Source organism: Rhizobium sp. WW_1, assembly GCF_003610155.1.
Classification (GTDB): Bacteria; Pseudomonadota; Alphaproteobacteria; order Rhizobiales; family Rhizobiaceae; genus Rhizobium; species Rhizobium tropici_A.
Genome location: NZ_RAIN01000003.1, coordinates 55,078 through 168,227 on the forward strand (window position 1 = coordinate 55,078; position 113,150 = coordinate 168,227).

Consider the following 113,150-nt stretch of genomic DNA (forward strand, 5'->3'; position numbering starts at 1 on the left):
GCCGAGAAGGGCGAGGCGGCCTTTGCTGCCGTCAAGAGCGATGCCGCCTGGCTGGGAAGCTATATTCTCTCCGCCGACACGGTCGTCGCCGTCGGGCGGCGCATCCTGCCGAAGGCGGAGTTCGTCGATGAGGCCTCCGCGGCTCTGCATCTGCTCTCCGGCCGCGGCCATGTCGTCTATACGGGCATCTGCCTGATCACGCCGGACCGCAAGCTGCGTCAGAAGGTCGTGGAAACCAAGGTGCGCTTCAAGCGGCTCTCCGGCCGCGACATCGAAATGTATCTCGCCTCCGGCCAATGGCGCGGCAAGGCCGGCGCTTACGGCATACAGGGGCTTGCTGGCTCCTTCGTGCAGAAACTTGTCGGTTCCTACACAAATGTCGTCGGATTGCCGCTTTATGAAACCATGCTGCTGCTGACGGGCGAGGGATTCGACGTCCATGCCGGATGGCAGGAAGGATAGAGTTCATGACGAAGGCTGAAGAGATCAAGGTCGGTTCGAAGGTCGAGCCGCTGCGCAAGACGCGTCCCTGCGCCGAATGCGGCCATCCTTCGGTGCGCGAGCACTATCCCTTCTGCTCGGATCGCTGCCGCTCCGTCGATCTTTCCCGATGGCTCAACGGCTCCTACGCCATCCCTGTGACCGAGGACGAGACGAAGGCCGACGGCTCCGATCGGGACTGAAGGTGTTTTCCAAAGGGCTTCCGCCTTGTGAACCCTTTCATTTTGTTCGCGAATTGGCAAAATTCGATTTCCTGTCAAAAAAGAGTCATTTGCTGCTGGACATGGCCGAACAAGATGCTATAACCCCGCTCGCTTCCGGGGCGAACCAACCGCCCAGCGCCTTCCAAGGCTCTTCCTTCGACGCGAAGCTCGGATGCCCAGATAGCTCAGTTGGTAGAGCAGCGGATTGAAAATCCGCGTGTCGCTGGTTCGATTCCGGCTCTGGGCACCATCTTTTCTCCCCAATCGTGCTGACAATGAAGCCCGACGCTGGCTTCGAACAATTCTTTCGTGAGATCGGTTATTCTTGTGAGCAAACGGCCAATAAGCTCATCGAGGTTGCATCGCGCCTGGCGTGCTGTCCGTAATCGCAACAATCTTTAGGTTGTGTTTCATTAATTCGGTGTACGACCCCATCAAGATATTGATGACATTTGGAATCAAGCGTACGAATTATTGACAGATCACCTATTGATTCGAAGCGAGTCATACCGCACCTTAGATATAGCGGGATAAGTGATCTCGTTAAGTCCAGCGTTTATTTGCAATAGCAAGCTAACGGGGCGCCATGTTAAACAACGATGTTCTATTCAACACATTCGCCCGTTCTTTCGAAGCACGGCGCGAAGTCGAGATGTCATTTTCCGAATACCTGGAAGGGTGCCGGGATGACCCGCTCATGTACGCGAATGCGGCTGAGCGATTGCTCGCAGCGATGGGTGAACCCTTGCTGATCGATACGGCCAAGGACACACGACTTGGGCGCATCTTCATGAACCGGACCATCCGGACTTATCCGGCTTTTTCGGGCTTCTTCGGCATGGAAGAGACGATCGAACGCATCGTCGCCTTCTTCCGCCATGCGGCTCAGGGGCTGGAGGAGCGCAAGCAGATCCTCTATCTGCTCGGGCCCGTCGGCGGCGGCAAGTCTTCGCTCGCGGAACGCTTGAAATCGTTGATGGAAGTCCATCCGATCCATGTGCTCAAGGCTGGAAACGAGCTGAGTCCGGTCTTCGAAAGTCCGCTCAGCCTGTTCGATCCCGTCACCATGGGGCCGATGATCGAGGAGCGCTATGGCATTCCCCGCCGGCGCCTGACCGGGCTCATGAGCCCGTGGTGCCTGAAACGGCTGGAAGAGTTCGAAGGCGATATCTCCCGCTTCCGCGTCGTCAGATTGCAGCCCTCCAGGCTGCGGCAAATCGCCGTCGCCAAGACGGAGCCGGGCGACGAGAACAACCAGGACATCTCCTCGCTGGTCGGCAAGGTGGATATCCGCAAGCTCGAAAGCCTCGCGCAGAACGATCCGGACGCCTACAGCTATTCCGGTGCATTGAACCGCGCCAATCAGGGCATTCTCGAATTCGTCGAAATGTTCAAAGCGCCGATCAAGATGCTGCATCCGCTGCTGACAGCGACACAGGAAGGCAACTATATCGGCACTGAAAACATCGGTGCGATACCCTTCTCCGGCATCATTCTGGCTCACTCCAACGAGTCTGAATGGCAGACATTTAAGGCCAACAAGAACAATGAGGCGTTCATCGACCGCATCTGCGTCGTGAAGGTGCCCTATTGCCTGCGGGTCACCGAAGAGCAGAAGATCTACGAGAAGCTGATCGAGGAATCCGAACTTAGCGATGCGCCCTGCGCACCGTCGACGCTCGAAACACTCGCCCGCTTCACGGTTCTGACGCGGCTTTCCAAGCACGAGAATTCGACGGCCTTCTCCAAGCTTCGGGTCTATGATGGCGAGAGCCTGAAAGAAACCGATCCGAGAGCTCGCAGCGTGCAGGAATATCGCGACTCCGCCGGTGTCGACGAAGGTATGGACGGGGCTTCCACCCGCTTTGCCTTCAAGGTTCTGGCGGCGACCTTCAACTACGATACGACCGAAGTCGGCGCGGATCCGGTGCATCTGATGTATATGCTGGAGCAGTCGATCCGCCGTGAGCAACTGCCGCTTGAAACGGAGAAGCTCTATATCGAGTTCATCAAGAGCGAACTGGGACCGCGCTATGCGGAGTTCATCGGCAACGAGATCCAGAAGGCCTATCTGGAATCCTATGCGGATTACGGCCAGAACCTTTTCGATCGCTATGTCGACTATGCCGACGCGTGGATCGAGGATGTGGACTTCAAGGACCCGGATACGGGCCAGCTTCTTGACCGCGAGCTTCTGAACCAGGAGCTCACCAAGATCGAAAAGCCGGCCGGCATCGCCAATCCGAAGGACTTTCGCAACGAGATCGTCAAGTTCTGCCTGCGGGCACGGGCAAGCCACGGCGGCAAGAACCCGTCTTGGACCAGCTACGAGAAGATTCGCGAAGTCATCGAAAAGCGGATGTTCTCCCAGGTCGAGGACCTTCTGCCCGTCATCTCGTTCGGATCGAAGAAGGATGGCGAATCGGAAAAGAAACATGGCGAATTCGTCGAGCGCATGGTCGCGCGGGGCTATACCGAGCGCCAGGTTCGGCGGCTTGTGGAATGGTACATGCGTGTGAAACAGGCTGGATGAGCCACCAAGGAAGAAGGAATGCACATTGTTGACAGACGCCTGAATCCAGGCGGAAAAAGTCTAGAAAATCGTCAACGATTTTTGCGAAGAGCAAAAGCGCTGGTGCAGAGAGCGGTCTATGAATCCTCTCAAAAACGCGACATTCAGGACATTCTGAAGGGTGGCGAAATCAGCATTCCCCTAGATGGAACCGAGGAGCCTCGGTTCCATCGCGGCCCCGAGGGGCTGAAGGAACATATTCTTCCCGGTAACAAGGACTTCATAGAAGGCGATGTGCTTCCCCGCCCGGAAGGCGGCGGCGGCAAGCCGAAGGCCGGCGGCGACGGCACCGGCGAGGATGCCTTCCGCTTCATTCTGACGCGCGACGAATTCCTCGATCTTTTCCTCGACGATCTCGAATTGCCCGATCTCGCCAAGCGGCGGCTGATATCCGCCGACCAGATCAATCCGGTGCGCTCTGGCTATTCGGTGACGGGGTCGCCGGCCAACCTCGCCATCAACCGCACGATGCGGCTTGCCATGATGCGCCGCGTTGCGCTGCACCGTCCAAAGCCGGAAACGGTTGAGAAGCTCATCGAAGAGGCGGAGGAATGCACGGACGAAACGCGCCGCGCCCAACTCGAAGCCGAGATCAAGATGCTGGAATCGAAAGTCCGGCGCATCCCCTACATCGATCCGATCGATATCCGCTATCGCCGGTTCGAGAACGAGCCGAAGCCGGTTGCGCAGGCCGTCATGTTTTGCCTGATGGACGTTTCCGGCTCGATGACGGAGCACATGAAGGATCTCGCCAAGCGCTTCTACATGCTGCTCTACATCTTCCTGACCCGGCAGTATCGCCGCGTCGAGATCGTTTTCATCCGCCATACTGATGTGGCGGAAGAGGTGGACGAGGAGACCTTCTTCCGCAGCCCGGCAACGGGCGGTACCCAGGTTTCGAGCGCGCTCGAGGCGATGCGGGGGATCGTGCGCGACCGCTTCCCGGCCTCGGACTGGAACATCTATGCGGCACAGGCATCGGATGGCGACAACGCCTATTCCGACAATGCGACGACGGCTGCGCTGATGACGAGCGAGATCCTGCCCGTCTGTCAGTATTTCGCCTATCTCGAAGTCGGGGAGTCGCGCAGCGTCGCGATTTCGTCCGGCTCGGCGATCTGGTCGCTCTATGAGCGGATGCAGGCGGGGTGGCCAATGCTTTCCATGCGGCGTGTCAGCGATCGCAGCCAGATCTATCCGGTCTTCCACGATCTGTTCCAGCGGCGTACGGCGGAAACAAGGAGCTGAAGATGGCGAAGAAGGCATCGATGGAGCGGCTTTTCGAAGGCGCGGACTGGGATTTCGCCACCATCCAGCGGATTCACAATGCCTGCGAGAAGATCGCCGTCAACGAGCTTGGTCTCGATGTCTATCCGAACCAGATCGAGATCATCACCGCCGAGCAGATGCTCGACGTCTATTCCTCGATCGGCATGCCGCTCTTCTACAAGCACTGGTCCTTCGGCAAGCATTTCGCCCATCACGAGGCCTTCTATCGCAAGGGGCTGCGCGGTCTTGCCTATGAGATCGTCATCAACAGCTCGCCCTGCATCTCCTATCTGATGGAGGAGAATACCGCGACGATGCAGGCGCTCGTCATCGCGCATGCCGCCTTTGGCCATAATCATTTCTTCAAGAACAACTATCTCTTCAAGCTCTGGACAGACGCAGAGGGCATTCTCGACTATCTCAACTTCGCCAAGAGCTATGTCGCGCGCTGCGAGGAGCGCTACGGCCACGCCGCCGTCGAACGCACGCTCGATGCCGCGCATGCGCTGATGTCTCACGGCGTTCATCGCTATGCCGGCAAGAAGACGCCTGATCTGCGCGACGAGGAGAAGCGCGAGCGCGAGCGGCGCGAATATGACGAGAAGATCTTCAACGACCTCTGGCGCACGGTTCCGACCGGCCACAGCAAAAAAAATCTCGATCTCGATCTGGAGCGCCGACGCTCACTCGCCGGCCTGCCGCAGGAAAATATCCTCTATTTCTTGGAGAAGATGGCGCCGCGCCTGAAGCCCTGGCAGCGCGAGATCATCCGCATCGTCCGGCACGTGGCGCAATATTTCTATCCGCAGAGCCAGACCAAGGTGATGAACGAGGGCACTGCGACCTACGTGCACTACCGCATCATGACGCGGCTGCACGAACTCGGCGGTATCGGCGACGGCGATTTTCTGGAATTCCTGAAATCGCATACCAATGTGGTCTTCCAGCCGACCTTCAACGATCCCCGCTATTCCGGTCTCAACCCTTATGCGATCGGTTTTGCCATGATGCAGGACATCGAGCGCATCGTGACGAGGCCGGAAGAGGAGGATCGGCAGTGGTTCCCGGATATCGCCGGCACCGGCGATGCCATGGCTGTCTTGCGCGACCTCTGGGCGAACTATCGCGACGAGAGTTTCGTTTCGCAATTCCTGAGCCCGCATCTGATGCGCAAGATGCGGATGTTCCAGCTGACCGACGATCCGGAGGAGGAAGAGGGGCTGAGGGTCGCCGCCATTCACGACGAGCGCGGCTATCGCCGTATCCGGCGGGAGCTGGCCCGGCAATATGATGTCGGCTGGATCGATCCGCATATCGAGATCGTCGATGTCGACCTTGCCGGCGACCGGCGGCTTCTGCTGAAGCACACGGTGCTGAATGGCGCAATGCTCGACGATATGGATGCCAAGCGCGTGTTGCAGCACCTGGCTGATCTCTGGAGCTACGACGTGCTGATGCAGGAAGTCGACCGCTCCGGCGCGGTGCTTCGCGATCATCTCGTCCACCCGCGCGCCTCGGCGCTTGCGGCGTAAAAATCTCTATCCCTGCACTATGTCTTCGGCCGGCGCTGATGGCCGCTCACCTGCACGCCGTCTTCAGGCTGCAGCTTGAGGAAGCCGGGTATGCCGAGCAGGGGAATGATTGCCATCAGCAAGAAGGCTAGGTGGAATTTCTCGGGCGTCAGCGGCGATCCGTCCAGCGTCACCAACCCAAGCAGCATGGCCGCGACGGAGATGCCGAAGCTGACGCTCAATTGCTGCAGGACGCCGCCGAGACTGGTCGCGCGGCTGAGCTGAGCGGCCGGGGTGTCGGAGTAGGACAAGGTGTTCGACGTCATGAACTGTCCCGCTCGCGCCAGTCCGAAGATGAAGACGTAGACGATGATGAACCAATGCGGCGTATCGGGCGTGATCAGCGCGAAGCCGGCGACGACGGCAGCGCCGAACACAGCGCTCCAGGTCAGCATGCGGTCGAAGCCGTAGAGCTTCAGCAGCTTTGCGGAGACTGGCCGAACGGCAAGCGCGCTCAAGGCGCTGACGAAGGTCAGCGTGCCCGAGACGATGGGGCTCAAGCCGAAGCCGACCTGCAGCATCAACGGCAGCAGGAAGGGCACGCCGTTTAGCCCAACGCGACAGATGCCGCCGGCAAGCGTGCCAATGCGGAAGGTGCGCAGCTTGAAGAGGGTGAGATCCACGGCCGGCGATTCCGCTGTTCTCGCATAGCGGATGAAGCCGAGCAGCAGCAGACCGGCGGCGGCGAGAACGAGGAGAATGGCCCAGACCGGAATTGCCGGGCGGCCGATATTCTCGATCCCGTATTGCAGCAGGACACAGCCGAGGCCGACCATGACGAAGCCGGGAAAATCGAACTTGATCGTCTCGTCGCGATCGGTGTCCTCGACATAGCGCAGCGCCATGACCATGCCGATCAGGCCGAAGGGCAGGTTCACCCAGAAGATCCAGCGCCAGGACAGATAGGTCGTCAGGAAACCGCCGAGCACCGGCCCGATCACCGGTCCGATGACGGCGGGCAGGGTCATATAGGTCATCGCCGTGACGAGTTGGCTGCGCGGGAAGCTGCGGATGAGGATCAGGCGTCCGACCGGCGTCATCATGGCGCCGCCGAAGCCCTGCAGCGCCCGCATGGCGATCAGCATCGGCAGGCTCGTCGCCAGACCGCATAGGATCGAACCGATCGTGAAGATGAACAGCGACAGCGCGAAGATGCGCCGCGCGCCGAAGCGATCCGCGAACCAGCCGCTCACCGGGATGAACATGGCGAGCGTCAGAATATAGGTGGTGACGGCCAGGTTCATGCGCACCGGCGTCGTGCCGAGGCTTTTGGCGATATCGGGGACGGCGGTGATGAGGATGGTGGAATCGAGTTGTTCCATCAGGAAGGCAACGGCGACGACGGCGGGAATGATGTAGCGCAGGCGGGGGTCGCGTTCGACCGCAAAAGTCTGGCCGTGCGGATCGGGATCTATCGAATCCATGGAGTGCAATGGCTTTCCACCGCTCGGCTGGGGGACCGGCGTGTTTGACGATTTGCATGATTCCCTGCGGAAACCGCTTCGTGTTCTCGGGAAACATGGTGCTGCCGGCCGGTGATCCGCCGACCTTCGGAATCGTCACCTATATGCGCACTACTGATGGGGCAGTGCAACAAAAACCGAAGCGCATGAATGTTTGATACCGTTTTGTAAAATCGGGCGCCCATCCTGGATGCGCCCTGCTGCACTGTGCCAACGGCAGTTGTGATCGGACGCTTCGCGGTAGTATGGACAGCGGATTCATTTCTAGCCGTCCCACCTTCGCGCCTCAGACATTGTCATCGACTCTCGGTGAAGGCGACGCTTGCAAATCAAAATCCAAACTTCGGACAGCCACGTACCAGAAAGCATAGCCCGCGATACCGCCGCTTATTGTAAGCACAAGGACATCAAACCTATTGGAGCCGCTTTGAAAGCCCCATGAATGAGCTGTCCAGTATCCAGCAATAGCTCCAGCTATCGGATAATAATAGGAGGGTCGCCCGAGCAATTCGCCGACGCCGATCGCCACTAGAGCGGCCTTCCACGTGATCAGGAGAGCCATCGGTACCATAGCGAAGCTAAGGCTGACCAATGCCAGCGGCACAGATATTACCTCAGCGATTGAGTTAAAATCAGAGGCGAATGAAATCAAAGAATACGAAACGATAGCGAAATATTCAGCAACCAGCAGAGCGAAGATATTCATGAAAATCATCTTCTTGATGTTTGATTTGGCTGCTCTTGGCTCCATCTCCCTCTCCGTTTCATCCCATGATGGCGCGTAGCCCGCTGAGTGCTTGCTCATTGGTTGTATTCGCAACATACACCATGAAAGAGCGGCAAATACATGCGTGCTCCGAGATCTAATTGGTCGAGGAGGGCGAGGGCAGCGTCCAGCGCGCCTTGTCGAAGACAATGGCGGTTCGCAATTGCTCCGGCGACGTTCTCCGCAGTTCCAGCTGCAGGTTGAAATTGTTATTGCCCTGGAATTCCTTGAAGAAGCTGAGCTTGGCGCCGAAGGCCTGCAGCGTCACATCCTGCAACTTGCCGATCGAATCCAGTGCGGCCTGAAAGTCCAGCCAGTGCGTCTCGTTCAGCAGGAGTACGACGGTGTCGACGAAGGTGCCGGCGATCGACTTGCCATCGGCATTGTCGGGCATGATGACCTTGATGCGGATTGTCTCGAGTTCGCCCGATGGCTTGCCGCGGGCGATGATGAAGAAGGAGGCTGCGTTTGCATCGCCATAGGCGCCCTTCTGGATGGCATAGCTGCATTCGGAGGTGCCGGCGCCCAATTCGCTTTGCCGCCATTGCCCGACGGGCAGGCCGAACTTTACGAGATCGGCGCAAAGCGTCTCGCCCGATATGCGCCAGCTGCGCACGAAGGCGCTCAGGAGGGCGTCGACGGGCTCATCCAGCAAATGGGATCTTTTCCTGACGGATGGTTTGGCGGTGATGCTCGCCGGCTTTACTCGGACGTTCCTGGCCGCCGGGGCCGGTGCTGCCGACGTCATGGCCGGAGGTGTTGCCGCATGAGCCGGCTGCTGTTCCTGTGCCGGCACGGGCGGCGGTGTCGCTGCCTGCTGCTCTTGCTTCGGAAACAGATTGAGATGATAGCGGCTATCCAAAGCCCGCAAATTGCGCATGTCGTTGGCAAGCAGCGCGGTTGCCAGGATGATCGAACCGATGACAACAGCCGCAATCCAGAAGACAGCCCTGCTTTTCTTGCGAGGTGGCGCCACCGACATGATTCAGATCACAGCTACTCCCGAGGAAACCTGTCTGCTGCAATAACTGTATGTTGCGCAGCCAATCCATGGCTACAGCATATGCGTTTATGAACGATTGATCATTCTAATGTTTCTTTGTCAATTCATGATGTTGCCCAAAGCACATTGCGATCTCCCGCGCCCGGTTCTTGCGTTCAGGGCCCGTGGCTTGTCGCACGTCCTCGCCGCAAATCGCAGCACAGCCGGTCTTAAGCGAAATACGCCTTGAGTGCCTTGACGGTGGCGGCATCGGTGCGGCGGATCGAAGGCGCCGAGAAGCCGAGGGCAATGACGCGCTCGTCCGTCTCTGGGACGGCTGCGGAGCAGGAGGCATGAATCTCGCCGATCTGCAAGCGCGGCCAGAGTTGGCCGACCGTCGCCAGCGTCACGCCGGAGCCGGGCATGATGGAGATGCGGCCGGCGGCAACAGCAATCGCCTGCTCGAGCATGGCAACGCCTTCGGCTGCGGTCCTTGCGCCACCTGATGTCAGGATGCGCTCGAAGACGAGGGAAACGGCCACCTCGACGGCTTCCTTGACGTCGGGCACCAGATCGAAGGCGCGATGCAGCGTCTTGCCGAGCCCTTGCGCATGGGCGGCGAGGATGGTCAGCGTGTCGACATCCAGCCGTCCGTCCGGCTGGGAGGCGCCAAGCACGACGCCCGGCAGCCCGGCAGATCGCGCCGCGTCGATGTCGCGCTTCATGATATCGAGCTCGTCGGCCGAGTAGACGAAGTTGCCGGCGCGAGGGCGGATGATGGCATAGGCGGGCACGGGCATTTTTGCCGCAACAGCCATCAGCCCGGCGCTCGGCGTCAGCCCGCCGAGGGGGAGCGCGCTGCAAAGCTCGATGCGATCGCCGCCGCCTGCGACGGCGGCCTTGAGACCGGCAATGTCCTCGACGCAGACTTCAAGCAGCATGGGTGCGCTCTCCGGCATATTGCAGGCCGAGCAGTGCCGCGCCGATGAGGCCCGGTTCCGGCTTGCACTCGCTGGGTACGACAAGCGGCCGGCCGAACTTGCGCAGGATGCGGGCGCGCACCGCCTCGTCAAGGCGTGCGAGAAGCGGTTCGACGTTGGAAAGACCGCCGCCGACCGGCACGATGGTCGCGCCGGTTATGTTGATGGTCAGAGCGAGCGGGGAGGCGACCAGATCGATCATGACCTCGATTGTGCGTTCGGCGCGGTCTTCGCCTTTCAGCCATTCGCCGATGATCTCTTCGCTGGAAAGCTCCAGTCCGTGAAGCGTCTTGTGCAGGCGCTCGATGCCGCGGGCGCCGCCGACCGTGTCGACGCAACCCTTCTGGCCGCAGCCGCAGGCATAGGCGGGAATGGCGACCGGCGGATTGCCGGCGAAAGAGGCGATGATCGGACCGTGGCCCCATTCTCCTGCGAAGCCGCCGGCCGCGTTGACCAGCCGGCCGTCCGCGACCAGACCGCCGCCGACGCCGGTGCCGAGAATGGCGCCGAAGACGATGCGGTGGCCGCGACCGGCTCCGGACATGGCTTCGGCCATGGCGAAGCAATCGGCATCGTTGGCAATCAACGCTGGATAGCCGAGTTCCGCTTCCAGATCGGCAGCGAGACGGCGGCCGTGAATACAGGGAATATTGGCGCAGGTCAGCGCCTGCGTATCGGGATCGACGACACCGGCGATGGAGAAGGAGAGGCAATCCGGCTTCTCACCGGCTTCGGCAATCACCTCGCGCAGGGCGGCGACGAATTCAGCAAAATCGTGTCCTGGCGTCGGGCGCCGTGCCAGCGGCACGATATCCGTCATGGAGCGGGCTATGCCGCCTTTGATGGCGCTGCCGCCGATGTCGAAGGAAACGATCATGGATACCAACCTGCTGGAAACATGGCGCACTTGCTCGCACCCTTTGCCGATCTTTTCAAGATCAATCCTTGAAGGGCGAAGGCCGTCAACCGGACGGCAGGGTGATCCTGGCTTCGAAACCGTCGGTTCTGCCGGTCGCGGGCGATAGCAGATCGAGATGTCCGCCGATCTGGCCGACGATGCGCTCGACGATCGAAAGCCCGAGGCCGGAGCCTGCGGCCTTCGTCTTGCCGCGCCAGAAGCGCTTCTTCAAGCCGGCAAGCTCATTTACGGAAAGCACGGCGCCGCCATTGATGACGCGGACAGTGCGGCCGTCGACGCCGACAGTCACCTCGTCATCGGCCGGGCCGTGAATCAAGGCGTTTTCGATGAGGTTGCGCATGACGATCGCAAAGGCATCGATATCGATGTTGCGCATCAGCTTCTCCGTCGTCTCGTTCTCCAGCAGGACGCGGCCCGCGGTGCCGGAATCGCGGTCATAATCGCCGATGACGGTTTCTATGATGGCTATCAGATCGGCAGGTCTGTCGCCTGCGCCGATGCCGGCCTGGGCGCGGGAAAGCTGCAGCAATTTTTCCGCCAGCCGGCCAAGATTGGAGAGCGACGTCTCGATGCGGCCGGCCCGTTCCGTCAACTGCCCTTGCGGCAATTCGGCGATCAGCCGCTGCGTCTGGGCAAGCGCGCCGGCAATCGGGGTGCGCAGCTCGTGGGCGCTGTTGGCGGTAAATTCGCGCTCGGCCTCAAGGGCGAGACGGAGCCGTTCGAGCAGCAGGTTGACGGAGCGGGCGATCGGCTGCAGTTCGAGCGGTAGCGTCTCGCTCTCGATCGGCGCCATGTTGCCGCCGTCCTTGGTGGAGATCTGCGACCGAAGGCGGTCGATCGGCCGCAGCGACCGCCCAACGATGATCCCAATCGCGATAATGCTGGCGGGAATGAGCGCAAGCAGTGGCCAGAGCAGCGCGACACCGCTTTCGCGCGACGCCTCACGGCGATTCTTGAAGGCATCGGCGACGTGCAGAAAGATCGAACCGTCGGCCGAGGACTCGGTATAAATCCGGTATCTCGGCGTGTCATGGAAACTGATCTTCAGCGGTACGTCATAGGCCGTTGCGGGGGCATCGTGGGAGTGCAGGATCACCTTGCCGTTGCCGTCGAGTACCTGATAGGTCAGATATTCGCGGTTCAGGCCCTTGTTGAGTTCCTCCAGGCTTTGCGGATCGCCGGAATGGTCACGGTTGGCCAGATCGTCGAGCACCAGTGGCATCAGGCGCTCGGCGGTTTCCTGCAACGCGCCGTCGAAGGTTTCGGAGAGTTCCTTGTTGACGACATAGACGCCGATGCCTACCGCAATCAGCCAGAAGACGACAACCATGCCGGTCAGCGCGGTAATCAGGCGCCGGGTGATGCTGGCGCGGCTGGGCTCCTGGCGCTCGATCATCGCTCGCCCAGGCAGTAGCCGACGCCGCGCGCGGTCTTTATGCGATCCTTACCGATCTTCTTGCGCAGGCGGCTGACATAGACCTCCACCGTATTGCTCTCGATTTCGGAGCCGAAGGCATAAAGCGCCTCCTCTATCTTGTCCTTCGAGACGATGGCGCCCGGCCGCGCGATCAACAGGTCGAGCACGGCCCATTCGCGCCCGGTCAGGATCACATCCTTGCCCGCCAGCTTGACGCGGCGTTGCGGCTGATCGATTTCGAGGTCGCTGAGACGGAGGGTCGGCTGCGGGCTGCCGGCATAGCGTCGGGCGACGGCCAGAATGCGGGCTGTCAGTTCGCCGAGGTTGAACGGCTTGACGAGATAGTCATCGGCACCGCTGTTCAGGCCCTCGATGCGGTCGGAAATCTGGTCGCGCGCCGTGAGGATCATGACGGGCGTTTCGTCGGGCTTGCGGCGCAGCCTCTTGAGGAAATCGATGCCACTGCCATCCGGAAGCTGCAAATCCAGCAGAATGAGACCGTATTGCACGGCGCTGGTGACTTCTTCGGCATCAGTCAGGTTCTTCACCCAGTCGACGGCATGAGGCCCCGCCGCGATATGGTCCCGAACCGCGCTGCCGATCGTGTCGTCGTCCTCCACCACAAGAATGCGCACCTGCACCTCTCAACCGTTGAACGTGTTTCAGTTAATGCCGACGAACCTATCGGGTCAATAAGGGCTGAAATAAGCCGCGGCTCGATGCACAGTTCATGGTTCGGCCTCCCGCCCGAAAACGTTCCCGGCGCCTATGGACAGACAGGAACGCGATGGTTACTTGTTTGCGCGGAGAATGAAGCGGCCCCTGGATGGCCGCCATAGGCTATCGGAGGGCCTCGGTCATGCTGAAGGGAATTTCGCCGCTCTTGAATGCGGACGTGCTCTACGCGTTGAAGTCGATGGGGCATGGCGACATGCTTGTCGTCGTCGACACGAATTTCCCGGCGGAGGCCATCGCGAGCCAGACGGTTTTAGGCGAGCTGCTGCGGATCGACAATGTGCCCGCCGCCGACGCTGTTGCCGCCATCCTGTCGCTGATGCCACTCGATAGCTTCATCGACGACGCGGCGACGCGCATGGAGGTGGTTGGTGCGCCGGAAGAGGTGCCGCAGGTCCAGCAGGAGGTCCAGGCTGCGATCGATAAGGCCGAGGGCAAGCATTGGCCGCTGACCCCTGTCGAGCGCTTCGATTTCTACGAGCGTGCCAAAGATGCCTTTTGCGTCATTCAGACCGGCGAGCGGCGCTTCTACGGTTGTTTCACCTTGACCAAGGGCGTCATCCCGCCGGAAACTGTGTAATCCCCGCAAGCGTTGTCCGGATCATCCCGGGCGCGGGCGCTGTTTCGATTAAAGGAAGGCGATGGCGAAGAAGCTGGATTCCCAAGGACGGCTGGACGATGCGGCACGGGCCGGTTGGCTCTATTACGTCGCCGGCCGGACGCAGGATGAGATCGCCGTCGCAATGGGAATATCCCGCCAGTCGGCACAGAGGCTGGTGTCGCTTGCCGTCGCCGAACGGCTCATCAAGGTGCGGCTGGATCACCCGATCGCCGCCTGCCTGGAATATGCGGCAGAGCTCAAGAAGAAGTTCAATCTGCGGCATGTCGATATCGTACCGAGCGATCCTGACAGCACCTCCTCCACGATCGGCATTGCCGAAGCCGGTGCTGCCGAGATCGAGCGCTGGCTACGGCGGCCCGATCCGATCGTGCTGGCAATCGGCACCGGCCGCACGCTGAAGGCTGCCGTCGATCAGCTGCCGGCGATAGAATGTCTGCAGCATCGGGTGGTGTCGCTGACGGGCAATATCGGCCCGGACGGCTCGGCTGCCTATTACAACGTCATCTTCAGCATGGCCGATGTCGTCAAGGCGCGTCACTTTCCGATGCCGTTGCCGGTGCTGGTGTCGTCGGCGGAGGAGCGTGAGCTGCTGCACGCGCAGGCGCTCGTGCGTTCGACGCTCGATATCAGCGCACAGGCCGACGTGACCTTCGTCGGCATCGGCGAGATGGGCGTCGAGGCGCCGCTCTGTCTCGACGGCTTTCTCGAAAGGGATGAGATGCTGGCGCTGATGAACCGGGGGGCCGCGGGCGAGATCTGCGGGTGGATTTTCGATGGCGACGGTAGGATGATGCCCGACGTCAATGATCGTGTCGCGAGTGCGCCCTTGCCGTCACGCGAGACCTGCGCGGTCATCGGCATCGCCAAGGGACGACGCAAATTCGAGGCGATCAAGGCCGCCGTCATCGGCCAGCAGATCAATGGCTTGATCACCGACGAGGCAGTTGCCGAATTTTTGCTCAAGGTCTGAGCAAAAAATTTAACTCATATAAACAAAAGGATAGGTTGCTTGCTCGGCAATGCAGCAACGAATCTGCATTGACATTTTGTCGCAAGGCGTGAGTAATTGCCCATGAGCAAAGCGAATGCTCATTTTGGTCTTCTGGGAGGAAGATATGAAATTGAAAACTTTACTGCTGGGCGCTTGCTCGGCTCTGATGTTTGCCGGCCTGGCGTCTGCCGAAACCCTCACCATTGCGACGGTTAACAACGGCGACATGGTCCGTATGCAGAAGCTTACGGACGATTTCAAAGCCAAGAACCCCGGTATCGACCTGCAATGGGTCACGCTTGAAGAAAACGTATTGCGCCAGAAGGTTACGACCGACATCGCTACCAAGGCGGGCCAGTACGACGTGCTGACCATCGGCACCTATGAAGTGCCGATCTGGAGCAAGCTCGGCTGGCTTGCATCGCTCGACAAGCTTTCCGCCGACAAGGACTATGACGTGAATGACCTTCTCCCGGCCATTCGCAGCGGTCTGACGACCGACGGCAAGCTCTATGCCGCGCCGTTCTACGGCGAAAGCTCGATGGTGATGTACCGCAAGGACCTGTTCGACAAGGCCGGCCTGAAGATGCCGGACGCGCCGACCTGGGACTTCATCGCCGATGCAGCCCGCAAGATCACCGACAAGGATCATGAAGTCTACGGCATCTGCCTTCGCGGCAAGGCGGGCTGGGGCGAAAACATGGCGTTCCTGACGGCGATGTCGAATTCGTTCGGCGCTCGCTGGTTCGATGAAAAGTGGAAGGCACAGTTCGACCAGCCGGAATGGAAGGACACGCTGAGCTTCTACGTCAAGCTGATGAAGGACGCCGGCCCTCCGGGCGCTTCCTCCAACGGCTTCAATGAAAACCTGGCGCTGTTCCAGTCCGGCAAATGCGGAATGTGGATCGACGCGACAGTTGCAGCTTCCTTCGTTTCCGATCCGAAGGAATCCAAGGTTGCCGACAAGGTCGGCTTCGCTCTGGCTCCGGACAAGGGTCTTGGCAAGCGCGGCAACTGGCTCTGGGCATGGAACCTCGCCATCCCGGCCTCCTCGAAGAAGACCGAAGCTGCCGAGAAGTTCATCGCCTGGGCAACCAGCAAGGAATACACCAACCTTGTCGCTCAGAAGGAAGGCTGGCTGAATGCACCTCCCGGCACCCGTACCTCGCTCTATGCGAATGCGGACTACCAGAAGGCAGCGCCTTTCGCGAAGATGACGCTCGACTCGATCAACTCGGCTGATCCGACACATCCGACCGTGAAGCCGGTTCCGTATGTCGGCGTTCAGTTCGTCGCTATCCCTGAATTCCAGGGCATCGGCACGGCTGTCGGCCAGCAGTTCTCGGCCGCTCTGGCCGGCCAGATCTCCGTCGATCAGGCGCTCCAGGCTGCCCAGAAGCTGACGGAACGCGAAATGACGAAGGCCGGCTACCCGAAGTAGGGGCCTTTGAAACCAGGGAAACAGTGCCCCCTCTCGAGCACTGTTTCCTCCTAGGCCGCCGAGCGCCCGAACTGCCCTTGGCGGCCCTTTTCGTTTCAGCCGGTCCACGGCCACCTCTCCCGCTCAAAAGATAGGTCGGTACTTGCCATGGCAACGTTGCACACCCGTTCCACCGCGCGCGTCATGATGGCGCCTTCGGTTCTGCTGCTCTTCGCGTGGATGATCGTCCCGCTCGTGATGACGATCTATTTCTCGACGCTGAACTACAATCTGCTCAATCCCGGTACTCACGATTTCATCGGGTTGCTCAACTACGAATATTTCGTCACCGACCCCGCCTTCCTGAGCTCGCTGATCGTGACGCTGCTGCTCGTTGGTGGTGCGTTGCTGATTACCGTGGTCGGCGGCATCGCGCTGGCTCTCCTTCTTGATCAGCCGATCTTCGGCCAGGGCATCGTGCGCATGCTGGTGCTTGCGCCCTTCTTCGTGATGCCGACGGTCGCCGCCCTCATCTGGAAGCATATGTTCATGAACCCGGTGAACGGGCTTCTCGCGCATCTCTTCCGGTTCTTCGGGCTTGATCCGCTGACCTGGCTGGAGACGGTTCCGCTCCTGTCGATCGTCATTATCGTCGCCTGGCAGTGGCTGCCTTTCGCAACGCTTATCCTGCTGACCGCCCTGCAATCGCTAGACGAAGAGCAGAAGGAAGCCGCCGAGATGGATGGCGCCGGACCGGTTTCGAAGTTCATCTACATCATCCTGCCGCATCTGGCCCGCGCCATAACCGTGGTGATCCTGATCGAGACGATCTTCCTGCTGTCGGCCTTCGCAGAAATCCTCGTCACCACCAATGGCGGCCCCGGCACGGCGACGACCAACCTCACTTATCTCGTCTATTCGCAGATCGTTCTGTCGCAGGATGTCGGCGGCGCATCGGCGGGCGGCATTATCGCCGTCATCCTCGCCAATATCGTCGCGATCTTCCTGATGCGCGCAGTCGGCAAGAATCTGGAGGCTTGAGATGGCACGCAAGATCACAACGCAACGCAAGATCGTCGTATCGATCGCCGCCTGGATCGTGGCAATCCTTATCTTCTTCCCGATCCTGTGGACGATCCTGACGAGCTTCAAGACGGAAGGCGATGCCATCGCCTCGCCGCCGCAGTTCCTCTTCTTCCACTGGACGCTGGAGAATTACTTCGAGGTGCAGTCGCGCTCGGATTACTTCCTCCACTTCGGCAATTCGGTCATCATCGCTTTCGGCTCCACGATCCTCGGTCTGCTCGTCGCTGTTCCGGCCGCCTGGGCCATGGCATTCTCGCCGACCAAGCGGACCAAGGACGTGTTGATGTGGATGCTGTCGACGAAGATGATGCCGCCTGTTGGCGCCTTCATCCCGATCTACCTGCTGTTCCAGAGCTTCGGCCTTCTGAACAACCAGTTCGCCAGCCGTGTTGGCATGGTCGTCGTGCTGATGCTCATCAACCTGCCGATCATCGTCTGGATGCTCTACACCTATTTCAAGGAAATCCCCGGCGAGATCCTCGAAGCCGCCCGCATGGACGGTGCGACGCTCGCCAAGGAAATCATCTACGTTCTGACGCCGATGGCGATCCCCGGACTTGCCTCGACGATGCTGCTCAACATCATCCTCGCCTGGAACGAGGCCTTCTGGACACTCAACCTGTCGGCGGTCGACGCCGCGCCATTGAGCACCTTCATCGCCTCCTATTCCAGCCCGGAGGGCCTGTTCTACGCCAAGCTTTCGGCGGCATCGACCATGGCGATCGCTCCGATCCTGATCCTCGGCTGGTTCAGCCAGAAGCAACTCGTTCGCGGCCTGACCTTCGGCGCGGTTAAGTAAGGAAGAGAAACATGGGTAGCATTGTTCTCAAACAGGTCTCCAAGGTCTTCGGCGAAGCCAAGGTCATTCCTTCCATCGATCTCGAGATCGACAACGGCGAGTTCGTCGTGTTCGTCGGCCCGTCGGGCTGTGGCAAGTCCACGCTGCTGCGCCTGATCGCCGGTCTTGAAGATGTCTCCGGCGGCCAGATCCTCATCGACGGCAAGGACGGCACCAATCTGAAGCCGTCCGAACGCGGCCTTGCCATGGTGTTCCAGTCCTACGCGCTCTATCCGCATATGAGCGTGCGCAAGAACATCGCCTTTCCGCTGAAGATGGCGAACATGCCGCAGGCGGAAATCGACAAGAAGGTTGCGGACGCCGCGCGCGTCCTGAACCTGACCGACTATCTGGAGCGCAAGCCGCGCCAGCTCTCCGGCGGTCAGCGCCAGCGCGTCGCCATCGGCCGCGCCATCGTGCGCCAGCCGGCCGCCTTCCTCTTCGACGAACCGCTGTCGAACCTCGATGCGGCATTGCGCGTCAACATGCGCCTCGAGATCAGCGAGTTGCACCAACAGTTGAAAACGACGATGGTCTATGTCACGCACGACCAGGTCGAGGCCATGACCATGGCCGACAAGATCGTCGTGCTCAATCGCGGCAATATCGAGCAGGTCGGTTCGCCTCTGGAGCTTTATCGCAGCCCGCGCAATCTCTTCGTCGCCGGTTTCATCGGTTCGCCGAAGATGAATTTCGTCAAGGGCGCCTATGCCCAGAGCCTTGGTGGCGACACCATCGGCGTGCGCCCGGAACACACATTGCTGTCGACCAGCTCGGGCGATTGGCAGGGCAAGGTGCTCGTTGCCGAACATCTCGGCTCCGACACCTTCCTGCATATCGACGTTGACGGGATCGGCACGGTGACAGCACGCGGCTCGGGCGATTTCCCGGCGCGGGCCGGCGACACGGTCTACCTGACGCCCGACAAGGCGCATATCCACCGGTTCAATGCCGAGGGGCTGGCGATCTCAGCCTAAAGAGCTAAGGCCGTGCGCGATCGATGCGGGCGGCCAATGCATTTCTGCCAGTCCGCACCTATCATTTCCGTGGGCCGGGCAAGCATACAAGCCGGTGCGTCCTCCCCAGCCGCCCGGAGCCAGAGACCTTTCAGAAGGATCAGAGACATGACGTGCAAATTATCGCTCGCAACTCTCCAGGAGGCGGCTGCAACGGCGGCCATTCCTGCTTACGACCGGAAGTCGCTTTCGGCGGGCATCGTGCATTTCGGTGTCGGCAATTTCCATCGCGCCCATCAGGCAATCTATCTCGATGACCTTTTCAATACCGGCGAGGCTCATGACTGGGCGATCATCGGCGCGGGCGTGCTACCGTCTGATGCCGCCATGCGGGAAAAGCTGGCCGCTCAGGACTTTCTGACGACCGTGGTCGAACAGGATAACAATCGCACGGCCGCGCGCGTCACCGCGCCGATGATCGATATCCTGCCGGTCGGCGATGCCAAGACCATCATCGCCAAGCTCGCCGACCCGACCATCCGCATCGTCTCGATGACGATCACCGAGGGCGGCTATTTCATCGATGCCTCGGGCAAGTTCAATCCCGCCCATCCGGCGATCGTCGCCGATGGCCAGCACCCGGATGCGCCGAAGACCGTATTCGGCCTCATCGTGGCCGGTCTCAAGGCGCGCCGCGCTGCCGGCCTGCCGCCCTTTACCGTCATGTCTTGCGACAACATTCCTCACAATGGCGGTGTCACGAAAGCTGCCGTCGTCGGTACGGCGCGGCTCTCCGACCCGGCCTTTGCCGACTGGATCGCCGCAAACGTCGCTTTTCCGAACGGCATGGTCGACCGCATCACGCCGGCAACGAGCGCGCGCGAGATCGACCTCTTGAAGGAAGCTTTCGACATCGAGGACAATTGGCCCGTCTATTGCGAGGAATTTAAGCAATGGGTGCTGGAGGACAATTTCCCGGCAGGCCGTCCGGCGCTGGAAAAGGTCGGCGTGACCTTCGTGCCCGACGTCACTCCCTATGAGCATATGAAGATCCGTATCCTCAATGGCGGCCATGCGGCGATCGCCTATCCGGCGGCGCTGATGGACATTCATTTCGTGCATGAGGCCATGGAAGAGCCGCTCATCCGCGCTTTCCTCGCCAAGCTCGAAAACGACGAGATCATCCCCGTCATCCCGCCCGTGCCGAACACGGTGCTGGCCGATTATTTCAAGCTGATCGAACATCGCTTCGCCAATCCGAAGATCGCCGATACCATTCCGCGTCTGGCGCAGGACGGCTCGAACCGCCAGCCGAAGTTCATCCTGCCGTCGACGGCCGACCGTCTTCGCCGCGGCGAGGATATTGTCGGCCTCGCGCTCGTCTCGGCGCTCTGGTGCCGTTACTTTGCTGGCAAGACCGACAGCGGCAAGGATATCGTCTTCAATGACGCCAGCGCCGATCGGCTGCATGAAGCCGCCCTCAAGGCGAAGGACGATCCGAACGCCTTCCTCGTGTTCGACGACATCTTCGGCGACGTTGCCAAATCCGATCTTTTCCGCAAGCGCTTCGCGCATGCACTGAAAACGCTGTGGGAAAAGGGTACCCGCGTCACCCTGCAGCTATACTTGGACAACAAACTCGCGGAATAACTCTTAAACGGCCGGACGTCTCCTGTTCCGGCCGTTTTCCATTGCCGTCCGAGTGTTTCGGGCAGGCGGGACAACAATAGAATTCAGGTTGGATCTGTGATGACGGCTGCGGGAACAGGGCTCGTAATCTTCGATTGCGATGGTGTGCTTGTGGACAGCGAGCCGCTGTCGGTCAGCGTGCTCATCCAGGCGATGCACGATGTCGGCGTCGAGATGAGCGAAGAGGATGTCTATAGCCGCTTCCTCGGCAAGAGCCTGGCGACACTGGTCGATACGATGCAGACGGAATTCGACGTCTTCATCGACCAGGCGTTTCTCGATCGCATCCGCAACGATCTCTACGAACGCTTCAAGCACGAATTGAAGCCGATCGACGGCATTGGCGCGACGCTGGATGCGCTTGCGCTGCCGCGCTGCGTTGCTTCGTCGAGCCAGCTGGAGCGCATCCGCCTTTCGCTCGGCGTGACCGGCCTTCTCGACAGGCTGGAGCCGAATATTTTCAGCGCCAGCATGGTCAAGCGTGGCAAGCCGGCGCCGGATCTCTTCCTCTACGCGGCTGAAAAAATGGGTGTCCCGCCGAAGGATTGCATCGTCGTAGAAGACAGCCCGGCGGGCATCACGGCGGCGCGTGCAGCCGGCATGACGGTCTTTGCCTTTACCGGCGGATCGCACGCTCATTCGCCGAGCTACCGGGCGGAGCTGGAGCAGCTTTCGCCGGAAGTCGTGTTTGACGCGATGCCGGAATTGATACAACTTGTCCGCAACAAGAGCTAAGTGGTCGGGACCTCTTTTGCATGCGTGATCACGTGGTTGCGGTCGACATCGGCACAGGCAGCGCACGCGCCGGTGTCTTCACCGCGCGCGGCACGCTACTGGGAAAAGGCGAACATCCGATCCTGATGAATCGCCCACGTGAAAACCACGCCGAGCATGATTCCGAGGATATATGGAATGCCGTCTGCGCCGCCGTTCGCGGAGCGGTTAAGGCTGCCGGCGTCGATGCCTCGGTCATCGGCGCGATCGGCTTCGATGCTACCTGTTCGCTGGTCGTGCGCGCTCGTGACGGCAGGCAGCTGACCGTTTCCACGGGCGGCGACAGCCGCTTCGATACGATCGTCTGGCTCGATCATCGGGCACTGGCGGAGGCGGACTACTGTACGGCGACGCTGCACGAGGTCCTTCACTATTCCGGCGACTTCATGTCGCCGGAAATGGAAATGCCGAAGCTGATGTGGCTGAAGGAGAACCTGCCGGAAAGCTGGGCCGAGGCCGGCTATTTCTTCGACCTGGCCGATTTTATGAGCTGGAAGGCAACCGGTTCGCTGGCGCGCTCGCGCTCGACGCTGGTGGCGAAATGGAACTATCTTGCGCATCGCCAGCCGGGTTGGCAGGCCGATTTTCTCAACGTCATAGGCCTTGGTGATCTGCGTGAGCGCGGCAGCCTACCGGAAGAGAGTGTGCCGGTCGGCAAGAGCATCGGCACGCTGACGGCGGAGGCTGCCGAAGCTCTGGGGCTCGATCGCGAGTGCCATGTCGGCGCGGGCATGATCGACGCCTATGCCGGTGCTCTCGGCGCGCTTGCCGGTCATGCCGGCGATGCCGCCACACTGGAGCATCAACTGGCGCTGATAGCGGGCACGTCCAGCTGCGTCGTCTCCTTCGCCCGCGAACGCAAGCGCAGCACCGGCATGTGGGGACCTTACTACGAGGCGGTCTTTCCGGGCATGTGGCTCGCCGAAGCCGGGCAGTCGGCCACGGGTGCACTTCTCGATCATATCGTCAGCATGCATGCGGCCGGCGGGCCTCCGACGGCGGCGTTGCACGATCGTATTGTCCGGCGGATCGCGGAGCTCAGGCTTGCCGAAGGCGATTCCCTCGGCGGACGCATTCATGTGCTACCCGACTTCCACGGCAATCGCTCTCCGCTTGCCGATCCGCATGCGTTGGGGGTCATCAGCGGCATGACGCTCGATGCGTCCTTCGATGGTCTTTGCCGGCTTTACTGGCGCACCAGCATCGGCATCGCGCTCGGCATACGCCATATCCTGGAGCGGATGCGCGAGTATGGCTACGTGCCGGACACGCTGCATGTCGCCGGCGGTCATGTGAAGAATTCCGCGCTGATGGAGCTTTATTCCGATGTCACCGGCTGTAAGGTCGTGATCCCGAAGATGAACGAGACGGTGCTACTCGGCACGGCGATTGCCGCCTCGGTCTCCTGCGGCCTGTATGAAAACCTCGGAGCAGCGGGTGCGGCGATGTATCCGGGCGGTCACGAACGGCTGCCTAATCCGGAGAAGAAGGCATTCTACGATCGCGATTACCGGCGCTTCCTCGCCATGTACCGCCATCGCGCGGAACTGGATGGGATGGAATAGGCGGCTTAGAGCATTTTCGCTCTTCTTCGAATCTCGAAACCGCTCTTCCCCTTTGCTTCCTGGCGTATTCCGGACGAAAGGCCGCTGCGCAGTTTTCCCGGAAATACTCTAGCGGAGCGGCATCTGGGCGAACATACCTTGCAGCTCTTCTATGCGCCGCATCCTTGTTTCCGCCGTTTCGCCTGCGGCTTGAACGACAGAGATCGCCAGATATTCCAGCAAGGCCATCATGGCGGACAGGCTTTCGCGGCTGCTGGGTCGCTGCGGCGGCAGGGATAGCGTGATATTTGCGAATTCATGCGCCCATTCGGTGAATTGGCCGGTGACCAGCAACACTTTGCATCCAGCCCGCCGGGCGGAGCGCGCCAGGAGGCGCGAGGTAACGAAGCCGGGGGAATCGATGATGACAAGCAGCCCGTCATCGGCCGGCTCGCCGAACAACTCGATATAGCTGCCATTGGCGCCGTCCAGGAACAGAACCTGATCGCGGGCAAAGGTCAGGCGGTCGCGAAAATAGCGGCCGATCCCTGCGAGACTGGGGTGGGAGGTGATGAAAACATTGCCTGAAGACAGGATTGTCGCAACCGCATCCTGCCATGGCGGCTGGCCGGCGAGGTTGTAGATATGCTGCAGCATCTCGACCTGCTCGGCGATCTGGGTCGCAAGCGGATGACCCTCGCTCGCATCTTTCTGAAGCTGTTCGAGGATGTTTGGCAATTGTGACGTGATCGTTGGGGCATTCTCCTTGAGATGCACCTTTATCCCGTCCAGACCGTGATAGCCGAGCGACCGCAGAAACCGTCCAACCGTCATAGGGCTCAGTTCCAGCCTGTCGGCAACCGAAGAAGCCGTTTCGAACGGCAGTTCATTCAGATGCTCGGAGAAATACTTAGCAATTCTTCGTTCGGCCGGAGTGCCGATCTTGATATATTGTCTAAGTTTCTGGCTAAGGTCTTCCAAATTTTGTGCCTCGTTGATGGTCTTTCGACTGTTTGGTTGCACCAGTTTCTCTCGAAATCGGCTGGGAAAAACTAATCGGAGCGCCGATCTTGTTTCGGTTGTTGTTCTTAATGTGACGAACAGAATATATTAGTGTAAACTTTATTACAATAATTCAAATTTTTAATTGGGCGTGCTCATATCTCCGCGCGAGATATTGATATCGGTGCGGCAGCTTCCTAGTTGTCCGGTTGCCACAGAATGAGGTCGACCGAATGATTGCCCTTGCCGCCCGCCTTTCCTTCGAAAATCTCTTTGCGCCGGAGGCGCGCAAGGTTTTCTGGAAGGTTCTCGGTCTCACCTTGGTGGCGCTCGTCGCGCTCTGGTTCGCGCTGCGCAGCGCTTTCAATTCGTTTGCCTTGCCCTGGCTGCAGGGCTTCATGTCGTCCACTTCGGATTGGACCGGCTGGCTCACGCTGTTTCTTGCCATCTTCGCCGGTATTGCGCTGGCGCTGTCGATGGCGCTGCTGATCTCGCCGGTCACGGCCCTGATCGCCGGCCTGTTTCTCGACGATGTCGCCGAAGTCGTGGAAAAGCGGGATTATCCCGCCGACACGCCTGGAACGGCGATGCCGATCGCCGCCGCGATGAAAAGCTCCGTGCGGTTTCTCGGCGTCGTCATCGTCGGCAATATCGTCGCCCTGTTCCTGCTATTCATTCCGGGCATCAATCTCATCGCCTTCTTTCTGGTGAACGGCTATCTGCTCGGCCGGGAATTCTTCGAATTCGCCGCCATGCGTTTCCGTTCGCCGGATGAAGCGCGGAAGTTCCGCGTTAAGCATGCCTTCACGGTCTTTCTGGCCGGCCTGGTGATCGCGGCTTTTCTGGCGATCCCGCTTCTCAATCTGCTGACGCCGCTGTTTGCCGCCGGCATGATGGTGCATCTGCACAAGCTGATCTCGCACAAGGAAGCGAGCCTGCGCCTTCGATAGGCTCAGCCTGCGGCCTCCGCCCCGATGATCTGAGCCGGAAGCTCGACCAGCGGAGCGGGTATGTCCCAGGTCTTTTCCGGCGAGCGACAGAGGTCGGCGATGACGCAGCGTTCGCATTCCGGCTTGCGCGCCTTGCAGCAATAACGCCCGTGCAGGATCAGCCAATGATGCGCATGGTAGAGATACTGGTCGGGGATGATCTGCATCAGCCGATGCTCGACTTCATCAGGCGTCTTGCCGGGGGCGAGCAGCAGTCGGTTGGCGATGCGGAAGATATGGGTGTCGACGGCCATCGTGGCCTGGCCGAAAGCCATCGAGAGTACGACGTTGGCGGTCTTTCGGCCGACGCCGGGCAGGGTTATCAACTCCTCGCGGGTCCGCGGCACTTCGCCGCCGAAATCGGTAATCAGCTTTTCCGATAGCGCCATAACATTCTTCGCCTTGTTGCGATAAAGGCCGATTGTCTTGATGTATTCGCGGATACGCTCCTCGCCGAGATCGAGCATCTTCTGCGGCGTGTCGGCGACGGCGAAGAGGGCGCGCGTCGCCTTGTTGACGCCGGCATCGGTCGCCTGCGCCGATAGCGCGACAGCGACGACGAGCGTGAAGGGGTTGACGTGTTCCAGCTCGCCCTTCGGCTCCGGCCGCTGGATGGAGAAGCGCCGGAAGATCTCTTCCAGGTCCACCCTGGAATAGAGGCTCTTGGCCATCGGCTTGCGGCCTGCGGTCGCATTTGACTTTTTCACGGTTTGGGCGCTGGATTTGATCTTTGGATTTGCCATAAACGACCTATACTCAAGTCCCATGACGGAACGCAACGCCGATACGGCTGTAGACGGCAACAGGCCGGTTTTCGCTGCCGAATTGTTTCCCCATCGCTCGCTGCCGCGAAAGGGGTTCAAGATCATGCTGGCTCTGGCCGGCACTTTCTGCCTCTTCTACAGCATTCTCTTCGCCGCCCGCGGCGCCTGGCCAATCGGCATCTTCTTCGGGGCCGATTTCCTGCTGCTCTATGGCGCCTTCTGGCTGAACTACCGCTCCGGGCGCGTGCGCGAAGAGGTCACGGTATCGCGCACCAATGTCTCGATCCGCAAGTTTTCGCCGACGGGCCGCATGGTGGAACATGACTTCAATCCGTTCTGGACGCGGTTCCTGGTTCGCCGTCATCCCGAGATCGGCGTCGTCTCGATGCATGTCCGCGACAGAAGCCACGACACCGACGTCGGTTCCTTCCTCAATCCTGAGGATCGCGAGAGCTTTGCCAAGGCCTTCAAGCGGGCATTGGCGAGTGTGACGCAGCGGATATGAGCCGCTTGTCCAAATCGGCGACATCACATTTTTGCAGAGAGGCCACTTGCGCAAGAAACGGGTGGTTTTAGCCGTCCTGCCGTGGTTTTCTCCTTTCCAAGGAGAAAGATTATGAATGCGATTGCACAGTTGAAGAAAGACATCACCCCGGGAGGTCAGGATTACGAGACCGTGCGGGAGGTCATCGAGCTCATCACGGAAGAGTATCGTGACCAGCCATCGCTGGAGATGCTGGCCGACCGGCTCGGCCAGTCGCCGACGCAATTGCAGAAGACGTTTACGCGCTGGGCCGGATTGTCGCCCAAGGCGTTCCTTCAGGCGGTCACGCTGGACCATGCCAAGCGCCTGCTGCGCAAGGAGGATCTGCCGCTCCTGGAGACGTCCTTTGAGGTCGGCCTTTCCGGCCCGAGCCGGCTGCACGATCTATTTGTCACGCACGAGGCGATGTCCCCCGGTGAATGGAAGGCGAGGGGCAGCGGCCTCGTCATGCGCTATGCGTTCCATATCTCGCCCTTCGGTCTCGCTCTGATCATGATCACGGATCGCGGTCTTGCGGGTCTTGCCTTCAGCGACATCGGCAATGAAAAGGCCTGTCTCGCCGATATGACCTGCCGCTGGCCGAATGCCGAATTCATCGAGGACCCGCAGGCAACGGCGCCTTACGCAGGACGTATTTTCGAGCGCTCGAACTGGTCGAGCGACCAGCCGCTACGGGTCGTGCTGATCGGCTCGGATTTCCAGCTTCGCGTCTGGGAAAGCCTGTTGAAGATCCCGATGGGTCGCGCCGTGACCTATTCCGACATCGCAAGGGATATCGGCCAGCCGACAGCGATGCGGGCCGTGGGTGCCGCGGTCGGCCGTAACCCGATCTCCTTCGTCGTGCCCTGCCATCGCGCCCTTGGGAAGAACGGGCAGCTGACGGGATATCACTGGGGGCTGACGCGCAAGCGGGCGATGCTGGGATGGGAATCGGGGGATGCTTGAGGGTTTGCACCCTCCGCAAACTTAAACGCGGTTGCTCAAGCCGCCTTCGCCATAGCCATCTGCAGCAGCGCCTTTGCAGCGCTTTCATCCGTAATCAAGGTATTGCAGCCGATGCGCTTGATGGTGGCGCTGATCGCCTGGGCGCGGTGGGCGCCGCCGGAAGAAATCACGATGTGCTTTGCTTTTTTCAGCGTATCGAGATCGACGGACATGACGCGCTTGTTGATCGGGTGATCGACGGATTTGCCCTCGGCGTCAAGGAAGTTGAACATGGTGTCGCAAACGCAGCCCATTTCGATCAGTTCTTCCAGCTCGCGCTTCGAAATGAAGCCCTCGGATAGCGAGGTCGATTGTGGGCCGATGTCGCCGCAGCTGACGATGGCGAGATCCAGATTTTCCGCCAGCCTGTAGATCGCTTCCAGCCCGCATTTTTCGATGAGATTGCGCTTGGTTTCGACGGAGTCGACGAGCAGCGGCGCCAGGAACATGTAACATTCGGCTCCCAGCTGGCTTGCCAGACGCCACGTGTAATCGATCGGATTGGTCTGATGGACGGCGACGATGCCGCCGAGCAGGGAGACCACCTTGCAATTGTCGCGGCGGGTCGGGCGGAAGCTTGCGAGCGAGGCCGTCATCGTCCGGCCCCAGCCGACGCCGATCGTATAATTGTCGGGAATGGCTTCCGTGAGAAACTGGCCGAGCGCCAGGCCGACACTCTTTGCCTGCGCATTTACATTGCCGCCGGCCGGCTCGGGAACGACGATTGCTTCATCGAGCCCATAAATGCGTTCCAGCTTGATCGCCAGCTCAACGCAGTCATCGATGCCTTCGGTGATCCAGATCTGCACCTCGGCGCGGCGCATCGCCTCATCCAGCAAGCGGATGACCGTGGTGCGGCTGATGCCGAGCTGTTCGGCAACATCCTTCTGCGTCAGGCCCTGGTTGTAATAGAGCCATGCGGCACGAAGCCTCAGGGACGAGGTCTCCGAATAGGCGGTATGGGTTCCGCGTCTCAGTTTGGCCACGGGTCCTCCGAAATGATTGTCGCATGCGCCTTTTAGGATCATGATCCGCCTGGGAGCGAAGTACGGCTATGGCGGATGACGGGAGCAGGCGAGTTCGGCTCTTCTGCTGCCGATATTCTATGACATGAAACTTATGTCAATCGAATTGCACAAATGTCCTTGACTTTTCGCTGTGAGATTGATGATAGTCGGCGGTGAGGAATTCGGTCTTGTCCAATCGAGGAGGACAATGTGCGAGTGCTGCTGCGAGCAAGTGCCAGATCGGACAGGGAGCCATATAGCGCGCCCGGTGCCGGTGGAAAGCCTGCTTGCGGAGGGTTGTCTCCTCATCGCTCGGCCGTTCACCGGAAATGGAACTCTAGCGCTTTTTATCCCGTTACCGAAACATAGGAGAAGGAAGGCCGCACCCCTGACGCCTTCGGTCCCATCCGACGAAAAGGCCGGATCTGCCGCCCGCCATCTCCCATTCCCATGGGCCTCATTCAACAAGGATACCTGTTATGACTTCCAAGCTTGATCAACTCCGCGCCATGACGACGGTCGTGGCCGATACCGGCGATATCGAGGCAGTCGCACGCCTGAAGCCGGTGGATTGCACCACCAACCCAACGATCGTGTTGAAGGCGCTCGGCACGCCGATGTTCGCCGACGCGATCAAGGAAGCCGTCGCTTGGGGCAAGAAGCAGGGCGGCGCTTCGGACGCCGTCGTTTCTGCTGTGGCAGATCGTCTGGCCATCTCCGTCGGCACAGCCCTTTCCGGCCTCGTTCCCGGCCGTGTCTCGACCGAAGTCGACGCCGACCTCTCCTTCAACACCGAAGCTTCTCTTGCCAAGGCCCGTGGTATCATCGCTGCCTATAAGGAGCGCGGCATCGAACGCGACCGCATCCTCATCAAGCTTGCATCCACCTGGGAAGGCATCCGTGCCGCCGAAGTGCTGCAGAAGGAAGGTATCGACTGCAATCTGACGCTGCTCTTCAGCAAGGCCCAGGCGATCGCCTGCGCCGACGCCAAGGCGTTCCTGATCTCGCCCTTCGTCGGCCGCATTCTCGACTGGTACAAGAAGTCGACCGGCAAGGATTACACGGCCGAGGAAGATCCGGGCGTCATCTCCGTTCGCGACATCTACCACTACTACAAGGCCAACGACATCAGGACGGTCGTCATGGGCGCCTCCTTCCGCAACACCGGCGAAATCGAAGCGCTGGCCGGTTGCGACCGCCTGACGATCAGCCCGAACCTGCTCGACGAACTTGCTGCTGACCAGGGCAAGCTCGAGCGCAAGCTCTCGCCGGAGCCCAAGGGTTCGGTCGAAAAGATCGCGGTCGACGAAAAGACCTTCCGCTGGATGATGAACGAAGACGCAATGGCCACCGAGAAGCTCTCCGAAGGCATCCGTGCCTTCGCTAAGGACCTCGGCACGCTGCGCGCCATGGTCAACAAGGAGCTGCAGCTCGCTGCTGCTTGATGAGATCGCTTCTCTCTTTGGAGAGAGGCATTCATTTCAGAGGGTGTCGCAGGGATGCGGCGCCCTTTTTGTTCGAGTAGAATTTTGCGCTTGCTGCGGCGGCACCCCCTCTGTCACTTCGTGACATCTCCCCCACAAGGAGGGAGATTGGCAACCCGTAGTGCTATCGTCGCGAAGAAATAGTTGGCCTCGTATCCATTGAACGATAGTGCCTCATTTTGAGGAGCCAGTGATGCATTCCAACGATCTCCCCCCTTGTGGGGGAGATGTCGCGAAAGCGACAGAGGGGGGTATCACCGGTGCGGCAGACACAAAATGCGCGATGAATTACCGCAGAAACTCGGCCCTGACCTCATCCGACTGGCCACCGATCGTCGGTGCCGCTAGGTTGTTCTTGGCTCTGACGCCATTGATCCGGATGGGGCTTGCCGTCGTGCGCACCGAAGCACCATCATCACGGCTGACTGTCTGCAGCATGTCGAGCTGGCGGAAGGCGGCACTTTGCAAGAGTTTCGGCCAATCCAGCACCTCAGCCGCCCAGATATCGGCAGGCTCAAGGACGGCGAGCCACTCCTGAGTCGTCCTTTCTTGCAAGCGGCCCGCGATCAAGCTCTTGATCTCGTCGCGGCGCTGGAAGGCATCGTCCGGCGTGAAGTCGGCAAGTGCGGGCAGATCGAGCAGCGGCGCGAGTTTTGCGAGCGGCATCATTGCGAGCGCCAGCCAGCCATCGGCGCAGCGATAGACGCCGTAGGGAGCCGCGAGATAGGCGTGGGCATTGCGCACGGCGGATTTCTGCGGCAGGCGGCCGCCGTCGTTCAGGTGGGTGGTCAGCACCTCGAACTGGAAATCGATCAGCGCTTCCAGCAGGCTCGTTTCCACATGGACGCCGCGTCCGGTGACGCCGCGCCGCACGAGGCCGGCGAGGATGGCCTGGACGAGGAGATTGCCGGCCAGCATGTCGGCGACGGCGAGCCCGAAGGGCACGGGGCCGTCATCGGCCTCGCCGTTCAGCCACATGACGCCGGAGCGGGCCTGGGCCAGCAGATCCTGTCCGGGGAAGTGGCGCCATTCATTGTCGGGACCGTATCCGGTGATACTGCCATAGACGATGCGCGGATTGATCGCGGCGATGGACGCGTAGTCGAGGCCAAGCCGTTCGATGACGCCGGGGCGAAAATTCTGGATGACGACGTCGGCCTTGGCGATCAGCGCCCGCAGCTCCTGAAGGTCGCTCTCGTCCTTCATGTTGACGGCAAAGCTTTCCTTGCCGCGGTTGATGGCATGAAAGAGCGTGGAATCGCCGCCGATTTCGGTGTCGCTGAGATAGAGCCTGCGGCAGAGATCACCGCCATCGGGCCGCTCGATCTTGATGACGCGCGCGCCGAGATCGCCAAGCCGCAGCGCCGCCATCGGGCCGGCAAGAAACTGGCTCATATCCAGCACGAGGATGCCGGAGAGCAGGCCGTCTTCGTGGTTCTTGCTCATGTCAGACCTTCAGCGGCGGCGCATCCGCCGGCCGGCCGTTCTTGTAGCGCACCGTCTGGATATGCTCGCAATAGAGCACCAGCTCGCCTTCGCCCTTGAAGACTTCGTAGGAGGAGCGGATCAGGCCGAGTTCGGCATATTTCGGCTGCTTGTCCAGATTGGTGCGGATCGTATAGATGGTGTCGCCGATGAAGGTGGGCTTGATGAAGCGCAGCTTGTCGTAACCATAGGAAAAGGCATTGACGCAATTCGTGGCGACGAGCCCGAGACCGGCGGAAAAGACGAAGGCGCCGGCAACGAGCCGCTTGCCGAACAGGCCTTCGGTTTCGGCGAAGATCTGGTCGCTGACATAGGGGTGCATGTCGAGCACCAGCGCGTTGAACTGCTGGGATTCGCCTTCCGAGATCGTGCGACGCAGAGAGCGGATCTTGTGGTCGACTTCGAAGTCCTCGTAGAACCAGTTCTCCGAGTTCCAGACGGGAATCTCGGCATGATCGGCCGGCATGGTTTTCGGATGGGTGCTGGATACGCCGACAGTGGCGGTCATGGCATTGTCTTTCGGTGAAAACGCGCCCGGTCTCAGAGAGACCAGAGGCGCTTGGCATTGAGGTGATAGAGGCTGTTGCGTTCGTCGGCACTTACGCCTTGCATCAGCGCGTGGGTGGCGGCGACCCAGGTGGAGAGATTGCCGCCAAGCGTGCAGACTGGCCAGTCGCTGCCCCAGATGACGCGATCCCAGCCGAAGCTCGTAATGCAGTGCTCGACGAAGGGGCGCAGCGTTTCCGGCGACCAGCTGTCGGGATCGGCATAGGCGACGACACCGGAGATCTTCACGGTGACATTCGGCCGCTTGGCGACCTCCTTGATCCCTGCCGCCCAGCTCTCGCTTAAGCCATCCTTCACGGCCGGCACGCCGCAATGGTCGAGGATGAAGCGGGCATTCGGATTGAGGTCGGCGAGCGCGATTGCCTTGGATATCTGGTGCGGCAAGACGCAGAGATCGAAGGTGAGCCGCGTGTTGCCGAGCCGCTTCAGGTTCTCGCGAAACAGCGCGCCCTCGGAGACATTATCGGGCACGACGTGCAGCACCCGGCGGAAGCCCTTGACGAAGGGGTCGGCGAGCACGCGGTCGAGATAGGCGGGAAAGTCCGCGCTTTCGGGGCGGCATGCCGCGATGGCGCCGCGCAGAAGGCTGCCGGGCTCGCGGCTCAGGCCTCTGACGTAATCGGTTTCCCTTTCGATGTCGCATTCGGCGACATCGACTTCCATGTGAAGCGTGTCGGTGATCTCAAGCCGCCTGGCTTCGCGCGCATAGTCTTCGTAAAGGCTGTCGCGATTAAGCGCGCCGGCGTCAGCCAGCCATGGATAGGCAAGCTTTTTTCGGTCGACGATGTGCAAGTGGCTGTCGAAAAGCATGGCGTTCCTCCCATACCTGCTTACTCAACATATACTCACAGAAGAATAGTTTATTCAAATAAAAATTATAACTCGGCTTTTTCGATCGTGCCGGCCACGGTTTCGGAGATCAGTTTCGCCGCTTCCCGTGCATATTCGACGACCTGCTCGCGCGTCGGCGCCTTCGGGTTCACAGGCTCGATATAGGGGCAGGTGAGCGCCGCGAGCGCGTTGCCATCCATGGCCAGCACGGGCGCGGAAATGTTGTAGACCCCGCTCGTTTGCAGGCTGTTCATGGTTTCGAAGCCCTTGTCGCGGATTGCCGAGAGCTTTTCCTCGAGATCGGTCGGCGGCTCCTCCGCATCCTGCTCCTGGCGCCTCTGCTCGTTGATCATCATCTGGCGCTGCTTTGCATCCTTGAATGCCAGAAGAATGTGGCCGGAGCCAGTATTGTAGAGATTGATCTGGGCGCCGACGCGGATCGAGATGCCCCAATAGGTCGGCGAATCCTGCTGGGCGATGACGACGACCGAGCCGCGGTCATAGATCGCCAGATGGCAGGCCTGCTCGGCGCGGTTGGAGAATTCGCGCATCAGCGGCGTTGCGAAGGAGACAAGGCGGCGCACCGGCGCATGGTAATGCGCTAGGCCGAAGAGCTTCAGCGTCAGATAGAAGCGGTCGCCGTCCTGCCGCTGCACATAGCCGCGCCGCACGAGGCGATCGAGCATGCGATAGAATTCATTTGGGCTCTTGTTGAGCGCCTTGGCGATTTCGGCCTGCGTCAGTCCGCCATCGATCGTTGCCAGCAACTCCAATATATCGAGCCCCTTGTCCAGGGCCGGCGCGCGGTAGCGGTCACTGTCGTCTTCTATGCTCATCAACAAGTCCCCCATGCGAAGAAACATGAATCGTCATTCATATATGAATGAAGGCATTTTACAAGCGCGCGATCACGGCTTGACGGTCAATGAATAAGATGTTTACTTATAAATCATTGATCCATATTTGGGTCTAGAGGGCAATCGGGCAAGGGGTCCGATCTCAAGGGAGGAAGTTCGATGAGGAATTGGAGGGCCGGTGTTGCTGCCGGCATGATGGCATTGCTTGCGAGCACTTCGGTCTTTGCCGCCGATCAGCCGGGCAAGTTTCCGGGCGTGACGATCGACGCCAAGCTCATCGGCGGTCAGCAATATGAGCCGCTTTATGCGCGCATTGCCGAGTGGGAGAAGGAGACGGGCGCCAAGGTCAACATTCTCTCCAAGAAGAACCACTTCGAGCTCGACAAGGAAATCAAGTCGGACATGGCCTCGGGCAGCATCTCCTGGTGCGTGGGCTCGAACCATTCGTCTTTCGCGCCCCAATACCCCGATCTCTACACCGATCTCTCCAAGCTTCTGCCCAAGGAAGAAATCGACAAGTATGTCGAGTCGACCATTCAGGCATCGACGATCGATGGCCGTCTGATCATGCTGCCGCGCGCCCAGTTCGACGTCTCGGCGCTCTATTATCAGAAGAGCCTCTATAACGACGAAGCCAAGAAGACGGCCTTCAAGGCCAAGTACGGCTACGATCTGGCACCGCCGAAGACCTGGAAGGAAGTGTCCGACCAATCGATCTTCTTCGCCAATCCGCCGAATTTCTTCGGCACGCAGTTCCCCGGCAAGGAAGAGGCCATCAACGGCCGCTTCTATGAAATGCTGGTCGCCGAAGGCGGCGAATATCTCGACAAGGACGGCAAGCCGGCCTTCAACTCCGAAGCCGGCGTGCGTGCGCTCGACTGGTTCGTCAACATGTACAAGGCCAAGGCTGTTCCCGCAGGCGTGACCAACTATCTTTGGGACGATCTCGGCGCAGGCTTTGCATCGGGCTCCATTGCGCTCGATCTCGACTGGCCGGGCTGGGCGACTTACTTCAACGATCCGAAGTCCTCGAAGGTTGCCGGTAATGTCGGCGTCGTCGTGCAGCCTGTCGGCTCGTCCGGCAAGCACACCGGCTGGTCCGGCCACCACGGCTTTTCGGTCACCGAGGCCTGCGCTCACAAGGATGCTGCCGCTTCGCTCGTGCTATTCCTGACGAATGACGACTCGCAGAAGCTTGAGGCCGCCAACGGCACGTTGCCGACCCGCAAGGCTGTTTGGGATTGGGATATCCAGCAGGCTGCTTCCGACCCCTACAAGAAGGAAGTGCTGAGCACCTTCCAGGAAGCCATGAAGTACGCTTTCCCGGTTCCGCGCACGCCGCAGTGGATCGAGATTTCCAACGTCGTCTATCCCGAGCTTCAGGCTGCCATCCTCGGCGACAAGAGCTCCAAGGAAGCACTCGACACGGCTGCCCAGAAGGCAACCGATGTGCTGAAGGACGCCGGCGCGCTGTAAGCGATGCAATCGAAATCCCGCGCTTTCAGCAGCGCGGGATTTCCGCAGTCTGATTTCGAGATCGTTTTCGATCACCGCCGCGAGGCGCCGCTCTGTGCCTGCCGGTTTCGTGCCGGGTCTCGTCCTTATGCAATTCATTCCACGCAGTCCGGGCCACGCTGCCGAGGAATGCCGACAGGTGCAAACCATGCCTAAAAGAATATCTCCACCGGTCCTGCTTCTCCTTCCGGCGATTATCGTCCTTGCGGCCGTGGTGCTGTTTCCGCTGCTTCTGTCCTTCTATTCCAGTTTCACGCCGTTCCGCCTGACGCGGCCAGCCACGCTCTTCACCTTCATCGGTCTGCGCAACTACATGCGCATCCTGACCGATCCGGTGTTCCTGGCTGCTTTTGTACGCACCGTCGTTTTGCTGACGATCGCCCTCAATCTGGAAATGCTGCTCGGTCTGGGATTGGCGCTACTGGTCAACAAGGCGACCCACGGCAAGCGCATTCTGCGCACGCTGATGATGTTCCCGATGATGTTTTCGCCTGTGCTCGTCGGCTTCCAGTTCAAGTTCATGTTCAACGACAATGTCGGTATCATCAACAATGCGCTGCAGTCGCTGGGCATTACCAATGATGCCATACCGTGGCTCATCGACGGCAATCTGGCGCTGCTGTCCATCGTTATCGCCGAAGTCTGGTCTTCGACCTCGGTCTTCGCGATCCTCATCCTTGCGGGTCTGCTCGCCATGCCGCAGGAGCCGGTGGAGGCCGCGAAGGTTGATGGCTGCACCAGCTGGCAGACCTTCCGCTATGTCACCTGGCCGTTCCTGATGCCCTTTGCCTTCATTGCCATGACGATCCGCTCGCTCGACGTCGCCCGCGCTTACGACATCGTCAAGATCATGACGGATGGCGGGCCAGCGCGGCGCACGGAGCTGATCTGGACGCTGGTCGGACGCACCGCTTATGCCGATGCGCAGATGGGGCTTGCCAACGCCATGGCCTATGTCTCGATCATTCTTTCGATCGCCTTCACAGTCTATTTCTTCCGTAAGCTGGCGCTTGCCCGCACCCAGATCGGAGCGGAGTGGTAATCATGGATCGCAACGCTCAACAACGCCTGCATCGCCGCCTCTGGAAGGTCGCCTATCTCATCGGCCTCTTCCTCGCGATGCTCATCATCTGCCTGCCCGGCTTGTGGATCATCATCAGCTCGCTGCGCCCGACCGTCGAAATCATGGCGAAGCCCGCGGTCTGGATTCCGCAGGAGCTTTCGCTGGAAGCCTATCGCTCCATGTTCAGCGGCGTCGGGCAAGGCGGCATTCCCGTCTGGGATTATTTCCGCAATTCGCTGATCATCTCCATCACCTCGACCGCGATTGCGCTCGTCATCGGCATGTCCGGCGGCTATGCCTTCGCCCGCTTCCGGTTCCGCGGCAAATCGGCCGTGTTCCTCGGGCTGATGCTGACGCGCTCCGTACCCGGGGTTGCCCTTTCACTGCCGCTCTTCATGGTCTATGCGCGGCTTGGGATCATCGACACGCATTTCGGCCTGATCCTCACCTATGTCGCGCTGAACGTGCCTTTCACGATCTGGCTGATCGACGGCTTCTTCCGGCAGGTTCCTAAGGATCTTGCCGAAGCCGCGCAGATCGACGGCTGCACGCGCTGGCAGGCTTTCTGGCAGGTGGAATTCCCGCTTGCCGGTCCTGGGATCGCATCCGCCGGCATCTTCGCCTTCCTCACCTGCTGGAACGAGTACGCCCTGGCATCGCAGCTGACGCGCTCCGTCGATTCCAAGACGCTGCCCGTCGGCCTGCTCGATTACACGGCCGAGTTCACCATCGACTGGCGCGGCATGTGCGCGCTTGCGGTCGTGATGATCATTCCGGCGCTCGCTCTCACTTTCATCATTCAGAAGCATCTGGTGTCGGGTCTGACATTCGGTGCGGTCAAAGGTTGATCCCTCATGGCTCAGGTTTCTCTTAAAAAACTCGTCAAGCGCTACGGCGCTCTGGAAATCGTCCACGGCATCGATCTCGATATCGCCGACAAGGAGTTCATCGCGCTCGTCGGGCCGTCCGGCTGTGGCAAGTCGACAACGCTGCGTATGATCGCCGGCCTGGAGGATGTCTCCGGCGGCACGATCGAGATCGGCGATACCGTCGTCAACGACCTGCCGCCACGCGATCGCAACATCTCCATGGTGTTCCAGTCCTATGCGCTCTATCCGCATATGACGGTGCGCGAGAACATGGGCTTCTCGCTGAAGATCGCCAAGCAACCGCAGGCGGAAATCGACAAGCGCGTCAACGAGGCAGCTGCCATTTTGAGCCTCGAAGCTCTGATGGATCGGCGCCCGGCACAGCTTTCCGGCGGTCAGCGCCAGCGCGTCGCCATGGGTCGTGCGATCGTCCGCCAGCCGGAAGTCTTCCTCTTCGACGAGCCGCTGTCGAACCTCGACGCCAAGCTGCGCACGCAGATGCGCACCGAGATCAAGAAGCTGCATGCCAAGGTGCAGTCGACTGTCGTCTATGTGACGCACGACCAGGTCGAGGCCATGACGCTGGCCGACCGCATCGTCATCATGCGCGATGGTTATATCGAGCAGGTCGGCACACCGGACGAAGTGTTCAAGCGGCCTGCCACGCGCTTCGTTGCCGGCTTCATCGGATCGCCTCCGATGAACATCGAAGAGGCGACGCTGAAAGCGGGCGAGCTGGTCTTCACGAATGGCGACCGTCTGCCGCTGCCGAGCCAGTTTGCAGGCAAGGTCAAGGAAGGTGAGAAGGTCGCGTTCGGCCTCAGACCGGACGATATCTTCCCGACCGGCCACGGTCTGCACTCGGGCGCGGAAGCCGCCGTCTACGAGCTGACCCTACCCGTCGCTATCACCGAGCCGCTCGGCAACGAAACGCTCGTTTTCATTGAGTTTGCCGGCCGCGAATGGGTGACACGCATGCTCAATCCGCGTGCGCTGAAGAGCGGCGAACAGCTGAAGATGAGCTTCGACCTTAGTCAGGCACACCTCTTCTCCGTCGAAACCGGCAAGAGCCTGGCAATCTAAGGAATAGCTCCCATGGCACGTATCGAGAAAATAGAACTGCGGATGGTCGACCTGCCGCCGAAGGTGAAGCGGACGGACGCGATCCAGAGCTTCGTCAGCCAGGAAACGCCGATCGTCACCATCACCGACAGCGACGGCGCTGTCGGCACCGGCTACAGCTATACGATCGGCACCGGCGGTTCTTCCGTCATGCGGTTGCTCTCCGACCATCTGGTGCCGCTTTTGATCGGTGAGGATGCCGATTGCATCGAGGCCATCTGGCACAAAATGGAATTCGCAACCCACGCCACGACCATCGGTCCCATCACGGCGCTGGCACTTGCGGCGGTCGACACCGCACTTTGGGACCTGCGGGCGAAGAAGCAGAACCTGCCGCTCTGGAAGCTTGCCGGCGGCGCCAAGGATCGCTGCCCGCTTTACACGACCGAGGGCGGCTGGCTTCATATCGAGAAGGAAGCCCTCGTTGAAGACGCTCTGCAGGCGAAGGCCAAGGGTTTTTCCGGCTCGAAGGTAAAGATAGGCAAGCCGCACGGTTCGGAAGATTACGACCGATTGGCCGCAATGCGTCTGGCACTTGGGTCTGGTTTCGAGATCATGACCGACTGCAATCAGGGCTTCACCGTCGACGAGGCGATCCGCCGCGCGGCTCGATTGAAGGAACTCGACCTTGCCTGGATCGAGGAGCCGCTGCCGGCTGATGATCTCGACGCCCATATCCGGTTGACCCGATCGACGCCGACGCCGATCGCGGTTGGCGAATCCATGTATTCGGTCCGGCATTTCCGTGAATATATGCAGAAGGGTGCCTGCTCGATCGTGCAGGTGGATGTTGCCCGCATCGGCGGCATTACACCCTGGCTGAAGGTGGCGCATGCTGCCGAGGCCTTCGATATTCCGGTCTGCCCGCACTTCCTGATGGAGCTGCATGTCAGCCTCACCTGCGCTGTGCCGAACGGCAAATATGTCGAATACATTCCGCAGCTCGACGATCTGACGACGAAGGGCATGGAAATCGTCGACGGCAAGGCGCTGGCGCCTTCCGAGCCCGGCATCGGCATCGAGTGGGATTGGGAAGCGGTGAAGGCGCGTTCGATCGGCGAATTCACCCGGGAAATCCACGGCTGAGGAGGAACGGGCCATGCAGCGGATGGGAATGGTGATCGGTCTGGAGCCGGCCAAGATCGCTGAATACAAGGCGCTTCATGCGGCCGTCTGGCCCGAGATCCTGGCGCTGATCTCCGAATGCAACGTCACCAACTATTCGATCTTCCTGAAGGAGCCGGAAAATCTGCTCTTCGGCTATTGGGAATATGTCGGCACGGATTTCGCGGCCGATATGCGAAAGATGGCCGCGAGCCCGAAGAACCAGGAATGGTGGTCGGTCTGTATCCCGTGTCAGAAGCCGCTCGAGACCCGCAAGCAGGGTGAATGGTGGGCCATGATGGAGGAGGTGTTTCATCATGATTAGGGCTTGGAGTGGGACAGACCGCGAAGCGGTCACCTCCCCCTTGAGGGGGGAGGTCGTGCGGAATGCGCGGGTGGGGGTGATGCTCCGGGCGCGTAGTGCTGCTGTTTTTGCACGAGGAGGGATCACCCCGCCCCGGACCTTTGGTCCGACCCTCCCCCTCAAGGGGAGGGTGCAATGAGTTTCGATCCCAAATCCCTCCGTCAATGGTGGCCGAAGCCGTCAAAGCCGCGTCCGATCGTGATCTTCGGCGCCGGCAGCATCGTCGGTGACGCCCATCTGCCGGCGTACAGGCAAGGCGGTTTTCCGGTTGCGGGTCTTTACGATCCGAATGCCGAGAAAGCGGCGGCGCTCGCCGCTCAATGGGGCATCCGTACTTTCGCCTCCGAGGCAGAAGCGCTTGCCATAGAAGGTGCTATTTTCGATCTCGCGACGCCGCCGGCGGCCCATGCGCTAATCTTGTCGAAGCTGCCGCGCGGTTCCTTCGCGCTGATCCAGAAGCCGATGGGCAGCGATCTTAATGGCGCCTCCGACATTCTGCGGGTCTGCCGCGAGCGTGACATCAAGGCGGCGGTCAATTTCCAGCTCCGTTTCGCGCCGATGATGCTGGCGCTCTACGATGCCGTGAACAAGGGCTATCTCGGAGATGTCGTCGATTTCGATGCATGGCTGGCGCTCGCCACGCCCTGGGGTCTGTGGCCCTTCCTGAAAGGCCTGCCGCGGATCGAGATCGCCATGCACTCGATCCACTATCTCGATTTCATTCGCGGACTGCTCGGCAATCCGCAAGGCGTCCACGCCAAGACCATCGGCCATCCCAACCATGACGTCGCGCAGACGCGGACGGCGGCGATCCTCGATTATGGCGACAAGGTCCGCTGCGTGCTCTCGGTCAATCACGACCATGACTTCGGCCGCAAGTTCCAGGCCTGCGAGTTTCGCATCGCCGGTACCAAGGGCGCGGCCTACATCAAGCTCGGCGTCAATCTTGATTATCCGCGCGGTGAGCCGGACGAGTTGTGGATCCGCCCCGAGGGTGGCAGCGATTGGGTTGAGGTGAAGCTCGAGGGTTCCTGGTTCCCGGACGCCTTCGTCAATCGCATGGCCAACCTGCAACGCTTCGCATCCGGCGAGGATCAGGAGCTGGTCGGCTCCGTCGAGGACGCCTGGCAGACCATGGCCCTCGTCGAGGCCGCCTATCGGTCGAGCGCCGCGCCTGCGACGCCGATTGCAGAACTTCCAAAGGCTTGAGGAATGGCAGAACAAATCATCTATTTCGAAGACTATGAACTCGGTCATGTCAGAGTGACCACGGGACGGACGATTACCGAGACCGATTTCGTCGTTCATGCTGGCCATACCGGCGATTTCTTCCCGCATCATATGGACGCGGAATTCGCCAAGACCTTGCCCGGCGGCCAGCGCATCGCGCATGGCACCATGATCTTTGCCATCGGCGTCGGGCTCACGGCCTCGCTCATCAATCCCGTTGCCTTCTCCTATGGCTATGATCGGCTTCGTTTCGTCCGTCCGGTGCATATCGGCGACACGATCCGCACGCGCGTTACCATTTCGGCGAAAGAGGATGATCCGAAGCGCCCGGCAGCCGGCCGCGTTGTCGAACGCTGTGAGGTGTTGAATCAACGCGATGAAGTCGTGCTCGCGGCCGATCATATCCTGGTCGTTGAGCGCAAACCGGCTGCGGGGAAGGCATGATGGTAAAGCTTAAGGGAATGACCTGGTCGCATCCGCGCGGCTACGATCCGATGATCGCCTGCTCGAAGCAATGGCAGGAAAAGACCGGCGTCGAGATCAGCTGGGAGAAGCGGTCGCTGCAGGATTTCGAGACCTTTCCGGTGGAGGAACTTGCTGCCCAATACGATCTCATCGTCATCGATCACCCGCATGTTGGACAGATCACGCGTGAGAACTGCCTGTTGCCGCTCGATGATGCTGCTCATGCCGATGAAGTTGCGGCGATTGCAGCCGGCACCGTCGGGCGCTCCTATCCGAGCTACAATTGGCAGGGACGCCAGTGGGCGTTTCCGCTCGATGCGGCGACGCAGGTGCAGGCCTACAGGCCCGATCGCCTGAACGCGCCGGTCAAGGATCTCTCAGAGTTCGTCACGCTTGCCAGGGAAGGCAAGGCGATCCTGCCGATGCGGCCGCCGCACTCGTTGATGACCTTCATCACGCTTGCCGCGCATCTTGGTGCGCCCTGTAGCATCGAAGGTCCCGACTTCATCGCGAAGGCCGATGGCGAAGCGGTGCTCGACTGGATGGCTCGGCTCGTCGCTGGAATGGATGTTCGCTGCTACGAGATGGACCCGATCGCCGTGCTTGACCTGATGGCGCAGATGGACAGCCCCTATGTCGCGTCGCCCTTCATCTATGGTTACGTCAATTATTCCTTCGCGGGCTTCAGGCCGGTGCGGATCGCCTTTGCGGACATGCCTGTGATCGATGGCCGCGCACCGAACGGCTCGGCGCTGGGCGGCACAGGCATTGCCGTTTCGGCACGCACGCAGGCCCCGGAAGAGGCGAAGGCCTTTGCGCGCTGGATCGCGGGCGGGCCGGTGCAGGCGGGCATTTATGCAAGTGGAAACGGGCAGCCTGGTCATGCCGAGGCGTGGGTCAGCGATGCGGTCAATGCGCCGGCGCTCGACTTTTATCGCAACACGCGCGCCACCTTGGAGGGCGCCTATGTGCGGCCCCGGCATGACGGCTACATGGCTTTTCAAAGCGACGCATCCGAGGTGATTAGCGATGGACTGCGCACCGGCGAGCGGCATACAGTCCTCATCGACAGGCTGAACCGCCGCTTCGCGCAGTCCTTCGAGGCATAAGCGCGAGGCTGCGCCAACCGATTGTTATTGCATGATCTTGTCCAAGTTGCTGGCCATGCGGCCGGGATGGATGGGATCATGGTTCCCGAGGAAAGGATCAGGATTATGGGTCACGGGCTGGAAGGCAAGAAGGTCGTCATTACGGCGGCGGGGCAGGGCATCGGCCGGGCATCGGCGGAGCGTTTCATCTCGCTTGGCGCGCATGTCTACGCCACCGACATCAACGAGCAGACGCTCTCGACGCTGGATGGCGCCACCAAGCATGTGCTGAACGTGCTCGACGGTGCCGCGGTCAAGGCCTACGCGGAAGAGCTTGGCCCGATCGATGTGCTCTTCAACTGCGCCGGCTTCGTCCATGCCGGCACCATCCTCGACTGCGAAGAGAAGGACTGGGATTTTTCCTTCAACCTCAATGCCAAGGCCATGTACACGACCTGCCGCGCCTTCCTGCCGGGCATGCTGGAAAAGGGCAAGGGCTCGATCGTCAACATGTCGTCGGTCGCTTCCAGCGTGAAAGGCGTGCCCAATCGCTTCGCTTATTGCGCCTCCAAGGCCGCCGTGATCGGGCTTACCAAATCGATCGCCGCCGATTTCGTCGCCAAGGGTATTCGCGCCAACGCCATTTGCCCCGGCACGGTCGACAGCCCCTCGCTGCATGAGCGGCTCAGGGCAACCGGCGACTACGACAAGGCAATGAAGGACTTCATTGCCCGTCAGCCGATGGGCCGGATCGCGACGGCTGAAGAGATCGCCGCTCTTGTGACCTATCTCGCCGGCGACGAAGCGGGCTTTACGACCGGCCAGATTCACGTCATCGATGGCGGCTGGACGGCCTGAGGCTTCATTTTATCGATCGGAGGCTCCGTATTGCGGGGCCTCTTCTTATTTGCCACTCTCGTCAGCGAGTCGGTTTCCGACGAGCGATTTGCGATTGGGAGAGCGGCATGGATGTGCATGGACAATTGCGTTATTCCAGATGGCGGGTCTTGTGGCGCAAGCATCATGTCATCGTGCTTTCCGTGCTCGCCGGTGTCGCCGTCTTCCTGCTTCTGACCTCGCGCGCCTTCAACGCCGGCAATCTGCTGATCGCCTGGGATACGACCGCGGTCGTCTTCATCGTCTACAGCCTTATTCGAATGCTGACGGCCGATGCGCAGCGTATCCGCAAGCGCTCCGCCGATCTCGATTTTTCGGACGGGTTTCTGCTGTTCCTGTCGATCGCTGCGGCGCTTGCGAGCATCGGCGGCATTGCGCTCGATCTGCTTGGGGTCAAGGATGCCTCGCCGGAAGTCGCCTTTTTCCGCGTGATGATGGCGATCGTGACGATCCTGATCTCATGGACCTTCCTGCACACGCTGTTCACCATTCACTATGCGCACCGCTTCTACAGCACGCCGGGCAAGGGGCAGGGGCTGAAATTCGCCGAACCGGTGGAGGAGCCGATCTATTGGGACTTCCTCTATTTCTCCTTCACCATCGGCGTTGCGGCACAGACCGCCGATATCGGCATTTCCACCGTCTCCATGCGTAAGCTGGCGCTTCTGCATGCGATCCTGTCGTTCCTGTTCAATACGACCATCCTGGCGCTTGCCATAAACGTCGGGGCGAGCCTGATCTAGGCCCGCCCCTTCGATGGTCGCGGCTTATATTGCTAGACTACCGCATTGCCGGCCATGACGGCCAGGATCAGGAACACCAGGAAGATGATCAGGAAGATGGCGAAGAGAACGCGCGCAATGGTTGCCGTCGCGGCTGATACGCCTGAAAAGCCGAAAAAGCCGCTGATCAGCGAAATTACAAAGAAAATGAGAGCCCACTTCAGCATTAGCAATCTCCTCTGCGTTGTACTTTCTAAAGACGCGGAAGGAGGGTGAATTGTTCCGAAGGCGGTTTGGTTTTGGTGAAGGCTCCAGAATTGTGGACCCCCTCTGTCACTTCACGACATCTCCCCCACAAGGGGGAGATTGGTAAACCGCAATGACCTCTCGTATCCAAGCGAGCATTGCGTCTGCTGAAATCAAGGCTCGTTGTCTTTTACAGAATGGGCGGCGTTCTCCCAACGATCTCCCCCCTCGTGGGGGAGATGTCACGCAGTGACAGAGGGGGCATAGCGGCACCTCAACTCAAGAAGGCCGGTCTACGCCCCATCCCCATATCACCCGTGATTGATCATCACATGCCGCACGGCCGTATAATCTTCGATAGCGTAGACTGACATATCCTTGCCGTAGCCGGATTGCTTCAGGCCGCCATGCGGCATTTCGTTGACCAGCATGAAATGCGTATTGATCCAGGTGCAGCCGTATTGCAGGCGGGCGGCCGTCTGCATGCCGCGGCTGATGTCCTTGGTCCAGACCGAGGATGCAAGGCCATAGTCGCTGTCATTGGCCCAGGTGACGGCATCGTCGGGGTTGGTGAAGCGCGTTACGGAGACGACCGGGCCGAAGACTTCGCGGCGCACGATCTCGTCGTCCTGCGTCGCGCCGGCGACGATGGTCGGCGCATAGAAGAAGCCGCGTTCGCCGGAGATCTTGCCACCCGTGGTGATCTCCATGTGCTTGTGTTCGGCGGCGCGGGTGACGAAGCTTTCGACGCGGTCGCGCTGGCGCTTGGAGATCAGCGGGCCGATTTCGTTTTCGGTGTCGTCGGCAAGGTTGAACTTGATGCTCGATACGGCCGAGGTGAGGTCGGCGACGAAATTGTCGTAGACCTTGGCGTCGGCATAGATGCGGCAGGCGGCGGTGCAGTCCTGGCCGGCATTGTAATAGCCGAAGGTGCGGATGCCGGACACGACGGCATCGATATCGGCATCGTCGAAGACGATGACCGGGGCCTTGCCGCCGAGTTCGAGATGCGTGCGCTTCACCGTCTTGGCTGCGGCCTGCAGGACCTTCTTGCCGGTCGCGACATCGCCTGTGATGGAGACCATGCCGATCTTTGGGTGGTTGATCAATGCGTTGCCGACACTCTCGCCACGGCCGAGGATGACGTTGACGACGCCTTCCGGCAGGACATCCGCCAGTAGCTTCGCCATCTTCAGCGCCGTCAGCGGCGTTTGCTCGGAGGGCTTGAAGACGACCGTGTTGCCGCCGGCAATGGCGGGCGCCAGCTTCCAGGCCATCATCATCAGCGGATAGTTCCAGGGTGCGATCGAGCCGACGATGCCGATCGGGTCGCGGCGGATCATCGAGGTATGGCCGGGCAGATATTCGCCGGCGACCGGGCCGTGCAGGTTGCGCACTGCACCGGCAAAGAAGCGATAGCAGTCGACGATCGCCGGGATCTCATCATTGAGCACGGCATTGATCGGCTTGCCGCAGTTTAGCGCCTCCAGCGCCGCGAAGCCTTCGGCATCCCGCTCGATGGCGTCGGCGATCTTGAGGAGATAGGCCGAGCGCTGGCTTGGTGTCGTCTGCGACCAGCTCGTGAAGGCCTTTTCCGCAGCGTCGACGGCGGCGTCGATCTGGCCGAGGGAGGCCTCGGGCAGGTTAAGCACCGTCTCGCCCGTCTTCGGGTTGAGGACGCGCTCTTCCGTTTCCGTGCCGGCCTCGAAGCGGGAGCCGATCAGCATTTGGGTATCCATTATTCTCTCCCTTTCATTTGCCGCCGCCGGCGATCTGATCGCCGTCGCGGGTAAGATAGTAGGCTGCCAGGATCGGCAGGAAGGTGACGAGCACGACGACCATGGCGACGACGTTTGTCACGGGTCGCTGGCGCGGACGGATGAGTTCCTCCAGCATCCAGATCGGTAGGGTCATCTGCTGGCCGCCGGTGAAGGTGGTGACGATGACTTCGTCGAAGGACAGCGCGAAGGCAAGCATGCCGCCGGCAAGCAGTGCGGTGCCAATGTTCGGCAGGACGACGTGGCGGAAGGTCTGGAAGCCATCGGCGCCGAGATCCATCGACGCCTCGATGAGCGAGCCGGAGGTGCGACGGAAACGGGCGACGGCATTGTTATAGACAACCACGACGCAGAAGGTGGCATGGCCGAGAACGATCGTCCAGACCGAGAAGGGGATATCGAACAGGCTGAAGGCGGAGCGCAGCGCGATGCCGGTGATGATGCCGGGAAGCGCGATCGGCAGGATGACCAGCAGCGAGATCGCCTCGCGGCCGAAGAATTTCGTCTGGCTGACGGCGGCGGCGCAGAGCGTGCCGAGCAGCAATGCGATCGCGGTTGCGATGGTCGCGACCTGAACCGACAGCGCCAGCGCCGACCAGACATCAGGCCTGTTCCACGCGATGCCGAACCATTGCAGGGTGAGGCCCGGCGGCGGCCACTGATAGCTCTTTTCCTCCGTCGTGAAGGCATAGACGAAGATCAAGAGGATCGGCAGATGCAGGAAGAGCAGGCCGCCGGCGGCGGCTGTCTTTAGGGGGAAGGAGGCGCGTTGGCCACGATCAGAGCGCATCGAAAGCTCCCTGTTTCTTGGCGATCCAGAGATAGATGGCCATGATGACGATCGGCACGACCGAGAAGGCGGCGGCCAGCGGCACGTTGCCGGCGGTTCCCTGCTGCGTGTAGACGGCCTGGCCGATGAAGAGGCGCGAGGAGCCGATGATCTGCGGGATGATGTAGTCGCCCAGCGTCAGCGAGAAGGTGAAGATCGAGCCGGCGACGACGCCAGGCAAAGCGAGCGGCAGCAGCACCGTGCGGAAGGTCTGGTTCGGCGTTGCGCCGAGATCGGAGGAGGCTTCGAGCAGGTTTCCCGGCACGCGCTCAAGCGCTGCCTGCGTCGGCAGGATCATGTAGGGCAGCCAGATATAGACGAAGACAAGGAAGGTGCCGATATAGCTGACCGAGAGCGAGTTGCCGCCGATGACGGGCAGGGCAAGTACGCCATCGAGCAGCCAGCCGAGGTGCAGCTTGTCGAAGATCCAGGTGAGGATGCCTTCCTTGGCGAGGATCAGCTTCCAGGCATAGACCTTGACCAGATAGCTCGACCAGAGCGGCAGCATGACGCCGAGATAGAACAGCGCCTTCCATTTTCCCTGCGCATGGCGCGCGGCATAATAGGCGATGGGGAAGGCGACGAAGGCGGAGGCCAAGGTGACGAGAGCAGCCATGACCACCGTGCGCACGATGATATCGAAATTGGCTGAGTTCAGCAGCTGCGCATAGGTCGAGAGCGTGAACTGGTAGTTCACCATTCCCGAGAAGTCATCGATCGAGAAGAAGCTCTGCAGCAAAAGCGCGATCAGCGAGCCGATATAGATAATGCCAAGCCAGAGCAGCGGCGGCGTCAGCATCAGGAACAGCAGCAGTTTCGGGCGGCGCCAGAAGAGATCGGAGAGGCGGCCGAAGACGCCGCCACGGCGCGGCAGGATCGAGGCCGGCGCTTTTTGCGCCGAAGCAGGGAAGGCGGCGGCGTTCATGCGGCGTCATCCATGTAGTGCACATCAGCCGCCAGCCAGGCGAGGCGGACGGAGGCGCCGGTATCCGGGGCCGATTGTCCAGCAGGCACGGTCACATGCAGGCGTGCGCCATTTGCCTCCACCGAGAGGCGGGTGGCAGCACCGAGAAAGCTTGTCGCCTTTACCGTCGCCGTCACGCCGCTTTCCGCGGTGACACGGATCGCTTCGGGGCGGAGACTGGCCCAGCGGCGCTCGCCGCCGAGCGACGACATGACTTCCGGAGCAATGACGTTGGAGGAGCCGACGAAATCGGCGACGAAGCGGGTTTTCGGCCGCTGATAGATATCATGCGGCGTGCCCTGCTGGACGATGCCTCCATCGTTGAAGACGGCGACGCGGTCGGCCATGGACAGGGCCTCGCCCTGATCGTGGGTGACAAAGACGAAGGTGATGCCGAGGGCGCGCTGCAGGCTTTTCAGCTCCTCCTGCATCTGCTCGCGCAGCTTCAGGTCGAGCGCACCGAGCGGTTCGTCGAGCAGCAGCACTTTCGGCTTGTTGACCAGGGCACGGGCGAGCGCCACGCGCTGGCGCTGGCCGCCGGAAAGCTGGCCGGGGCGGCGGGCGCCATAGCCCGGCAGCTTCACCAGCTCCAGCGCCTGTTCGGCGGCACGCAGCCGCTCGGCCTTGCCGACGCCTTTGACCATCAGCCCGTAAGCGACATTGTCGAGGATGTTGAGATGCGGAAACAGCGCATAATCCTGGAAGACCGTGTTGACGTTGCGCCTATAGGGCGGGACGCCCTCGGCAGTCTCGCCGAAGATTTCGATGTGGCCGCCGGTGGGCTGCTCGAAGCCGGCAATCAGCCTGAGGCAGGTGGTCTTGCCGGAGCCGGAGGGGCCGAGCATGGCGAAGAATTCGCCGGGCGCGATTTCCAGATCGACGCGGTCCACAGCGCGGACCTGGCCGAAATGGCGCGACACCTGCTGGAAACGAACGGCGTTCATTGGTTTCTCCAGGGATAAGCAGAATGTTTGATGTTGGTCAGCCGGACCGGATCGGATCGGGATCTGGTTTGCGGCAAGCGCCGGCATTTAACTGCCGGCGGGATCGCCGCTCCATTTTCGCGGAGCGGCGAAGGCCGATGCGGCTGGCTATCTGCCGCCGATCACGCCGATATAGTCGGAGACCCAGCGGTGATAGGGCACGCATTCGCTCTGGCTCGTGCATTTGGCGACTGGCGTCTTCCAGAAGCGAATCTTGTCGAAGTGGTCATAGCCATTGGTGGCGCAACCGCTGTCGGTCAGGAGTTCATTGCCCTTGCAGGCAGCCGGAACGGAAGGCACGGCGCCGAACCAGGCGGCGGCGTCACCCTGAACCTTGGCCTGTAGAGAGTGCTCCATCCACATATAGGCGCAGTTCGGATGCTCGCTGTCGGCATGCAGCATGGTGGTATCGGCCCAGCCCGTCGTTCCCTCGTCCGGGAAGGTGGAGGCGATCTTCTGCTTGTCGGACTGCAGCAGGTTCACCTGGAACGGCCAGGAACCGGAGGCGACCACGCCTTCGTTCTTGAAGTCGTCCGTCTGGATCATCGCATCATGCCAGTAGCGGCTGACAAGCTTGCGCTGGCCGCGCAGGAGGTCGAGTGCCGCCTTGTATTGGTCTTCGTTGAGTTCGTAAGGGTCCTTGATGCCGAGTTCGGGCTTGTGCGCCATGAGGTACAGAGCGGCATCGGCAATGTAGATCGGGCCGTCATAGGCCTGCACGCGGCCCTTGTTGGACTTGCCGTCGGGCAGGGTCATTTCCTCGAAGACGACATTCCAGCTCTTCGGTGCCTGACCCTTGAAGGCGTCGGTGTTGTACATCAGCACGTTCGGTCCCCAGAGATAGGGAACGCCGTAGTGGACGCCATTGACGGTATGCCAGGGGGCATTTTTCAGCCGGTCGTCGAGGTTCTTCCAACTGGGGATCAGATCGGTATTGATCGGCTGGACGCGCTTGCCGGCGACGAGACGCAGCGATGCGTCACCAGAGGCGGTGACGAGGTCGAAGCCGCCCTCGTTCATCAGCGCGACCATTTCGTCCGATGTCGCCGCGGTCTTGACGCTGACCTTGCAGCCGGTTTCCTTCTCGAAGCCCGTGACCCAGTCGTAATTCTTGTCGCTTTCGCCGCGCTCGATATAGCCGGCCCATGCGACGATGCTGACGGCGCCTTCACCCTTGCCGAGCGTCTTCAGCGGCTCAGCGGCAATGACCTGCGTGGCGAAACTTAAGCATGCGAGTGCGGCCGTGCATGATTTCAGCAGATGCTTCATCGGACTCTCCCGGTTTTTGAGCCTTGATATTGTGGAGCCAGTGGCTGGCTTCCTGTTCCCGGAAGAAAAGGTGACGCGATTTTGCCGCATTCGCAAATTCATTTATCAGAAAGTCGATATCGGAAATTCCGATTCCTACTCTTGTGCGCGCGTCGACTCGAAGACTTCAGGCTGCAAATGTCCCGCCTTCATAAGATGCTGCAGTGTGTAGGAAAGAGAAAGCGCGTCATCAAGCGCATCATGGCCGCGGAGCGGTGGATGCTGCACGCCATAGTAGTTCGCAAGCTCGTTGCTCGGCGTTCTCCCCAGATCCTCGATCGGCATGCCCGCCGCGAGCAGGAGCTTCACGGCATTGTCGAAACGATGCGCGGGGATTGAGGGCTGGATGCCCGCGATATAGCAGCTGATTGCCATCATATTCAGCTCGTCCTTGCCCCAGGACCAGAAGCGAGAGCCGTCCGAGAAGCGATCCAGGCCGTTGAGTGCATCCTGCAAGGAAACGCCCTCAGATCTTAAGTTTTCCTCAGTGATGCCGGTGAGGGTGGTGAAGAATGGATCGAGTTCATAGTGATCGCCAAACCTGTCGACGGGGCGAACATAGACCTTGTAAGTACCCAGGATCGGGAAATCACCATCGAGGCCAAGCTTGACGGCGCCAATTTGCGCGATGACCGGATCGGGATCGTGGGCGGCGCACCAGGATCGGCGTTGCGACCCTTCAAGGCAAAGGAATTCGCAGTCAAATATGATGGCGGTCTTCATGTCTGGCTCCTTCCCGCTTAAAAATCTAAGGTTGTATTCGGCGCGAGGCGTCAGATGGTAGCCTTTGCTACCGCTGTCGCCCCGTACGCATGCTTTCGGCAACGCCGACGAAGTCGCGAGCAGCCTGAGGCAAGCTCGATCCCTTGCGCCAGACCATGCCGACCTGCACGACCGGCAGCGAGCCGGAGACGTCGCGGCTTTCGATGCGGTCGCCTTCCAGCGACCACGGCCGATAGACGAGATCCGGCAGCAGCGCGACGCCCGCGCCGGTCGCGACCAGGCTGCGTACCGCCTCGACCGAGCGGGTACGGAAGGCCACATGCGGGCGGGCGCCGAGTGCCGTCAAAAGCTTGCCGGTATTTTCCTCGATCTCGTCGATGGTCAGCATGATCAGCGGCTCGCGGCTGATATCGGCGACGCTGATGATGTCGGCCGAGACGAGGGGGTGGCCCATCGGCAGCCAGAGGCGATAGGGCGAGGTTTCCAGAATCTCCGCCTGCAGCGCCATGCGGTCGCGCAGATTGGAAATGACCATGACAGCGACGTCGAGTTCGCCGCCAACCAGAAGATGTTCCAGATAGCCGCCATTGTCCTCGATGGCGCTGACCTCGACTCCGGGGCAGGCGCGGCGATAGCGCGCCAGAAGATCGGACAGCACATAGCCGGCGACGAGCGAGGTCACGCCGATATTCAGCGTGCCGCCGGACTCGTTCTGCTTGCCGGAAAAGCTGGTGCGCGCATCGGAAACGGTCGCCAGTATCTTGGTGGCATGGCGCAGGAACTGGTGGCCGTTATGGGTGATGGTGAGGCCACGCGGATGGCGCTCGAACAGTTCGACGCCAAGGTCGCTTTCGAGTTCCTTGAGGGCTTCGGTGACCGAGGATTGCGAGATCGACAGGTTCTGTGCGGCGCGCGTCACCGAGCCCTGTTCCGCCACGGCGACGAAGTATTGCAGCTGTCTCAAGGTGAAGGCCATGTGTTGGTTAGAGCATGTCCGCCGCATGGAAGGCAAGCGCTCGTCATGGCTGTGAAAGTTTGGACCTTTTTTGGTAACGATGCCGCAGACGACACAAGTTTCACCACTGTTTTAAGTATTCCGAAACGCCAATTCCCTAACGTGAGGGTTGATCATTTTTGTCGGCTTGGAGTGGTCTATGCTGGAGCAGTTGGCGTGAGCGCCTTACTGCACATTTTCCGGGTTCCCCGGAAGTTTGTCGTCATGATCGGCGGAGTGGCCCTTCTCGTGGGCTGCTCCGGCGTTTTTGCGCTTTATATCGGCAAGGACAGGCTTCTCGGTATCGCGACGGCTTCCGCTAACGGGCTTCAGTGCACGGATGTGAACCTCGTGACCATCCGCAAGGATAATCGTTTCTGGATTCGCAAATATATTCGCACCGAGCCGACCGACGGGCTGACGCGGGTCAGGACGGCGCTCCGGGTTGCCAAGGCCGTCTATCAGGAGCAGAAGCCGGATCTCGTTCAGGTTGTAGTTCTCGACGAAAACGGGCCGATATTGCGTTCCGACCTGCGCGGACGGGCTCTGGGGGCTGACGTCGTCTACGTGGCGCATCCGGACCGGCTTGTCGACGGCAGCGCCGAGGCGCCTCTGACGGCGCGCTACTACGACGGCGGCGCGAGCAATGCCGGCCTCTTCTATGGCGAGCAGATCACCATGCTGCCGCAGGATATCGACGCGGCGATTGCCGGATTGAAGGATCTGACCGACTGCGACAATGCGCTGACGGCGGATAATGGCGGTGACGCCAAGAAGGACAAGATGAAAGCGGCGATCGCGGCGGAAGAGAAGGCCGCCGCAAAGCAGGCGGAGAGCCACGATGCCAAATCGCCGCCGGAGCCCAAGACGACCGGCAATGTGCAGCCCGGTTATAATGAAAATGGCGAGTTCATCGGTGCCGACGCCGGCGGCAAGGGAAAGAGCCAGTCACCGGGATTGGACCCGACCATGACGGGTGCTGCCGACCGCCGGTCGCCCGTCACGAACTGACTAGAGCGTGATGCCGAAAAGTGTAGGCGGTTTTCGGACGACATCACGCTCTACTTCTTTGATTCTAGAGCGGATTCAGATTTTAGGTCGAGCAGACCTAAAATCATCCGGCTCTAGGGTCGGTTCCGCGTTGCCTGACGGCAACGCAATATGATCAATCCGCCAGATGTTTTTCGCCGATAGCCTGATAAAGCGCAAAGAGCGCTTCATGAACTTCGCCGGCGAGGCGGTAGAAGTCGGGATTGGCGAGGATTGCCGGATGCAGCAGCAGCTGATCGTCGGTCATGTCGAGCATGACCGACGCCGTGTGCATGGCCTCGTGGCAGCCGAAGGTTCCCGGCGCGTATTGCGAGAGATCGATATCGCCAAGCTCCGCAAGGTCGGCCAGCCGCTGATGTTCGCTGTCGGCATCTACGGCCGATATCTCTTTATCCGTCATGATACGCACCTTTGATGTTCGAAGGACTTAACCGGTCTCAGTCTGCCTTGTTGCGGCGTGCCGGGAAGAGAATGATGTCGCGGATCGACGGCGAGTTGGTCAGGAGCATGATGAGGCGGTCCACACCGATGCCGAGACCGCCTGCCGGCGGCATGCCCTGGTCGATCGCGTCGAGGAATTCCTCGTCGAGTTCCTTCTGCTTTTCGCCGCGCGCATGCGCCTGCTCGAGCTGCTCGACCATACGGGCGCGCTGCTCTTCCGGATCGTTGAGTTCCGAAAAGGCGTTGCCGAGTTCCCAGGCGTTGCAATAGGTCTCGAAGCGCTCGACGAGGCGCGGCTCGCCCGGCACTTCCTTGGCGAAGGGCGAGATGTCCTTCGGGAAATGCGTGACGTGCGCCGGCTGGATCAGCGTGCCCTCGACCTTCTCTTCGAAGATGAAGGCAAGGCATTCGCCCCAGGTCGCGTCCTTCTCGACGGCAAAGCCGGCGGCCTTGGAGGCTGCGCGGGCTTCCTCATCGGTCTTGATCGCGAGGAAATCGATGCCGGTCGCTTCCTTGACGGCGTCAGGCATCGGCACGCGACGGAACGGACCCTTGAAGGAGATCTGCTTGTCGCCGAAAGCGAATTCCGTGCTGCCGTGGATCGACATGGCGAGCGTCGAGAACAGACGCTCGACGAGGTCCATGATGTCCTCGTAGTCGGCATAAGCCCAATAACACTCCATCATGGTGAATTCGGGATTGTGCCGGGTGGAGACGCCTTCGTTGCGGAAGTTGCGGTTGATCTCGAACACCTTGTCGGTGAGACCGGAGACCAGCGTGCGCTTCAGGAACAGTTCCGGCGCAATTCGCAGGTACATGTCGAGCTTCAGCGTGTTGTGGTGCGTCTTGAACGGTTCAGCGGTGGCGCCGCCATAGACCGAATGCAGCATCGGCGTCTCGACTTCCATGAAGCCGTCATTTTCCATGAAGCGGCGGATGCCCGAGACGATACGGCTGCGCTGCTGGAAGCGGAGCTTCGATTCCTCGTTGGTCATGATGTCGAGGTGGCGCTTGCGGTAGCGCAGCTCGATATCGGACAGGCCGTGCCACTTTTCCGGCATCGGCAGCAGCGACTTGGTCAGCATGGTGATCTGCTGGGCATTGATCGTCAGTTCACCGCGCTTGGTGCGGCGCACGACGCCTGTCACGCCGATGATGTCCCCGATATCGATCATCGGCAGCAGGGAGCGGGCCTCTTCCGAGGTCACGTCCTTGTGGCTGAAGATCTGGATCTTGGCCGAGGCGTCATGGATGTCCATGAACATGCCTGAGTTGCGCGAGGAATAGACGCGGCCGGCGACGGTGACGACGTCCGTGGTTTCGGTGTCCGGCTCCAGGCCTTCGTATTTCGCGGCCAGCTCGGCATTGGTCATCGTCCGGTGGAAATGCGCGGGATAGACTTCGCCGATCTGTTCGCGCAGCAGCGCCAGTTTCTGGCGGCGGACTTCCGTCGCGTCGGAGGAGAGGGCGGATGTTTCGGTCTTCTCGTTCATGATTTTTAAGTCCGGTTCAATTCTTCGGGCCGACGAGGGTCGCAACGGTCTGCGCGGCTAGTTTCAGCCGCTGACGGACGACGGAGCGGCCGAGGATCGCCATGCTATCGAAAAGCGGGAGGGAGCGCGAGGAGCCCGATACGGCAACGAAAAGCGGGGCGACGATGACCTTCAGCTTCTTGCCCATGCGGTCGGCGATGGCGCGCAGCTCGGCTTCGATCGTCTCGACATTCCATTCGAGGATCTTCTCGAGGTCCGGCTGCACGGTGTTCAGGATTTCCAGCAACTCTTCAGGCGTCGACTTGATCTTGGCGAAGGCCTGGGGATCGAGGTTGAGGTCGGACTTGAACAGGAAGCCGGCGAGATCGGGCAGCTCACCAAGCTTGGTGATGCGCGACTGCGACAGCTTCAGGCCTTCCTGCAGGCGGCTGTTTTCCATGGCCCAGGTCAGAACGCGGTGCTGGAACTCTTCTTCCGAGAGCTTCTCGCGGATCCAGCGGCCGTTCAGCCAGTCGAGCTTCTGAATGTCGAAGATCGCGCCGGCCTTGGAGAGATTTTCCGGGTCGAACTTTGCGGCAAGCTCATCCATCGTCAGGAGCTCTTCGCCTTCGGCGATCTGGATGAAGAACAGGCCGAGGAAGTTCATCAGCGCCTCGGGGATGTAGCCGAGTGCCGTATAATAGGAGATCGAGGTCGGGTTCTTGCGCTTCGACAGTTTCGACTTGTCGGCATTGCGCATCAGCGACAGGTGCATGAACACCGGCGGCTCCCAGCCGAGATACTGATAGATCAGGATGTGCTTCGGCACCGAAGCCAGCCATTCCTCGCCGCGCGCGACGTGGGTGATCTTCATCAGATGGTCGTCGACGACGTTGGCCATGTGATAGGTCGGCATGCCATCCGCTTTCAGGAGGACCTGCATGTCGACGGCATCCCACGGGATTTCCACGTCGCCATAGACGCCGTCATGGAATTTGCAGGAGCCTTCGGTCGGGATCTTCATGCGCACGACATGCGGCTCGCCGGCAGCGACGCGCGTGGTGACTTCCTCGGCCGAGAGGTTCAAACAGTGGCCGTCATACTTCGGCGGCAGGCCAGCGGCGCGCTGCGCTTCGCGCATCTTTTCCAGGCGCTCCGGCGTGCAGAAGCAGCGAAAGCCGTGACCAGCCGAGACGATCTGCTCGACATAGGGCTTGTAAAGGTCCTTGCGGTCGCTCTGGCGATAGGGGCCGTAGGGGCCGCCGACATCGGGACCTTCGGACCATTTGAGGCCGCACCATTTCAGCGCATCGAGAACCTTGGTCTCGAATTCCGGGGTGGAGCGGGTCGCGTCGGTATCCTCGATGCGCAAGATGAACTCGCCGCCGTGTTTCTTGGCGAAGAGATAGTTGAACAGCGCGATGTAAGCGGTGCCGACATGTGGCTCGCCGGTGGGGGAGGGTGCGATGCGGACGCGAACGCCTGAAGTGGTCATCTTGTTTGCCCGTCATAAAAGGCCGGGCCGCGCTCAGGACAAGCGCCGTCCAGCCGAAAATGTCTATCTGGATCAGGAAACCGGCCGGAAAAGGGCGTCTTGCCGCTTCTATCAGCGTTTTCCGTATGGTTGGCCTTAGGCCATATTCAAGGGATGGCGTCAAGGGAAACTGCGCCGCAAGCGCTGGTCGGGACGCCAGGCGCGCCGTGCTGCGTCGAAAAGGGCCGGCCTCTCAAATTCGCGAGACGTCTTTACCCTTCGTAAGCGTTTCGGGAGAAAAGCCTTACGCTTGCCGAATTTGATTTGCAATTTTCGCGGCAGTGGCGAAATAGGTCTTCAATCGTTCACCGCGAGGATACTATGAAGAAATTGATTTTGAGCTTGTTATTGGCGGTTTCGATGGTCGATGCTGCCGCGGCCCAGTCAACCATAACCCGCGACAGTTCCGCGAAACTGCTCGAGTCATACCGCGCCTATATCGGCAATGACGATCTCTATAATTCCAAGGGCGAGCGCCTGACGCTGCCCTGGCAGATCATCCGCCAGGATCGTGCCAATTATCACGCCTATCGCCGCCGCGACCGCGGCGACCAGGGTGACAGTTTCTTCTCCTTGCCGTCAAACCGAGCGAAGCTCGAAGCGATGCTGGCAAACGGCAATATCGCCGACGATGCCGGGAACTACATCGTTCGCGGCAACGTCTGGATCAAGGTCGATATCTACGGACGCGGCGATGTCGGCGAGTGGGTCGACGTGCACGTCCAGGATTGAGGACGCCGCGCCCGTTTCGGGGCGCGAATCTCGTTATCAATGGCCGCCGGATGCCTTTTTCCGGCGGTTGCGCGCCATCATGTTGAGTACCTCCACGAGGGCGGAGAAGGCCATGGCGGCGTAGATATAGCCCTTGGGCACGTGTACGCCCATGCCTTCGGCGATCAGCGTCGTGCCGATCATCAGCAGGAAGGCGAGCGCCAGCATGACGATGCTTGGGTTCTTCTCGATGAAATTGGCGAGCGGATTGGCGGCAACCAGCATGACCGTGACGGCTGCGATGACCGCGACGAACATGATCGGCAGGTGCGGCGTCATGCCGACGGCGGTGATGATGCTGTCGACCGAGAAGACCAGGTCGAGCAAAAGGATCTGGCCGATGGCCGCGGCAAAGGTCGATGTCGTCGACTTGGCAATGAAATCCTCGCCTTGTTCCTGCGGATCGACATTGTGATGGATTTCCTTGGTCGCCTTCCAGACGAGGAAGAGGCCGCCGGCAATCAGGATCATGTCCTTCCAGGAGAAGCCGTGGCCGAACAGTTCGAAAACGGGCTGGGTGAGCTGAACGATCCAGGCGACGGTTCCAAGCAGGGCGAGACGCATGACGAGGGCGAGGCCGATGCCGATCTTGCGGGCCCTCTCGCGGTGCTCCGGCGGCAGCTTGTTGGTCAGGATCGAGATGAAGATGAGGTTGTCGATGCCGAGGACGACCTCCATGACAACGAGCGTTACGAGCGCCACCCACGCGCCCGGGTCCTGTACCAACCCCATAATATCCATTGACGACTTTCCCCTTTTTGTCAGCATTCGCCGATGCTGACCCCCAGCCCCGGCCTCTCCAGAATGGCCGTAATGTAAGGAGTGCCGTTGGTTGTACAAGCGGCGCCGCCATTTTCATGGCGGCGGATGCTTGTTCAGGCTTTCAGGGGCAGCCAGATTTCTGTCACGCCCATGCCGGTGCGCGGATCGAAACGGTCGTCGTAACGCTCCAGCATGTCGGGCGTGCCGGCGTGTTGATGACCCGATTGCGGCAGCCATTCACCAAAGATCTGATGCACGGTGGCCGAGATGCCGGAGATATGGCCGCGATGCGTGAAGATCGCGTAGCGCTGCTGCGGCAGTTTCGTTGTTACGAAACCTTCGGGCAGGTCGTCCGTGGCGGAAATTTCGGCTGCTGACATGTAGCGAAAGCCTTCACTGCCTTCCTCCGCCTGGGTGCAGACGCCATAGGCGACGTTGCCGACCTGGCCGGGAATATGGCCGAAATGCTGGTTGAATTTCTGCCAGAGCGAGGGGATCGCCTGTGTCGCCTCATAGGCATAGGTTTCCGCAAGGCCGGCAAGCAGCATTGCGGGGTGGGTTTCGAAGCGCGGTGCGTCGAGTTTGGGAAGGCGGGTGTCGTCCATTCTGATCGGCTCCTGTAGAGCGAGGTTGCGAACGTGCCCTTGCTTGCGCAGGCCTTCCGGCGTCACGCCGAATTGCTCGCGGAAGGCACGGGTGAAAGCCTCGTGCGAGCCGTAGCCGGCATCGAGGGCAACCTGGAGAATGGAGGAGGAGCTGTCGGTCAGTGCGAGAGCGGCTCCGCTGAGGCGGCGGCTCCTGATATAGCCACTGATCGAGTGGCCTGTCGTCATGCCGAAGACGCGTGACAGATGATAGCGCGACAGCCCGGCCGTCTCGGCGATCTCATCGAGCGAGACGTCGGATGCAAAATGGCTTTCGATAAACCATATGGCTCGTCCGATCGCGCTCATTGTTCACTCCCCTGGTTGCCGGATTACTCATAGGCTCCCGGCAGCCGCGATGCTTGATCGCTATTGCGGAGTTGGATCGCTACGCGCTTACAGGCGAAAGAGGAAGGTCGCGCGTGCTAATCCTTGCGATCGGGGCCGTAACCGGCCAGGAAGACGCGCACGGCACCGCGAACGACATAATCGATCTCTTCCTTCGAGGGAGGCTCGTCCATATCGCCGAACAGCCGCAGCTTGAAATAGCCGCCGCTGGCCATTTCGAGAAAATGGCGGGCGGCCATGTCGAAATCGTCGATCTTGAGGTGGCCGGCCGCGACCTGGCGCTCAAGGAAACCGCGCAGCACCGTACGCAGGTTTTCCGGGCCGGTGAAGAAACGTTGACAGAGCGACGGCATACGCTCGCGCACGCCGATGACCGTGCGCATGGCGTTGATGGTCTTGTTCGAGGTGACATGCGTCACAAACACCATGCCGAAATCATAAAGGGACGTCGTAACATCCGCTTCGTCGGAAAGCGCCGTGCGTACCAGATTGACGAAATAGGTGCGCTCGCTCTCCATCATGGCGGCAAACAAGTCTTCCTTGTTGGCGAAATAGACGTAGAGGGTGCCCTTGGAGACGCCGGCTTCACGCGTCACATCATTCATGCTCGCCGCGTCGAACCCCATTTTCATAAAGACGCGCTTGGCGCCTTCGAGAATCTGGTGGCGCTTGACCGGATCTTCGCCAGCTGCCCAACGTCCACCGGAGCCTGGCGCGGGCGCGTTCAATATGGCGGCATTTTGCGGTTCGTGTTTCATCGTCTCCTTCATTCGATCCATTCGATCACTTTTTCTGATTCTTAAACAGATTCGCCAATTAAATCGAACCGCTCAGTTCGATATCTCTTGATATGGAATGAAAAAGGCTCTATGTCAATTGAACCGAACCGTTCGGTTCGATTATTTTGCCCAGATTTTCGGTGGTAGGGATAATGTCGTCAAGTCATGGAAACAATGTAGCGCGCATCGTGGATGCTGATGCAGAGGCAGAAGCCCAGGACGCTGGTGCGCCTGCGGATGCCCCTGTTGCCGAGACGCGCAGCAACCCGGCCCCCGCCCAGGCTGCGCCTGCCGCTCCGGCCCCCGCGGCCCCACCGCCGCCGGAAAAGAAGCGGCGCAGCCTGGCTTTTCCGATCATCATCGTCGCGGCTCTCGCAGCCGGCGGCTGGTATGGCTATGACTGGTGGACGAACGGCCGCTTCATGGTCTCCACCGACGACGCCTATATCGGCGGCGATATCGCGACCATTCAGCCGAAGGTGACAGGCTATGTCGCCAAGGTAGACGTCGTTGCCAACCAGCAGGTGAAGGCGGGCGACGTGCTCGCGACGCTGGATGACGGCGACTACAAGCTGGCATTGGGACAGGCTCAGGCCTCGCTCGATACCGAACAGCTTTCACTCCATACCATTGATGCACAGATCGCTGCCGGCCAGGCAGCCCTTGCCCAGTCGCAGGCGCAGAAGGTTGCCCTGGAAGCCACGGTCCGCGGCGCCCAGATCACCCAGACGCGCGCTGCCGAACTGCAATCGAAGTCGGTCGGCACCACGGCCGCTTTGGATAGCGCCAATATCGCGCTTGATCAGGCCAAGGCCAATCTGGTCGGCGGCGACGCCGCCATCGCATCCGCGCAGGCCAACATCAACCTGTTGCAGGCGCAGCGCCGGCAGGCCGAAAGCACGATCAAGGGCCTTGAGGCCGCTCGTGACAAGGCTGCCCGCGACCTGTCCTTCACCGTTTTGAAGGCGCCCTATGACGGTATCGTCGGCAATCGTTCGGTACAGGAAGGAGACCTTGTCTCCCCCGGCCAGAAGCTGATGGCGATCGTGCCGATCCGCCAGCTCTATATCGACGCGAATTTCAAGGAAACGCAGATCCAGCATCTGGTTCCCGGTTCCAAGGTCAATATCCACGTCGATGCCTATAGCGACCATCCGATCGTCGGCACCGTCGAGTCGATCTCGCCGGCATCCGGTTCGGTCTTCTCGCTGCTGCCGCCGGAAAACGCGACGGGTAACTTCACCAAGATCATCCAGCGCGTGCCTGTCCGCATCGCACTGCCGCAGGATGCGCTCAATTCCGGTCGTCTGCGCGCAGGCCTCAGCGTCGTCGTCGACGTCGATACCCGCACGGCGCCGGACAAGTAAGCGATCAAGCTCGGGAGAGACGAACCATGTCGTCCGCCAGCACTACAGCCGGGTCGCCTCCACGCGCGGCCGGGCCCGCCGCGCCAGCGTCGGATCATATAGAGACGAAAAAACTCATCGCCTTTCTGGCGATGGTGCTCGGCATGTTCATGTCGATCCTCGACATTCAGATCGTCTCGGCGTCGCTCAGCGAAATCCAGGCCGGCCTCAGCGCGGGCTCGGATGAAATCGGCTGGGTCCAGACGGCCTATCTGATCGCCGAAGTCATCATGATCCCGCTGTCGGGAACGCTGGCGCGCATCATTTCCACGCGCTACCTGTTCGCGATTTCGGCCGCCGGTTTTACCGCAGCGAGCGCGCTTGCTGCGACCGCAACGAACATCGACCAGATGATCATCTACCGCGCCCTGCAGGGCTTCATCGGCGGTGGCATGATCCCCTCGGTGTTTGCGGCGGCATTCACCATCTTCCCGCCATCGAAGCGCAACGTCGTCTCGCCGATCATCGGCCTGATCGCGACGCTGGCGCCGACCATTGGTCCGACGGTGGGCGGCTACCTTTCCAATGCCTTCTCCTGGCACTGGCTGTTCCTCGTCAATATCCCGCCTGGGATCATCGTTGCGATCGTCACCTGGAACTTCATCGATTTCGACAAGCCCGAACTGTCACTGTTCAAGAAGTTCGACTGGTGGGGCCTACTTTCGATGGGCGTTTTCCTCGGCGCGCTGGAATATGTGCTCGAGGAAGGCAATACGAACGACTGGTTCAACGATAATTACATCGTCGCCGGCGCCATCGCGTCCGCCATCGGTGCGGTCATCTTCTTTTACCGAGCCTTCACGGTGGAATTCCCGGTGGTCGATCTGAAGGCGTTCACGAACAAGAACTTCTCCTTCGGTTCGATGTTCTCCTTCGTCATGGGCATCGGTCTCTATGGTCTGACCTATATCTATCCGCTCTATCTCGCGCGTATTCGGGGTTACGATTCGCTGCAGATCGGCGAGACGATGTTCGTTTCAGGTCTCACCATGTTCTTCACCGCGCCGCTGGCCGGCTTCCTGTCGAGCAAGGTCGATCTGCGCATTCTCATGATCATCGGTTTCACCAGCTTCTCGGCCGGTACCTACATCATGATGCATCTGACGGTGGACTGGGACTTCTGGGAGCTGCTGATTCCGCAGATTCTGCGCGGCTTTGGCCTGATGCTCTGCATGGTGCCGATCAACAACATTGCGCTCGGAACCATGCCGCCAGCCCGCATGCGCGGGGCGTCAGGCCTGTTCAACCTGACCCGTAACCTCGGCGGCGCCGTTGGCCTTGCGATCATCAACACGCTGCTGACGAACCGGCAGGACCAGCACTATTTCAGCCTGCGCGACCATATTCATTGGGGAAGCCATGCTGCCGTCACCCAGCTGAACAACATGGCCGCCAACTTCAATGCGGCCGGTCTGGATGGCGAGCAGGCGGCGCTGAAACAGATGGTCAACATGGCGACGCAGCAGGCGATCGTCATGTCCTTCAGCGATATCTTCCTGATGCTGACCGTGCTGTTCCTCGCAATGATCCTTGGCGTCCTGATGCTGAGCAAGCCGAACGTGCCCGGTGGCGGAGGCGGTGGCGGAGGCCACTGACCCGGTTCTTAAAGAATGCTCCCAAGGCATGGCCCCTCCTCGTGAGGGGCCTTTTTTATTTGCTGTCATGGCCGGAAAAGTATGCGTCTGAAAATTTCTGATTTACGTACATCAGAAATCGCAGTAAGGTTTTCGTCAGGAGGAACCGATGAGACCGACCGTGCACGATATTGCCGCCGCTGCGGGCGTCAGCCTTGCCACCGTGGACCGGGTATTGAACCAGCGGCCAGGCGTGCGGCTGGTGACGCGGGAGAAGGTGGAGGCCGCCATCCGCCAGATCGGCTATATCCGCGATGTCGCCGCCGCCAATCTGGCCAAGGGCCGTGTCTACCCCCTCGTTTTCATTGTGCCGACCGGCGACAATTCCTTCATGCACGGGCTGCGTTCCGAGGTGCATCAGGCGACCTTGCGCGCGGGCATGGAACGCACGGATATCCGCATCGTCGAAGTGCCGGCCTTCGATGTCCTCGCCCTGGTGTCAGCACTGGACGCATTGCAGGGGCAGAATATTGCCGGCGTCGCCCTGGTGGCGACCGACGCGCCGGAGGTGCGGGCCGCGGTCGACCGGCTTGTTTCCGAGCGCATTCCGGTCGTCACGCTGGTGTCGGATCTTACCGATTCCAACCGGCATCACTATGCCGGCATCGACAACATCGCCGCTGGCCGTACGGCTGCCCGGCTGCTCGGGCGGTTCCTCGGTGGCCGCGAGGGCGATCTCACCGTTCTTGCCGGTTCCATGCTGGTACGCGACCATCGCGAGCGCCTGCAGGGTTTTTCGGCCGTGATGGCGGAGGAGTTTCCCAAGCTGCGGCTGTTGCCAGTGCTGGAAGGACGTGACGATCCGGAGCGGACGAAAGCGCTCGTCTCCAAGGCTCTGTCGGACAACAAAGATATCGCCGGCATCTACAGCCTCGGTGCCGGTAACCGCGGCCTGATCGCGGCTCTGAAGGCCACCCGGCCCGAGCGTGAACTGACCGTAGTCGTACATGAGTTGACGCAGCATACGCGGGCAGCGCTGCTGGATGGCACGATCGATGCCGTCCTCAATCAGGATGCCGGTCATGAGGTGCGCAGCGCCATCCGCGTCATGAAGGCAACCGCGGACGGTCAGGCCGTCATCGCCGACCAGGAGCGCATCCGTCTCGACATTTTCTTGAAGGACAATCTGCCCTGAGCGTTCAGGCTGCAGAGCATAGGGAGTAACATTTAATGTATTTGGGTCTCGATCTCGGAACGTCTGGCGTCAAAGCGATGCTGATCGACGGCAATCAGAAGATCATCGGTTCCGCCCATGGCGACCTCGATGTCTCGCGCCCGCATCCAGGCTGGTCCGAGCAGGACCCGGCACACTGGGTTCGCGCGACCGAGGAAGCCATTGCGGGATTGAAGGCCGCGCATCCCAAGGAGCTGGCATCGGTTCGCGGCATCGGCCTGTCCGGCCAGATGCATGGCGCGACGCTGCTCGACGCCGACGACAAGGTGCTGCGCCCCTGCATCCTCTGGAACGACACGCGCAGCTATCATGAGGCTGCCGCGCTTGACGCCGATCCGCGCTTTCGTGCTCTGACCGGCAACATCGTCTTCCCCGGCTTCACGGCGCCGAAGCTTGCATGGGTTGCCAAGAACGAGCCGGATGTCTTCGCCAAAGTGCGCTGGGTGCTGTTGCCGAAGGACTATCTGCGTCTGTGGCTGACGGGCGAGCACATGTCGGAAATGTCTGACTCCGCCGGCACCTCCTGGCTCGATACAGGCAAGCGCAAATGGTCGTCGGAGCTGCTGGCCGCGACCAATCTCGATGAAAGGCAGATGCCGACGCTGGTCGAAGGCACCGAAGTTGCCGGCAAGCTGCGCGGCGAGCTGGCCTCGAAATGGGGTATTGCCGGCGATGCCGTCGTTGCCGGCGGGGCAGGGGACAATGCGGCCTCGGCCTGCGGCATGGGCACGGTCAGCCACGGCGCCGCCTTCGTTTCTCTCGGGACGTCGGGCGTGCTCTTTGCGGCCAACGGCTCCTACCTGCCGAAGCCGGAAAGCGCTGTCCATGCCTTCTGCCACGCGCTGCCCAACACCTGGCACCAGATGGGCGTCATCCTGTCGGCGACCGATGCGCTCAACTGGCATTCGCATGTGACGGGCAAGTCGGCCGCCGAGCTCACCACCGAGCTTGGCGACACGCTGAAGGCGCCGACGAGCGTCACCTTCCTTCCCTATCTCTCCGGCGAGCGCACGCCGCATAATGACGCGACGATCCGCGGCGCCTTCATCGGTCTCGGCCATGAAAGCGGCCGTGCCGTGCTGACGCAGGCCGTGCTCGAAGGTGTGTCCTTCGCCATCCGCGACAATCTGGAAGCGCTGCGCTCCGCCGGCACGGACATTGCGCGCGTGACGGCCATCGGCGGCGGCTCGCGCTCCCGCTATTGGCTGGCCTCCATTGCCACCGCGCTCGGCGTGCCTGTCGACCTGCCGGCGGACGGCGATTTCGGCGCGGCCTTCGGCGCTGCTCGCCTCGGCCTGATTGCCGCCACCGGCGCCGACCCGGTCGCGGTCTGCACCCCGCCACAGACGGCCGGCACGATCGATCCCGTGGCGTCGCTGACGGAAGCCTATGCGGATGCCTACAAGCGCTATCGGGCGGTTTATCCCGCGATCAAGCCGCTTTCAGCGCATTGAAACAGCGTGCGTGAGAGCCCCTCATCCGCCCTCCTGAGCTTGTCGAAGGGCGGGCACCTTCTCCCCGTTCTGACGGGGAGAAGGAGAAGGCGGCAACGGCTGCCCGTCCCTAACGCTTTACTTGGCTGGGATACAGAGGTCGTCCCCTCTCCCTGCAAGCGGGGAGAGGGCTAGGGTGAGGGGCAGCGCCGCATGAAAAAGACAAGCAATACCGAAATACCAACCCAAGGAGACAAAATATGAGCACCGGATTTTTTGGTGACATCAGCAAGATAAAATACGAAGGCCCGGACAGCACCAATCCGCTCGCCTTCCGCTATTACAACAAGGATGAAGTCGTTGCCGGCAAGCGCATGGAGGACCATCTGCGCTTTGCGGTTGCCTACTGGCACACCTTCACCTGGCCGGGCGGGGATCCCTTCGGTGGTCAGACCTTCCTTCGTCCGTGGTTCAACGAGACGATGGAAGCCGCCAAGCTGAAGGCCGACGTCGCTTTCGAATTCTTCACCTTGCTTGGCACGCCCTACTACTGCTTCCACGACGCCGACGTGCGTCCGGAAGGCAAGAATTTTGCCGAGAACACCAAGAACCTCAACGAGATCGTCGACTACTTCGCGCAGAAGCAGGCCGAAACGGGCGTCAAGCTGCTCTGGGGCACGGCAAACCTCTTCTCCAACCGCCGCTTCATGTCGGGCGCTGCGACCAATCCCGATCCGGACGTCTTCGCCTTCTCGGCTGCGACCGTGAAGACCTGCATGGACGCTACCCACAAGCTCGGCGGCGAGAACTACGTGCTTTGGGGCGGCCGCGAAGGCTATGAGACGCTGCTCAACACCGACCTGAAGCGTGAGCTGGACCAGATGGGCCGCTTCCTCAATCTCGTCGTCGAATACAAGCACAAGATCGGTTTCAAGGGCACGATCCTGATCGAGCCGAAGCCGCAGGAGCCGACCAAGCATCAGTATGACTACGACGTTGCCACGGTTTACGGCTTCCTGAAAAAGAACGGCCTTGAGAATGAAGTGAAGGTCAATATCGAGCAGGGCCATGCGATCCTTGCCGGCCATTCCTTCGAGCATGAACTGGCGCTTGCCAATGCGCTCGGCATCTTCGGTTCGATCGACATGAACCGCAACGACTACCAGTCCGGTTGGGACACCGACCAGTTCCCGAACAACGTTCCGGAAATGACGCTGGCCTATTACCAGGTTCTGGCAGGCGGCGGCTTCAAGTCGGGCGGCACGAACTTCGACGCCAAGCTGCGCCGTCAGTCGCTCGATCCGGAAGATCTGCTCATCGGCCACATCGGCGGCATGGATTGCTGCGCTCGCGGCCTGAAGGCTGCCGCCAAGATGATCGAGGACAAGGCGCTCTCCAAGCCGCTCGCCGACCGTTACGCCGGCTGGGATTCCGCCGAAGGCCAGAAGCTGCTGCGCGGCGAATATTCGCTCGATCAGATCGCCCAGTGGGTCGAGACGAAGGACGTCAACCCGCAGCCGAAGTCTGGGAAGCAGGAACTGCTGGAAAACGTCGTCAATCGCTACGTTTGATCGACAGGTTCGGGAGGCGGTGCTCCATCGCCTCCCGACTTCAGCCTGAAGGCGCGGCTGGAAATGGATATGGAATTCCCTGATGGGTCCTTGGCGTTGGCGAAGACATAGCCATCGGCTTGATGTATGGGGCCGAATTCCAGTCCCTCTTCGGCGCATTTCGTGCGGAAAGCTTCGACATGCTCGACGTCGAAGACCAGTTTCACCAGCACCTGACCCATTTTCTGCGCCTTACCGGCCGCATGGATCATCAGATTAGCGCCGCCGTCCTGTGCCAGCAGTTCGACGATCCGATCGCCATCCTCCCGATGCGGCTTGAACCCGAAATGCTTCTCGTAAAAGCTGATCGTCGCTTCGACATCGCGGACATAGAGAGTGATCCTGCCGAGCGTCATCGCGGCATCCGCCTATCGCCGCGTGCGCGATGGTGCCGAAACCGAATTTCGCACCACGAGATCAGGCCGGAGCAGGATCTCCGTCTCGGGCGGCTCGCCATCCGACAGCAGTTCGAGCAGGAGCGCCATCGCATGCTTTCCGATGGCGGTGCGCGGCTGCCGGATCGTCGTCAGCGACGGCGTCATGAAGACAGCTTGCGGCACGTCGTCGAAGCCGGTCACGGAGAAATCCTCGGGGATGTCGTAGCCGCGCGTCTTCAGCCCGATCATCACGCCGATCGCGGTCTGGTCGTTGACGCACATGAAGGCTGTCGGCAGCGTGTCGCGCATGAAGAGCTGTTCGACGGCAAGCCGCCCGCTCTCGATGGTACCGTCGCCGTCCAGGACGATGCGAACGTCGTGACCGATGCCGGCCACATCCAGGCCGGCCTCATAGCCCATGCGCCGGCGGCTATAGGCGAGGCGGGTGCGGGAATCGCCGATGAAGGCGATCTTGCGATGGCCTTCGGCGATCAAGAGGTCGACGGCCTTGCGGGCGCCGGCGATATCATCGACGCCGACATAGGGAATGCCGCCATTGAAAACCGGCTCGAACACGCCAACGCTCGGCGGCAGCCGCGCCGTCATCGTCTGATGCCCGAAGGGCAGGATGCCGGTGAAGAGGATCAGGCCAGCCGCCTGGTTGGAATTCAGGAACTTCAGATATTCCAGCCCGCGCTGCGCGTCGTTCTGCGTGTGGCCGATGAGGATGCCGTAGCCGTGCGAGCGCGCCTCATTCTCCAGGCCGATGAGAATATTGGAGAAGTTGGGATCGCCGATATCGGGGGCGACGACGAGGATCATATTGGAGCGACCGAGCCTCAGGCTGCGCGCCATGGCATTGGTGGTATAACCGGTGACGGCGATAGCCTGATTGACTTTCAGCCGCGTCGAATTGGCGACTTTCTCCGGTGTATGGATTGCCCGCGAAACCGTTGCTATCGAAACATTGGCAATTCGGGCGACGTCTTCGATAGTTGCGGGCGTGGAATTCGACACTGCGCTCTGCCTTGGGGTCTCGTCTGCGCTGGAGACTACACAGACTTACGTGGAGGTCAAAGGTGACGACGAAAATTTGTACGATATCCAATGATGTAAACCTTTACACAGGTTATGTAAAGGTTTACACACCATGGAAAGCGGGTGGGACCGCAGGGAGGATTCAATGAGTTCGGAAGCCGTCGACGGTACTGTCGTGCTGTCTGCGAGAGGGATATCCAAGTCCTTCAACGGCGTGCAGGTGCTGTTCAGCGTCAACTTTGATCTTCGCGCTGGCGAGATCCACGCTCTCATGGGCGAGAATGGCGCCGGCAAGTCGACCCTCGTCAAGGTCCTTTCCGGTTTCGAGCAGCCGACCTCGGGCGAAATCCTCCTTGATGGTAAGTCGGTCAAGCTGCCGCCGAACGGCGCTGCGGAAGCGCTCGGCATCGTCATCATCCATCAAGAATTCAATCTTGCCGACCATCTGACCGTCACCGAAAGCCTGTTTCTCGGCCGCGAAGTCACGCGTTTCGGCGTGCTCGATCGCAAGCATATGCGAGCGGAGACGCGGCGCGTGCTCGATCTGCTCGGTTCGCATGTCGATGAGAATGCGCCTATCAGCACGCTTTCCGTCGCCGACAAACAGATGGTGGAGATCGCCAAGGCAATCAGCCGCGATGCGCGCATCGTCTTCATGGATGAGCCGACTGCGGTTCTGTCGCGCGAGGAAACCAATTTCCTGTTCAAGCAGGTGCGCAAGCTGCGTGACCAGGGAACGAGTTTCGTCTTCGTCTCCCACAAGCTCGACGAGGTCATGGAGCTGACCGATCGCGTCACGGTGTTGCGCGATGGTCAATGGGTGAAGACATCGCCGACCTCGCTGCTCGATGGCGAATCGATCGCCCAGCTGATGGTCGGGCGGGAGCTTTCCAGCCTCTATCCGGCCAAGAACGAGCCCGATGTCGACGAAAAGGTGGTGCTGAGCGTCAATTCTGTCTCCACCGGCTATGTCCGTGATGCGAGTTTCGAGTTGCGCAAGGGCGAGATCTTGGGCTTCTCCGGCATGATCGGCTCGGGCCGCACCGAGCTGATGGAGGCGATCGTCGGCCTGCGCTCGCGCATATCCGGCGAAGTCGTCGCCAACGACCAGACGGTGCCCCCGCATGACGTGCATGCAGCCATTGGGGCCGGCCTTGCCTATATGACGAAGGACCGCAAATCCAAGGGTCTGTTGCTGAACTCGGGCATGGCGGTCAACCTGACGCTGCAATCGCTCGATCGGCACGGCAAGTTCGGTTATCTCAGCGCCTCCAGCGAGGCGAATGCACTGACGCGTGCTCGCCGCCGCTTCGACATTCGGGTGCGTGACGGCAATATCGTTGCCGGCCGCATGTCCGGTGGCAATCAGCAGAAGCTGCTTCTGGCGAAGGTCATGGAAACCGAGCCGCAGATCATCATCATCGATGAACCCACTCGCGGCATCGATGTCGGCACCAAGCAGCAGATCTATCATTTCATCTCGGCGCTGGCGCGCGACGGCCATTCGATCATCGTGGTCTCTTCGGAAATGCCCGAGGTGATCGGGCTGTGCACGCGGATCGCCGTCATGCGCGAGGGACGAATTGTCGGCGTGCTCGAAGGCGACGAGATCTCCGAGCAGGAAATCATGCGCTATGCGGCGGGCCTGAAGAAAAAGACGGCGGCCTGAAGGGGCGGCGGAGAGCAGGGCGAATTCCCAGCAGTCATGGGACGGGAGGTTGGTTTTGGTTATGAGCGTGGGCGAAGACAGCAGCGGCAAGGCTGGCCGGCGGGGGCGTTCCTGGCGGGATATCGATCTTAGGGCCGTTGCGCCGTTTGCGGCGCTGGTGTTGCTTCTGATCGTCGGCGCTCTGGTCAATCCGAACTTCATCGGTATTACCAATCTCACCAATGTCGCGACGCGGTGCGCCTTTATCGCCATCATCGCCGTTGGGGCCACCTTCGTCATCTCGGCCGGCGATCTCGATCTGTCCGTCGGCGCGATGGTTGCCTTTGTCGCGAGCCTGATGATCCTGTTCATGAACTCGGGCGTCATTGCCGACCCCACCATGATGCTGGCGGCGGCTGTGCTGTTCTCGATTATTGCTGGCATCCTCTGCGGCCTCGCCAACGGGCTGATTACGACCATGGGCAAGATCGAGCCGTTTATCGCGACGCTTGGCACGATGGGCGTCTATCGCGGCCTGACGACCTGGCTATCGCAGGGCGGCGCGATCACTCTGCGGCCGGCGGATATTCAGGCGCTGTACAAGCCCGCCTATTACGGCTCGGTGCTCGGCGTGCCGGTGCCGATCGTGGTCATCCTCGTCGTCACCTGCATTGCGGCCTTCATTCTCTATCGCACCCGCTATGGGCGGCATGTGATTGCGGTTGGCTCCAATCGAGACGTCGCCCGCTATTCCGGCGTGGCGGTCAACGGCGTGCGCACCATCGCTTTCGTTATCCAGGGATTTTGCGTTGCCATCGCCGTGCTTCTCTATGTACCGCGGCTTGGCTCGACGTCGGCGACCACGGGCAACCTGTGGGAGCTGCAGGCGATCACCGCCGTCGTCGTCGGCGGCACGGCGCTGAAGGGCGGGGCAGGCAGGGTATGGGGCACGATCTGCGGCGCCTTCATCCTCGAGCTCGTCGGCAATATCATGCTGCTTTCCAATTTCATCAGCGAGTATCTGCTCAGTGCCATCCAGGGTGCGATCATCATCATCGCCATGCTGGTTCAGCGCTCGCTTGCTCGCAAATAGCGAATAACCGGGTCAGGGGGCGCCCGGTCGTCATAGCAAGGCCCTGTCTCTATCTGGGAGGAAGAACATGCGAAAAAGACTAATAGGCTTGGCTGTCGTGATGGCGGCTCTGGCCGGCACCGTGCACGCAGAGGACAAGAAGGTGACGATCGGCGTTTCCATTCCGGCCGCCGACCATGGCTGGACTTCGGGCGTGGTGTTCCATGCCGAGCGCGTCGCCAAGCTCTTGATGGCGGAGCATCCGGGCCTCAACGTTATCGTCAAGACCTCGCCGGACGCTGCGAGCCAGGCCAATGCGGTGCAGGACCTTGAGACCCAGGGTATCGACGCGCTCGTGATCCTGCCGTCCGATCCGGACCCGCTCGTCAACGCCATCAAGGAAGTCAAGGACAAGGGCAAGTTCGTGACACTCGTCGATCGTGCGCCGAGCAACAACGACAATTCCGTCCGCGATCTCTATGTTGCCGGCAACAACCCGGCGCTTGGCCAGACCGCCGGCGAGTACATCAAGAAGAACGACCCGGACGCTCAGGTCGTCATCATCCGTGGCCTGCCGATCCCGATCGACCAGCAGCGTCAGGACGGCTTCGACAAGGGTATTGCCGGCTCGAACGTCAAGGTTCTCGACCGCCAGTACGGCAACTGGAACCGCGACGACGCGTTCAAGGTCATGCAGGACTACCTGACCAAGTTCCCGAAGATCGACGTCGTCTGGTGTCAGGATGACGACATGGCCGTCGGCGTGCTGCAGGCGATCGAACAGGCCAAGCGCACCGACATCAAGTATGTCATCGCCGGCGCTGGCTCGAAGGACATGATCAAGAAGGTCATGGACGGCGACAAGCTGATCCCGGTCGACGTGCTCTATCCGCCGGCAATGGTCGGCACCGCGATGGCACTGACGGCCGCCAACTTCTACGACCAGGTTCCGGTTCGAGGCAATTACATCCTCGATGCGACACTCGTCACCAAGGACAATGCCAAGGACTTCTACTTCCCCGATTCACCGTTCTGATCGGTCACTCGGTTGATTTTACAAGGCGCCCGCCGATTTCGGCGGGCGTTTTTTAAGTGTTCCATCGGCTCGTCTCAACGTGGATGGAAATTTTGCGGCACGTACCTCTTGCCGTTGGCGGCGCGCCGTGATTAGGTCGCAAGGCATTCGACTTTCATCCTGAAGACCCTATAGTTTTTTGAGGCTACGGCACCAAAGCCGCCTCGGATTTGGGTCCGAAAGGCATCGGAAACGTTTACAGAACGCGATTAGGGAGGAATTACAGATGAAGACGATCAAGGGACCAGGCCTGTTTCTTGGCCAGTTTGCCGGTGACGCGGCGCCGTTCAACTCGTGGGATTCGATCACGAAATGGGCTGCCGATGCCGGCTATGTCGGCGTGCAAGTTCCAACCTGGGCGAGCCAGCTCATCGACCTGAAGAAGGCAGCTTCCTCGAAGGATTATTGCGACGAGTTCGCCGGTGTCGCCCGCGCCAACGGCGTCGAGGTCACCGAGCTTTCCACCCACCTTCAGGGCCAGCTCGTCGCCGTGCATCCCGCCTATGACGAAGCCTTTGATGGCTTTGCCGCGCCGGAAGTGCGTGGGAATCCGAAGGCACGGCAGGAATGGGCGGTTGAGCAGGTGAAGATGGCGCTCACCGCTTCCAAGCATCTCGGCATCAAGGCGCATGCGACCTTCTCCGGCGCGCTTGCCTGGCCCTTCATCTATCCCTGGCCGCAGCGCCCCGCCGGCCTCGTCGAAACCGCCTTCGAAGAGCTTGCCCGCCGCTGGACGCCGATCCTCAATCATGCCGACGAAAACGGCGTCGACGTCTGCTACGAGATCCATCCCGGTGAAGACCTGCATGACGGCATCACCTTCGAGATGTTCCTGGAGCGCGTGAAGAACCATCCGCGCGCCAACATGCTCTACGATCCCTCGCACTATGTCCTGCAGTGCCTCGATTATCTCGAGAACATCGACATCTACAAGGACCGCATCAAGATGTTCCACGTCAAGGATGCCGAGTTCAATCCGACCGGGCGCCAGGGCGTCTATGGCGGCTATCAGGGCTGGGTCGAGCGCGCCGGCCGCTTCCGTTCGCTTGGCGACGGCCAGGTCGATTTCGGTGCCGTCTTCTCGAAGATGACCGCCAACAATTTCGACGGTTGGGCCGTGGTCGAGTGGGAATGCGCGCTGAAGCATCCCGAAGACGGTGCCCGCGAAGGCTCCGAATTCGTCAAGGCGCATATCATCCGCGTCACGGAAAAGGCGTTCGACGATTTTGCCGGCAGCGGCACGGACCAGGCGGCGAACCGCCGTATGCTGGGGCTGTAATCCAAACCCTTCTCCCCGCAATTGCGGGGAGAAGGTGGACTCAAACGATGGAGCGGAGCGAAATCGCTTGAGGACGGATGAGGGGCTTTCTCGATATTTCCACCAATTCAGAGCCTGCAGAAGGCTCGGCCCCTCACCCTGACCCTCTCCCCGCAGGCGGGGAGAGGGGACGATTGCGACACGCGATCGTGTTCAAACAATTCAATTCATTCAGGAGGACAAAATGGCAATCGAAGGATCATCGGAACAGACGCGGGAGCCGCGCATTCGGCTTGGCATGGTGGGCGGCGGCGCCGGCGCATTCATCGGAGCGGTGCATCGCATTGCGGCACGCATTGACGATCAGTTCGATCTCGTTGCCGGTGCGCTCTCGTCTTCGCCGGACAAGGCCGTCGCTTCCGGCCGCGATCTCGGCCTCGATCCCTCGCGCACCTATTCGAGCTATCGCGACATGGCGATCCGCGAAGCCAAGCTGAAGAACGGCATCGAAGCCGTTTCGATCGTCACGCCGAACCATGTGCATTACGACGCTGCCAAGGAGTTCCTGAGGCGCGGCATCCACGTCATCTGCGACAAGCCGTTGACCTCCAACCTTGCCGACGCGAAGAAGCTGAAGAAGGTGGCCGACGAGAGTGGCGCGCTCTTCATCCTTACCCACAATTACACCGGCTACCCGATGATCCGTCAGGCGCGCGAAATGATCGCCAATGGCGAACTCGGCGATATCCGCGTCGTGCAGGCGGAATATCCGCAGGATTGGCTGACCGAGAATATCGAACAGTCGGGTCAGAAGCAGGCGGCATGGCGTACCGATCCGGCCCAGTCCGGCGCTGGCGGTTCCACCGGCGATATCGGCACGCATGCCTATAACCTCGCCTCCTTCGTCACCGGTCTAGAGCTCGACAGCCTTGCCGCCGATCTCGACAGCTTCGTCGAGGGCCGTCGTCTGGACGATAACGGCCATATGCTGCTGCGCTTCAAGGCGAAGGGCAGCGAAAAGCCGGCCAAGGGCATGCTCTGGTGCAGCCAGGTGGCGCCCGGTCATGAGAATGGCCTTAAGCTCCGTGTTTACGGCACCAAGGGCGGCATCGAGTGGACGCAGGCCGATCCGAACTATCTGTGGTACACGCCGTTCGGCGATCAGAAGCGGCTGATCACCCGCAATGGTGCAGGCTCCGGCGCTGCCGCGGCGCGCGTCTCGCGCATCCCCTCGGGCCATCCGGAAGGCTATCTGGAAGCGTTCGCCACGATCTACACCGAGGCGGCGCGCGCCATCAATGCCCGCAAGAAGGGCGTGGCGATCGATCCGGCCGTTATCTACCCGACCGTCGATGATGGCGTGAAGGGCGTGGCTTTCGTCGAGGCCTGTGTCGCTTCCTCGAAGCGCAACGGCGCCTGGGTCAAGGTATAAGCTTCAGTCTGGGCTTGGTCCGAGACGGTACGCCGCCTCGGACCATGTTCACTCAGGCCGCGACTTCCTGCTTGCGCTTCGTGAGCGCGTCGACGCTCAGCGGGCCGCCGCCGGCGCTGGCGAGAAACAGGAAGATGAAGCAGAAGAGGATGGCGGCTGTGCCGCCGTTCTGTGCGGGATAGAAGCTCTGCGGTGCGTGGCGCAGGAAATAGGCAAACGCCATCAAGCCCGATAGCACGAAGGCGGCGATCCGCGTCTGGAAGCCGATCAGCACGAGGAAGCCGAGGGTCAGTTCCAGCAGGCCGGCGATCCAGGAGAGCGACCCCACAGGCGGCACGGTTTGCGCGGCCGGGAAATACAGCACTTTCTGCGTTCCGTAGCTGAACAACACAAGCGATGCGACGATGCGCAGGAGGCTCAGCAGATGAGGGTGGAGGGCGTGGATCGCAGGAAGCATTTGTATCCTTTCGTTGTCAAGATTGAATACTACCCTCAATTGATCCGCGCTCAAAAGACAAGTCACGACTGTTGACATTGCTGTTATCGAGCCGTGCGAAAACTATTGCCGCGGCCGGCGAAATTTACGAGATGCCCTTAGCCGGCTTGGTTTGTCGATACCTGCAACGTTACAGTTTTCAGACGCCGGCACTGTACTTTGTCATGCCGCTTGGTTAAACCGCAGCCAACGAAGCCATAACAGACGGGATTTTCATCATGATCGATCCGAAGCTTCTTGCCGATCGCTTCCCCGGCGATTTCACATTCGGTGTTGCCACCGCCGCCTTCCAGATCGAAGGCGCCACCAAGGCTGATGGTCGCAAGCCATCCATCTGGGATGCCTTCGCCAACATGCCCGGCCGCGTCTATCAGCGCAATAATGGCGATGTCGCATGCGACCACTATAACCGGCTGGAACAGGATCTCGATCTGATCAAGGAGATGGGCGTCGAAGCCTATCGTTTCTCGATCGCCTGGCCGCGCATCATTCCCGAAGGCACCGGCCCTGTGAATGAAGCCGGACTCGATTTTTACGACCGCCTGGTCGACGGCTGTAAGGCGCGGGGGATCAAGACCTTCGCGACGCTTTATCATTGGGATCTGCCGCTGACGCTTGCGGGTGATGGCGGCTGGACGGCGCGTTCGACGGCGCACGCCTTCCAGCGCTATGCCAAGACCGTCATGGCCCGTCTCGGCGACCGTCTGGATTCCGTCGCCACCTTCAATGAGCCCTGGTGCATCGTCTGGCTGAGCCACCTCTATGGCGTTCATGCGCCGGGCGAGCGCAACATGCAGGCCGCCCTTTACGCCATGCACTACATGAACCTTGCCCACGGCCTCGGCGTCGAGGCGATCCGCTCCGTGGCGCCGAAGGTTCCAGTCGGTATCGTGCTCAACGCTGCATCCGTCCTGCCGGGCTCGGACCGCCCCGAGGACCTCGCCGCAGTCGAACGCGCGCATCAGTTCCACAACGGCGCCTTCTTCGATCCGATCTTCAAGGGCGAATATCCGAAGGAGTTCGTCGAGGCGCTCGGCGATCGCATGCCTGTCGTCGAGGACGGCGATTTGAAGACCATCAATCAAAAGCTCGATTGGTGGGGTCTGAACTATTACATGCCGATGCGCGTCCTCGATGATGCCTCCAAGAGCGGCGATTTCCCCTGGACGAAGGATGCGCCGCCGGTCAGCGACGTCAGGACGGATATCGGCTGGGAGGTCTATTCGCCTGGCCTGAAGCATGTCGTCGAGGATCTGAACAAGCGCTACGAGCTGCCGGATTGCTACATCACCGAGAACGGCGCTTGCTACAATATGGGCGTCGTCAATGGCGAGGTCGATGACCAGCCGCGCCTCGATTATTACATCGAGCATCTCGGTGTCGTCGCCGATCTCATCAAGGACGGCTATCCGATGCGCGGCTATTTCGCCTGGAGCCTGATGGACAATTTCGAATGGGCGGAAGGCTATCGCATGCGCTTCGGCCTCGTGCATGTCGATTACGAGACCCAGGTCCGCACCATCAAGAAGAGCGGCAAGTGGTATCGGGAACTTGCCTCGCAGTTTCCGAAGGGCAACCACAAAGGGGATTGATGCGGTTTTAGCTTCCCCTTGAGGGTAGAAGCGCATGAAATCCGCGGGCGGCGGTGCCCGCAATGGTCACCGCACCCTCGACCTCCGGTCCGACCCTCCCCCCAAGGGGAGAGTACTTGTCGCCCGAATCGGCAGGGCCTGATAGACATCATGTATGATCCAGCGGCCGATTTCCCTTTACGCGCTTTGCGGCAGCCAGCGGCGGGCCTCGACCAGCCGCAGGCTGCTTGATGCGCTGCGGCTTGCCTGTCCTGCTGGCGTCACCATTGAGATCTGCGACCTGATCGGCGAAATACCGATCTTCAATCCGGACAATGAGGGCGAGAAAACGCCATCCATCGTTCTGGAACTTGCGGGGAAGATCGGCCGGGCCGATGGCCTCATCGTTTCCTGCCCGGAATATGCCCATGGCATACCCGGTGGTTTCAAGAACGCGCTGGATTGGCTGGTGTCGCGCGACGAGGTTCCGTTCAAGCCGCTGATGTTCGCCCATGCCTCGCATCGCGGCGATCTCGTATTGGCACAGCTGACCGATGTGCTGCAGACCATGTCGCTGCGTATCGTCGAGGACGCTTTCTTGCGTCTGCCGATTGCGGGCAAGAGCGATGAGGCGCAGGCCGCGATGCTGCTGGAAGCGCGCGAAAGCGGCCTTTTATCAATGAGTCTCGGCCGTTTTAGCCGGGTAATTGCCGCCGGAATGTGAATTCTCCCGACTTCGGCAAATATACAACCATTTCCTGTAGGAATCTCCGATTCCCCTTAACCGTTTATTGAAGACCTGACGTCAGACTTCGCCGTCAAGGAGAAAAGGCGTTGGGAGCAGCTTTCAAGTCACTGCGTCAGAGTGCACACATCGGTCGTCATTCCATCGTGACGGCCGTCTTGGTTTCCTTCGCTCTTGTCGTTGCCGTGGTGACTCTGATGGTGCTCACCGCGATCGGCCGCGTTGCCGATTATTCCAACAAGCTGGACGACGAGCGCTCCTGGGAGACGACCGTCGGCGCGTTGAAGACGTTTCAAGGGCAGCTGGAAGCGACGTTGCACGACCATTCCGCGCGCAACGATGCGGCGCGGCACGTCTACGGAACCGACAATCAGGGATGGATCGTCGGCAACTATGGCGACATCTCCTCCAACGGTGCGCTGTTCGACACCGCAGTCATCGTCGATGACGACAACAAGCCTGTCATCGCCTATCACGACGGCCAACCGATGACAGAGAATATCGAGGATGTGCTCGGGACCGCCGTCTGGGCGCTCGTCGATCAGGCGCGCACGACGCGCATCACGGGTGTGCCGGAAGCCTCGGGCTATATCATGACGCGGGACGGCATCGCCGCCGCCGGCGCCGCGACGATCCGCGAGAGATCGGGCCGCATTCCGGTGCCCGAGGGTCATCGGCGCTATCTGATCCTTGTGCGCTATCTCGATGCCGCCCGCATCAAGATGCTCTCCAACACCTATGTCATCAGTGGCCTGACGCTGGTGCCGCCGGATACGGTTGCGCTGCATGCGGTCTCCATCGTCGATCCGCTCGGCAAGTCGCTTGGGCGGCTGATGTGGAGCTCGCGCCAGCCGGGCGACATGAGCTATCAGCAGGTTCGTCCCCTGGTTCTCGGCGCGCTCGGTCTGGTCGGCCTGTTCTTCGTGGTGCTCTTGATCCTGGGGTCGCTCGCGGGGCGCCGACTGCGGGCGGAGGAGGTTCAGGCGCGTCAGGTGTCGCTGCGCGACCGGCTGAGCGGGCTCCTCAATCGCGAGGGGTTGCGGCTCGATGTCGATCGCCAGGTCGAGCGGGCACGCTCCGACGGCACGAACGTCCTGCTTCTCTATCTCGATCTCGACGGTTTCAAGGAAATCAACGACGCCTACGGGCACGGCACGGGTGATCAGCTCATCCGCGCCGTGGCGGCCGGGCTCAAGGTGCTGGTGCCGCCGCAGGCGGCGCTGGCACGTCTTGGAGGCGACGAGTTCGCTATCGTATTTCCGACGAAAGAGCTCAACGACGCCCCGGCATTGCGGCTGGCCGAACAGATCCTCGATTTCCTTTCCGAACCTTTGGAGATCGGCCGCCGCGTCGTGGTCGTCGGGGCCAGCATCGGCATTGCAAGCTCGCCGGAGGGCCGGATCGACCGCGAGGAACTGGTGCGCCGCGCCGATCTTGCCATGTACAAGGCCAAGGAAGCCGGCCGCGCCCGCATGACCTGCTACGACACGGCGATGGACGCCCATCGCGAGGAGCGCAATGCACTGGAGCTGGACCTCCGCCGCGCCATCGACATGGAGGAACTGACGGTCGCCTACCAGCCTCTGGTCGACGCATCGAGTTGTGAAATGATCGGCGTCGAGGCGCTGGTGCGCTGGAACCGTCCCGGCCACGGACCGATTTCGCCGGAGGTCTTCATCCCCATCGCCGAAACAAGCGGCTTGATCGAGGCGTTGGGTCTGCTCGTCCTGCGCAAGGCCTGCGAGGCGGCGCGGCAATGGCCGGATCTGCATGTCGCCGTCAACGTTTCACCGGGTCAGTTCCGCAATCCAGCCTTCGCGGATTATGTCCGCAGCGTCCTGAACAGCACCGAGATCGAGGCCGACCGGGTGACGCTGGAAATTACCGAGGGCTACATCATTCAAAATCCGGAGCGCACCCGCCAGTCGATTGAGCGATTGAAGAGGCTCGGCGTCAATGTGGCGCTCGACGATTTCGGCTCCGGGTTCTCTTCCATCGGCTATCTTCGCCAGTTCGGCTTCGATCGCATCAAGATCGACCGCTCGCTGACGATGAATGTGCTCGAAGACAACCGCGCCCGCGAAATGGTCAAGGCGACCGTGGCGCTGGCCCGCTCGCTCGATATCCCGGTTACGGCCGAGGGTATCGAATCCGAGGCGCAGGGAAGGGCGCTTGCGGGCTTCGGCTGCGACGAGCTGCAGGGCTATTTCTACGGCAAACCGATGCCGGAAGCCGAGATCAGCAAGCGGCTCGCCGTGCAGATGGCGACGGCGCTGGACGAAGAGCACGCTGCCGCCTGACACTCCCGCGCATTCCTGAGGGAAGGCAGCAGCGAAGTTTTATGAAAATGCTTTAGCCGATATGCTCGTGGCCGCGCTTGCGGGCAAGCGCGATCTGCCGCTGCCTCTCACGATAGCGCTCGCGGTCCTCTTCGCTGCGCTCGTGATAGCAATGGCTGCAGGAAACGCCGGCCTCGTAGAAGGGTGAGGTCACTTCCTCTGCCGTAATGGGATTGCGGCAGGCGTGGCAGAGCTTGTGACTGCCTTCCTTCAGGCCATGCTCGACGGAGACACGCTCGTCGAAGACGAAGCAGGCGCCTTCCCACAGGCTTTCTTCCGCCGGCACTTCCTCGAGATACTTCAGAATGCCGCCCTTGAGATGATAGACCTCATCGAAGCCCTGCTGCTTCATGAAGGCGGTTGCCTTCTCGCAGCGGATACCGCCGGTGCAGTACATCGCGATCTTCGGCTTGTTATGCAGGCCGGTATTGTCGCGCACCCATTCGGGAAATTCGCGAAAGGTCTTGGTCTTCGGATCGACTGCACCCTTGAAGACGCCGATGGCGGTCTCGTAATCGTTGCGGGTGTCGATGACGATCGTGTCGGGGTCGGAGATCAGCGCGTTCCAGTCCTTCGGCGCGACATAGGTGCCGACGACCCTGGTGGGGTCGATATCCTCGACGCCCATGGTGACGATCTCCTTCTTGAGCTTCACCTTCATGCGCACGAACGGCATTTTCGACGCGCGGCTTTCCTTGTGCTCCAGATCGGCAAATTCCGGCTGCGCGCGCAGAAATGAAAGGACGGCGCCGATGCCGGCATCGGTTCCGGCAATCGTGCCGTTGATCCCTTCATGTGCCAGCAGCAGCGTGCCCTTCACGCCCTTTTCTTCGCAGAGCGCAAACAGCGGCTCGCGCAGGCTTTCGAAGCGCGGGAAGGAAACGAAATGATAGAGCGCGGCAACGAGGAATGCGCCGGTCGTGTCTCGCCGTGGATCTGAAAGCATGTCGGTCATGGCGGGGAAATACAATTTTGTGAGCTTTCAGGCAATCGGGATTTACGCCGCAGGCCTATAGTACGCTGGTCATCGCGGCTGAAGGCGCCAAAATGCCATCGCCGACAGGCCGCAACGTTGCGCGACCAGCGATTTCAAAAGCAGGCATTGTCGTCCAGATTGGCTGACATGCTTAGCGGGTCTCGGGCGCCTCATCCTTGATGTCGTCGGCAAACCTGCGCATGAGCCGCACAAGGTCTTCGATATCCTGGTCGTCCCATTTGGCGAAAATGGACCGTGCGATCCTCTCGCGCGCCTCATCGATGCGATCGGTCATTTCCTTGCCCTTCTCGGTGATGACAGCCTCGCGGAGGCGGCGGTCGATCGCATTCTCCCGCCGGCTGATCAAGCCGAGACCTTCCATCTTCGCGACCTGACGGCTGACGGTGGTGTAGTCGCGTCCGACGCGATCGGCCAGTTCGACAACGCCGATCGGGCCGAGCCGTTCCACCAGAACCAGGAGGGAAAACAGCGCGCGATCGAGGGAGATGCCGGCCTCCCGGATCATTGCCTCATCGCGCTGTGGCCGGTTCATGACGCCGACGATCTCGACGAGCGCACTATGGAGTTCGCGCAGTCGACCGCCAATAGGTGTATTTTGCAAGCTTTTCGTTGACACGGGACCGCCTTTCATTCAATATGTGCATATTACACATATGGAGACGGAAATGACAGAGCAATTTGCAGCCGATGTGCTGATTTGCGGCGCGGGCGCGGCTGGCCTGGCGCTTGCGATCGATTTGGCGAGGAGGGGAGTTTCCTTCCGCCTGATCGAGAAGATGGACGAGCCGTTCCGTGGATCGCGCGGCAAGGGCATTCAACCACGAACCCAGGAGATTTTCGAGGATCTCGGCATTCTCGACCGGATCGTCGCGACTGGTGGCCTTTATCCGCCGGAGCGGCGATATCGCGATGACGGCAGTTTTACCGAGTCCGACATTACCGAGCATCAGGACCCGACACCGGCTGAACCGTACCATCTGCCCCTGATGATACCGCAATTCCTGACCGAAAGGGTGATGCGCGAAAGGCTGCTCGAGCTCGGCCATAGGCCGCAATTCGGCCTCGAGCTGGTTGGCTTCGGGCAAGATGCGGGCGGGGTGACGGCGCGTCTCGCAGGCACGGCGGGAGAGGAAACTCTCCGGGTGCGCTGGCTCGTCGGTGCCGACGGCGGCCGCAGCTTCGTTCGCCACGCCCTTGGTATCGACTTTCCCGGCAAGACCCTCGGCGTTCGCGCCATCGTGGCCGACGTTGTCTTGACCGGTCTCACGCGCGATGCCTGGCACCGCTTCAACGAAGGCGACATGGCGCGGCAGATCATGTTCTGCCCGCTCGCCGGAACGGAAATGTTCCAGATACAGGGGCCGATCCCGCTGGACGGCAACATCGATCTTTCCGCGGAAGGGCTGGAGGCCATGGTGGCGGAGCGGACCGGGCGACAGGATATTCATATCCAGTCCGTATCCTGGTCGTCGGCCTATAGCATGAATGCGCGTCTGGCCGATCGGTACCGCGTTGGCCGGGTTTTCCTCGTCGGTGATGCCGCCCATATTCATCCGCCGACCGGCGGGCAGGGCCTCAATACCAGCGTGCAGGATGCCTACAATCTCGGCTGGAAGCTGGCTGCGGTCGCCAATGGCGCCGGTGATACGCTGCTCGACAGCTATGAAGAGGAGCGCCGGCCGGTCGCGGCCGAGATGCTCGGTCTGGCAACGAGGCTTCTCGATGCTCAGAAGCAGGGCGATATTCGCAGAGGTCGCGAGGTGCATCAACTCGATATCGGCTACCCGTCGTCCTCGCTCGCGCTCGAAATGCCTGGACGTGTCGGCCGCTTGTCTGCCGGCGACCGGGTTCCGGATGCGCCGATCCGTGGTGCTGCCGGCCAGCCGACACGGCTCTTCGACCTATTTCAAGGTCCGCACTGGACATTGATCGGCTACGGCGTGGAACCCGGATCGGTGTCGCCGCGTGCAGGGCTACGTATCCATGTCTTCGGCGCGTCGGGCGACATGGTCGATGCCGGGGGTCATCTTCGCGATATCTACGATCTATCGCCCGGCGAATGGGTGCTCGTGCGGCCGGACGGCTATATCGGTGCCATCGTCGCAGCCGGGAATGTTGCAGTGCTGGAAGGCTATTTCGCGCAGGTGGGACTTGGCTTGGAGGGCAGTGCGGCGCGGGCCTAAGACAAGAGCCGATCAAGCCGGTTGAGCGGCGCGAGCTGGGCGCCTCTCCCATTTCAGTCCGACGCGTCCAGCCAGAGGCGCCTTATGGTTCGCGCCTCGTTCTCCGGCTTGTCGGCAAAGATCCAGCGGGCGCGGTCCAGCGCCTCCTCGCGGGCGGTCTGCTGCCGGGAAATGATCGCTTCCAGCAGGCGGGCGTGATCGTCGCTCCTGTCGAAGAGATGCGGCTCGCGGTCGGCGACATCGGCCAATATCGACATGTCGAGGTAGCGGCCGAGAACGTCGACCAAAGCTTTGGCCTCCAGCTGCTTGGCATGCATCGCCGCCGGCCAGACGTCGCGCAGCAGCATGTGATGCATCCAGTAGTCCTGGCTGCGCTTGCGCAGGTCATGAAAGCTTTCTGCATGGGCAGCGTCGGCGTGGCATTCGGATAGTGCCCGTATCGCCTTGCGGGCATTCTTGCGCCAGCTCTTCTGAAAGAGACTGGCCGTGTCGCGCCGGCCGCAATCGAAGGATGCGTCCTTCAGGGCTTCACGCGCCTCGGCGCATGTGGCGACTGCCGCCTTTGCCTTGTCCTCCAGGTCGGTCTCCGCCTCCGCAAGCCGGTCACGTCTTGCGGTCAACAGATCGCTCACCCGGGTCAACGCCTGCAGTTCTTCGGCAGATGCCGCCGTTGCTTGCAGGTAATGGCTGATCTCGATTAGTGCGGTCGCGTCGCGGACGCTGGAAAGCGTGCGCGCCATCTCTCGAAGCCGCTGATTTTCCCGCTGCTGAAATTCGCTCGCGATCGGAGCTATCAAGCGGTACAGCGCCCGCACGCGCTTGACGTTCTTGCGGGCGGCGTGAACCGCTTCATGCAGGCCCTGCGGCCTATCGGTCAGTTCGGCCATCGCCCTGCCGAGTTGATGCGCGGCGGCTTTGTGCACCTCGTCATCAAGCGCCCGGTCAGGCCGTATGCGATAGCTCATCGTACTCCTGCTCGAACTGCGTCGCGAGGGCCTGGTTGGAGTAGCGGTATTCGCCGGTCACCTCGCGTCCGATCCAGTCCGGCAGTTCCGGATTGTCGCTTTCTTTGCCCATCTCCACCTCGGCGATCACAAGGCCGCGATGGGCGCCGCGGAAGACATCCACTTCCCAGGTGAAGCCCTTGAAAGGCACCTTGTGGCGGGTCTTCTCGATGACGAGGCCGATCGCCGTTCCCAGCAATTCCTCCGCCTCGTCGATGGGGATCTCGTATTCGAATTCGTCCCTTGTCATCGCCTTGCCGATCTTGATCGTCAAGGTCGCCTTCGTGTCGTTCGTCAGCCGTATTCTCACGGAACGGCCTTCCATGGAGGCGATATATCCCTGTCGCAGGATCAGCCTCTCCGAAACGAACTCACGCCAATGATCGCCGCGCACCAGAAACTTTCGCTCGATCTCTTTTGCCATGCGTTTGACATGCTCCATCGGCACAGATTGAAACAGAGTATAGCAAGTTGCCGCAATTTCCTACCCGTCGTATTTAAAGCGAGCTTTTGTCTCGACAAGCACCTTCGGGAAGGCTATTCGAAAGCCGGATTTCAATCGTTTTAAAGGGAGTGCATCGACCATGGGCGAGAAAACCGCGAAGCTTCTTTCCATTCTGAAACTGCAGCCTGTCGTTCCCGTGCTGATCGTCGACGATGCGAAATCGGCCGTGCCGCTCGCCCGTGCGCTCGTCGCCGGCGGCTTGAAGGCCATCGAGATCACGCTGCGCACCGCCGGCGCGCTCGATGCGATCCGGGCTGTCGCGGAAGAAGTGGAAGGAGCCGAGGTCGGCGCCGGCACCATCCTTAATACCAGCCAGTGGGATGCGGCCGTCGAAGCCGGCTCCAAGTTCATCGTCAGCCCAGGCACGACGCAGGAGCTGCTCGATGCCGCGCGCTCCTCGGATGTGCCGCTCCTGCCCGGTGCTGCCACCGCGAGCGAAGTCATGGCGCTGCGGGAAGAGGGTTATACGGTGCTCAAGTTCTTCCCGGCCGAGCAGGCCGGTGGTGCTGCCTACCTCAAGGCGCTGTCCTCGCCGCTATCAGGCACGGTCTTCTGCCCGACCGGCGGTATCTCGCTGAAGAACGCCCATGATTATCTGTCGCTGCCGAACGTCATCTGCGTCGGCGGCTCCTGGGTTGCGCCAAAGGAGCTGGTTACCGCCGGCGACTGGGCCGGCATCACCAAGCTCGCAGCCGAGGCCGCGGCGCTCAAGGGCTGAGCACCCGCTTCCATTCGATTTTAAAGGCGCGCAGGGGTTTCTGCGCGCCTTTTTGTATTCTGCGGATTGGTATTTGCGGTTGCGCTTCCTATCTCCCCTTCACCATCACCATGTACAAGGACGGAGGACCATCCATATGATCGACGCCCGCAAGCTTCTTGACCAATTCCTGGGGTCGCAAGTTCCGGGAGTGCAAGGAACGGTGAAAGACAGGGCCACCCAGGCCATCAATCTCGCCAGGGATAATCCCATGGCGACCAGCGCGATCGCCGGTGTTCTGCTCGGCACGAAGACCGGGCGTCAGGTCGCCGGCAATGCGCTGGCGCTCGGCGGCCTCGCCGCCATCGCAGGGCTTGGTTATCAGGCCTACAAGAATTACCGGGACGGCAACCAGCCGCAGCCGACGCCGCCATCGGCCCCGCAGGCCGAGCCGCAGTTCCTGCCGCCGCCATCGGATTCCGGTTTCAGCACGACACCGGCAATTGCGACCAACGATTTTACGCTCTCGCTGGTCCGCGCCATGATTGCGGCCGCCCGCGCCGACGGTCATATCGACGACACCGAGCGCCAGCGCATTCTCGGCAAGGTGCAGGAGGCAGGCGTCGGATCGGAGGCGGAAAGCTTCTTCCAGCGCGAACTCGCCAACCCCGTCGATCTCGATGCCATCGTCGCCTCGGCGAAGACGGAAGAACAGCGCGTTCAGGTCTATGCTGCGTCGCGCCTCGCGATCGAGCCGGATTCACGTGCCGAGCGCGGCTACCTCGATCTGCTTGCCGGCCGTCTCGGCCTGCCGGACGCCTTGGTCGATCATATCGAAGCCACGGTTGCGGGCGCCAAAGTCTGACACGTGTGACGACAGGGCCGGTTGCCTTTCCTCGGCAGCTGGCCTAAGCCTTCGGCGCAAAAGAAGTCATGGCGCTAGGGATCGACTGCATTGACGGATAAGAAAAGCGAAGCCCGCTCGGCGGCAATCGCAGCCGGCGTTATCTTGCTGGTGGCGACCGTAGTGCTCTATCTGATGCCGAACGTCATCGTCTGGCTCGGAAACATCTCGCCATGGCTCGGCACCGGCTTCGGTGTACTTGTTATCCTCGCCTTCTTCTTCGTCTTCTGGCTACGTGCCCGCTACCAGAGGCGCAACGGGTCTTAAAGCCCTCACGCCTGGCTTCACTATCGAAGCTGTCTCAGGTCTGCAGCGAGGCGCCGAGCAAAACGATGCCGGTGCAGATGACGAGCAGCGCGCCGAAAATTTCGATGCCATTGCCCACCCATGTCGAAAGCCTGGAGCCCTTGCCGGTAAAGTGTACCGCGGTGCCTTTGGCGAAGACGGCGATGATGGCCAGCAGCGAGACGGTCAGCGCCGTGCCGATCGACATGGCGAGCACGGAAAGCAGGCCGCCGAGATAGAGCCCGTTCAGCATCGAGAAGGTCATGACCAGCAGGGCGCCGGAGCAGGGCCGCAGTCCGACGGTAATGATGGCCGACCATGCCTCGCGGACGCTGAATTTCTCGCTCGACAGCATTTTCGGATCGGGAAGATGCGCATGGCCGCAGGCCTCGCAGTAGGCGCCGTCATCGGTCGCATGTGCGGGGTCATAGCATTGATAGCCGGTGGCGGCTGCCGGCGCCATGGCGCGGGTGCGAGCAAAGCCTCTCGGTGAATCCGTGCCCGTTGCCGCGCCCTCGAACAGCGAGAGACTGATCGGGCCTGCCGATGTCGCAAGCTGCATCTCCTGACGCTGCGCCCGGCTCTGTATCATCGCCCGCAACTTGCGAAACAGCAGCCAGCCGCCGAAGAGGATGACCATGACGAAGCTCGTGATCTCCATGGCGTTGGTCGCCATCGTCATGGTGATGCCCGAACCGCGCAACACGAAATAGGCGGCTACGACGACGAGAACGGCAACGAGGCCCTGGATGAGCGCCGAGACGAAGGAGATCGCGATGCCGCGCTTCAACTCGATCTCGTTGGCGACCATGTAGGAAGAGATGACAGCCTTGCCATGGCCCGGCCCGGCCGCGTGGAAGATACCATAAGCAAAGGAGAGGCCGATGAGCGTCCAGAGTTCCCATGGATCGCGGCGCATGGCCTCGATCGATTTCGTCAGCGCGCGATAGAAGGCCTGCTGCTCGTAATTCACGTAGAGAAAGATCGGCGCGAGCGGGCCGCCCATCGGCTGGAAGCTCGGCTCGGCGGTGCCGATGCCAAGCGGCGAGCCGGTGGCATGGGCAAGGCCGGCTGCTACCAGAAGGGCGAGCATGGCGGCCGGAACGAGCTTCACTGGTTTCGAAATCAGCATTGGACGTCTATCCGCGTTGCGAAGAGTTTCGACATGGTCGTCCCCGTCGGATCGTTGAAGAAGGCATCCGTCAATGTCGACCTGTTCTCGGCAATGACCTCATCCGGATTGGGCCGGACGACCTTCTGCGTACAGCTTTTGAAGGCGTCGCCCTCCGTCACCAGCTCGTTGTCGCTCGGAAAATCGATCGAGGTGTAGAGCGTCGGATCGTAGATACCGAAGCTCAGCTTGTTGCCCTTGGCAAGCGGCATCGGTTCGGCCGGTTTGACGGCGAAGAACATCAGCAGCTGGCCGTCGCGGAAGTCGACGTTGATGACGTCGGGCTTCTCGACCTTGATGTTTTTGCCGTTCAGCGTCAGGTTCGCATAATAGTCGTAATCGGCGAGCGACTCGCGCACCGTCTTGCCGACCTCCTTAAGCTCGTCCGGATCGAGCTTCAGATTGGCGTTCTTGTCGAAATCCATGAGAACCGAGGAGGAGAAGACCTCATCGAAGCGCCAGACGTTGCGCAGTTCCTGCACGTTGCCATCCGGGCCGGCGAGAACTTCCAGACGCGCTTCCACGAAGATATGCGGGTGCGCCGACACCGCGGCCGGCACGAGCGACAGGCCGCCGGCCAGGGCAGCAGCGTATGCGATCGCGGATTTTCTCATGCGTCCGATGTGCTTCGTGAGCATTGATTCACTTCGTTCTCTGGTCAGGAAATGAGACGGAATTGGGACCGGAGGGCTTCTCTCCACCGCTCATCCATTCTTGCGGAACCAGTTGTGAAGGTAGTCCACGAAGATGCGGACCTTGGCGGGAAGATAGCGCCGGTGCGGATAGACGGCATAGATGCCGCGATCGGTCGGCAGATAATCGTTGAACAGAGTCAGCAACTGCCCGCTTTCGATCGCCTTGCGGCCGATGAAATCCGGGACGACGGCAATGCCGAGATCGGCAAGGGCCGCGCGCAACGTCGCATGAGGACTGTTGACTTCGAGCGTGCCGTTGATGGAGACGTTGAAGGTCGTGCTGTCGGCATCGACGAAGCGGATGGTGCCTTGCGAGCGGTTGTTGCTGTCGATGATGAAGGGCACGCGCGCGAGATCGGTCGGATGCTCGAGTGTCGGATAGCGCTCGAGGAATGCCTCGGTTGCGCAGAGATGGACGCGAAAGTCGGAGATCTTGCGGGCGATCATGCCGGAGTCTTCGAGCTTGGTGATGCGCACGGCGACGTCGAAGCCTTCCTCGATCAGGTCGACGAAACGGTCGTCGGCGGCGATTTCCAGTGCGAGGTCGGGGTTCTCCTTGGCGAAGTCGATCAACGATTGGCCGACATCGGCGTCGACGAAGGTGCGCGGCACGGAAATGCGCAGCCGGCCTTTAAGCTGCTGGTTGTTCTCGCGCACGAGATCGGCAAGATTGTCGATCTCCTTCAGGATGTCGGAGGCGGTGCGATAATAGGTATGGCCGGCTTCCGTCATGGAGAACTGGCGGGTGGTGCGGTTGAGCAGCAGCGCGCCGAGTTCGTCCTCCAGTTCGCGGACATATTTCGACAGCAGCGCCTTGGAGCGGCCGGTCTTGCGCGCCGCCGCTGAAAATCCTTCGGCTTCGACCACGTCGATAAAGGCGCGAATCCGGGTCAAAGTATCCATGGCGAAGCCTCCCGTTAACTGTTTCTGGATGTTGAACAAAACGCGCCGATTTGTTCAATTATTTTTTTCGGGCACCGCTGAAAAATTTTCTTGATTATTACGGCGAATATTCCTATTTCCGGATCAGCCCAAAGTCGCACGTGCCCGTGGGTGTCCGCCGATCCTCGATGTGGTGAGAAAATCGGTAAGGTACCTGGAACTAACCCCTCCAGTCGCTATTTCGGCCAACCGAAAAATGCGAGGACATCTGAAGCAACGACGGTGCGGGCCTTTTTGTTCTCTCCCGGCTTTCCATCAGCCGGGGTTACTGAAGAGGCACACCTTCATTGCCGGAAGTGCGGTTGGGATATTCCCTCCAATCCATGGCAGACAAAGCGAATTAGCGCCGCTTGCGGCACTCGTTCATCATCCGCGCTTCGCGCATTTGCACGGTACCGGGGTCTCCACCGGCTGGTTCCTGAGCGAGTGAGCGTCGCCCTTTGTCCTCTGGGTTTTCCCCGGAGCTTTTGGAATTGAAAGGGAATGACATGACCACGCAACGTATTCGCGATTTTCTCGCTACCCGACGTCCGGACGGTCCTTGCCTGGTGGTCGATCTCGATGTCGTCCGCGACAATTTTCACGCCTTCCGTCATGCCATGCCGGACAGCGCCATCTACTATGCCGTCAAGGCCAACCCGGCTCCGGAAGTGCTGCGCCTGCTCGCGAGCCTCGGCTCCAACTTCGATTGCGCGTCCGTCGCCGAAATCGAAATGGCGCTCGATGCCGGTGCGACCGCTGCCCGCATCTCCTACGGCAACACCATCAAGAAGGAGCGCGATATCGCCCGTGCGCATGCGCTCGGTATTAACCTCTTCGCCGTCGATAGCCACGAGGAAGTCGAGAAGATTTCCCGTGCCGCTCCCGGCGCTCGTGTGTTCTGCCGCGTTCTGACCGATGGTGAAGGCGCCGAATGGCCGCTGTCGCGCAAGTTCGGCTGCGTCCCGCAGATGGCCGTCGATGTTCTCGTCTACGCTCACCAGCTGGGTTTGGAATCCTACGGCGTGTCTTTCCACGTCGGCTCGCAGATGACCAAGGTCGATGCCTGGGACGATGCTCTTGCCGATGCCAAGCGCGTCTTCGTTTCGCTCGCCAAGCAGGGCATTCACCTGCAGATGGTCAACATGGGTGGCGGTTTCCCGACCAAGTACCTGCGCGACGTTCCCTCGGCCGAAGCCTATGGCAAGGCGATCTTTGCGTCTCTGCGCGCCCATTTCGGCAACCAGATCCCGCACACGATCATCGAGCCGGGCCGCGGCATGGTCGGCAATGCCGGCGTGATCAAGGCTGAAGTCGTGCTGATTTCGAAGAAGTCGGACAACGATGCCGCTCGCTGGGTGTTCCTCGACATCGGCAAGTTCGGCGGTCTCGCCGAAACCATGGACGAGGCGATCCGCTACCCGATCCGCACCGAGCGCGACGGCGACGAGATGGAGCCCTGCGTCATCGCCGGCCCGACCTGCGATTCGGCCGACGTGCTCTATGAGAAGAACCTCTATCCGCTGCCGGTCTCGCTCACCATCGGCGACGAGGTCCTGATCGAAGGCACCGGCGCCTACACCACGACCTACTCGGCTGTGGCGTTCAACGGTTTCGACCCGCTGAAGGCCTACATCATCTGAGTTTGATATCGCCGCCCCCGTACTCAATCGGGGCGGCACCCTCACAATAGTTCGTCACCACCGCTGATAACGGTATTGGGCACGGGAGGCCGAGATGGCCGCTGTTCTTGATTCTGTCCGCGCATTCTTTGCGCCGTCCACATTCACTCTCGACCTGGAAAATGCAGGCGATGTCGTTGCGCGCGAAAGCCTGCTGGATCGCGCCATGGGTCCCGACCGCCGCAAGAAGTCGTCCGAAAGGCTGCGCCAGGGCCGCGTTCCGGCCGAAGGCTTGGCTCTGGTCGCGCGCGATCGCGCCGGGCACGTCATCGGCACGGTTCGCCTCTGGAACGTCGAAGCCGGCGTCGATCGCGAGACCCGTCCGGTCGAGGCGCTGCTGCTCGGTCCGCTGGCGATCGACCCTGCCTATGAAGGCAAGGGCATCGGCTCGGCGCTGATGCGCGCCGCCATCATGGAAGCCAAGAAGCGCGGCCACGGCGCGATCCTGCTCGTCGGCGATGCGCCTTATTACGAGCGCTTCGGCTTCTTTGCTTCCAAGGCCCGTCATCTGGTCATGCCGGGTCCATTCCAGCGAGATCGTTTCCTCGCGCTCGAACTCAAGGACGGCTGGCTCGACGGCGCTGTCGGCATCATCGTTGCCAGCGGCCGCAAGCTTGCCCAACCGCCGGCATCAAAGGCTGCGTAAGACGGGCGAGCGTCTCTGAGGTTGTTACGCCTTCGCCCATCCGGGCGGAGGCTTTTCTATTTAGCTGCCTTCATGCTGTCCTTTGCCGGGTCGTAGCCATCCGTCAACGTCTTCAGGAAGGCGACGACGTCAGCGATCTCGGCGTCGTTCAGGGCAGGGGCATCGCCGAGCTTGCGGTTCATCGGCACGTCGATGACGTCGATATTGGCCTGATATTGCGTCGGCAGGTCATCGTACTTCAGCACCTTGCCGCTTGCATCCTTCGGATAGATCTCTTCCGGATTGGTATCGCGCTTGACGTAGAAGCGGGTGACATCCTCCAGCGTGCGGTAGACGCCATTGTGGAAGAAGACGTGGCGGGTTGCGACGTTGCGTAGCGTCGGCGTTTTGAACAGCCCGCAATTCTGCTGCTGGGCGGAATAGGTGTCGTTGCGCAGCGGGCCACAAATGCCGGTGTCGTAATAATGGGCATCGGCATTGGCTGGAATGGCCGGGTTGCGCGGCGCACCTAAGGCTTCGAATTCGAAATCGGTGAAATTCGGCATCTGCCCGTCGCCGGTCATCTTGTCGAGGTGGCAGGAGGCGCAATTGCCCTTGTTCGCATCGTCGAACAGCTTCAATCCCCGTGCTTCCGCATCCGTCAGCACTGCCTTGCCGAGCAGGTAGTAATCATACTTGCTCGTGTAGGGATGGAAGGAGCGTTCCTCGACCTGATAACGGGCCAGCGCGAAGCCGATTTCCGAAATCATCATGTCCTGATCGTTGGCTACGTTATCGCCGAAGAGCGCCGAAATCTCCTTGCCGTAGCCCTTCTTCAGCTTGGCGTAGACGGCGGCTGCATCGGCATTCGCCATTTCAAACGGCGAGATCATCGGCTGCAGCGCCTGATCTTCCAGCGAATCGACGCGTCCATCCCAGAACATGCCGCCCTGCGGCACGAGGTTTGCCGCGGCGGCCGCATCGGCCTTGACCACGGCCTGCGCCGTCAGCGGGCCGGCGACGGTGGCAGGTGCATTGGCGAGCGCCACGCCAGACGCCTCTGTCATCGGCGAGGCTTCGGCGGCCTCATCGGCGGGGCTTTCCTCGCCGATCGAGAAGGACGGCGTCGACATCTTATAGGCGAGGCTCGGAACCGCGCGGATGCCGGGCTGATCGAGATGCGGGCCGCCGAGCTGGACGGCTCGGTCGTTGGCGGGTGCGTAGTGGTTCGCCGGATCGTGGCAGGTCGCGCAGGACATCTGGCCGCCGCCCGAAAGCGTGGGATCGAAAAACAGCTTCTTGCCGAGCTGGGCAACCGTACTCAACGGTGCCTGGTCGTCATAGCCGTCGGTTGCCGAAGCATCGGGGGCCGGTTCGTTTGCCATGCCGACAGCCGCACCCGCGAGCGAGAGGCCCGCGAGTGCGAGGAGCGGCAGGAGACGGCGGTTGAACTGCAAGGGCATTTCCGTCTCCCTGATGGTTTTACGAAGCCTGATTGCCGGTCTTCGGATCGAGGATCAGCTTGGGAGCGTCACCCTTGGACCAGTCGAACATGTTGTTCAACGAGCCCGAAAGCACATCGAACGAGCCGCCGCCGAGGCGAGCACCGGCCATCCAGTTATCCTCGATGAAGCGCATGACGGAGGTCTGGTCGGTCAGCGTATGGTCGACGAAATTGGTCTTTGAATAGGGTGAGATGACCAGCAGCGGCTGGCGCGTGCCGTAGCCGCAGCGTCCCTGCGCGGGCTGGCCGTTGACGCCGGGCAGCGCCGTACCGATGGAGCAGCTGTCGCCGCTCAGCACGTCATAGCCCTTGACCGGGAGCTTCGACGGATTGACGACCGCGTGCGCATGGTCATACCAGCCGTCGGAATCGTCGTAGAGGACGATGATGGCGGTATCCTTCCAATCCGGCGAATTCTGCACGGTGTTGACCACCTGGGTGACGAATTCCTGCTCGTCGAGCGGATCGGAATAGCCGGCATGGCCGTCCTGATAGGCCGGCGCCTTCAGGAAGCTGACCGTCGGCATGTTGCCGTTCTTCAGCGCTGCGTAGAAGTCGGTCATGTCGTACTGGTGATTGGCCGCATCCGTCGTGCCGATCGCCGCCACGGAAGATGGCCGCGCATGCGTCGGGTTGGCGGTCGAGGCGTAGTACTGGAATGGCTGGTGGTGCGGAATATAGTCGGCGCTGTTGACCTTGGTCACAGTCGAGGTGGTCGCGCGCTTGCAGTTCGTCGTGCCGTCCGGGTTGGTCTGAGAGAGGTCGAAGCCGCCTTCGAAGAAGCCCCAGGTGATCTTGTGTTCGTTCAGCATGTCACCGATGTTCTTGCCGTACATCAGTGCCGTCTGGCCGACCGAGCAAACGTCGCCTGTGGGATCGAAGTCGCTGATCGCGGTCCAGCCGCCATTGCCGTCAGGCACGATGCGACCCTTGGAATAGGTGCCGTCGCTCTCCAGCGTGTAGCCGGGCGGCAGGATGACGCCGTTGGTCTGGCCGGAGATAAGGTTCAGCGCGCCGGGGGTCGAAGGGCCGAAATTGGTGGAGAAGGAATTGTCGCTCAGCGCATAGTGCTGGGCATAGTTCCAATAGGCCGTAACGGTGTTGCCGTCATAATAGCCCATGACCTGTCCCTTGGTGCCGAAAGCGCCGGCCGCACCCTTGGTGCCGTGACCGGTATTGGCCGGGAAGAGGTCCATCGCGAAGTTGTTGTAGGCGGCTTGTTCGGCGGTATAGCCGTGGTTCTGCGACTGGGTCGCCGCCTGCGTGCGGTCGAGCCGGAAGGGGGCAGCCGCATCGGCGCCATTCGCCGTGTTGGTCTTGTTCGGGTTTGTGTCGAGAAGTCCGGCATTGGCGAGCGTGTTGATGTCGGCCGGCGTGTTGTCGGCCGCCTTGAATGCCGGTTCGCCGTCGACATTTGCGGCCTTGGGGTAGGTCGCGAAATAATGGTCGAAGGAGACGTTTTCCTGGAAGATAACGACGAGATGCTTGATCGGCGTTGCGGTATTCGGTGCCGGCGCGGTGTCAGCGGCGCTGGCGGTGGAACAGAGCAAGACAAGAGTAAGCGCGCTGCCGGCTGCGAGGGCGGCGCGACGTGAAAGACCAGTCATGGCAATATCCTCTTCAAGTGGGGGCATCGCTCCGGCGCATTTGCGCCACGCCGGGCATAGAGAACCATTCCGAGCTATCAACGGAGTGTGACAGTTCCATGAAGGATGGGGCGAATGGATTTCGGTTTTGTCGTCTCTTTTCCGGCAAGCAATTGATTCCACCATGCCGGGTGGATGAGGGGTGGAAAGTGCCCGCATCGCGTGCTTGCGGTGCTATCTTCTGTCACGGGCTAAGCAGGAAAGATGAGTTCCCTCACCCGCCTCGTGGTTCACGACGGCCCTTCGGGCCTCCTCACCATGAGGGCTGATCTTCCGATGCTTGGCAACAGAGGATTGCAGCCCACTCCGCCTCATCCTGAGGTTCATTTCGGAGCGACGCATAGAAATGCCTCGAAGGGTGAGGCGGCTCCGGTCACCCAAGCGCGAAACCTAAATATTCTGATCCATCGTCTCGGCCGGTATCTCGTCGGCGCGGTGGATACGGACCACCACGGCAGGCACGCCGGCGACGGTGCAATGTGGCGGAACAGGCTTCACGACGACGCTGCCGGCCGCGACCTTGCTGAAAGCGCCGACTTCGATGTTACCGAGGATCTTGGCACCGGCGCCGATCATGACGCCGTGGCGGATCTTCGGGTGACGGTCGCCGCTTTCCTTGCCGGTGCCACCTAAGGTGACGTTCTGCAGGATCGACACTTCATCCTCGATGACGGCGGTTTCGCCGATGACGATGCCGGAGCCGTGGTCGAGCATGATCGAGGTGCCGATCTTCGCCGCCGGATGGATATCCGGGCCGAAAACCAGCGAGACGAGGTTGGAGAGCCAGCTCGCAATTTCCGTGCGGCCTTCCGTCCAGAGCGCATGGGCGATGCGGTGGGTCTGCAGGGCATGAAAGCCCTTGAGGTTCAAAAGCGCATGCAGATAGGTGGTGCAGGCGGGGTCGCGGGTTCGCACGGCAACGAGATCCGCTTCGGTCGCCTGCAGGATAGCCGGATATCGCGTCAGCACGTCCGACAGCAGCGACAGCATGTCGCCATGCTCGATCCTGATGACGCAGAGACGGGCGGCCAGCACATTGGCAAGGCTTTCGGCACTGGTGTTGCCCGCCAGCAATTGTGCCTGCAGCAGCGAGGCGAGCGTCGGCTCGCGTTCCGCAAGCTTGCCGGCTTCGCAACGGATCACATCCCAGACGTTTTCTGCTGGTGCAGGGGAATTTCCGGCAACCGCCGTTCCTGACTGGGGCATGATCCTTGTCTTTCTGTTTAGGCCGAGACGTCGACGACGCCGCAGTCGCCGGCTTCGGAAGCGAAGGCGAGTAGCTTGCCGGATTTGCTCCAGCTCATCGAGGTGATCGCACCCTTGCCGGGCCGGCGCAGGAGCGCCTCCTTGGCGTCGCCGAGGCGTACCGCCAAAATCATGCCGTCGATGAAGCCGATGGCAAGGATATCTTCGGCCGGATGGAATTTTACCGAGGTGGCCATGATGTTGGCGCGGCTGCCGAGCTCGAGCGGCGCCTTGCCCATCGGGCCGTCCTTGCCCTGGAAGGGCCAGACGATTGCCGCAGGAGCACCCGACGAGGCAAGCCATTTGCCCTTGTTCGACCACGAAAGCGACTTCACCTTGGCGGGATAACCGGTCATGCGCATGTGGCGGGCTTCGGCGCCCGGCTTCGTGTCTAGCTTCCAGCCGTGCAGGGCGTTTTCCTGCATGGTCGTGACGATGAACTGGCCATCGGGCGAGAAGGTGACGCTGGTATGGGCGCCCTTCCATTCCAGATTGACCGGCTGGGCGCTCATGCCGACCCAATGCAGCGATACGCCGTTATAGCGGGAAACGGCGATGCGCAGGCCCTTGGGCGCAAAGGCGATGCCTTCGACCGTGCGTTCCTCGGCAAACTCTTTCGTGGTGCCGTCGGATAGGCGTACGAAGGCACTTTTGCCATAGGAATAGGCGACGGCGCCCTGCGGGCCGGCCGCAAGCTGGCTGATCCATTTGCGCGGCGCTTCGGCGAGGGTCGTCGTACTGCCATCGGCGGCGATCCGCAGCACCTTGCCGTCTTCACCGCCCGAAATCAGGCTCTCGCTGTGGGGGTCGCGGATGCATGTCAGCATCCCTTGGTGGGCTTGGGTAACCTTGTCGCCACCTTCGAGGCGGTGCACTGCGCCGGCGGCGCTGGCGAAGAAGGGGGTGTCACCTAAAAATTCGACGGCCAGAACGTGGCCGTCGATATCAAGCGGAGCAACAGTCGGCATCAGGCAGACGCCTCGCAGGCCTTGAAGCTTGCTTCTAGCTTCTCGCGGTCAAGCTCGCGGCCGATGAAGACGAGGCGGCTTTCATGCTTCTCGCCATCCTTCCAGGGGCGCTGATGATCGCCCTCGATGATCATGTGTACGCCCTGGACAACATAGCGCTCCGGATCATCCTTGAAAGCGATGATACCCTTGAGGCGCAGGATGTTCGGCCCCTGCGTCTGCGTGATCTTCTGGATCCAGGGGAAGAAGCGTTCGGCATTCATCTCGCCGCCGCGCAGCGAAACCGACTGTACGGTCACGTCATGGATCGGCGAGGGGGCATGGTGATGGTGGCCGTGATCATGATCATGATCATGGTGGTGATGATCATGGTCGTGGTCATGATGATGATGGTGGTGATCGTGATCATGGTCGTGATGGTGATGGTGATGATCGCAATCCGGCCCGCAAACGTGATCCTCGTGGCCATGCTCGAGGAAGTGCGGGTCGTTTTCGAGGGCACGTTCCAGGTTGAAAGCGCCCTGGTCCAGCACGCGGGCGAGATCGACGCCGGAGCGGGTCGTCTTGTAGATGCGGGCGGCCGGGTTGATGGCGCGGACGACATCCTCGATCTGGGCCAGCTCTTCCGGCGAAACGAGATCGGACTTGTTGATGACGACGACATCGGCGAAGGCGATCTGGTCTTCCGCTTCGCGGCTGTCCTTCAGGCGCAGCGGCAGGTGCTTGGCGTCGACGAGCGCGACGACGGCGTCGAGTTCGGTCTTGGCGCGGACATCGTCGTCCATGAAGAAGGTCTGGGCGACGGGAACGGGATCGGCAAGGCCGGTGGTTTCAACGATGATGCCGTCAAAGCGGCCGGGGCGGCGCATCAGTCCTTCGACGACGCGGATCAGGTCGCCGCGGACGGTGCAGCAGACGCAGCCATTGTTCATTTCGTAGATTTCTTCGTCGGATTCGACGATGAGGTCGTTGTCGATGCCGATCTCGCCGAACTCGTTGACGATGACGGCGTATTTCTTGCCGTGATTTTCCGAAAGGATACGATTCAGCAGCGTCGTCTTGCCGGCGCCGAGATAGCCGGTGAGAACGGTAACGGGAATGGGCTTTTGCGTGGCTGTTTCGGTCATGGGAGCCTCGAAATATGGAAGGTTGCCCCGGGGAGCAGACATTGGTCGGGTTTCATATAAGGAGTTGGAGACGCCAGTTCAAAGGCTTTTATATGTTATAAGATCACATTGGATTGCGGATGGTCGAACCCGGCCGCCGGTCAGGTCAGTGTCGACAGGTCGAACTTGTCGACATCTTCGAGCAGTTCAACGAGGCCCTTGACGGCGTGGGCGATCAGCTTCTCGCCTTTGGCGGCAGTTGCCGCGCTCGCATTGCCGGCCACGCCCCGCTCGCTCAGATCGGACATTTTCCAACCGAAGGCATGGGGACCATAGGCCCGCAGATGGCTGAAGTCCTTGATGAATTCCGATTGGCGCGACGGAAAGTTTGCCGCCTTCGACATATCCACCTTGTCCGGATGGAGGGCGAGCATGACCGATGTCTCGATATCGCCGCCGTGGATATCGATGGCTTTGTCATCGGGTGCAATCAGTCCGTCCGGCACGCCGAATCGCGTCCAGCTGGTTGCGACCGCCAGCATGTTGAACCGCACACGCGCTTCCGTCGCGACGATGGTCATCAGCGGAGAGTTGCCGCCATGGGCATTCAGCATGACGAGTTTGCGGATGCCGAGCTTGCCCAACCGCTCGGCGATCGCGAGCCAGCGGCGCACGGCCTCGTCGAAGGCCAGCGTCCTGGTGCCGGCGACATCGATATGTTCGATCGAGTAGCCGACGGGCTCGACGGCAAGGAAGGTGACCGGCAAATTGGCCGGCAAAGCAACCTTGAGGCGTGAGACGATTCCCTCGGCAATAAGCGTATCGGTTTCGAACGGCAGATGCGGGCCGTGTTGCTCATAGGCGCCAAGTGGCAGCACGGCGATCCATTTTGTTCGCTCTTTAGCCGTCAATGTTTCATCATTGTCATCGAAACATGGCAAAGGATGCGCCATCTGAGGGTGTGCCTCTTGTTTATGTCAATAACCTGCGCAATGTCATAGCGTGATGACTTCGCGGCGAAAAGGTCAACGGAATCACGATGGGCAAAAAGAACAAGGTCGGGAAGAAAAGTAAGTCAGGTAAGAAGAAGGATCACCGTGACTACACGCTTGCCGATCTGTCGCCGGCATTGACGCAGGCGGCGCGATCCATGCGCACGGTGATGACGCGCAGCCTGACGGCAAGCGGTCTCTATGCCGGACAGGATGGCGTCATTCTTGCCCTGGCGGCGAATGACGGGCTTCCGGCCGGCACGCTGGCGCAGAAACTCGGCGTCAAGGCACCGACGATGACGCGCACAATCGGACGCATGGAGGCGCAGGGCTTCGTCGAACGACGGCCGGATGCCGAGGATGCGCGGCTTACCAAGGTCTATCTGACTGATACAGGGCGAAACAGCGTCAGCGAGATCGAAAGTTCGGCCGCAAGCTGCGATGAGCTGGCGACCCGCGGCTTCTCGGAAAAGGACATCCGATCGCTTGTGCGCCTGCTCAAGACGATCGAGCACAATCTCCAGGCCGGCGATGACGACGAGGATGAAGGCGAATTCTGAGAATCCTCAAGAAATTCGAGTTGCGCGCCGCGATTAAAGCTTTTAATTAAATATTTTAAATTCCGGAATCGCAAAGCGAACGGAATATGTTACGGCTGCGTTTCACGGGGAGGGAGCGCGTGGCGCAAAAGATAAAGCTTTCGACGATTGCGGAAACGCTCGGCATTTCTACGGCAACGGTGTCTTTGGCTCTACGCGACAGTCCGCTGGTTGCGGTCAATACGCGAGAGAAGATCAAGGACCAGGCGCGAGCGCTGGGTTACATCTATAATCGCCGTGCGGCGAGCCTCCGAACGTCCAGGTCGGGCATTATCGGCGTCGTCGTTCACGACATCATGAACCCCTTCTACGGGGAAATCCTGAAGGCGATCGAAAGCGAGCTTGATCGCAGCCGGCACACTTTCATTCTCTCCAACCATTACGATTCGGTCGAGAAGCAGCGGACCTTCATCGAGACGCTGCTGCAGCTCGGCGGCGACGGTGTCATCATGTCGCCGGCGATCGGCACGCCACCGGAGGATTTCGAGCTGGCGGAAGAGAACGGGATGCCGGCTATCCTCGTTGCGCGACAGATCGAGGCGCTGGATCTGCCGACCTATCGCGGCGACGACAGCTACGGCATCTCGCTTGCCACCAATCATCTGATCAGCCTTGGCCACCGTTCGATCGCCATGATCGGCGGCACGGACCAGACCTCGACGGGGCGCGATCGCTATCAGGGCTATGTCAATGCGCTGCGCAAGGCGGGCATCGAGGTCGATCCCAATCTGCGCATTCCCGGCGCCCGCTCCAAGCAGGGCGGCTTCGAGGCGGCGGTGCATTTTTTGTCGCTGCCGCAGAAGCCGACGGCGGCGGTCTGCTGGAACGATCTGGTCGCTATCGGCCTGATGAACGGCATTTCCCGCGCCGGGCTCGTGCCGGGGCGCGACATCTCGGTTACCGGCTATGACGATCTGGAGGAGGCGGCGATCGCAACGCCGGCGCTGACGACTGTCTGGAATGGTCAGGCCGAGGTCGGAAGGCTTGCAGCGCGGGCACTTTTGGATAGATTGGCGGGAAGCCATGAGCCGGATGGTATCCACCTTATCAAGCCAGAAATGCGCATCCGCCAGTCGACGGCGCCCTACAAGGCTCGCTAGGACGCTTCAGCCCTCACGGAATCCCTGAGCCAATCAGTCTCGTTGTGTTCTCGCAATTCCGGGCGCCAAACCGATGCGCGCTTTTCCTGGGATTGCTTTATCTCTTTGTTTTCACGCAATTCTGGACTCAAAACCGCTTCGCACTTTTGCTGGAATTGCTCTAGCGCCAAACCGCATCTCAAGAGGAAAGATACATGTCCGACAACCGCATCGCCGTCCTCGTTCCGGGGAAGATACACCCGCGTGTCCTCGAAAGGCTCGGAAAGCAGTTCGATGTCATCCCCGCCGAGCGCGATGGCGGTCCGAAGGTCGACGCTGAGACTGCGGCGCGCATTCGCGGCGTCGCTGTTTCCGGCGGTTTCAATGCGGCCTGGATCGATGCCTTTCCCAAGCTCGAAGTCATCGCCAACTTCGGCGTCGGCTACGACGGCATCGACGTCAAGCACGCGGCCTCAAAGGGGATCGTCGTCACCAATACGCCTGACGTTCTGAATGACGAGGTCGCCGATACCGCGATCGCCCTGCTTTTGAACACGCTGCGGCAATTTCCGAAGGCGGAAGCCTGGCTGCGCGAGGGACGTTGGGCCAAGGATGGAGCGTTTCCGCTCTCGCCTTTTGCCATGAAAGGCCGTCGCATCGGCATCAACGGCCTCGGCCGCATCGGTCTTGAGATCGCAAGGCGACTGGAGCCGTTCAAGGTGAAGATCGGCTACCACACGCGCTCGCCGCGCGATTCGCTGCCTTACGACTACTACCCGACGCTCAAGGAAATGGCGCAGTCGGTGGACACGCTGATCTCCATCGTGCCGAAGACGGCAGAAACACATAAGGTCATCAATGCGGAGATCCTGTCGGCGCTTGGGCCGCAGGGCGTGTTCATCAATGTCGGCCGCGGCTGGTCCGTCGATGACGACGCGCTGATCGCTGCACTGGGTAACGGTACGCTCGGTGCCGCCGGCCTCGATGTCTTCTACGACGAACCGAATGTTCCGGCCGGCTACCTCTCGTTGCCCAATGTTTCGTTGTTGCCGCATGTGGCCTCCGCCTCCGTGCCGACACGCGATGCCATGGCTGATCTCGTCGCCGACAACATCATCGAATGGTTTGCGAAGGGTGAGCCTGTGACGCCGGTGCCGGAAACGCCGGTCAAGCCGCGTGGCTGATTATACGGCTTTCTGCGGATAGTGGGCGGCCGTGTGCCGCTCCTTATCCGCAGCATAATCACGTACCGCGTCGCCGAAAGCCACGAACAGCTTGCGCGACGGCGAATCCGTCTCGGCCCAATATTCCGGATGCCACTGCACGCCGACGGCAAAGGCCTTGGCGCCGATGACGGAGACGGCTTCGATCGTGCCATCCTCGGCCAGAGCTTCGACCTGCAGCCTTGGTGCGGTGTCGGCAATCGCCTGGCGATGCAGCGAGTTGACGCGGACTTCGCCGGGACCGACGACACGGGCGATGCACGAGCCTTCCTTGACGAAGACGCTCTGGCGGATGGAATACATCGTGTCGCGGTCGACATTCGCAGGCTTGCGGTGATCCCAGATGCCGGGTTGCTCCTGGATTTCGCTGGCGAGCGTGCCGCCGAGAGCGACGTTCAGCTCCTGAATGCCGCGGCAGATGGCGAGCATCGGAATGGCGCGCTCGATGGCGCGGCGGATCAGCGGCAACGACGTTGCGTCGCGTGCCGGATCGAAGGGGCCGTCGCTGTCGCGCGCTTCCTTGCCATAGAGGGATGGATGCACGTTGGTCGCAGAACCAGAGACGAGCAGTCCGTCGACGCGATCGAGAATGGCGTCCGCATCGTTGTCGTCCTCGAGCGCGGGCACGATCAGCGCCATCAATCCCGCGGCCTTCACGGCGGCCCGCACGTATTGCAGCTGCACCGCATGCCAGCTTGTGCCGTCGAATTCACGGATATCGGCGGGGATGGCGATGATCGGTCTGGACATTCAAGGCTCCGGAAGCTGCGTGACGGTTTTCACCGAAATCCCTGGATGAGCATGATGTCAATCCGAGGGCAGATACATCTATCGTAAATCTACGCGAAGATGGCGCGTCCGGCAACGCGCAGCACTTTCCCTAGGGCTTTGTTTCGGCTCGTTATGCGGATGTACAGGAATCGCCATAATGCGGTGCGAGAGCAAACTTGAAAGAGTGTGTGCGGCATGGTTAGTTCCATCGCTTGCGCCGTGATGGGGAGCGCGCCGTTCCCCTGCAATGCCGTCCGTATGGGAGAATTCGATGGATCGCCGTTCCTTCATCAGGCGGGCAGGGACCGTTGGCGCAGGTGCTGCCGCCTCCGCGCTGGCAAGCCCGGCCCTTGCCCAGGAAAATCCGAAGATCACCTGGAAGATGACCTCTTCCTTTCCGAAGAGCCTCGACACGATTTATGGCGGCGCCGAAGATATCGCCGCGCATGTGTCGGACGCGACCAGCGGCAATTTCGTCATCCAGACCTATGAGGCCGGCGAAATCGTGCCTGGCGCGCAGGCGGCCGACGCGGTCAGCGCCGGAGCCGTCGATGCCGCGCATACCTGCTCCTATTATTTCTGGCAAAAGGACCCGACCTACGCCATCGGCACAGCCCTGCCATTCGGCCTCAATGCGCGGCTGAGCAATGCCTGGTTCTATCAGGGCGACGGCAACAAGCTGATGAACGAATTCTATGCCACGCAGGGCATTTTGGGCCTGCCTGCAGGGAATACCGGTGCGCAGATGGGCGGATGGTTCCGCAAAGAAATCAACACGCTCGACGATCTCAAAGGATTGAAGATGCGCATTGCCGGTCTCGCCGGCAAGGTGATCGAAAAGATCGGCGTGGTGCCGCAGCAGGATATCCCGGTCAACGGCGTATACGACGCCCTGAACAAGAGCACCATCGATGCGGCCGAATGGGTCGGTCCTTATGACGATCTGAAGCTCGGGCTGCAGAAGATCGCCAAATATTACTACTATCCCGGCTGGTGGGAGGGCGGCGCCGTGGTGCATGCCTTCTTCAATCTGGAAAAATGGAATGCCCTGCCGAAGAACTATCAGGCAATCCTCGCGGACGCCTGCGCCTTCGCCAACACCAACATGCTGGCAAAATACGATGTCAAGAATCCGCAGGCGCTGCAGGATATCGTGAAACAGGGCGTGACGCTCAGGCCCTTCAGCCAGGAGATCATGGAGGCCTGCTTCCAGGCGGCCAGCGCGCTTTATGCCGATCTCTCCAAATCCAACGATTACTTCAAGCGCATCTATGAGGATCAGGTCGCCTACAAAAAGGACGCCTATCTTTGGATGCAGCTTTCCGAGTATACTTTCGACACCTTCATGATGATCCAGCAGCGGGCGGGTAAGCTGTAAACGTATTTCGTAAGTCTTTAGTGTTGTATTGCTTTCTTTATTAGTAATTTAAATATTATTCCCGTGATAAGGTCCGTCGGGAGTAGTTGCGCCATCACGATAAGGACCGTAATCTTGCTTCGGTTTAAGCTGCCGACTTGATTGGAAAATCTGTCCGGATGGGCTTTGCTTGGGCAAGTAAATTTTAAATGGTTTCCACTAGGGTGTCCGCCGCATCAGGGGAAGTCTGAATGAAGCCTCCAAGCCCGGACACCGTGCCGACGGATGTTTATCTGTCGTTCGTCAGTTCGCTTTTCGGAAATCGCAAAACGCTCTTTACGGGCGTGTTCGTTCACATCCTGACATATCTCCTCGTTTTCCTCGGTACGCATGCCGGCATCTATCTCGCCTTCTGCGTAGCGTTCGCCGTCGTCTTCGGCTTACGCATTCATTTGTTTCAGCTCTTCGATGCCGCCGACAAGGGCGGCCTTACGCGCGCCGACATCGCCGGCTGGGAAACGCGCTATTTGATCGGCGCGGCGGCGACGGCGGCCATCCTTGGCATCGGCAGCGCCTATGCCATCCTTGTCGTGCAGAATCCGCTGGCGGAATTCATCTGCGTTGCCGTGACGATGGCGTCGATGGTATCGGTCGTCGGTCGCAACTATGGGTCGCCGAAAGCGATCGATCTCCAGATTCTCGCCTGCTGCGTGCCGATCGTCATTGCCTGCCTGCTGTCGCAGCAGCTCTACAAGGCGATCGCTTCCCTCATGCTCATTCCGTTCGGGTTGACGACGCGTTCGATGGCGAACGGAATGCGCGAATTTCTCTATCAGAACATCGTCGCTTCGCGCGAGATATCACTGATTGCCGACAGGTTCGACACCGCGCTGAACAACATGACGCACGGGTTGTTCATGCTGGACGCCCAAAACCGCATTCTTGTCGTCAATCGCAAGGCATGCGAGCTTCTCAACTTCGCGCATCCGGAACGGCTCAAGGACTGCGAATTCGACGTGGTTCTGCGCTATGGCGCCCGCCACGCTTTCATCGACGGATCGCTGCCGGGGCTGATTCAGCGACAGCTGGCGCAGCTCGTCAGCGGCACGCTTTCGCGAACGCTCATCCAGTTCAACGAGGATCAGTTCCTGGAGTTTTCGGCAAGCCGTCGTGGAGATGGGATCGTCATACTGATCTTCGAGGATGTGACGATGCGCGTCCGGGCGGAGCGCAAGATCCTGCATATGGTGCGCTATGACCCTTTGACCGGGCTGCCGAACCGCGAATATTTCATAGAGCTGGTCAAGGAGAAGCTGGCCGCCAGCAACCGGGAAAGCCGCATCGGCATTCTGGTACTTGATATCGATGACTTCAAGCATGTCAACGATACCAAGGGCCATGTCGTCGGGGACCGTTTGCTGGTCGCCATAGCCGAGCGACTGAAGGAGCGTGCCGATACGGTGGCGCTTGCCGCCCGCCTCGTCGGCGATCAGTTCGTGCTGTTCTTTTCGAATGAAGACGATACCCCGGATATCGACGCACGCATTCGCTCCCTGCACGCGGCAATGGCCGGCACCTATAGCGTCGAGGATAACAGCTTCCGGATTTCCGTCAGTGGCGGATATATGACCATCCCCAGTCGGGAATTCCGTCCGGAGGAGTGGCAGATCAAGGCGGATCTTGCGCTCTTCGATGCCAAATCGCGGCTGAAGGGCAGCTGCAGCGCCTTCGCGCAGGAAATGGACGCACGTTACGTCGAACGGCAGAAGCTGAAAGATGACTTGCGTGAGGCGATAGAAACCGGCCGGCTTCAAGCCGTCTACCAGCCGATGTATTCGCCTGACGGATCCCGTATTGAATGCTGCGAGGCGCTTGCCCGCTGGATACACCCGGAAAAGGGCTCGATTCCACCCGATCTCTTCGTGCAGGTTGCCGAGGAAATGGGTATCGTCGCCGGCATCACCCGCTTCATGATCAACCAGGCTTGCCGGGATTGCGCTTCGTGGCCAGCGCCGCTTGCGGTGTCCGTCAATCTCTCGGCGCTGGATCTGCGCAACAACGAGATCGTCAAGATCGTCATGGCGGCGCTCGATACGTCGGGCTTGGAGCCCTCCCGCCTGCACCTCGAGGTCACCGAAAGCTGCTTGATGGATGAGGTGGCAACCGTTCGCTCCATCCTCGCGGATCTGCGGGCGAAGGGCATCACGATTGCGATCGACGATTTCGGTACGGGCTTCTCCAGCCTCAGCTATCTCGATACCTTACCCGTGGATATCGTCAAGATCGACCGCTCCTTCGTCCGTGACATCACGACGGACAGCCGCCGTTTCAAGCTCCTGTGCGGCATCGTCGATCTTTCCCGCGCACTCAGCCTGCATATCGTGATCGAAGGCGTCGAGACGCTGGAACAGCTGGCTCTGGTCGTCGAGCGAAACCTGGCGGATATCATCCAGGGCTATGTATTTTCCCCTCCGGTGCCGAATGAGCAGGTCGTCGAGCGGGTCAGCAGTCTCAGCCGGCGGCAGCTAGGCGCCGGCAGGCTTTTGCCATCCGACGCCATTTGATAGCCGGCATCGTCGCTCCGGTGGCGGCGCAGGCCAAATACACCGACGATTCCGTCAGCTTGCGCCTACCTGCGACCTTCTCGTGCATTGCATTTCTCCTCGCTTTGTGTAACCCCTCGGTAGAGGAAATTGGGTTGCGGGATATCGCAGCTTTCGAGGATGAGCTCCGGCCGCCAGCCTAATCGTCTGTCGGGGGAGAGGATTGAGGGGAGAATTCTGAATGGCCGAACATCATACCGGACCGGCAGAGACCGGCGCTGCCATGGACTACAAGGAGCATGAGAAGACCTATAATCTTTTCATCTCGGGCGCCAAGGTCGGATCTGCGATCATCGCTGCGCTGCTGATCGCCATGGCGGCCGGCTTCTTCGGCCATGCCGGCTTCCTCGGCGGCGTCCTGATCTTCATCGTTCTGACCATCGCCAGCATCGTCCTGTTGCGCTGATACTGCAGCGCTGACCGACGTCGGGCCAATTCGGCCCGCGCTTTCCCATGATTCTGCAGGCTGCTGCGCCGTCGCATTCGGGCGCGGAGCCGTTTGAGGCGAGGTGTTGTCGTTGAGCAATCTGGTTTTCGTGGCCAAGGAAAGCGTGGCGGACGAGACGCGCGTCGCAGCTTCCGTTGAAACGGTCAAGAAGATGAGGGGTCTCGGTTTCGATGTGGTGATCGAGGCCGGCGCGGGTGCTTCGTCGCGTATTCCGGATGCCGAATATGAAGCCGTCGGTGCCCGCATAGGCTCGATCAAGGATGCCAAGGCGGCGGATGTCATCCTCAAGGTCAGGCGTCCGACCAGCAAGGAGATCTCGGGCTACAAGAGCGGGGCCATCGTCATCGCCATCATGGACCCCTATGGCAACGAAGCGGCGCTTGCCGAAATGGCGCGCGCGGGGCTCACGAGCTTTGCCATGGAGCTGATGCCGCGCATCACCCGCGCCCAGTCGATGGACGTGCTGTCGTCGCAGGCCAACCTCGCGGGTTATCAGGCCGTGATCGAGGCTGCTGCCGTCTACGACCGGGCGCTGCCGATGATGATGACGGCGGCCGGCACCGTGCCGGCGGCAAAGGTCTTCGTCATGGGTGCCGGCGTTGCCGGCCTGCAGGCGATCGCCACGGCGCGGCGTCTCGGCGCGCAGGTTTCGGCGACCGACGTTCGCCTGGCGGCCAAGGAGCAGGTCGCCTCGCTCGGCGCGAAATTCATCGCCGTCGAGGACGAGGAATTCAAGGCGGCGGAGACCGCCGGCGGCTACGCCAAGGAAATGTCCAGGGAGTATCAGGCCAAGCAGGCCGCGCTCGTCGCCGATCATATCGCCAAGCAGGACATCATTATCACCACGGCGCTCATTCCCGGCCGGCCGGCACCGCGGCTCGTCGGCCGCGACATGCTGAAGGCCATGCGCCCGGGTGCGGTTGCCGTGGATCTCGCAATCGAGCGGGGCGGCAATATTGAAGGTGCCGAGTACGACAAGGTTGCCGACGTCGAGGGCGTGAAGGTGGTCGGCTATCCGAATATGGCCGGAAGGATCGCGGCCAGCGCTTCCGCTCTTTATGCGAAGAACCTGGTCACGTTCCTGGAAACGATGGTCGACAAGGATACGAAGAGCCTCGGCCTCAACCGCGCCGACGAGCTCATCAAGGCGACGATGCTGACCGATGGCGGCGAAGTCGTGCATCCGAATTTCGTCGATCCCGACCAGCCGACGGTCAAGAAGGGAGATCTCTGAGATGGCCAGCCAAGCAATGGACCAGGCACTCCAGCAACTGAACGATGCCGTCACCGCCGTTACGACCGCCGCCGCGCATGCGCCAGAGGTCGCGAGCGCCGCAACGGGTGGAGCGATTGATCCCTTCGTCTTCCAGCTGGCGATCTTCGTACTGGCGATCTTTGTGGGCTATTACGTCGTCTGGTCGGTGACGCCGGCCCTGCACACACCGCTGATGGCGGTGACCAACGCGATCTCTTCGGTCATCGTCGTCGGCGCCTTGCTGGCTGTGGGCATTTCGGCGAGCGGTCTCGCCACGGGTTTCGGCTTCGTGGCGCTGGTGCTCGTCTCGGTCAATATCGTTGGCGGTTTCCTTGTCACCCAGCGAATGCTGGCGATGTACAAGAAGAAGGACAAGTGAGGGCGGCATGCTGAGCAATATCGCGGCTTTCCTCTATCTCGTCTCCGGCGTCCTGTTCATACTGGCATTGCGCGGGCTTTCCCATCCGGCGACCAGCCGGCGCGGCAATCTCTACGGCATGATCGGCATGGGCATTGCCATCGCCACGACGCTGGTGCTGGCGACGCCATCCTTCGGCGGCTTCGTGCTCATCATCATCGGCCTTGCCATTGGCGGCGGCGCAGGCGCCTATATCGCCCGCGTCATTCCGATGACGTCGATGCCGCAGCTTGTGGCCGGCTTCCATTCGTTGGTCGGCCTTGCTGCGGTCCTCGTGGCAGCGTCTGCGCTCTACACACCATCCTCCTTCGGCATCGGCAATATCGGTTCCATTCACACGGAAGCCCGCATCGAAATGGCGATCGGCGTCGCCATCGGCGCGCTGACCTTCACCGGTTCGATCATCGCCTTCCTGAAGCTCGACGGTCGCATGTCTGGCAAGCCGATCCTGCTGCCGAACCGGCATATCATCAACGCCGCCCTGCTTGTGCTGATCGTGATCTCCATCATCAGCCTGGCGGCCAGCGAGAGCCATTTCGCCTTCTGGGCGATTGTGGCTCTGTCGCTGGCGCTCGGCGTGCTGTTGATTGTGCCGATTGGCGGCGCCGACATGCCTGTCGTCGTGTCGATGCTGAATTCCTATTCCGGCTGGGCAGCAGCCGGCATCGGCTTCACGCTCGGCAATCTCGCGCTGATCATCACCGGCGCGCTCGTCGGCTCCTCGGGTGCGATCCTGTCCTACATCATGTGCAAGGGTATGAATCGCTCGTTCGTCTCGGTCATTCTCGGCGGCTTCGGCGGCGAGACGGCATCGGGTGGAGCTGATAATTCCGACAAGACCGTCAAGCTCGGTTCGGCCGAGGATGCCGCCTATCTGATGGCGAATGCATCCAAGGTCATCATCGTGCCAGGTTACGGCATGGCGGTGGCGCAGGCCCAGCATGCGCTGCGCGAGATGGCCGACAGGCTGAAGGCGCACGGCGTTGAAGTGAAGTATGCCATTCATCCCGTCGCTGGCCGTATGCCCGGCCATATGAACGTGCTGCTCGCTGAAGCCAATGTCCCCTATGACGAGGTTTTCGAGCTCGAGGACATCAATTCGGAATTCGCCCAGGCCGATGTCGCCTATGTCATCGGCGCCAACGACGTCACCAATCCGGCGGCGCGCGACGACAAGACCTCGCCGATCTACGGCATGCCGATCCTTGACGTCGACAAGGCCAAGACCTGCCTCTTCGTCAAGCGTTCGCTCGGCTCCGGCTATGCCGGCATCGACAATACGCTGTTCTACAAGGACGGCACGATGATGCTTTTGGGCGATGCCAAGAAGGTGACCGAGGAAATCGTCAAGGCGATGAACGAGTAAGCGCCTGGACGCGCCGACCGTTCAATCGAAGCTTGCTTGATCTTGAAGCTGGATGTGCTTCCGCCTCGGCTGGGAGCCTGCCGCGGCGGGCATTCCTGGTGTGCTCAGTTCCATGCCTTCCGCTTGCCGCCGTGGGTCTCAAAAAATTGCGTCTATTTTTTTCGACTCCCGTCGATTCTGACGTGGCTCGTTCGTCGTGTGGTATGTTCAACCCAACCAAGGAGAAAGAACCCATGCGTTTCATGATGTTGATGATCCCCGACGGTTACGCTTCCGCCGCGCCCGATGCCTTGCCGAGCCTGGAGGCGATCGAGGCGATGATGAAATACAATGAGGAGCTGAAGAAAGCCGGTGTGCTCCTGGCGCTCGATGGGCTGCATCCTCCGGCTTCTGGCGCCCGGGTGAGTTTCAAGGGCGGAAAGCCCATCGTCGTCGACGGCCCGTTCGCCGAGGTCAAGGAAGTGCTTGGCGGCTATTGGATTCTCGACGTGCGCTCGCGTGACGAGGCCATCGAATGGGCACGCCGTTGCCCAGCGTCGGAAGACGCCATCATCGAGGTTCGCCGCATTCAAGAGATAAGCGACTTCCCCGAGGATGTGCAGAAGGCAGCCGAAGGCTTCAACGAGTTGAAGGGGTGACCACGTCCGGTGCCATCGAAGCAGTCTGGCGGATCGAGCAGCCCAAGCTCGTCGCCAGGCTGAATCGCTTGCTGCGGGATGTCGGCCTGGCCGAAGAGATTGCTCAGGACGCCTTCGTGGCTGCTCTCGAGCGCTGGCCTCGCGATGGCATCCCGCGCAACCCGGCGGCTTGGCTGACGCAGGTTGCCAAGAATAAGGCGCTCGACAGGCTGCGTCGTACCACGCGGATCGACGGCAAGCATCGCGAATTGACCGTCGATCTTGCCGGGCTCGAGCGGGAGGCCGCCGCTATCGAGGCAATGCTCGATGAAGATATAGACGACGATTTGCTGCGGCTGATCTTCACCGCCTGTCATCCGGTTTTGCCGGCAGAGCAGCGCGTGGCGCTCGCCCTGCGGCTGCTGGGCGGGCTGTCTATCCAGGAAATCAGTCGCGCGTTTCTGTTGCCTGAAGCCACGATCGCGCAGCGCATCGTGCGTGCCAAGCGGACGCTTCGCGATGCCGAAATCGCTTTCGAGACGCCACGAGGCGAAGAGCGCCGGGTGCGTCTCGCCGCCGTTCTGGAGGTGGTTTATCTGATCTTCAACGAAGGTTATGTGGCGACGGAGGGGCCGCATTGGCTGCGAGCCGATCTGTGCGGCGAGGCCTTGCGGTTGGGACGTTCGCTGGCGGCATTGATGCCGCAAGAACCGGAGGTGCTGGGGCTGCTGGCTCTCATGGAGTTGCATGCCTCGCGCCTTGCCGCCAGGGCCGATGGGGCGGGCAACCCGATCCTGCTGCTCGATCAGGATCGCAGCCGGTGGAATTGGGCGTTGATCCGTAGCGGTCTTGCTGGTCTGGCCCGCGCTATGCTTCTGACCTCGATGCCCGATTCCTATCTGCTGCAGGCGATGATCGCGGCTTGCCATTCCAGGGCGGCGACCGCGGGTGACACCGACTGGATTGCCATCGCCGCCTATTACCAGGCGCTTGCCCTGGCAGCGCCGTCGCCGATCGTCGAAATCAACCGGGCCGTAGCCGTCGGCATGGCGTTCGGTCCAGCCCAGGGTCTTGCGATCGCCGACGCGTTGACGGACGAGCCGCGTTTGAGACAATCACATCTGTTGCCGACAGTGCGCGGTGATCTTCTTGCGAAGCTGGGACGTGCTGCTGAGGCGCGCATGGAATTCCGCCGCGCCGCCGAATTGGCCGGTAATGAAAGGGAGCGCGCATTGCTGCTTGCCCGCGCCGAGGCATAGGCATCAGCTTCTTTGACGCTCCATCGTGCTGCGTGGCGCAGTCAGCATCCAGACGAGGCCAGTCTTGCGGAAGTCGACCTCGACATGGCCGCCGAAGGATGCGGCCGCATGGGTTTTCGTGACCGTGGTGCCGAAGCCGGTTTCGTTCGGTGGTTTGACCGGCGGCCCGCCGCTTTCGGTCCAGACGAAGCGGATCATCGTGCCGGTTTCAGCGGCTTGATTCGTCCATTCGATGGTAATCTTGCCTTCTGGCGCAGAGAGCGCGCCATATTTCACCGAATTGGTAGCGAGTTCATGCAGGACGAGGCCGAGATTCTGTACGGCCTCCGGCTTCAACACGAAATCGTTGCCGAGAACCTCGAGCTGCTGCGGCGCCTGCAGGAAGGTTGCGAGATGGATGTCGATCACGCGACGCAGCGACACGCCGGACCATTGTTCGCTGGTCAGAACCTCGATCGAGCGCGCCAGGCCCTCGAGCCGGTCGGCGACGGCGCGCTGAAACGAATCGACGCTGTCCGTCTGCCGCGCGAGCTGGCGTGTCATTGCCTGGGCGAGCGCCAGCAGATTCTTGGTGCGGTGGACGAGTTCGTGCATGACGAAATGCAGCCGGTCCTCCGTGACGCTGCGGTCGAACGAAGCGTTGGAAAGCGCAATGGCGACCTGGTTTGCCTCGATGACACTGGTGTCGATCGGCGCCACGATCTCTCCGCGGCCCATGCGGTCCGCCATGTCGGCAATGCTCTGTATCGTCGTGCGCACCTGGCGTGCCAAAGCGTAGACGGCGACGAGCGCAATCAGCAGCAGCGTGACGCCGCCATAGATGAGAAAGCGCCAGGTGCT

107 protein-coding genes and 1 tRNA gene (2 of these 108 only partly in view) are annotated in these 113,150 nt (G+C 60.8%); 62 read left to right on the plus strand and 46 right to left on the minus strand.

Features of this window, described 5'->3' with window-relative positions; genetic code table 11:
• From BJ928_RS10485 to BJ928_RS10510, 6 genes are all read left to right on the plus strand, one after another.
• On the plus strand, positions 1–462 hold the 3' portion of the coding sequence (locus BJ928_RS10485; RefSeq protein ID WP_047628887.1) for a Maf-like protein. The gene continues 159 nt to the left of window position 1, outside the view; the window shows 462 of its 621 coding nt (coding positions 160–621); the start codon falls outside the window, past its left edge; it ends in the stop codon at positions 460–462.
• Positions 463–467: 5 nt separating this feature from the next.
• Positions 468–683, plus strand: a complete 216-nt coding sequence (yacG, locus tag BJ928_RS10490; RefSeq protein ID WP_047628888.1) for a DNA gyrase inhibitor YacG — start codon at positions 468–470, stop codon at positions 681–683.
• 195 nt (positions 684–878) lie between these two features.
• Positions 879–954: transfer RNA gene (locus BJ928_RS10495), tRNA-Phe, on the plus strand.
• 336 nt (positions 955–1,290) lie between these two features.
• Positions 1,291–3,237 carry a PrkA family serine protein kinase gene (locus tag BJ928_RS10500; RefSeq protein WP_047628889.1) on the plus strand — a complete coding sequence of 649 codons (1,947 nt, stop codon included), beginning with the start codon at positions 1,291–1,293 and terminating at the stop codon, positions 3,235–3,237.
• 18 nt (positions 3,238–3,255) lie between these two features.
• On the plus strand, positions 3,256–4,524 hold the full coding sequence (locus BJ928_RS10505) for a YeaH/YhbH family protein (protein ID WP_047628890.1): 1,269 nt from the start codon (positions 3,256–3,258) through the stop codon (positions 4,522–4,524).
• Between the two features lie 2 nt (positions 4,525–4,526).
• The gene (locus BJ928_RS10510; protein ID WP_047628891.1) at positions 4,527–6,077 is read left to right on the plus strand and encodes a SpoVR family protein; all 1,551 of its coding nucleotides are present in this window, start codon (positions 4,527–4,529) and stop codon (positions 6,075–6,077) included.
• 17 nt (positions 6,078–6,094) lie between these two features.
• On the opposite strand, the gene BJ928_RS10515 is transcribed toward BJ928_RS10510, so the two are convergent.
• From BJ928_RS10515 to BJ928_RS10545, 7 genes are all read right to left on the minus strand, one after another.
• The gene (locus BJ928_RS10515; protein ID WP_047628892.1) at positions 6,095–7,540 is read right to left on the minus strand and encodes an MDR family MFS transporter; all 1,446 of its coding nucleotides are present in this window, start codon (positions 7,538–7,540) and stop codon (positions 6,095–6,097) included.
• A 325-nt stretch (positions 7,541–7,865) separates the two neighbouring features.
• Positions 7,866–8,384 carry a hypothetical protein gene (locus tag BJ928_RS10520; protein ID WP_147413898.1) on the minus strand — a complete coding sequence of 173 codons (519 nt, stop codon included), beginning with the start codon at positions 8,382–8,384 and terminating at the stop codon, positions 7,866–7,868.
• 58 nt (positions 8,385–8,442) lie between these two features.
• Positions 8,443–9,327, minus strand: a complete 885-nt coding sequence (locus BJ928_RS10525) for a DUF6030 family protein (protein WP_047628894.1) — start codon at positions 9,325–9,327, stop codon at positions 8,443–8,445.
• A 230-nt stretch (positions 9,328–9,557) separates the two neighbouring features.
• Positions 9,558–10,268: a copper homeostasis protein CutC gene (locus tag BJ928_RS10530; RefSeq protein WP_047628896.1), complete on the minus strand. Its 711-nt coding sequence runs from the start codon at positions 10,266–10,268 to the stop codon at positions 9,558–9,560.
• Complete coding sequence (locus tag BJ928_RS10535; protein WP_047628897.1) at positions 10,258–11,184, minus strand: ROK family protein; 927 nt, start codon at positions 11,182–11,184, stop codon at positions 10,258–10,260. Before BJ928_RS10535 ends, BJ928_RS10530 begins: the two co-directional genes overlap by 11 nt.
• An 85-nt stretch (positions 11,185–11,269) precedes the next feature.
• Entirely contained in the window at positions 11,270–12,622 is a 1,353-nt protein-coding gene (locus tag BJ928_RS10540; RefSeq protein ID WP_047628898.1) for an ATP-binding protein, read from the minus strand.
• Entirely contained in the window at positions 12,619–13,278 is a 660-nt protein-coding gene (locus BJ928_RS10545) for a response regulator transcription factor (RefSeq protein WP_047628899.1), read from the minus strand. The genes BJ928_RS10540 and BJ928_RS10545 overlap by 4 nt, the downstream gene beginning before the upstream one ends.
• Before the next feature lie 224 nt (positions 13,279–13,502).
• On the opposite strand from BJ928_RS10545, the gene BJ928_RS10550 reads away from it, so the two are divergent.
• The 9 genes from BJ928_RS10550 (at position 13,503) to BJ928_RS10590 (ending at position 23,319) form a co-directional block, all read left to right on the plus strand.
• A complete protein-coding gene (locus BJ928_RS10550) occupies positions 13,503–13,958 on the plus strand; it encodes an RbsD/FucU family protein (RefSeq protein WP_047629485.1) in 456 nt (151 codons plus the stop codon).
• 61 nt (positions 13,959–14,019) lie between these two features.
• Positions 14,020–14,970: a sugar-binding transcriptional regulator gene (locus tag BJ928_RS10555; protein ID WP_047628900.1), complete on the plus strand. Its 951-nt coding sequence runs from the start codon at positions 14,020–14,022 to the stop codon at positions 14,968–14,970.
• A 145-nt stretch (positions 14,971–15,115) separates the two neighbouring features.
• Positions 15,116–16,432: a sugar ABC transporter substrate-binding protein gene (locus tag BJ928_RS10560; RefSeq protein ID WP_047629488.1), complete on the plus strand. Its 1,317-nt coding sequence runs from the start codon at positions 15,116–15,118 to the stop codon at positions 16,430–16,432.
• A 147-nt stretch (positions 16,433–16,579) separates the two neighbouring features.
• Positions 16,580–17,452 (plus strand): sugar ABC transporter permease, encoded by an 873-nt coding sequence (locus tag BJ928_RS10565; protein ID WP_047628901.1) that lies wholly within the window; start codon positions 16,580–16,582, stop codon positions 17,450–17,452.
• A gap of 1 nt (position 17,453) precedes the next feature.
• Positions 17,454–18,296 (plus strand): carbohydrate ABC transporter permease, encoded by an 843-nt coding sequence (locus BJ928_RS10570; RefSeq protein WP_047628902.1) that lies wholly within the window; start codon positions 17,454–17,456, stop codon positions 18,294–18,296.
• A gap of 11 nt (positions 18,297–18,307) precedes the next feature.
• Positions 18,308–19,312, plus strand: a complete 1,005-nt coding sequence (locus BJ928_RS10575) for an ABC transporter ATP-binding protein (RefSeq protein ID WP_047628903.1) — start codon at positions 18,308–18,310, stop codon at positions 19,310–19,312.
• Between the two features lie 147 nt (positions 19,313–19,459).
• Positions 19,460–20,941, plus strand: a complete 1,482-nt coding sequence (locus BJ928_RS10580; RefSeq protein ID WP_047628905.1) for a mannitol dehydrogenase family protein — start codon at positions 19,460–19,462, stop codon at positions 20,939–20,941.
• Positions 20,942–21,040: 99 nt separating this feature from the next.
• The gene (locus BJ928_RS10585) at positions 21,041–21,715 is read left to right on the plus strand and encodes an HAD family hydrolase (protein WP_047628906.1); all 675 of its coding nucleotides are present in this window, start codon (positions 21,041–21,043) and stop codon (positions 21,713–21,715) included.
• Between the two features lie 20 nt (positions 21,716–21,735).
• Positions 21,736–23,319 carry an FGGY-family carbohydrate kinase gene (locus BJ928_RS10590; protein ID WP_047628907.1) on the plus strand — a complete coding sequence of 528 codons (1,584 nt, stop codon included), beginning with the start codon at positions 21,736–21,738 and terminating at the stop codon, positions 23,317–23,319.
• A 108-nt stretch (positions 23,320–23,427) separates the two neighbouring features.
• On the opposite strand, the gene BJ928_RS10595 is transcribed toward BJ928_RS10590, so the two are convergent.
• Complete coding sequence (locus BJ928_RS10595; RefSeq protein WP_047628908.1) at positions 23,428–24,279, minus strand: MurR/RpiR family transcriptional regulator; 852 nt, start codon at positions 24,277–24,279, stop codon at positions 23,428–23,430.
• A 254-nt stretch (positions 24,280–24,533) separates the two neighbouring features.
• Between BJ928_RS10595 and BJ928_RS10600 the strand changes: the two genes are divergently transcribed.
• Entirely contained in the window at positions 24,534–25,250 is a 717-nt protein-coding gene (locus tag BJ928_RS10600; protein WP_047628909.1) for a sulfate transporter family protein, read from the plus strand.
• A gap of 2 nt (positions 25,251–25,252) precedes the next feature.
• Here BJ928_RS10600 and nth read toward each other — a convergent pair whose 3' ends face one another.
• Positions 25,253–26,056: an endonuclease III gene (gene nth / locus BJ928_RS10605; protein WP_082011776.1), complete on the minus strand. Its 804-nt coding sequence runs from the start codon at positions 26,054–26,056 to the stop codon at positions 25,253–25,255.
• Between nth and BJ928_RS10610 the strand changes: the two genes are divergently transcribed.
• Positions 26,055–26,558, plus strand: a complete 504-nt coding sequence (locus BJ928_RS10610; RefSeq protein ID WP_047628911.1) for a DUF2244 domain-containing protein — start codon at positions 26,055–26,057, stop codon at positions 26,556–26,558. The two genes, nth and BJ928_RS10610, sit on opposite strands and share 2 nt — an antisense overlap.
• Before the next feature lie 111 nt (positions 26,559–26,669).
• Positions 26,670–27,542 carry a bifunctional helix-turn-helix domain-containing protein/methylated-DNA--[protein]-cysteine S-methyltransferase gene (locus BJ928_RS10615; RefSeq protein WP_047628912.1) on the plus strand — a complete coding sequence of 291 codons (873 nt, stop codon included), beginning with the start codon at positions 26,670–26,672 and terminating at the stop codon, positions 27,540–27,542.
• Between the two features lie 35 nt (positions 27,543–27,577).
• On the opposite strand, the gene BJ928_RS10620 is transcribed toward BJ928_RS10615, so the two are convergent.
• On the minus strand, positions 27,578–28,567 hold the full coding sequence (locus BJ928_RS10620; RefSeq protein WP_047628913.1) for a sugar-binding transcriptional regulator: 990 nt from the start codon (positions 28,565–28,567) through the stop codon (positions 27,578–27,580).
• A 500-nt stretch (positions 28,568–29,067) separates the two neighbouring features.
• On the opposite strand from BJ928_RS10620, the gene tal reads away from it, so the two are divergent.
• Positions 29,068–30,033: a transaldolase gene (tal, locus tag BJ928_RS10625; RefSeq protein WP_047628914.1), complete on the plus strand. Its 966-nt coding sequence runs from the start codon at positions 29,068–29,070 to the stop codon at positions 30,031–30,033.
• Between the two features lie 327 nt (positions 30,034–30,360).
• On the opposite strand, the gene BJ928_RS10630 is transcribed toward tal, so the two are convergent.
• The 4 genes from BJ928_RS10630 to BJ928_RS10645 all read right to left on the minus strand — a co-directional run bounded on the left by BJ928_RS10630 (position 30,361) and on the right by BJ928_RS10645 (position 33,791).
• Entirely contained in the window at positions 30,361–31,518 is a 1,158-nt protein-coding gene (locus tag BJ928_RS10630; protein ID WP_047628915.1) for a CaiB/BaiF CoA-transferase family protein, read from the minus strand.
• 1 nt (position 31,519) lies between these two features.
• A complete protein-coding gene (locus BJ928_RS10635; RefSeq protein ID WP_047628916.1) occupies positions 31,520–32,065 on the minus strand; it encodes a MaoC family dehydratase in 546 nt (181 codons plus the stop codon).
• A gap of 32 nt (positions 32,066–32,097) precedes the next feature.
• The gene (locus tag BJ928_RS10640; protein WP_047628917.1) at positions 32,098–32,934 is read right to left on the minus strand and encodes an amidohydrolase; all 837 of its coding nucleotides are present in this window, start codon (positions 32,932–32,934) and stop codon (positions 32,098–32,100) included.
• A 65-nt stretch (positions 32,935–32,999) separates the two neighbouring features.
• Positions 33,000–33,791, minus strand: a complete 792-nt coding sequence (locus BJ928_RS10645; RefSeq protein WP_047629489.1) for an IclR family transcriptional regulator — start codon at positions 33,789–33,791, stop codon at positions 33,000–33,002.
• A gap of 180 nt (positions 33,792–33,971) precedes the next feature.
• Here BJ928_RS10645 and BJ928_RS10650 point away from each other — a divergent pair, with 180 nt between their 5' ends.
• The 11 genes from BJ928_RS10650 (at position 33,972) to BJ928_RS10700 (ending at position 44,272) form a co-directional block, all read left to right on the plus strand.
• The gene (locus BJ928_RS10650) at positions 33,972–35,288 is read left to right on the plus strand and encodes an extracellular solute-binding protein (RefSeq protein WP_047628918.1); all 1,317 of its coding nucleotides are present in this window, start codon (positions 33,972–33,974) and stop codon (positions 35,286–35,288) included.
• A 187-nt stretch (positions 35,289–35,475) separates the two neighbouring features.
• Positions 35,476–36,369 carry a sugar ABC transporter permease gene (locus tag BJ928_RS10655; RefSeq protein ID WP_047629490.1) on the plus strand — a complete coding sequence of 298 codons (894 nt, stop codon included), beginning with the start codon at positions 35,476–35,478 and terminating at the stop codon, positions 36,367–36,369.
• Positions 36,370–36,371: 2 nt separating this feature from the next.
• Positions 36,372–37,238: a carbohydrate ABC transporter permease gene (locus tag BJ928_RS10660; RefSeq protein ID WP_047628919.1), complete on the plus strand. Its 867-nt coding sequence runs from the start codon at positions 36,372–36,374 to the stop codon at positions 37,236–37,238.
• Between the two features lie 6 nt (positions 37,239–37,244).
• Positions 37,245–38,342 carry a sn-glycerol-3-phosphate ABC transporter ATP-binding protein UgpC gene (gene ugpC, locus BJ928_RS10665; RefSeq protein WP_047628920.1) on the plus strand — a complete coding sequence of 366 codons (1,098 nt, stop codon included), beginning with the start codon at positions 37,245–37,247 and terminating at the stop codon, positions 38,340–38,342.
• 12 nt (positions 38,343–38,354) lie between these two features.
• A complete protein-coding gene (locus BJ928_RS10670) occupies positions 38,355–39,467 on the plus strand; it encodes a mandelate racemase/muconate lactonizing enzyme family protein (protein ID WP_047628921.1) in 1,113 nt (370 codons plus the stop codon).
• Between the two features lie 13 nt (positions 39,468–39,480).
• Complete coding sequence (locus tag BJ928_RS10675; protein ID WP_047628922.1) at positions 39,481–39,810, plus strand: L-rhamnose mutarotase; 330 nt, start codon at positions 39,481–39,483, stop codon at positions 39,808–39,810.
• A gap of 174 nt (positions 39,811–39,984) precedes the next feature.
• Complete coding sequence (locus BJ928_RS10680; RefSeq protein ID WP_047628923.1) at positions 39,985–41,058, plus strand: Gfo/Idh/MocA family oxidoreductase; 1,074 nt, start codon at positions 39,985–39,987, stop codon at positions 41,056–41,058.
• A gap of 3 nt (positions 41,059–41,061) precedes the next feature.
• On the plus strand, positions 41,062–41,523 hold the full coding sequence (locus tag BJ928_RS10685) for a MaoC/PaaZ C-terminal domain-containing protein (RefSeq protein WP_047628924.1): 462 nt from the start codon (positions 41,062–41,064) through the stop codon (positions 41,521–41,523).
• Positions 41,520–42,653, plus strand: coding sequence for an extracellular solute-binding protein (locus BJ928_RS10690; RefSeq protein WP_047628925.1), 1,134 nt, complete (start codon positions 41,520–41,522; stop codon positions 42,651–42,653). The genes BJ928_RS10685 and BJ928_RS10690 overlap by 4 nt, the downstream gene beginning before the upstream one ends.
• 105 nt (positions 42,654–42,758) lie before the next feature.
• Positions 42,759–43,490 carry an SDR family oxidoreductase gene (locus BJ928_RS10695; RefSeq protein ID WP_047628926.1) on the plus strand — a complete coding sequence of 244 codons (732 nt, stop codon included), beginning with the start codon at positions 42,759–42,761 and terminating at the stop codon, positions 43,488–43,490.
• A gap of 107 nt (positions 43,491–43,597) precedes the next feature.
• Complete coding sequence (locus tag BJ928_RS10700) at positions 43,598–44,272, plus strand: DUF1345 domain-containing protein (protein ID WP_047628927.1); 675 nt, start codon at positions 43,598–43,600, stop codon at positions 44,270–44,272.
• A gap of 32 nt (positions 44,273–44,304) precedes the next feature.
• Here BJ928_RS10700 and BJ928_RS10705 read toward each other — a convergent pair whose 3' ends face one another.
• The 8 genes from BJ928_RS10705 to BJ928_RS10740 all read right to left on the minus strand — a co-directional run bounded on the left by BJ928_RS10705 (position 44,305) and on the right by BJ928_RS10740 (position 52,058).
• Positions 44,305–44,478 carry a DUF1328 domain-containing protein gene (locus BJ928_RS10705; protein WP_015341190.1) on the minus strand — a complete coding sequence of 58 codons (174 nt, stop codon included), beginning with the start codon at positions 44,476–44,478 and terminating at the stop codon, positions 44,305–44,307.
• A 330-nt stretch (positions 44,479–44,808) separates the two neighbouring features.
• A complete protein-coding gene (locus tag BJ928_RS10710) occupies positions 44,809–46,236 on the minus strand; it encodes a gamma-aminobutyraldehyde dehydrogenase (RefSeq protein WP_047628928.1) in 1,428 nt (475 codons plus the stop codon).
• A 13-nt stretch (positions 46,237–46,249) separates the two neighbouring features.
• Positions 46,250–47,065 carry an ABC transporter permease gene (locus BJ928_RS10715; protein WP_047628929.1) on the minus strand — a complete coding sequence of 272 codons (816 nt, stop codon included), beginning with the start codon at positions 47,063–47,065 and terminating at the stop codon, positions 46,250–46,252.
• Positions 47,055–48,029: an ABC transporter permease gene (locus tag BJ928_RS10720; protein ID WP_047628930.1), complete on the minus strand. Its 975-nt coding sequence runs from the start codon at positions 48,027–48,029 to the stop codon at positions 47,055–47,057. The genes BJ928_RS10715 and BJ928_RS10720 overlap by 11 nt, the downstream gene beginning before the upstream one ends.
• The gene (locus tag BJ928_RS10725) at positions 48,026–49,012 is read right to left on the minus strand and encodes an ABC transporter ATP-binding protein (RefSeq protein WP_047628931.1); all 987 of its coding nucleotides are present in this window, start codon (positions 49,010–49,012) and stop codon (positions 48,026–48,028) included. The genes BJ928_RS10720 and BJ928_RS10725 overlap by 4 nt, the downstream gene beginning before the upstream one ends.
• A 147-nt stretch (positions 49,013–49,159) precedes the next feature.
• Positions 49,160–50,320, minus strand: a complete 1,161-nt coding sequence (locus tag BJ928_RS10730; protein ID WP_047628932.1) for an ABC transporter substrate-binding protein — start codon at positions 50,318–50,320, stop codon at positions 49,160–49,162.
• 135 nt (positions 50,321–50,455) lie between these two features.
• Entirely contained in the window at positions 50,456–51,082 is a 627-nt protein-coding gene (locus BJ928_RS10735) for a 3'-5' exonuclease (protein WP_047628933.1), read from the minus strand.
• A gap of 67 nt (positions 51,083–51,149) precedes the next feature.
• Positions 51,150–52,058, minus strand: coding sequence for a LysR family transcriptional regulator (locus BJ928_RS10740; RefSeq protein ID WP_047628934.1), 909 nt, complete (start codon positions 52,056–52,058; stop codon positions 51,150–51,152).
• Between the two features lie 195 nt (positions 52,059–52,253).
• On the opposite strand from BJ928_RS10740, the gene BJ928_RS10745 reads away from it, so the two are divergent.
• The gene (locus tag BJ928_RS10745) at positions 52,254–53,087 is read left to right on the plus strand and encodes a hypothetical protein (RefSeq protein ID WP_047628935.1); all 834 of its coding nucleotides are present in this window, start codon (positions 52,254–52,256) and stop codon (positions 53,085–53,087) included.
• Positions 53,088–53,241: 154 nt separating this feature from the next.
• On the opposite strand, the gene BJ928_RS10750 is transcribed toward BJ928_RS10745, so the two are convergent.
• From BJ928_RS10750 to gltX, 3 genes are read right to left on the minus strand one after another with little or no spacing between them, the layout of a single operon-like run.
• Entirely contained in the window at positions 53,242–53,526 is a 285-nt protein-coding gene (locus tag BJ928_RS10750; RefSeq protein WP_047628936.1) for a hypothetical protein, read from the minus strand.
• A gap of 37 nt (positions 53,527–53,563) precedes the next feature.
• Positions 53,564–55,060 carry a lysine--tRNA ligase gene (gene lysS, locus BJ928_RS10755; RefSeq protein ID WP_047628937.1) on the minus strand — a complete coding sequence of 499 codons (1,497 nt, stop codon included), beginning with the start codon at positions 55,058–55,060 and terminating at the stop codon, positions 53,564–53,566.
• 16 nt (positions 55,061–55,076) lie between these two features.
• Positions 55,077–56,534: a glutamate--tRNA ligase gene (gene gltX / locus BJ928_RS10760; RefSeq protein ID WP_047628938.1), complete on the minus strand. Its 1,458-nt coding sequence runs from the start codon at positions 56,532–56,534 to the stop codon at positions 55,077–55,079.
• Positions 56,535–56,894: 360 nt separating this feature from the next.
• Here gltX and BJ928_RS10765 point away from each other — a divergent pair, with 360 nt between their 5' ends.
• Positions 56,895–57,305, plus strand: a complete 411-nt coding sequence (locus BJ928_RS10765; protein ID WP_047628939.1) for a hypothetical protein — start codon at positions 56,895–56,897, stop codon at positions 57,303–57,305.
• A 36-nt stretch (positions 57,306–57,341) separates the two neighbouring features.
• Here BJ928_RS10765 and BJ928_RS10770 read toward each other — a convergent pair whose 3' ends face one another.
• The 3 genes from BJ928_RS10770 to BJ928_RS10780 form a co-directional block, all read right to left on the minus strand.
• Complete coding sequence (locus BJ928_RS10770; RefSeq protein WP_047628940.1) at positions 57,342–58,085, minus strand: TerC family protein; 744 nt, start codon at positions 58,083–58,085, stop codon at positions 57,342–57,344.
• 134 nt (positions 58,086–58,219) lie between these two features.
• Complete coding sequence (locus BJ928_RS10775; RefSeq protein ID WP_047628941.1) at positions 58,220–59,059, minus strand: GyrI-like domain-containing protein; 840 nt, start codon at positions 59,057–59,059, stop codon at positions 58,220–58,222.
• 116 nt (positions 59,060–59,175) lie between these two features.
• On the minus strand, positions 59,176–59,856 hold the full coding sequence (locus BJ928_RS10780) for a TetR/AcrR family transcriptional regulator (protein ID WP_047629491.1): 681 nt from the start codon (positions 59,854–59,856) through the stop codon (positions 59,176–59,178).
• Between the two features lie 173 nt (positions 59,857–60,029).
• Here BJ928_RS10780 and BJ928_RS10785 point away from each other — a divergent pair, with 173 nt between their 5' ends.
• The 5 genes from BJ928_RS10785 to xylA all read left to right on the plus strand — a co-directional run bounded on the left by BJ928_RS10785 (position 60,030) and on the right by xylA (position 67,095).
• A complete protein-coding gene (locus tag BJ928_RS10785) occupies positions 60,030–61,244 on the plus strand; it encodes an HlyD family secretion protein (RefSeq protein ID WP_047628942.1) in 1,215 nt (404 codons plus the stop codon).
• Between the two features lie 26 nt (positions 61,245–61,270).
• Positions 61,271–62,878, plus strand: coding sequence for a DHA2 family efflux MFS transporter permease subunit (locus tag BJ928_RS10790; protein ID WP_047628943.1), 1,608 nt, complete (start codon positions 61,271–61,273; stop codon positions 62,876–62,878).
• A gap of 148 nt (positions 62,879–63,026) precedes the next feature.
• Positions 63,027–64,052, plus strand: a complete 1,026-nt coding sequence (locus BJ928_RS10795; RefSeq protein WP_047628944.1) for a LacI family DNA-binding transcriptional regulator — start codon at positions 63,027–63,029, stop codon at positions 64,050–64,052.
• A gap of 35 nt (positions 64,053–64,087) precedes the next feature.
• Complete coding sequence (gene xylB / locus BJ928_RS10800) at positions 64,088–65,545, plus strand: xylulokinase (protein ID WP_047628945.1); 1,458 nt, start codon at positions 64,088–64,090, stop codon at positions 65,543–65,545.
• Positions 65,546–65,784: 239 nt separating this feature from the next.
• Positions 65,785–67,095 carry a xylose isomerase gene (gene xylA, locus BJ928_RS10805; protein WP_047628946.1) on the plus strand — a complete coding sequence of 437 codons (1,311 nt, stop codon included), beginning with the start codon at positions 65,785–65,787 and terminating at the stop codon, positions 67,093–67,095.
• Here the strand turns inward: xylA and BJ928_RS10810 are convergent.
• Complete coding sequence (locus tag BJ928_RS10810; RefSeq protein WP_047628947.1) at positions 67,086–67,490, minus strand: VOC family protein; 405 nt, start codon at positions 67,488–67,490, stop codon at positions 67,086–67,088. The two genes, xylA and BJ928_RS10810, sit on opposite strands and share 10 nt — an antisense overlap.
• Positions 67,491–67,502: 12 nt before the next feature.
• Positions 67,503–68,528 (minus strand): LacI family DNA-binding transcriptional regulator, encoded by a 1,026-nt coding sequence (locus BJ928_RS10815; protein ID WP_047628948.1) that lies wholly within the window; start codon positions 68,526–68,528, stop codon positions 67,503–67,505.
• Between the two features lie 166 nt (positions 68,529–68,694).
• Between BJ928_RS10815 and BJ928_RS10820 the strand changes: the two genes are divergently transcribed.
• The 5 genes from BJ928_RS10820 to BJ928_RS10840 all read left to right on the plus strand — a co-directional run bounded on the left by BJ928_RS10820 (position 68,695) and on the right by BJ928_RS10840 (position 75,034).
• Positions 68,695–70,218: a sugar ABC transporter ATP-binding protein gene (locus tag BJ928_RS10820; RefSeq protein ID WP_047628949.1), complete on the plus strand. Its 1,524-nt coding sequence runs from the start codon at positions 68,695–68,697 to the stop codon at positions 70,216–70,218.
• Positions 70,219–70,279: 61 nt separating this feature from the next.
• Positions 70,280–71,290 carry an ABC transporter permease gene (locus BJ928_RS10825; protein ID WP_047628950.1) on the plus strand — a complete coding sequence of 337 codons (1,011 nt, stop codon included), beginning with the start codon at positions 70,280–70,282 and terminating at the stop codon, positions 71,288–71,290.
• A gap of 67 nt (positions 71,291–71,357) precedes the next feature.
• Complete coding sequence (locus BJ928_RS10830; protein WP_047628951.1) at positions 71,358–72,305, plus strand: substrate-binding domain-containing protein; 948 nt, start codon at positions 71,358–71,360, stop codon at positions 72,303–72,305.
• 265 nt (positions 72,306–72,570) lie between these two features.
• Entirely contained in the window at positions 72,571–73,623 is a 1,053-nt protein-coding gene (locus BJ928_RS10835) for a sugar phosphate isomerase/epimerase (RefSeq protein WP_047628952.1), read from the plus strand.
• A gap of 223 nt (positions 73,624–73,846) precedes the next feature.
• Positions 73,847–75,034, plus strand: a complete 1,188-nt coding sequence (locus BJ928_RS10840; RefSeq protein ID WP_047628953.1) for a Gfo/Idh/MocA family oxidoreductase — start codon at positions 73,847–73,849, stop codon at positions 75,032–75,034.
• 52 nt (positions 75,035–75,086) lie between these two features.
• Here BJ928_RS10840 and BJ928_RS10845 read toward each other — a convergent pair whose 3' ends face one another.
• A complete protein-coding gene (locus BJ928_RS10845; RefSeq protein ID WP_047628954.1) occupies positions 75,087–75,491 on the minus strand; it encodes a DoxX family protein in 405 nt (134 codons plus the stop codon).
• A gap of 257 nt (positions 75,492–75,748) precedes the next feature.
• Here BJ928_RS10845 and BJ928_RS10850 point away from each other — a divergent pair, with 257 nt between their 5' ends.
• From BJ928_RS10850 to BJ928_RS10860, 3 genes are all read left to right on the plus strand, one after another.
• The gene (locus tag BJ928_RS10850) at positions 75,749–77,122 is read left to right on the plus strand and encodes a GH1 family beta-glucosidase (protein ID WP_047628955.1); all 1,374 of its coding nucleotides are present in this window, start codon (positions 75,749–75,751) and stop codon (positions 77,120–77,122) included.
• A gap of 154 nt (positions 77,123–77,276) precedes the next feature.
• Entirely contained in the window at positions 77,277–77,825 is a 549-nt protein-coding gene (locus tag BJ928_RS10855) for an NADPH-dependent FMN reductase (protein WP_183079393.1), read from the plus strand.
• A 110-nt stretch (positions 77,826–77,935) separates the two neighbouring features.
• Entirely contained in the window at positions 77,936–80,146 is a 2,211-nt protein-coding gene (locus BJ928_RS10860) for an EAL domain-containing protein (protein WP_047628956.1), read from the plus strand.
• Between the two features lie 52 nt (positions 80,147–80,198).
• On the opposite strand, the gene BJ928_RS10865 is transcribed toward BJ928_RS10860, so the two are convergent.
• Complete coding sequence (locus BJ928_RS10865) at positions 80,199–81,140, minus strand: rhodanese-related sulfurtransferase (protein ID WP_047628957.1); 942 nt, start codon at positions 81,138–81,140, stop codon at positions 80,199–80,201.
• Between the two features lie 172 nt (positions 81,141–81,312).
• The gene (locus BJ928_RS10870; protein ID WP_245432282.1) at positions 81,313–81,798 is read right to left on the minus strand and encodes a MarR family winged helix-turn-helix transcriptional regulator; all 486 of its coding nucleotides are present in this window, start codon (positions 81,796–81,798) and stop codon (positions 81,313–81,315) included.
• Positions 81,799–81,847: 49 nt separating this feature from the next.
• On the opposite strand from BJ928_RS10870, the gene BJ928_RS10875 reads away from it, so the two are divergent.
• Positions 81,848–83,365 (plus strand): FAD-dependent oxidoreductase, encoded by a 1,518-nt coding sequence (locus BJ928_RS10875; RefSeq protein ID WP_047628959.1) that lies wholly within the window; start codon positions 81,848–81,850, stop codon positions 83,363–83,365.
• Positions 83,366–83,418: 53 nt separating this feature from the next.
• On the opposite strand, the gene BJ928_RS10880 is transcribed toward BJ928_RS10875, so the two are convergent.
• Positions 83,419–84,330: a CHAD domain-containing protein gene (locus BJ928_RS10880; protein ID WP_047628960.1), complete on the minus strand. Its 912-nt coding sequence runs from the start codon at positions 84,328–84,330 to the stop codon at positions 83,419–83,421.
• Positions 84,308–84,793, minus strand: a complete 486-nt coding sequence (locus BJ928_RS10885; protein WP_047629494.1) for a CYTH domain-containing protein — start codon at positions 84,791–84,793, stop codon at positions 84,308–84,310. The genes BJ928_RS10880 and BJ928_RS10885 overlap by 23 nt, the downstream gene beginning before the upstream one ends.
• A 160-nt stretch (positions 84,794–84,953) precedes the next feature.
• Between BJ928_RS10885 and BJ928_RS10890 the strand changes: the two genes are divergently transcribed.
• The 3 genes from BJ928_RS10890 (at position 84,954) to BJ928_RS10900 (ending at position 86,742) form a co-directional block, all read left to right on the plus strand.
• Complete coding sequence (locus tag BJ928_RS10890; RefSeq protein WP_047628961.1) at positions 84,954–85,592, plus strand: 2-dehydro-3-deoxy-phosphogluconate aldolase; 639 nt, start codon at positions 84,954–84,956, stop codon at positions 85,590–85,592.
• A gap of 136 nt (positions 85,593–85,728) precedes the next feature.
• Positions 85,729–86,436: a tellurite resistance TerB family protein gene (locus tag BJ928_RS10895; RefSeq protein ID WP_047628962.1), complete on the plus strand. Its 708-nt coding sequence runs from the start codon at positions 85,729–85,731 to the stop codon at positions 86,434–86,436.
• A gap of 90 nt (positions 86,437–86,526) precedes the next feature.
• Positions 86,527–86,742, plus strand: a complete 216-nt coding sequence (locus BJ928_RS10900; RefSeq protein WP_047628963.1) for a hypothetical protein — start codon at positions 86,527–86,529, stop codon at positions 86,740–86,742.
• 34 nt (positions 86,743–86,776) lie between these two features.
• Here the strand turns inward: BJ928_RS10900 and BJ928_RS10905 are convergent, their stop codons facing one another.
• From BJ928_RS10905 to BJ928_RS10915, 3 genes are all read right to left on the minus strand, one after another.
• The gene (locus tag BJ928_RS10905; RefSeq protein WP_047628964.1) at positions 86,777–87,892 is read right to left on the minus strand and encodes a nickel/cobalt transporter; all 1,116 of its coding nucleotides are present in this window, start codon (positions 87,890–87,892) and stop codon (positions 86,777–86,779) included.
• Positions 87,886–88,545, minus strand: a complete 660-nt coding sequence (locus tag BJ928_RS10910; protein ID WP_047629497.1) for a DUF1007 family protein — start codon at positions 88,543–88,545, stop codon at positions 87,886–87,888. Before BJ928_RS10910 ends, BJ928_RS10905 begins: the two co-directional genes overlap by 7 nt.
• A gap of 90 nt (positions 88,546–88,635) precedes the next feature.
• Positions 88,636–89,529, minus strand: a complete 894-nt coding sequence (locus BJ928_RS10915) for a LysR family transcriptional regulator (RefSeq protein WP_047628965.1) — start codon at positions 89,527–89,529, stop codon at positions 88,636–88,638.
• Positions 89,530–90,056: 527 nt separating this feature from the next.
• Here BJ928_RS10915 and odc2 point away from each other — a divergent pair.
• Positions 90,057–91,190 (plus strand): ornithine/lysine decarboxylase, encoded by a 1,134-nt coding sequence (gene odc2 / locus BJ928_RS10920; protein ID WP_047628966.1) that lies wholly within the window; start codon positions 90,057–90,059, stop codon positions 91,188–91,190.
• A gap of 94 nt (positions 91,191–91,284) precedes the next feature.
• Positions 91,285–91,875, plus strand: coding sequence for an N-acetyltransferase (locus BJ928_RS10925; protein WP_047628967.1), 591 nt, complete (start codon positions 91,285–91,287; stop codon positions 91,873–91,875).
• Positions 91,876–91,931: 56 nt separating this feature from the next.
• On the opposite strand, the gene BJ928_RS10930 is transcribed toward BJ928_RS10925, so the two are convergent.
• The 6 genes from BJ928_RS10930 to BJ928_RS10955 form a co-directional block, all read right to left on the minus strand.
• A complete protein-coding gene (locus BJ928_RS10930; protein ID WP_047628968.1) occupies positions 91,932–93,317 on the minus strand; it encodes a cytochrome c peroxidase in 1,386 nt (461 codons plus the stop codon).
• A gap of 19 nt (positions 93,318–93,336) precedes the next feature.
• Positions 93,337–94,965, minus strand: a complete 1,629-nt coding sequence (locus tag BJ928_RS10935; protein WP_047628969.1) for an alkaline phosphatase family protein — start codon at positions 94,963–94,965, stop codon at positions 93,337–93,339.
• A gap of 429 nt (positions 94,966–95,394) precedes the next feature.
• Positions 95,395–96,210: a serine O-acetyltransferase gene (gene cysE, locus BJ928_RS10940; protein ID WP_047628970.1), complete on the minus strand. Its 816-nt coding sequence runs from the start codon at positions 96,208–96,210 to the stop codon at positions 95,395–95,397.
• 17 nt (positions 96,211–96,227) lie between these two features.
• Positions 96,228–97,217, minus strand: a complete 990-nt coding sequence (locus BJ928_RS10945) for a WD40 repeat domain-containing protein (RefSeq protein ID WP_047628971.1) — start codon at positions 97,215–97,217, stop codon at positions 96,228–96,230.
• Positions 97,217–98,344, minus strand: coding sequence for a GTP-binding protein (locus tag BJ928_RS10950; RefSeq protein ID WP_047628972.1), 1,128 nt, complete (start codon positions 98,342–98,344; stop codon positions 97,217–97,219). The genes BJ928_RS10945 and BJ928_RS10950 overlap by 1 nt, the downstream gene beginning before the upstream one ends.
• A gap of 140 nt (positions 98,345–98,484) precedes the next feature.
• Positions 98,485–99,276 (minus strand): creatininase family protein, encoded by a 792-nt coding sequence (locus BJ928_RS10955; protein WP_047628973.1) that lies wholly within the window; start codon positions 99,274–99,276, stop codon positions 98,485–98,487.
• An 86-nt stretch (positions 99,277–99,362) separates the two neighbouring features.
• Between BJ928_RS10955 and BJ928_RS10960 the strand changes: the two genes are divergently transcribed.
• The 3 genes from BJ928_RS10960 (at position 99,363) to BJ928_RS10970 (ending at position 102,177) form a co-directional block, all read left to right on the plus strand.
• Entirely contained in the window at positions 99,363–99,875 is a 513-nt protein-coding gene (locus tag BJ928_RS10960) for a MarR family winged helix-turn-helix transcriptional regulator (RefSeq protein WP_047628974.1), read from the plus strand.
• A gap of 119 nt (positions 99,876–99,994) precedes the next feature.
• Positions 99,995–101,014, plus strand: coding sequence for a LacI family DNA-binding transcriptional regulator (locus BJ928_RS10965; protein ID WP_047628975.1), 1,020 nt, complete (start codon positions 99,995–99,997; stop codon positions 101,012–101,014).
• Between the two features lie 194 nt (positions 101,015–101,208).
• A complete protein-coding gene (locus BJ928_RS10970) occupies positions 101,209–102,177 on the plus strand; it encodes a 2-hydroxyacid dehydrogenase (protein ID WP_047628976.1) in 969 nt (322 codons plus the stop codon).
• Here the strand turns inward: BJ928_RS10970 and BJ928_RS10975 are convergent, their stop codons facing one another.
• Positions 102,178–102,966 (minus strand): gamma-glutamyl-gamma-aminobutyrate hydrolase family protein, encoded by a 789-nt coding sequence (locus BJ928_RS10975; protein WP_047628977.1) that lies wholly within the window; start codon positions 102,964–102,966, stop codon positions 102,178–102,180.
• A 292-nt stretch (positions 102,967–103,258) separates the two neighbouring features.
• On the opposite strand from BJ928_RS10975, the gene BJ928_RS10980 reads away from it, so the two are divergent.
• The 8 genes from BJ928_RS10980 to BJ928_RS11020 all read left to right on the plus strand — a co-directional run bounded on the left by BJ928_RS10980 (position 103,259) and on the right by BJ928_RS11020 (position 112,310).
• Positions 103,259–104,365, plus strand: coding sequence for a TRAP transporter substrate-binding protein (locus tag BJ928_RS10980; RefSeq protein WP_047628978.1), 1,107 nt, complete (start codon positions 103,259–103,261; stop codon positions 104,363–104,365).
• A 230-nt stretch (positions 104,366–104,595) separates the two neighbouring features.
• Positions 104,596–106,908 carry an EAL domain-containing protein gene (locus BJ928_RS10985; protein ID WP_047628979.1) on the plus strand — a complete coding sequence of 771 codons (2,313 nt, stop codon included), beginning with the start codon at positions 104,596–104,598 and terminating at the stop codon, positions 106,906–106,908.
• A 220-nt stretch (positions 106,909–107,128) separates the two neighbouring features.
• Complete coding sequence (locus BJ928_RS10995) at positions 107,129–107,353, plus strand: aa3-type cytochrome c oxidase subunit IV (RefSeq protein WP_047628981.1); 225 nt, start codon at positions 107,129–107,131, stop codon at positions 107,351–107,353.
• A 112-nt stretch (positions 107,354–107,465) separates the two neighbouring features.
• Entirely contained in the window at positions 107,466–108,629 is a 1,164-nt protein-coding gene (locus BJ928_RS11000) for a Re/Si-specific NAD(P)(+) transhydrogenase subunit alpha (RefSeq protein ID WP_047628982.1), read from the plus strand.
• A 1-nt stretch (position 108,630) separates the two neighbouring features.
• Complete coding sequence (locus BJ928_RS11005) at positions 108,631–109,029, plus strand: NAD(P) transhydrogenase subunit alpha (RefSeq protein ID WP_047628983.1); 399 nt, start codon at positions 108,631–108,633, stop codon at positions 109,027–109,029.
• Between the two features lie 10 nt (positions 109,030–109,039).
• Entirely contained in the window at positions 109,040–110,434 is a 1,395-nt protein-coding gene (locus tag BJ928_RS11010; RefSeq protein ID WP_047629500.1) for an NAD(P)(+) transhydrogenase (Re/Si-specific) subunit beta, read from the plus strand.
• A 233-nt stretch (positions 110,435–110,667) separates the two neighbouring features.
• Entirely contained in the window at positions 110,668–111,072 is a 405-nt protein-coding gene (locus BJ928_RS11015) for a YciI family protein (protein WP_047628984.1), read from the plus strand.
• Entirely contained in the window at positions 111,069–112,310 is a 1,242-nt protein-coding gene (locus BJ928_RS11020; RefSeq protein WP_047628985.1) for an RNA polymerase sigma factor, read from the plus strand. The genes BJ928_RS11015 and BJ928_RS11020 overlap by 4 nt, the downstream gene beginning before the upstream one ends.
• Positions 112,311–112,313: 3 nt before the next feature.
• Here BJ928_RS11020 and BJ928_RS11025 read toward each other — a convergent pair whose 3' ends face one another.
• Positions 112,314–113,150: the 3' portion of a sensor histidine kinase gene (locus tag BJ928_RS11025; protein WP_047628986.1), read on the minus strand. It continues 819 nt past the right edge of the window; only the last 837 of its 1,656 coding nucleotides appear in the window; its start codon lies off the right edge, out of view — the gene reads right to left on this strand; it ends in the stop codon at positions 112,314–112,316.

Excerpts from the sequence above, each read along its gene's own strand:
- yacG (WP_047628888.1), top strand. The coding sequence starts at position 468 with ATGACGAAGGCTGAAGAGATCAAGGTCGGTTCGAAGGTCGAGCCGCTG.
- BJ928_RS10500 (WP_047628889.1), top strand. The coding sequence starts at position 1,291 with ATGTTAAACAACGATGTTCTATTCAACACATTCGCCCGTTCTTTCGAA.
- BJ928_RS10505 (WP_047628890.1), top strand. The coding sequence starts at position 3,256 with ATGCACATTGTTGACAGACGCCTGAATCCAGGCGGAAAAAGTCTAGAA.
- BJ928_RS10510 (WP_047628891.1), top strand. The coding sequence starts at position 4,527 with ATGGCGAAGAAGGCATCGATGGAGCGGCTTTTCGAAGGCGCGGACTGG.
- BJ928_RS10515 (WP_047628892.1), bottom strand. The coding sequence starts at position 7,540 with ATGGATTCGATAGATCCCGATCCGCACGGCCAGACTTTTGCGGTCGAA.
- BJ928_RS10520 (WP_147413898.1), bottom strand. The coding sequence starts at position 8,384 with ATGAGCAAGCACTCAGCGGGCTACGCGCCATCATGGGATGAAACGGAG.
- BJ928_RS10525 (WP_047628894.1), bottom strand. The coding sequence starts at position 9,327 with ATGTCGGTGGCGCCACCTCGCAAGAAAAGCAGGGCTGTCTTCTGGATT.
- BJ928_RS10530 (WP_047628896.1), bottom strand. The coding sequence starts at position 10,268 with ATGCTGCTTGAAGTCTGCGTCGAGGACATTGCCGGTCTCAAGGCCGCC.
- BJ928_RS10535 (WP_047628897.1), bottom strand. The coding sequence starts at position 11,184 with ATGATCGTTTCCTTCGACATCGGCGGCAGCGCCATCAAAGGCGGCATA.
- BJ928_RS10540 (WP_047628898.1), bottom strand. The coding sequence starts at position 12,622 with ATGATCGAGCGCCAGGAGCCCAGCCGCGCCAGCATCACCCGGCGCCTG.
- BJ928_RS10550 (WP_047629485.1), top strand. The coding sequence starts at position 13,503 with ATGCTGAAGGGAATTTCGCCGCTCTTGAATGCGGACGTGCTCTACGCG.
- BJ928_RS10555 (WP_047628900.1), top strand. The coding sequence starts at position 14,020 with ATGGCGAAGAAGCTGGATTCCCAAGGACGGCTGGACGATGCGGCACGG.
- BJ928_RS10560 (WP_047629488.1), top strand. The coding sequence starts at position 15,116 with ATGAAATTGAAAACTTTACTGCTGGGCGCTTGCTCGGCTCTGATGTTT.
- BJ928_RS10565 (WP_047628901.1), top strand. The coding sequence starts at position 16,580 with ATGGCAACGTTGCACACCCGTTCCACCGCGCGCGTCATGATGGCGCCT.
- BJ928_RS10570 (WP_047628902.1), top strand. The coding sequence starts at position 17,454 with ATGGCACGCAAGATCACAACGCAACGCAAGATCGTCGTATCGATCGCC.
- BJ928_RS10575 (WP_047628903.1), top strand. The coding sequence starts at position 18,308 with ATGGGTAGCATTGTTCTCAAACAGGTCTCCAAGGTCTTCGGCGAAGCC.
- BJ928_RS10580 (WP_047628905.1), top strand. The coding sequence starts at position 19,460 with ATGACGTGCAAATTATCGCTCGCAACTCTCCAGGAGGCGGCTGCAACG.
- BJ928_RS10585 (WP_047628906.1), top strand. The coding sequence starts at position 21,041 with ATGACGGCTGCGGGAACAGGGCTCGTAATCTTCGATTGCGATGGTGTG.
- BJ928_RS10590 (WP_047628907.1), top strand. The coding sequence starts at position 21,736 with ATGCGTGATCACGTGGTTGCGGTCGACATCGGCACAGGCAGCGCACGC.
- BJ928_RS10600 (WP_047628909.1), top strand. The coding sequence starts at position 24,534 with ATGATTGCCCTTGCCGCCCGCCTTTCCTTCGAAAATCTCTTTGCGCCG.
- BJ928_RS10610 (WP_047628911.1), top strand. The coding sequence starts at position 26,055 with ATGACGGAACGCAACGCCGATACGGCTGTAGACGGCAACAGGCCGGTT.
- nth (WP_082011776.1), bottom strand. The coding sequence starts at position 26,056 with ATGGGACTTGAGTATAGGTCGTTTATGGCAAATCCAAAGATCAAATCC.
- BJ928_RS10615 (WP_047628912.1), top strand. The coding sequence starts at position 26,670 with ATGAATGCGATTGCACAGTTGAAGAAAGACATCACCCCGGGAGGTCAG.
- tal (WP_047628914.1), top strand. The coding sequence starts at position 29,068 with ATGACTTCCAAGCTTGATCAACTCCGCGCCATGACGACGGTCGTGGCC.
- BJ928_RS10630 (WP_047628915.1), bottom strand. The coding sequence starts at position 31,518 with ATGAGCAAGAACCACGAAGACGGCCTGCTCTCCGGCATCCTCGTGCTG.
- BJ928_RS10635 (WP_047628916.1), bottom strand. The coding sequence starts at position 32,065 with ATGACCGCCACTGTCGGCGTATCCAGCACCCATCCGAAAACCATGCCG.
- BJ928_RS10640 (WP_047628917.1), bottom strand. The coding sequence starts at position 32,934 with ATGCTTTTCGACAGCCACTTGCACATCGTCGACCGAAAAAAGCTTGCC.
- BJ928_RS10645 (WP_047629489.1), bottom strand. The coding sequence starts at position 33,791 with ATGAGCATAGAAGACGACAGTGACCGCTACCGCGCGCCGGCCCTGGAC.
- BJ928_RS10650 (WP_047628918.1), top strand. The coding sequence starts at position 33,972 with ATGAGGAATTGGAGGGCCGGTGTTGCTGCCGGCATGATGGCATTGCTT.
- BJ928_RS10655 (WP_047629490.1), top strand. The coding sequence starts at position 35,476 with ATGCCTAAAAGAATATCTCCACCGGTCCTGCTTCTCCTTCCGGCGATT.
- BJ928_RS10660 (WP_047628919.1), top strand. The coding sequence starts at position 36,372 with ATGGATCGCAACGCTCAACAACGCCTGCATCGCCGCCTCTGGAAGGTC.
- ugpC (WP_047628920.1), top strand. The coding sequence starts at position 37,245 with ATGGCTCAGGTTTCTCTTAAAAAACTCGTCAAGCGCTACGGCGCTCTG.
- BJ928_RS10670 (WP_047628921.1), top strand. The coding sequence starts at position 38,355 with ATGGCACGTATCGAGAAAATAGAACTGCGGATGGTCGACCTGCCGCCG.
- BJ928_RS10675 (WP_047628922.1), top strand. The coding sequence starts at position 39,481 with ATGCAGCGGATGGGAATGGTGATCGGTCTGGAGCCGGCCAAGATCGCT.
- BJ928_RS10680 (WP_047628923.1), top strand. The coding sequence starts at position 39,985 with ATGAGTTTCGATCCCAAATCCCTCCGTCAATGGTGGCCGAAGCCGTCA.
- BJ928_RS10685 (WP_047628924.1), top strand. The coding sequence starts at position 41,062 with ATGGCAGAACAAATCATCTATTTCGAAGACTATGAACTCGGTCATGTC.
- BJ928_RS10690 (WP_047628925.1), top strand. The coding sequence starts at position 41,520 with ATGATGGTAAAGCTTAAGGGAATGACCTGGTCGCATCCGCGCGGCTAC.
- BJ928_RS10695 (WP_047628926.1), top strand. The coding sequence starts at position 42,759 with ATGGGTCACGGGCTGGAAGGCAAGAAGGTCGTCATTACGGCGGCGGGG.
- BJ928_RS10700 (WP_047628927.1), top strand. The coding sequence starts at position 43,598 with ATGGATGTGCATGGACAATTGCGTTATTCCAGATGGCGGGTCTTGTGG.
- BJ928_RS10705 (WP_015341190.1), bottom strand. The coding sequence starts at position 44,478 with ATGCTGAAGTGGGCTCTCATTTTCTTTGTAATTTCGCTGATCAGCGGC.
- BJ928_RS10710 (WP_047628928.1), bottom strand. The coding sequence starts at position 46,236 with ATGGATACCCAAATGCTGATCGGCTCCCGCTTCGAGGCCGGCACGGAA.
- BJ928_RS10715 (WP_047628929.1), bottom strand. The coding sequence starts at position 47,065 with ATGCGCTCTGATCGTGGCCAACGCGCCTCCTTCCCCCTAAAGACAGCC.
- BJ928_RS10720 (WP_047628930.1), bottom strand. The coding sequence starts at position 48,029 with ATGAACGCCGCCGCCTTCCCTGCTTCGGCGCAAAAAGCGCCGGCCTCG.
- BJ928_RS10725 (WP_047628931.1), bottom strand. The coding sequence starts at position 49,012 with ATGAACGCCGTTCGTTTCCAGCAGGTGTCGCGCCATTTCGGCCAGGTC.
- BJ928_RS10730 (WP_047628932.1), bottom strand. The coding sequence starts at position 50,320 with ATGAAGCATCTGCTGAAATCATGCACGGCCGCACTCGCATGCTTAAGT.
- BJ928_RS10735 (WP_047628933.1), bottom strand. The coding sequence starts at position 51,082 with ATGAAGACCGCCATCATATTTGACTGCGAATTCCTTTGCCTTGAAGGG.
- BJ928_RS10740 (WP_047628934.1), bottom strand. The coding sequence starts at position 52,058 with ATGGCCTTCACCTTGAGACAGCTGCAATACTTCGTCGCCGTGGCGGAA.
- BJ928_RS10750 (WP_047628936.1), bottom strand. The coding sequence starts at position 53,526 with ATGACGGATAAAGAGATATCGGCCGTAGATGCCGACAGCGAACATCAG.
- lysS (WP_047628937.1), bottom strand. The coding sequence starts at position 55,060 with ATGAACGAGAAGACCGAAACATCCGCCCTCTCCTCCGACGCGACGGAA.
- gltX (WP_047628938.1), bottom strand. The coding sequence starts at position 56,534 with ATGACCACTTCAGGCGTTCGCGTCCGCATCGCACCCTCCCCCACCGGC.
- BJ928_RS10765 (WP_047628939.1), top strand. The coding sequence starts at position 56,895 with ATGAAGAAATTGATTTTGAGCTTGTTATTGGCGGTTTCGATGGTCGAT.
- BJ928_RS10770 (WP_047628940.1), bottom strand. The coding sequence starts at position 58,085 with ATGGATATTATGGGGTTGGTACAGGACCCGGGCGCGTGGGTGGCGCTC.
- BJ928_RS10775 (WP_047628941.1), bottom strand. The coding sequence starts at position 59,059 with ATGAGCGCGATCGGACGAGCCATATGGTTTATCGAAAGCCATTTTGCA.
- BJ928_RS10780 (WP_047629491.1), bottom strand. The coding sequence starts at position 59,856 with ATGAAACACGAACCGCAAAATGCCGCCATATTGAACGCGCCCGCGCCA.
- BJ928_RS10785 (WP_047628942.1), top strand. The coding sequence starts at position 60,030 with ATGTCGTCAAGTCATGGAAACAATGTAGCGCGCATCGTGGATGCTGAT.
- BJ928_RS10790 (WP_047628943.1), top strand. The coding sequence starts at position 61,271 with ATGTCGTCCGCCAGCACTACAGCCGGGTCGCCTCCACGCGCGGCCGGG.
- BJ928_RS10795 (WP_047628944.1), top strand. The coding sequence starts at position 63,027 with ATGAGACCGACCGTGCACGATATTGCCGCCGCTGCGGGCGTCAGCCTT.
- xylB (WP_047628945.1), top strand. The coding sequence starts at position 64,088 with ATGTATTTGGGTCTCGATCTCGGAACGTCTGGCGTCAAAGCGATGCTG.
- xylA (WP_047628946.1), top strand. The coding sequence starts at position 65,785 with ATGAGCACCGGATTTTTTGGTGACATCAGCAAGATAAAATACGAAGGC.
- BJ928_RS10810 (WP_047628947.1), bottom strand. The coding sequence starts at position 67,490 with ATGACGCTCGGCAGGATCACTCTCTATGTCCGCGATGTCGAAGCGACG.
- BJ928_RS10820 (WP_047628949.1), top strand. The coding sequence starts at position 68,695 with ATGAGTTCGGAAGCCGTCGACGGTACTGTCGTGCTGTCTGCGAGAGGG.
- BJ928_RS10825 (WP_047628950.1), top strand. The coding sequence starts at position 70,280 with ATGAGCGTGGGCGAAGACAGCAGCGGCAAGGCTGGCCGGCGGGGGCGT.
- BJ928_RS10830 (WP_047628951.1), top strand. The coding sequence starts at position 71,358 with ATGCGAAAAAGACTAATAGGCTTGGCTGTCGTGATGGCGGCTCTGGCC.
- BJ928_RS10835 (WP_047628952.1), top strand. The coding sequence starts at position 72,571 with ATGAAGACGATCAAGGGACCAGGCCTGTTTCTTGGCCAGTTTGCCGGT.
- BJ928_RS10840 (WP_047628953.1), top strand. The coding sequence starts at position 73,847 with ATGGCAATCGAAGGATCATCGGAACAGACGCGGGAGCCGCGCATTCGG.
- BJ928_RS10845 (WP_047628954.1), bottom strand. The coding sequence starts at position 75,491 with ATGCTTCCTGCGATCCACGCCCTCCACCCTCATCTGCTGAGCCTCCTG.
- BJ928_RS10850 (WP_047628955.1), top strand. The coding sequence starts at position 75,749 with ATGATCGATCCGAAGCTTCTTGCCGATCGCTTCCCCGGCGATTTCACA.
- BJ928_RS10855 (WP_183079393.1), top strand. The coding sequence starts at position 77,277 with ATGATCCAGCGGCCGATTTCCCTTTACGCGCTTTGCGGCAGCCAGCGG.
- BJ928_RS10865 (WP_047628957.1), bottom strand. The coding sequence starts at position 81,140 with ATGACCGACATGCTTTCAGATCCACGGCGAGACACGACCGGCGCATTC.
- BJ928_RS10875 (WP_047628959.1), top strand. The coding sequence starts at position 81,848 with ATGACAGAGCAATTTGCAGCCGATGTGCTGATTTGCGGCGCGGGCGCG.
- BJ928_RS10880 (WP_047628960.1), bottom strand. The coding sequence starts at position 84,330 with ATGAGCTATCGCATACGGCCTGACCGGGCGCTTGATGACGAGGTGCAC.
- BJ928_RS10885 (WP_047629494.1), bottom strand. The coding sequence starts at position 84,793 with ATGGCAAAAGAGATCGAGCGAAAGTTTCTGGTGCGCGGCGATCATTGG.
- BJ928_RS10890 (WP_047628961.1), top strand. The coding sequence starts at position 84,954 with ATGGGCGAGAAAACCGCGAAGCTTCTTTCCATTCTGAAACTGCAGCCT.
- BJ928_RS10895 (WP_047628962.1), top strand. The coding sequence starts at position 85,729 with ATGATCGACGCCCGCAAGCTTCTTGACCAATTCCTGGGGTCGCAAGTT.
- BJ928_RS10905 (WP_047628964.1), bottom strand. The coding sequence starts at position 87,892 with ATGCTGATTTCGAAACCAGTGAAGCTCGTTCCGGCCGCCATGCTCGCC.
- BJ928_RS10910 (WP_047629497.1), bottom strand. The coding sequence starts at position 88,545 with ATGAGAAAATCCGCGATCGCATACGCTGCTGCCCTGGCCGGCGGCCTG.
- BJ928_RS10915 (WP_047628965.1), bottom strand. The coding sequence starts at position 89,529 with ATGGATACTTTGACCCGGATTCGCGCCTTTATCGACGTGGTCGAAGCC.
- odc2 (WP_047628966.1), top strand. The coding sequence starts at position 90,057 with ATGACCACGCAACGTATTCGCGATTTTCTCGCTACCCGACGTCCGGAC.
- BJ928_RS10925 (WP_047628967.1), top strand. The coding sequence starts at position 91,285 with ATGGCCGCTGTTCTTGATTCTGTCCGCGCATTCTTTGCGCCGTCCACA.
- BJ928_RS10930 (WP_047628968.1), bottom strand. The coding sequence starts at position 93,317 with ATGCCCTTGCAGTTCAACCGCCGTCTCCTGCCGCTCCTCGCACTCGCG.
- BJ928_RS10935 (WP_047628969.1), bottom strand. The coding sequence starts at position 94,965 with ATGACTGGTCTTTCACGTCGCGCCGCCCTCGCAGCCGGCAGCGCGCTT.
- cysE (WP_047628970.1), bottom strand. The coding sequence starts at position 96,210 with ATGCCCCAGTCAGGAACGGCGGTTGCCGGAAATTCCCCTGCACCAGCA.
- BJ928_RS10945 (WP_047628971.1), bottom strand. The coding sequence starts at position 97,217 with ATGCCGACTGTTGCTCCGCTTGATATCGACGGCCACGTTCTGGCCGTC.
- BJ928_RS10950 (WP_047628972.1), bottom strand. The coding sequence starts at position 98,344 with ATGACCGAAACAGCCACGCAAAAGCCCATTCCCGTTACCGTTCTCACC.
- BJ928_RS10955 (WP_047628973.1), bottom strand. The coding sequence starts at position 99,276 with ATGGCGCATCCTTTGCCATGTTTCGATGACAATGATGAAACATTGACG.
- BJ928_RS10960 (WP_047628974.1), top strand. The coding sequence starts at position 99,363 with ATGGGCAAAAAGAACAAGGTCGGGAAGAAAAGTAAGTCAGGTAAGAAG.
- BJ928_RS10970 (WP_047628976.1), top strand. The coding sequence starts at position 101,209 with ATGTCCGACAACCGCATCGCCGTCCTCGTTCCGGGGAAGATACACCCG.
- BJ928_RS10975 (WP_047628977.1), bottom strand. The coding sequence starts at position 102,966 with ATGTCCAGACCGATCATCGCCATCCCCGCCGATATCCGTGAATTCGAC.
- BJ928_RS10980 (WP_047628978.1), top strand. The coding sequence starts at position 103,259 with ATGGATCGCCGTTCCTTCATCAGGCGGGCAGGGACCGTTGGCGCAGGT.
- BJ928_RS10985 (WP_047628979.1), top strand. The coding sequence starts at position 104,596 with ATGAAGCCTCCAAGCCCGGACACCGTGCCGACGGATGTTTATCTGTCG.
- BJ928_RS10995 (WP_047628981.1), top strand. The coding sequence starts at position 107,129 with ATGGCCGAACATCATACCGGACCGGCAGAGACCGGCGCTGCCATGGAC.
- BJ928_RS11005 (WP_047628983.1), top strand. The coding sequence starts at position 108,631 with ATGGCCAGCCAAGCAATGGACCAGGCACTCCAGCAACTGAACGATGCC.
- BJ928_RS11015 (WP_047628984.1), top strand. The coding sequence starts at position 110,668 with ATGCGTTTCATGATGTTGATGATCCCCGACGGTTACGCTTCCGCCGCG.